Origin of the sequence: Planomicrobium sp. CPCC 101079 (genome assembly GCF_007859275.1) — a bacterium.
Lineage (GTDB): Bacteria > Bacillota > Bacilli > Bacillales_A > Planococcaceae > Planococcus.
In genome coordinates, this window is sequence record NZ_VOHC01000032.1 from 1 (window position 1) to 115,343 (window position 115,343).

The window sequence follows — 115,343 nt, forward strand, 5'->3', positions numbered from 1 at the left end:
CACTGCCATTGTACAACAAAAAGTTGAAGATTACATGTATTATTACAACTACATCCGACCGTTCCAAAAATTAAACTGCCACTCTCCGGTTGAATACCGGACAATGGCAGTCTAGGTGTTTTTTCTTATGTCTCAAATTAACGGGTCAGTCCATTCAAATCTCAAGCGGTTTTTGTTATTTCGGCCGATCGATGGAAAACACTTCGCCTAACTTCGCATAATTCGTGCCAGCCAAACGGCTTACCGGTTTCAATAGTTCATGATGGATCCGGCCGTTCTCGTAAATGGATTCGTCCACATGAAAACGAACCACTTTGCCGATGAGCAGGCGCGTGCCTCCAAGTTCCACCACTTGCTCCAAGCGGCATTCAAAACGGACTTTCGCTTCATTTACTCCCGGGACTGTTATGGCTTCGCTTTCTGTCAATGTGAAATCCGTCAAGTCCAGCTCGCTTTCATCGGGAGGCAAGGAAGCCGCCGTCCTGTTGACTTGCTCCACGTTGGATTCATCAACGACATGGACAACAAACTCTCCCGTTTCGATAGCGTTTTGCGCTGTATCTTTTGGAGTTCCTGCTCTACTTTGAACAGAAATGGAAATCATCGGCGGATCTGACGATACTACATTAAAATAGCTGAAAGGCGCCGCATTCAACAGCCCATTCGCCGATCTGCTTATAACAAAAGCAATTGGCCTTGGGACGATACTGCCAATCAGCAACTTGTAATTCTCGCGTTCTGTCTGTTCTTTTGGATCGAATGATAACACGGCCATTCCTCTCCTTTGCTCAATCTTCCTGTTTGTTTCGCAATTGCATAGACACCTTGACGATTAGTCCAAGCATGATGCCTATGCCGGAAATAAGAAGCTTCCAGATTGATGAAACTTTTCTGTTGCTACCGCTTTACTTTTACCCGCTCCCCGGTCCGGATCGATTCATAGCAGGCGTCAATTACGCGCATATTTTGAATCGTAGAAGCACCGGAATATGCAGGCTCCAAGCCTTCTAAAATCGCTTTCGAAAAGTGCTCCACTTCCATCCTGTAAATATCCCCGTAAATTTTTTCCTCTCTTCTAAACGTGCCTGTCTGCACAATGACATGCCCCAATCCACCATTATGGTCTGGACGGAACGCGAAAGGCACTTTGATGGAACCTTTTGTCCCCACCACTTCATATTCATTGCGGTCGACCATATCAAAGCTGCAGTCGAGGACCGCCTTTGCCCCGTTTTCCAATTTCAAAAAACTATAGGCTGACACGTCCACTTGAGCCTCAGGGTCTAGTTCCGCATATGCCTGTACTTCAACCGGTTCGGTCCGCAAGATGCTCCTGATGGCATGGATGGAATAACAGCCGACATCGTAAATGCTGCCGCCGCCTTCTTTCATCATCCGGATGTCACCTGCCCGCTCTGCAAAATAAAATGAATGGCTGGACTTAAACAACATGACTTCCCCAATTTCACCTGAAGCAATAATGCTTCGTACACGCTGGTGCTGTGGATGAAATTGGTACATGAAGGCTTCCATGAACTTCACATTATGGGCTTTGCAGACCTCCACCATTTCTTCAGCCTCTTCAGCTGTTAATGCAGCAGGCTTTTCGCATAGAACGTGTTTGCCTTTACGTGCTGCCTTGAAAACCCATTCTTTATGCAAATGGTTTGGCAGCGGAATGTAAACAGCGTCAATTTCTTCATCTTGCAGCAGTTCATCATATGATTCATACGCGCTTTCAATGTTCAATTCATTTGCCACTTCGTAAACTTTGCTGCTTCTGCTCGCTATTGCTCCTACTTCGGCATTGTTTGAGCGAATGATTGCAGGAACCAATTCCGTCCGCGCGATATTTGCTGTCCCCAAAATGCCCCATCTGATTTTTTCCACTGCCATTCCTCCTTAGTTATCAAGAGTATATGTATATAAATCAAAGCATATGCCCTTGGCTGGCCTTAGTCAATTTTCTCCATGAGAAAGCGGAAAATCGGCCTTTCAACCGATTTCCCGCTTTTTATGCCTGGTATTCCATTTCTTTCAATGGCGCCGCAGCAGGTTTGCCGAACAAATAGCCTTGGAACAGTTTGTATCCTTGTTGTTTTAACCAATCAAAGTCCGCTCGTTCCTCCACGCCTTCAGCTAACGGAATAGAGCCAACTTCTGAAGCCTTCTTCAAAAATTTCAGGGCTACCTCTTGTTTCAACACATCATTTGCGACTCCCTGGACATATTGCATATCCAGTTTCATGTAATGTGGGCGCAAGTCAGCCAGCAGTTCGATTGTGCTATGCCCTTCTCCCACATCGTCCAAAGCATATTGGAATCCTTTTTCTTTATAGAAAGACAAGATTTTTTTCAAATGATCCACGTCATCCACTTTTTCCGTTTCGACCACTTCAAAAACCAATTGCTTTGGATTCACACCCAATTGGTTTGCAAGATTTGTCGTAGAGCGCAAGCAAAATTCCGGTGAATAGATCGATGTCGGAATAAAATTAATGAACGCTTTTTTATCTTTCAAAAGAACAGCATGTTTGACCGCTGTCATCCGGCAGATCCGGTCAAGTGCATATAGCCTGCCTCTGCTCTTGGCAGCAGGGAAAATTTCGTTCGGGTAAATCGTCGAGCCGTCCTTGTTGTGGAATCTGGAAAGAAGTTCATATGCAAAAATTTCTTCTGTTTCGGTCACTATCGGCTGGTAATGGCAAATCAACCGTTCATTCGAAATCACATCGTCAATCCATTCCATATTAAAAACATTTTGCAACTCAGAAATCGGCTGCCATTTTTCTCTATTGATACGGAACGCCACTTTATCCTTTTCAAGAAAATGATTACAAAAATCCAGAAATTCCTTTGCGCCTTTTTCATCTGTCTGCAAGACAGGCTCTTTCATGCTATATATTATTTCTCTGCGCTCTAAATGATTGGTAATTTGTTCTATTTCTGAAAGATTTGTCTCTCCTTCAAACCGAATTTCGAATTTCAAACTGGCAACCGAACAGCTATTGCATTCCACACTATCTTCCTCCCTGATTTCTAATACCTTAATATTACTTTATGTAACTTAAGGGCTGCAAGTATAGAGAATTTTTCCTATTTCAAGATGGATAAGATTGCAGAAAAATGCCAGCCCGCTATTAGGCGGACTGGCATCAAGATTAATAATGCGCTTCGGCTTTTACATTTTTAAATACATTAATTAAATAGATTAGCGTGGCTATAATGACTAAAACAGCTCCTGTATGGCTAAAGGAAGGGCAATATTTTCGTTTCCGCTGGCAAAAAGGATCATCCCAAAAGTAATGCTATGGCCCCGATGTTGTAAAGCCAAAAATGGACTTTCCCCAGTTTGCTTCCTCCTGCTCGAGGAAAGTAATGATAGACCAATCCAAATAAAGCCATGGTCGCCCACCCCAGCAAATTAACATGCGCATGGACGGGAGCATATTGGAAGTTCTCGCTTATTCCCATATAAAGCCCTAAGCTGACCCCGATTAGCAAGTATACACTGGCTACTTTGATGAAGGCGATTCCCACGTTAACCGCTTCCCCTATCATACTTTGCTTCAATTGCATCCTATGGCTTGCCGGCGGTATTGCCCTAGATGCTGAACCTCTCCTCTCCATCCTCTTTCTAATTTCTCCCAATCTACTCACCTCATAATTCTTTATCTTGAACCGAATTCCCTTCCTTTTTGGAGTAATGAAGACAATTAAAAAAGGGTTATTTTTCAAGGATGCAGAATTATTTATTAAACTGAATAAAAGGAGAGGACGTTATGGGAAAAATTATTGTATCGATGTATATGACGTTGGACGGGGTAATCGAGGAACCGTCTTGGACAGCACCTTACTGGAACGATGAAATCGCTAATCTCCAGCACACATTGCTTTTTGCATGTGATTCTTTGCTTCTTGGTCGCACCACTTACGAAGAATTTGCTGAAGCTTGGCCGAAAATGAAAGACGAAGAAGGATTTGCAGAACGGATGAACAGCCTGCCAAAATTCGTCGCCTCTGAAACATTGGAAACGTCCGAATGGAACGCCACATTTCTTAAAGGAAACCTTGCAGAAGAAGTGCAAAAGCTAAAACAAAACGATCATAATATGTTGATATATGGAAGTGCCAGATTGGTTCAACTGCTTTTAGAGCACGATTTGATCGATGAACTCCATTTGATGGTCTTCCCGCTGGTGCTTGGTGAAGGCAAGCGGCTATTCAAGGTAGGACAGTCGCAAAAGAAATTTTCCTTAGGCACAAGCAGAGCAACAAGCACCGGCGTTATCTTATCGAGCTATGTCACAGCCACTACTTAAGCAAATAAAAAAGGCTGCCGATTTCTCGACAGCCTCTTTCTAACTCAAGTTCTTGCAAATTTATGTTTTGCGTATACATACGTCACAGCGAGCGCAATGACCAGCACACCGCCTTTGATAATATCAAAGGCATAATAAGGCAAGTTCAAAATCGTCAAGCCATTCAGCAAAATACCGATAACCGCCGCGCCAAAAAATGTACCAAGCGCATTCGGCTTACCTGCCCCAAGCACCGAATAACCGACGAATACAGCCGCTACAGCTTCCATCATCAACGGGGCGCCGGCGTCAATTTGTCCCGAACCGACACGGGCGGTAAACAGAATTCCTGCCATAGAAGCAAAAACACCCGATATTACGTAAGCTGCGAATTTCACTTTTTTGACGTTGACCCCGGAAAGCGTCGCCGCTTCCGCGTTGCCTCCGGTCATTTGCAAGATACGTCCCCAACGTGTATGATTCAGGACAACATAAGTTGCCAATACCATCACAAGCATAATCCAAACAGGCACCGGCAACCCGAGCATTTTCCCTTGCCCAATCCATAAGAACGCTTCGGACAGCTGCCCAGGCGCTGTTCCGCCTGATGTTAACGGCATATTATTGTAAATTGAATAGCCTTCTGTATAAGTCCGGTGAAGACCCGCCACAATATACATCATCCCTAGCGTGGCCAAAAGATCGGGAATCCCGATGACGACGATCAAAAAGCTGTTCAAGGCCCCAATGGCCACACCGACAAGCAATGGCAGCACCAAAACGAGCCACAGCGGCAGCTCGTACCAAACCATAAGAGATGCGGTCACAACTGTCGCCAGCGACATCGTTGAGCCGACCGACAAGTCAAAACCGTCAACTACTAATGTGAATGTCACCCCAAGCGCCAAAAGCGTCACAATAGAAATTGACCGCAATATATCTGTGAAGTTTCCATAAGTTAAAAACGCTTCGCTGATTGAGCTAAAATACAAAATAATGAAAGCCAATAACGCAATCGCTCCATACTTAAACAGAAACTGTATCGCGTTTTCTTTCGCCGAGCTCTTCTTTTCCACCGCTTGCATATAACAAAATCCTTTCCTGGGTCGCTTCTTCTCGCGAAAACTCTTTCACGATCTGCCCGTTATACATAACTAAAATCCTGTCTGATATTCCAATTGCCTCATGAATTTCACTGGAAAAATAGATACAGCCTTTGCCGCTTGCAGCAAGCTGGCGCACCAGTTTGAAAATGTCGACTTTTGCGCCGATATCGACGCCTTTCGTCGGTTCGTCGAACAAGTACAAAGCCGAATCAAGAGAAATCCATTTGCCGATGGCCACTTTCTGCTGGTTTCCTCCGCTTAAATGGACAAGCGGCGTTTCCGTGCTGTCCGTTTTGATGCGCAGACGATTGATGATATCCGAAGCAAAGCCTTTTTCGGCCGCTTTGTTCATGAACAACCCACGGGAGAATTTTCGCAAGTTCGGAAACGATGCATTTGTTTGAAGCGACTCGTGGACGAACAGCCCTTCTTTTCTTCGCTCCTCTGGAACAAGTGCCATTCCGGCTTTGATGGCGTCTTCGGGGTGTTTCAGCTTCAGGCTTTTTCCTGCCAGCTGGACGCTGCCTTTTGTCAAATGCATCCCCCCGAACAAGGCTTTGGCCAGTTCGGTCTTTCCGGCTCCAACAAGTCCGACCACCCCTACAATTTCCCCTTCTGCAACTTCAAACGTGATATCCTTCAGTTTTTCGCTATCGGACAGCCCATTTACCTGCAGCAGCGGGGCACCGATCGGATGCGTCCTGTTGATCAGTTCGTTGCTGAGTGAAGCGCCTAGCATCGATCCTACAATCTGGTCCTGGTCCGCGCGGGCCGTTTCAAAAGTTTCCACTACTGTCCCTTCCCGCATAACGGTTATCCGGTCGCTGATTTCGAAAACTTCCGGCAACCTGTGGGAAATGAAAACACAGCTGACTCCTTCAGACTTCAACTTACCGATGACCGAAAAAAGCTTTTCCGCTTCGTGGATCGATAATGGAGCGGTCGGTTCATCGAAGATGATGATTTTAGCCGAGTGGACCAGCGCCCGGGCAATCAACACCAGCTGCTTTTCAGCCAATGTCAGCCGAGCCGCTTTTTGCTGAACCGCTATATTTTCTGCCTGCAATTCTTTCAATGCCGCTTTGGCTTTTGCGTATAGCTTTGATTTGGAGACGAACACATTTTTTCCGGAAACAAACGTATCGAGCAAAATATTTTCCGCAACTGATAGTTCTGCCACAATGGCGGTGTCCACTTCTTGGTAGACACAATAAATCCCTTGTTCTTTTGCTGCTTTTGGTGATGACAAACGGATGCTTTTTCCTTCTAACAGCAACTCTCCGCCATCTTGCTCGTAGACGCCCGATAAGATTTTCATAAGCGTACTTTTTCCGGCTCCGTTAACACCGAGCAAGGCATGGACTTCCCCTTTTTGCAAATGGAAATTTGTTTTTTCAAGTGCCTTTACTTTTCCGAATGTCTTTTGGATGCCGCTCATCGATAATAAGTAGTTTTTCATGGACTTGCTCCTTTCTGAGAAAAGAGCTGTCCCATAACGGACAGCTCTTTTCGCAAGAAATTATTGGCCTTCTAATTCCCGAAGAGCATCCGTGTACCCTTGGTCGCTTGATCCCCAGCCTTCGACATACTCGCTAAGTTCAGCTGTTGTTATCGTTTCTTCAGGAAGGCTTTCTTGATCAACAAAAACCGGCTCCAATACAATGCTTTCTTCCGGATTTTCTCCGTTGATTTTCTGATACAAATAACGTACTTGGATGCGGCCGATATCAATCGGATCGACAGCTGCCGAAGCAAGCCATGGGCTGTTTTCTTTTTGCATCATCTGCAAATCTTCGTCGCTCATGTCGATGCCGTATACCTTAATATCCGTACGTCCCGCCTGTTCAATGGCGCGGACAGCGCCTTTCGCGAACTCATCCCACGAAGCCCATACTGCAGTAATATCGCCTTCGTTTGGATATTGTTTCAAGATAGCTTCCATCTGTGATTGCGTATCAAGAGCGGTGTTTTGGGTAGCTGCACCAAAAGTCGCAACTTCTTTAATGCCTGGATTGTTTGACATAAATTCTTCATAAGCCACTTGGCGTCTCTCCATTGGTGCAAAGCCTGCGACCCAAATTTTCACGATATTTGCTTCGCCATTGGCATCTTCAGCCAACTTTTCCAAAGTCATCTCAGCCATAGCCTGGTCGCCTTGCTGCAGGTTGACAACGCCTTCTACCTCTACTCCAGTATCAAACGCAACAACCGGAATGCCTTTTTCAATCGCATTTTCAACACCTTGGTTCAATGCTTCTTTTGTTCCGTGGTCAATCAAGATGCCGTCTACGCCTTGGTTGACTGCTGCATCAAGGTTTGACGCCATTTTTGCCAAATCGCCGTCTGAAGTGAAGACAGTAACTTCTCCGCCAAACTTTTCGACTTGCTCTTTCACGCCATCAATATATTGAGCTGAAAATGTTCCGAGGTTAATCTGCATGATCAAGGCGATTTTCTTTCCTGAAAGCGGATGGTCTGAAGCCGCTGCTTTGTTTTCAGAGGCAGCTTGTTCGCTGGCATTTCCTTGTGGCTGGCAGCCTGCCAGTAATATACCGATTAATAGGAGTGCTGATAATAACCAAAGCGAATGTTTTTTCATTTCGTTTCCCCTTTTCCTGTGTACGCCCCTAGCAAGCTAGGGATATTTTTATCGTATTCCGGGTGAATGATCCCTTTTTCCGTGATGATGGCTGTGATTAAGTGGCCAGGTGTGACATCAAATGCCGGGTTGAAAACTTTTGTGCCTATTGGCGCGATCGGTTCTCCGCCAATGTGGGTAATTTCATCCGGATGGCGTTCTTCAATGGTAATGTTTTTGCCGTTTTCAATCGATAAATCGAATGTGGAGACAGGAGCCGCCACATAAAATGGAATTTGATAGGCCGCAGCCAATAATGCCAGATTGAGGGTCCCGATTTTGTTGGCGGTATCGCCATTTGCCGCAATACGGTCAGCACCGACGATGATCGCTTCAATGCCTTTGGCCCCAATCGTATGGGCCGCCATGCTGTCGGTAATGAGTGTCACATCCACGCCGGATTGCTGAAGTTCCCATACCGTCAGGCGGGAACCTTGGAATACCGGACGGGTTTCGCAGGCAAACACTTCGAACGTTTTGCCGCGTTCGCTTCCAAGATGGAATGGCGCCAGCGCCGTACCGTATTTCGCAGTGGCAATCGATCCGGCATTGCAAATCGTCATGACTTTAGTTTGCCCTTCGAGCAATGACAATGCATATTCCCCGATGCTTCGGCATGATTCTTCGTCTTCTTGATGAATCTTCACTGCCTCATCTATCAAAATCGCTTTCGCATCGCCAACTGTTTTCGCCTGTTGGACAGCTCCGAGCAAACGCTCCAGCGCCCAAACAAGGTTCACTGCCGTCGGCCGAGACTCCGCCAGATAAGCGGCATCTTTTCTTACATAGTGATGAAAAGCTTCCAAGCTCTCAGTTTCATGCCGCTGTGCTGCAATCGCCAATCCATAAGCGGCAGTAATGCCGATGGCCGGCGCTCCGCGGACTTTCAACTTTAAAATTGCATCATAGACATCTTCAATTGTTTCCAGTGTGATGTATTCAATGATATGGGGCAGTTTTTGCTGATCCAAAATTACAAGCTGCTGATTCGTCCATTTGATGGATAATGGAATGCTCATCGGCTTTCCTCCTCAACCAACGCAATCACTGCAGCAATTGTCGGCAACTCTTTGCGTTTTACTATTAACGCTTCACCAGTCCGCAGCACTTGCTTTTTCAATTGGATGCGGCGCTCTGAATCCTCAATGCCGTCCAAGTCTTTAACATGAGCCAGCCCAATCGTGCGGCGGATCAATTCACAGCCAGCAAAGCCGATCGCGTCTTGGAAGATTTTCTCCAAAATAAATTCTCTATAGCCTGCTGTATCTTTAAATGCTTCAATCCCCTGCTTTTCCCAAAGTTCTGAAAAAGTAGAAGAAAACACTTCCCACGTGTTCCCGATGTGGCGAATAACCACTTCCCGCTCCTCGCCTTCCCGTGTAACTGCTTGGGCAATCAGGTTCGCCAGGAACAATCCGACGTCAAAGCCGATCGGGCCGTAAAAAGCGAATTCCGGATCGATAACTTTCGTTTCCGCCTCGCTCGCGAAAATGCTTCCGGTGTGAAGGTCTCCATGCAATAGCGCTTCCGCTTCCGTCAAAAAGCTTTTCTTTAGTTTGGCCGCTTCAAGCTTCAGCGGCCCGTTGTTCCATATGGCTTCGACAGCTTCTTGAAGTTCCGGCTCGAAATCGTTTGTGTCGTGATCAAAATACGGATCTGTGAAAATCAAATCTTCTGTAATTTTGCAAAGCTCCGGATTCGAAAATTCTGCGTCCAGGCGTTTCTTCTCAAATGGATGCAACGCAAAATCGGATGTGTGGAATAATGTTTTCGCTAAATACTCGCCAATGTCTGCTGATAATTTCGGATAAGCTTCCCCGCTGATCAGCCCTTCACGCGCGATGGTTAAGTGAGACAAATCTTCCATCACCGTAAAGGCGAGCTCTTCGTTGGTTGCGTAGACTGCCGGCACCAGGTCCGGGACAAATTCACCGTGTTTTCTTAGCGCATTTGCTTCAATAGTTGCCCGCTTTAATGTAAGCGGCCAGCTTTCACCTACTACCTTGGCATACGGCAATGCCTGCTTGATAATCAAGCCTTTGCCGCTTTTGCTGTCCGTAATCTTGAACACGTAATTCAAGTTGCCATCCCCGATTTCCTGGCTTTCCAGCTCGGCGCCTTCCGGGAAGAAATCCAAGCTTCTTGCCAGCGCAATGGCGCTCTCATCGGTTAATGCTTTATATTGGTTTGCTGCTGTTGTTGTCATGGTCATCTACCTTTCTTCGGCATATAAAAAGCCTCTTTCGGTTGAGAAAGAGGCGCAGAATAAGAGATTCTTCACCTCTTATCTTTCAAAGATTTTCATCTTTGATGGAATTAGCACCGTGCCTTACAGGATTATCATCCCGGCGCAAAAGCGCCCCGTTTCACAACGGTATTACAGTCGGTTGCTGGGCGTCATCGGGCCATTATCCCTCTGCCAGCTCTTGATAAGAGTAGTAATTTCATGATGTAATTTTGTTTGTTGACTCGATAATGAATACTATCACGGTTCAGAATAGAGTGTCAATCACATTGTTCTAAATTTTTGTGAAAGAACATAATTGACAGAATTACTCGGGCGTGAAATAATCAAAATTAATTTGAGTAATAAATTTTAACCCAATAAAATATTTTCTTATTTAGAGCAGGTGGAGGGACGAGCCCTATGATACCCGGCAACCGGTCCATTCACGGACACGGTGCTAATTCTTGCAGCCTATAGGCTGAGAAATAAGAAGTTGTTAAGCCCTTAACCTCTTCTTGTTTGAAGAGGTTTTTATTTTGTCTAGGAGCGTGAAATCATTTGAGCAGATTAACAGCTACGTATCAGCTGTTCGGACAGGCCGGATCTTTTGGAAAGAAAGCGGAAGGCATTGCACTTGGGCTGACGGTCGGATCATGGACTGATCTCCCTTTATTGGAACAGGAACAATTAAAACACCATAAAGGAACTGTTGTCTCAGTAACCGAATTTGAAGAAGTCCGCCATCCGTTAAAGCCGGAACAAATCCGGGCGGAAGTAAAAATTTCTTATCCGAGCGTCAATTTTTCTCCCGACTTGCCGGCCATCCTGACAACCGTTTTCGGCAAATTGTCACTCGACGGCGAAATAAAACTGCTGGACCTTGAATTTGACGACGAACTGCTTTCCCACTTTCCAGGTCCACGGTTTGGAATTGATGGAATCCGCAGTAAACTCGGAGTTACCGGACGTCCACTCGTCATGAGCATTTTCAAAGGCGTAATCGGCCGCGACATCGATTATTTAGCAGATCAGCTTCGCCAACAAGCGCTTGGCGGTGTTGATCTTGTGAAAGATGATGAAATCCTTTTTGAAAATCCGTTGACGCCATTTGAAAAACGGATTACAACCGGCAAAGAAGTACTGCGCCAAGTTTATGAAGAAACAGGGCACCGTACATTGTACGCCGCCAATTTGACTGGCCGGACTTCCGAATTGAAAGAAAAAGCACGGAAAGCGCGCGAGCTGGGCGCTGACGCCCTCCTGTTTAACGTCCACGCATATGGCTTAGATGTTCTGCAGGAACTGGCTGAAGATGACAGCATCGGGCTGCCGCTCATGGCCCATCCGGCATTCAGTGGCGCATTCACTTCTTCTCCCTTATACGGAGTTGCAACAGCGCTGGCTCTTGGCAAGTTGACTCGGTATGTTGGCGCTGATTTTTCCTTGTTCCCCTCACCATACGGAAGTGTAGCGCTTGAAAAATCTGCCGCACTTGCGCTTGGCGAAGAACTGACAAAACCAAGCGCCGTAAAACGGACGTTCCCTGTCCCTTCGGCGGGTATCCATCCTGGTCTTGTCCCGCTTTTGATGAACGATTACGGAGTTGAAAGCATTATAAATGCTGGCGGCGGGGTTCATGGCCATCCTGCCGGCGCTGCTGGAGGCGGCCTTGCCTTCAGGCAAGCCGTAGACGCCGTCTTGAGGGGAACCGAACTGGCGGAAGCAGCGGAACAGCATCCCGAATTAAAAACAGCACTTGAGTTATGGGGGTAACCAACATGAACAAACCGATCATATTTTGCGATTTTGACGGTACGATTACCGATCAAGACAATATCATGGCCATTATGAAGAAATTTGCGCCGCCTGAATGGCTTCCAATCAAAGACGGTGTACTCGAACAAACTCTCTCCATACGTGAAGGCGTTGCCAAGATGTTTTCGCTTCTTCCGGTTTCGGCGAAAGACGAAATTATCACCTATGTGCTCCAGCAAGCCCAGATTCGGGAAGGGTTCGGCGACTTTGTCGCTTATGCAAAAAAACACGATATACCGCTTTATATTGTCAGCGGCGGCATCGACTTTTTCGTCCATCCCTTGCTTGAGCCATTCGGGCCCTTCGCCGGTGTCTATTGCAATGAGGCGGATTTCTCAGGCGAGACCATTCGCATTCATTACCCGCATAGCTGCGACAATGACTGTACAAGCCAAGGCTGTGGGTGCTGCAAACCTTCTATAATCCGCACTTTACTCGACAGCGATGCAACAAGCATTGTCATCGGGGATTCCATCACTGATTTAGAGGCAGCCAAGCAAGCCGACCTCGTGATTGCCCGGGATTTCCTTATCGAAAAATGCAAGGAACTGGGCATTCCATACGAACCATTCACCAACTTCCATGAAGTCATGGATATTATCGATTCGAGGTTAGGTGTGAAACTATGACAGTGCTTCAAGAAAGATGGAACGAACTCGCAGATATTAAAGATGAATTGGCTGTCAGGGATTGGTTCATGGGCACGAGCGGAAACCTGGCGATAAAAGTGGACGATGCACCTGTTGAGTTCTTGGTCACGGCAAGCGGCAAAGACAAAAAGAAGCGCACGGCAGAAGATTTTCTTCTTGTCGATGCAACCGGAAAACCGGTGGAAAAAACCCATTTAAAGCCTTCAGCTGAAACATTGCTGCACTGCGCAATCTATTCGAAAACTACTGCCGGATGCAGTCTCCATGTCCATACAGTAGCAAATAACGTTATCTCCGAATTGTACGGTGATGACGGTAAAATAGATTTTCAAGGCCAAGAACTCATCAAAGCGTTTGGCATGTGGGAAGAAGATGCTTTGCTGTCCATTCCTATCATTCCGAACTACGCTGATATCCCACGCCTCGCTGAAGAATTCGGCCAGTACCTCGGCACTGATAAAGGAGCTGTATTGATCCGGAACCACGGCATTACCGTTTGGGGAAAAGATGGTTTTGAAGCTAAAAAGCTGCTTGAAGCCTGTGAGTTTTTATTTCAATACCAATTAACGCTTAACCAAATTTATTCAAAATAAGAGAGGAAGATTTTAATGGCTATTATCAAAATTCAAGGAACAAACGAAACAATCGAAGCGCAAAACGAAGTGGCAGCATTCTTGGAAAAACAGGAAGTCGTTTATGAGCATTGGGATATCAACAAATTGCCCGAGCACCTGCGCGAAAAATTCGATCTAAGCGATGAAGAAAAAGATGAGATTTTAAAAGCTTTCAAAACAGAAATTGACGATATTTCAGAACGCCGCGGCTATCAGGCAGCTGATATTATTTCGTTATCTGATTCCAACCCGAAATTGGACGAGCTGCTGAAAAACTTCCAGCGCAAACACATCCACACAGACGATGAAGTCCGCTATATTGTCAGCGGCCATGGCGTCTTCATCATCCAAGGAAAAGACGAACGCTTCTTTGAAGTTCACTTGTCTCCTGGTGATTTAATCTCGGTTCCAGAGAATATCACGCATTACTTTACATTGGCAGAAGACCGCAAAGTAGTCGCTGTCCGCATTTTCGTTACTACTGAAGGATGGGTTCCGGTCTATCAGGAAGAAAGCGAAGGCGTCCAAAATTAATTTTACTCATATCAAAAGCTCCCGATTTGCTTCGGGAGCTTTTTTGTGTGCAACCTTATAATTATTGTGGAAATACAAGGAATTTAATAAACAAAAATTTCTATTTTTTAACACTTTTAAGCTATAATATCTTAAAGTATATCTATTCCCAGAAGAAATGAGTGAGTACAGTGAAGAAGATTCTTTTGACCATATTAGCCATCGGAATTGTATTGGCGTTGCCGGTATTAATCTGGTTCCTTAAAGAAGAAAAAAGCGTGGAAGTAGCGATTATCGATAAAACAGTCCCCAACGAAACCTACAGGGAGCATCAAGGGCTTTCGTGGCTTTTGAATCACAACCGCTACGTCAATTCGGAAGGGAACTCATATGAAGCCAGCAAAGATTACTTTGGGTTTGCCCCGGATGAAGCTGCAAAAACCTATGAAACCCTTCCGGTCCCCGATTCATTGGAAGGCAAGGATTTAATTTATCTGGCCGATACATACGGAGTTTATGAAGAAGACTTGCCTTGGCAAACAGAAGAAAAAGAACCAGGTTCTTCTTCCCTTCTTCACGGCGGATTGGAAATGAAAGAGTGGCAAGCCATTAAAAATCAAGTGAATGAGAATGGCGCTGACTTGGTGGTCGAATTCAATACATTCGCTTCCCCTACATCTGAAAATGTCAGAAGAGACATTACCGAATTCTTAGCCCTTGACTGGAGCGGCTGGAGTGGCCGGCATTTTGTTGATTTGGCTGCAGCCGAAGTTCCGCAATGGATCATCTCCAGTTATGAAAAAGAAGAAGGCAACGATTGGAACTTTACAGGCGGCGGCTTTGTACTTGTTAATGACTTTGAAGGAACAGTAGTCGTCCTTTCTGAAGAACAAGGCGAAGTAGGGCCTGGCGGATTGCACGTTTCCTTCACAGAGAATGGGCAAGAACACTTCTCGCTCGAGAAAAGCCCTTCTTTCGATTATTGGTTCGACATAAACGAAGCTGCTCCAGAAGCAGAAGTACTTGCCGATTACCAGTGGAACTTGAAGGAATCAGGAGCAGCCAAACTGAAAGAAGCCGGCATTCCTGAAGCTTTTCCAGCGGTCCTCTACCAGCAGAAAAACCGGTCGAATGTATATTATTTTGCCGGGGACTTTGTAGATGTCGGCGATACGCCAAGTTTTTACCGGTATGCCGCCTTCGCGAATATCCGTTCTTTCCTATCGTTCGAAGCGCTTGGCGGAGAAAGCAATTTCTATTGGAAAACGTATACACCAATGATGAAAACCATCTTGGCGAACACTTATGCTAAAGAACCGGCACCAAAAACAGCGCAAGTGCCAATGGCTGAAACAAATGGCGTCTCCTATCCCTCTAGAATAAACGGGCAGGAATTTGAAGTTTATAAAGATGGGAAATGGGAAACGCTCACGATTAAAGGCGTTAATATGGGAATGGCGAAGCCAGGAACTTTCCCAGGTGAAGCGGCAATTACACGTGAAGAATATGACCGCTGGTTTCAAGCGATTGGCGAGATGAACGCCAATGCAGTACGTGTCTATACCCTCCATCCGCCGGCTTTTTACGAAGCTTTTGCGCGTTATAATGCGACAGCAGAAGAGCCGCTCTATCTGTACCACGGCGTCTGGATTGATGAAGAGCCGTTAGTCGAAACCTTGGATGCATTTGCGCCTGAAATCACAGAGAAATTCCAGGCAGAAATCCAAAAATTGGTTGATGTTGTACACGGCAACGCTAAAGTTGAACAACAACCTGGCCATGCTTATGGAACGTATAATGCCGATATTTCCCCTTATGTGATTGGTTGGATGATTGGTATTGAATGGTTCCCATTGACAGTTGCGCAAATGGATGAGGATTATCCCGATTTAGGCGATTTCAATGGAAAGCATGTTTATACCGAGAACGCTACCCCGATGGAGCATTGGCTTGCCGAGCAACTAGATATGCTTGCCGAATATGAATTAACGGAGTATCAGAGCATGCGCCCACTTAGCTTCACGAACTGGGTGACAACCGATAATATTGAGCAACCGGCAGAACCGAACGAACAAGAAGATATGGCAACAGTTGATCCAAACCATATAAAGACAAAAGGTGAGCTAGAAAAAGTCGGCATGTTTGCTTCTTACCATGTTTATCCTTACTACCCTGATTTCTTGAATCTTGAGGAACGGTACACGGAATTCGTTGACCACCGCGGAGAGAAAAACAACTACGCAGGCTATTTGAAAGATTTGAACGACTCCCATGACATGCCGATCCTAATCGCGGAATTCGGCGTTCCCGCTTCCCGCGGAATGACACACGAAAATCCTTTCGGCTGGAACCAAGGATTTATATCCGAGAAGCAGCAAGGTGAAATTGCCAGCCGACTTTATGAGGACATCCTTCAAGAAGGAGTGCTGGGCGGATTGGTGTTTACGTGGCAAGATGAATGGTTTAAACGTACCTGGAATACGATGGATTATGACGATCCGGATCAACGGCCATTTTGGTCGAACGCCCAAACAAATGAACAGCAATTCGGCCTTTTAAGCTTCGATCGCCATAAAGTGAAAGTAGACGGTGAAGACGATTGGGAAGGCGGCCAGCTGCTTTATGAAAAAGAAGCAGGTGCCATGAGAAACTTGACCATGGATTCAGACGAACGCTATGTCTACCTTAAGGCCGAATTCGATCCAACAAAGAAAAGCTGGTGGGAAGAAGAAGATTTCAACTTATACATTAACGTCCGTAGAGATAAAGGCATTTCCGTCGATGCGCTGTCCGGCACTGACTTCACTGCAGATTTCCACTTGAAAATTGAAGAAAAAGAGCAAGGGCATTTGCTGGTAGCCGGCGACTATGACAGTTTTTACTATGATTATTACGAGCGTTTGAAGATGATTCCAAAAGCCAAGGAGGACATCAATACTAATTTCCATCCGATCCGCTTGGCGCTAAACAAAGAAATCGTGCGTCCGGATACGAAAGAAGTGTTGCCTTTCGATTCGTATGAAACCGGCAAACTGCAGTTCGGCATTGCCAATCCTGAAGACGAAGCTTATGACTCTCTGAATGACTATTATTATTCAGATGAAACCGGCATTTTGGAAATCCGCATACCGTGGATGCTGCTGAATGCAAAAGATCCAAGCCAGCGGGAATTCATGGGAGATATGCGGAAAGACGGACTGGAATCGTCGATCACTGTTGAAGGCATAGGCGTCGCAGCAACTCTGACAAAGAAAAATGGCGATGCCTCTGAAAAATTCGACGCCGAACAACCGGCAAGTTATTCATGGGAAAAATGGACGTTGCCCGAAATAGAAGAACGGTTAAAGCAGTCTTACTACATTCTGCAAAAAACGTTCGGTGAAATTGAATAAACTAAAAAGGGAGCCTATGACAGGCTCCCTTTTTTAGTCTTCTGAGAAAACGCCTTTGCGTTCCATGTTGCCCCATACAGACTTTTTCTTGAATGCGTAAAACAGGCCTTTTACCCGCCAAAAGTTCATCAAAATGCGGTACCAGAAAGTTTCCGTTAAAGCATAAAGATATAGAACGACAATGCTTCCCACTGTAGGGTATTTATGATACGTCCATTCTTCCAGCAAGACCGCCAGTGAAGACAGCAACGAACCATAAAGGACCATCACTAAAAACATCACCAAAGCAATATCCGGATTGATGAATGAAAAAGCCAATCCTCCGATAATAATGAAATAACCAAGTACTTCAAAAACCGCACTCAGCAATTCAACGAACAGATAGTATGGGAACGAAAAAAGGCCAATGCCCCGATATTTCGGGTTAAACAGCATCTTTCTATGCGTCCACAGCGTTTCCGCCAATCCCCTCTGCCAACGGATCCGCTGCGCACGAAGTGAAGCGATGGTGCTCGGCGCTTCGGTCCAGCAAACCGGATCCTGGATATATTCAATCCGCTGTTTCGATTTTTCATCCTTGATGGATCGGTGCAGCCTGACAATAAGTTCCATGTCTTCCCCTACTGTATCGGTCTTATAACCACCGACCTTAATAACCCGGCTTTTTTCAAAAACACCGAATGCACCAGAAATAATCAGCAAGATATTGACTCGGCTAAAGCCGAGACGGCCTATTAAAAAGGCCCGGAAATATTCGATAATCTGCATTATTTCTAACGGTTTCCGCGGCAACGCCACTCTTTCGATGACCCCTTTGTTGATTTTACAGCCGTTCGCAATTCTTACGGTTCCCCCTGTGGCAGTGACGCGCCCAGCGGAATCGATGATCGGCTTCATCGTTTTTAAAAGTGCGTCTTCTTCCAATATCGAATCGCCATCAATCGCAGAAAAGTAAGGATAGCGTGAGAAATTGATTCCGGCATTCAAGGCATCGGCCTTGCCGCCGTTCTTTTTTTCAATCAGAAATAATTCCGGATGAAGAGCAGAACGGTAAGCCCGAGTGATTTCTCCTGTTTTAAAATAAGTCCGGATCGCCAATTCAATCGGTTCCATTTGAAACTGCGAAATCACTTTTTCGCTTGTTCTATCGGTTGATCCATCGTTGACCACAATCACTTCATACTGCGGATAGTTTAACGACAACAGTGATCTGACTGTACTGACGACTCCCGCTTCTTCATTATAGGCAGGAACCAAGATAGAGATGGGATAGGTGTCTTTGTTGATCGATAATTCTTCAATCTGCTCATTCCGGCTCAGCTTTTTCTCTTTTCTTATTCGGGGGCTTGCAATTAAAAAAAGCATCACATAAATAGCTCCAGCTGCGATCATATAAAAAATGATTGCCCAGGAAATAAATTCAATCACTGTAGTAAAGAAAGCACCATTCACGCAGTTATTCCCCCTCTTCTCGTCAACATATGTTTAGCGATGTCCCGGGAATAAGCATCCTCATCCCATAGTGCAACTTGTCTCAACAAAGCTTCACCATCCGGGAAGTTTTTAATGTTTTCTGCTGCGGCAAAACGAACCCACCAGACAGCATCAGAAAGCAGTTCCAATAAGGTCTGCGTATATTGGGGCAGATAGCATGCTCCGGCAAGTTTCGCCGCATACATCCGCTCTTCCCAGTACTCTGAAGCGAAAAAAGGATCTAGGATTAATGGATCGGAAACTTTTCCGTAATTGCACAAGCTGTTCATAGCTTTCAAACGCACTTCTTTTCGTTCATCGTATATTTTTTTCTCCACAAAAGAGAAAAACGGTTCATTTTTTTGTTCTCCATTAAACGTAATAAAAGCAAACACTACGTTTTCAGCTATATCGTCCTTGTTCTCAATTTTCTCTAGTATCTTCCACATCAATATCTCATTCAATCGAAACAATAATTCTTTGATAAATCCAGTCGACAGCCCTTCTTTTTCAACGATCACTGGAAGGATTCTTTCTTCCTGAAGGGAAGCGCAAACCCGTAAGCATTGCCGAAACTCTTCATCCTGTCTTTTCAACTTTAAAAAATGATGGTAGGCATCTTCCCGCAGCGAAAGCAGGTAAAAGTCTTCGATGAAATACAGAGCATTGATCCGCTCTGCCCAGCCTCCTTTTTTTAACGTCCGCCGATAATGGGCCGCTAAATATTTCTCCGCCAGCTGGTTCAGCTTACGCTCTTCCAAATCCCCATAATTTCCGCTGTAAAATTCATCAAGCATTCTTTCCATAACCATGACTTGCATGCTTTTGCTTTTCGGCAGACTTGGTTCGGACGGGCGTTCGCCTTTAATATATTCGATGTATTGCGGTTTTAATGAATTTAGGGATTCGTTGACCTTATTTTCGTAGCCTATCGCTCTTGCCTTCCAAAAGATCAAACAAAATAAGATAAGCAGTTGCGCAGCAAGTAAACCTGCAACTATCCAAATAAACAAATCGAGCATGGGCCGGCTTCCCCTTCCCCTTCAAGAATTTAGGTACTATACTTTCTTTTCCTTTGTACAAAAACGGCTAAACACGTTAAAAATTTAGTGTATCATTTTCTAAAGAAATAAAGTATTTTTTTGTAAAATATCCTTTTAAAAAAGCAATGTTGCCTCGGTGCGGCAAACATTGCTTTTAGTTTAGTTTTAAATTTTATGGAGCCATCGTCTTCCAGCTGTCGACATGATGAATAGCGATGCCGCCAAATGCCGGATGGTTTGCGTAGTGGCTGTTAATGACAGAAAGCTGCTCATTCATGAAGGCTTCACCTTCTTCATAGAAAGAAATTGAATTGCCTTCATCCGTTTGTCCTGTTTCAACGCCGACAACAACTTTTTTCCCATGTTTCTGCCCAAAAGCCAGCTCATTTTTAACAAGTTCGATAATAAGCGGTGCTGTGTCCCGGTAAGACATGATAGAGACACTATCCGTTTTGGCAATTACCCACTCGGCAAGAATGCCTTTCCCATACGTGTTTTTATAGGAAATTTCGTCAAACCAAAAAGGCATGTCTGCTTCTAAAGGGAGGTTCAAGCTTGTGGCATTATTTTTCGCTTTCGTCAATAACGCTTGATATGCTTTGACCGTTGCTGCCTGGTTCGTGTTCCAGCCGCTGTATAAGTAGGGTTCCACATCCAAATGGATGCCGGCGAATTTCTGCGGAGCAGTTGAGCCGTTTTGATAAGTCTTGATCCAAGCCATTAACTGGTCTTGATAGACAACACCATTTGGAGCGACCCACCCAGGAGCGCCATCAAGCGCAAAAATGCGCATTCCTTTTGCTCCAGCTTTTTCGATGAAACTGCGGTACACTGACGGTGGAATTTCAGCATCGATTTGAACATACACTTTATTGACTTGTTTGCTTTCCAAAAATGCAAGAGTCCCTGCCTCATCGCTATAAATCATCCATGGATTCCATAGCCAAGTAGCCCGGACATTCTGATCCGCCGCTTCTGCATTTCCAGTGCTGTGGCTAAATAAGAACAATAGCATCACACCTGCCATCACTATTTTTTTCATCATCTCTATTTCCTCCTATAGAAAGCCGTGGCTCACAATAGGAGACCCAGGCAACCTGACAACCATGCGTTTAAGAAACGGTTAGGCTCATAGCTTTGCGTCCTTCCCTTTCGGAGAAGTTTGCCTTTTTCTAGTTTTTTTTCATTATAGATGAACAATGATCTTATCGTCTATATTATTTTCCAGTTATTTCATAAAACTAATTACCTAATTCGTGTTATATATTGTAATTGCTAGTTCAATTTCATGTCCGAGAGACCTTCAATAATTGCATTTCCAGCTTTTCAATCCACTATTTAGATGAAAATTCTATACCTGCCTTTAACCGTTCAATTCCCTCGGCATTTAGTCTCCTCTGCAGTATTTCGTTCCCCAATTATCAAAAGTCACTTTAATCTGATGACCTTTTAGTGAACCTTTCTATGACTTTTTTTCTGTAGGATAAAGTTATCAAATAAAGGAAGGTACAAAAATGAAAAACGGTTATGTTCGGATTTTGGTGATCGCTCTTATTAACCTGGCTGTTGCAGGAGTATACTTTTGGGTATTAGGCCAATTGGATATGGCAGAAAAAGTTTATGCCGACCCCACTTTGTTCTTATTGGCGGGAGGCGGATTCAGTGCAGTAATGATTGGTGTCGCTTTGCTGAGTGCCAAATGATACTTTGCCTTGCTTTTTATCATAGAACTCATCAATTTTCCCGTTGCATTTCTTAACAGTAAATCGACCATTTTCTTTTCCATCCCTTTTGATCATCCATTTCTTTTTTATAATAAACAAGCAGAAAGAAAGCCAACACTTCACGCTGGCTTTCACTAAATCAATATCCATTTTATCATTTATCTATTTTCGTTTACCTTGGCTTAATTCCTTTATTTTTTGTATAAAAAGTTCTTGTGAGAAAAAGTCATATGATTATCAAAAACAACACAGCAAGGCCAGAAAGCAATCGAATAGTGATCACCTTCTGGCCTTATTTTTTACTATTTACTTGATTTGTCCATTGCCCCGGATAACATATTTTGTTGAAGTCAGCGCAGGCAAGCCCATCGGCCCGCGCGCATGAAGCTTTTGGGTGCTGATGCCGATTTCGGCACCGAATCCAAATTCAAATCCGTCCGTAAAACGGGTAGAGGCGTTGTGATAGACCGCCGCCGCATCAACCTCTATAAAAAACTTCTCTACATTTTCATCTGTAGTTGAAACAATCGCTTCTGAATGCTTAGTCCCGTATTGATTGATGTGAGAAATGGCTTCATCAATCGTTTCAACTACCTTAATGGCGATTTCAAGCCCAAGATACTCAGTGCCCCAATCCTCTTCTCCAGCAGGAATAATTTGATCGCTTTGCTGCTGTACGGCAGCATCGCCATGAATTTGGACACCTTTTTCCTGCAGCGCAGCCAGCAGTTCCGGCAAATGCCCGGCTGCCCAGTTTTTTTGTACAATAATGCTTTCGCAAGAATTACAGACTGATGGCCGCTGTGTTTTTGCGTTGACAGCAATGGAAATGGCCATTTCAGGATCTGCCGTCTCATCGATATAAACGTGGCAATTCCCCGCACCGGTTTCCAATACCGGAACCGTCGCATTTTTCACGACTGTCTGGATAAGCTTTGCCCCTCCACGCGGTATTAAAACGTCCAGGTATTCATTTAATTTGAACATTTCTGCTGCGGTTTCGCGGCTTGTGTCTTCCAGCAACTGCACTGAATCAATCGGCAGATCGCTTTTTTCAAGCGCCCCATGAATCACTTGGACAAGCGCCTTGTTTGAATGGATGGCGGTTGAACTGCCGCGCAGCAAGACTGCGTTTCCTGTTTTCAAACACAAACTTGAGGCATCAACTGTCACGTTTGGCCGGGCCTCGTAAATCATGCCGATAACGCCAAGCGGAACGCGCACCGTGGAAATTGCAAGGCCGTTCGGCCGATTCCACTGCTCCAGCACTTCACCGATCGGATCTGGCAATTCCGTCACTTGAACGAGGGCATCTGCCATATCCTTCAACCGTGCTCCGCTGAGCATCAAGCGGTCTAATAACGAGTCGCTCATTCCCGCGTCTTTTCCTGCGGCCAAGTCCTTTTGGTTTTCAGCTAAAATGAAATCTTGCTGAGCCAACAGTTCGGCCGCGATAGCATGCAATGCCGCATTTTTTTGGTCTGTTGTCATTTTCGCCAATTCCGAAGCGGCCGCTTTCGCTTGCTTGGCTTTTTTGATCAGCTCATTGGACTGTGCGACTTCTATTGTTCCACTCATTCTGTGCGCCCCTCTCACTTTTCTTTTGCTGAATCAGTTTATTATTCAAGCCCTGCTGCTGTCTTATAATTTCCAACTGCCGTTTTAGGGGGATTCCCGATATACGTGCCATCCCCTTTTCCCGTCAGTATATCAATCAGCTTTTCATCTCCGTTGCCGGTTCCAATAAAAACCGGAACACTTGAAGCCAAGGCTGTCCGAGCCGCTTCTATTTTCGACTTCATGCCACCCGTGCCGACTGCCGAACCTTCCGATGAAGTGGCATTTATCAGTTCAACTGGAATATCAGGAAGGAAATCATATCGTTGGGCATTCGGGGTTGTCCGTGGATTTTGTTTGTAAATGCCATTAATATCGGTGAGGATGATTAAAAAATCTGCTTGCACAAGACCGCTGACAAGCGCCGAGAGCATGTCATTGTCCCCAAACGTCAATCCTTCAATCGAAACCGAATCGTTTTCATTGATAATTGGCAGCACATCCCGCTTCACCAATTCACACAGGGTTGCTTTAGCGTTTTTCGACTGATCCTGGTAAAGAACATTCTGTTTCGTTAACAGCAACTGTGCCGCTACAATGCCATGCTTTTTGAATTCTTCTGTATATCCTTGCAGCAAAAGCCCTTGTCCTACCGCTGCAGCCGCCTGCTTGCCTTCGATTGTTGCAGGCCGTGAAAGATAGCCGAGGTCTGTAAGGCCAGCCGCCACTGCTCCGGAAGAAATCAAAACCACTTCATGCCCAAACTGTTTCAAGCGGGCAAGTGCACCCACATGTTCCCTTAATTTCATCATGCAAAGCCCGCCCTTGTCGTTGATCAAAGAGCTGCTTCCTATTTTTACGACAATTCTCTTCTTTTCCACGTACCGGTCACCACCCAATTTTTATAGGCAAACATATCTTTCCGTAATGCTTCTTTCTACAAAAATCCTGCACATGGCTAATGCTAATATCGTATTATTATGCATTAATAAGAATTTTTAGTCAACAAATATTATTTTGTTTTTTCTAAAAAATAGGATTCCCTTACATTTATAAAAATTCGCTTGCGAATTTATCGTATAATTATTCATATTTAGGTTTATTTCGCGCCATAGCATCCCCTCATATTCTTATTATACATACCTATTAATAGCCATTAGTTAACTTATTAAACGGCAATTGCTGAATTATTCAAAAAAATGAAGGAAGTTTATTTATTTATAATGCAGCTCCTTAGTATACTTGAAGGTATAGAGGGGGATTATAGATGCCTAAATTCGAAAAAGGAACTGTTCAAGGCTATAAAGGGATGCAAGTCCCTTTTGAATTCATCAAAACAGAGGAGGGCACAAACAGCTTGGCTATCCTGCTTCCTGGGGCCGGCTATACGACAAGCTCACCGCTTTTCCATTATTCGACCGAAGCCTTTCTGAACCGATCGGTTGACGTATTGGAAGTGAATTATCAATACAACAACGAAGCATACGATGAATTTTCAATGGAAGAACTGAGCGAAGCCATTAAGCACGATGTAAAAACGGTGCTTGATCAAGAAATAGAAGGAAGCTCCTATGAGCATTTCTATCTTATCGGCAAGTCGCTTGGCACCATTGCTATGAGCACAGAACTGCAAAGGCCCGCATTCAGAGACGCAAAAGCAGTTTGGCTGACTCCGCTTTTCCAGCGGGACGACGTGTTTCAAGCGATGCTTCATAGCCCCAATGAGGGGTTATGCTTTATCGGAGATGCAGACCGCTGCTATATCAAAGACCGCTATGAGCAAATCGAGAACAAACCGAATATAAGCGCCAAGCTTTTTTCGAATGTAGACCATAGCTTGGATTCACGTGATGGTGTCATGGAGTCGATTGGCGCATTGGAATGTGTAATAAATGAAATTCGGAAATTTTAATTTGAAAAAGGAGTGGAAATAATAGTGGGTGCAATCCAAACGATTGGACAAATCGGGGTGCCGGTAAAAGATTTTGAGCGCGCCATCCGTTTTTATCAAGGCGTTCTGCAATTGCCGCTGCTGTTCAGCACAGGAACTTTGGCTTTTTTTGACTGCAACGGAATCCGTCTGCTGTTAAGCCTTCCTGAAAAAGAAGAATTTGCGCATGCGAGTTCCATTCTTTATTTTCAAGTAGCAAACATTCAGGAGGCTTATGCAGAATTTACCGATAAAAACGTTTCTTTTATCGATGAACCTCATCTTATTGCAAAAATGGGTGAGACGGAGACTTGGATGGCTTTCTTTAAAGACACCGAAGACAATACGCATGCACTGATGAGTGAAGTGCAAATAGGGTGAATTTTAATCCGAAAGCAACTATTGAATACGAACTTCTTTCAAATAACTTATTGCTTGGTTCACAAGAAAATTTCTTGCCAGTCAATATAAAAAGCATCCTGTAAAGCAGGATGCTTTGAGCTTGTAGACAAAAGACTAATTAACTTTTTAGCGGAATAAAGATACATATTCCACCGGAAAGCGACCGGCACCTCCGCTTCAGCCGGTCGCTTTCCGCGGGCTCGCACCGAACTAACTCGGTCCTGGCGTCCCGAGTGGATTTCGGCACTTCGCTTTTCCGCTGGAGTCGCCGGCTTGCGCTCCGGTTCCTAAGCCAGTAGGCCTTACAGGCGTCCTGCGCCGGATTTTCTCCAATCTGGAACTTGAATGGAAGCCTCGCGCTGTCCAGGAAAGAAGCCAAACCGGCCTGGACACGGAGACTCCTCTGGGAGCAGTGACAGAGTGGAACGATGGAGCGACATGAGCTGAAGACCCTGAGCGGAGCGAGCGAAGCGGCTGAAGCCGTGCCCACGGAAAGCGGAGTGGCCAGGCCGGTTGGTTTTATGGATTCCCATTCATCAATTATCGGCTTTGTCTACAGCCTGAAGCATCCTGTAAAGCAGGATGCTTTTTTGTGTGGACTGTTTACTTATATAACTTCGGCTTTTGGATCCACTTCTTTCAAACTTCTGTATTTAATAATCTGGGCTGCATACCATAATAGAACTACCAGCGTAATGCAGGCTCCTATGATAGCGGAGATCTGATAATCCAGGTTCAGCCCTTCCGGAGCATAGAAGATATACATAGCAACTACCCCTGTCATGAAGCTGGCCGGAACTCCGCAAATCCAATGGAAGCGAAAGTTTTTCAACAAGTAGACGGTTGCTGTCCACAGCATGACCGTTGCGACAACTTGGTTGGTCCAACCTACATAACGCCACAAGAATGTATAGTCGATTGTAGCCATATAAAACGTCGGAATTGCTAAAGGAATTGTTACCAAGAGGATTTTCCCTTTCTCTTCCATATTAGTGAATTTGGAAAGAATATCTGTTAAAATCATGCGGGACGAGCGCAGGGCAGTATCTCCTGTCGTAATCGGCAAGATGATAACGCCGAAAATCGCCAACAATCCACCCATCGTACCAAGCAAGGAAATAGAGATTTCATTGACAACACCTGAAGGCCCTCCAGCCGCTAACGCCGCCCCAAGCCCTTCTGTTCCATTAAAGAACGCCATTCCTGCCGCTGCCCAGATAAGCGCAATCACTCCTTCGATGATCATTGCTCCATAGAAAATCTTGCGCCCATCTGTTTCTTTTTTCATCGTGCAGGCGATAATCGGACTTTGCGTACAATGGAAACCAGAAATCGCGCCACAAGAAATAGTCACCATCAATAGCGGCCAAATCGGCAGGTCTCCTGGATGTAAATTCTCAAACGTCAAATTCGGCATTGGCTTACCTGAAAATATTAGTGCTACCGCTACAGCAATGGCCATAAATAACAAAATCCCACCCAGAAGCGGGTAAATGCGGCCAATAATCCGGTTGATCGGCAATATCGTCGCTAAAATAAAATAGAAGAAAATAAGTCCTAATGCCATCATAAAACTAACAGGTGTAATTTGCGCAATCAACTGAGCCGGTCCTGCTGTAAAAGCAGCAGCTACTAAAAGCATGAGTATCAATGAAAGCCCGTTTATAAAAACTTTTGCATATTTGCCTAAATAGCGTCCAACAAGTGCCGGAAATTGTTCACCGCCGTGGCGCATTGACATCATCCCCGAAAAATAATCGTGCACCCCTCCAGCGAATATAGAGCCAATGACAATCCAGATAAATGCAACAGGCCCGTATAACGCTCCTGCCACCGCTCCGTAAATGGGGCCGAGCCCGGCAATATTCAGCAATTGGATCAGGTTCCCTTTCCACCAGCTCATCGGTACAAAATCCAAGTTGTCTCTTTTCGTGTATGCTGGCGTCGGTGTATTATCATCCACTACAAATACCCGTTCAACAAATTTTGAATAAAAGATATAACCAAAAATAAGCAATAAAATCGCTGCAAAAAAAGTGATCATTTGCCTGACCTCCTGATGTAAGTTTCTAGTGTATAGCTATGATAACATTATTAATCGTTTTTTCGACATAATATTTAGAAATAATAAAATATTTACTCGCTATGAAAAAGTTAACGATTTACTGTTCTTGTTTTTAGTGAAGATTTCACAAAAAAATCTGCCGAAAAGTTCCTATAGAAAAAGGCCGGCTCTTTAATAGAGCTGGCCTTAACTTATTCCAATTTCCTATTTTAATGTCCGCTTCAAAAATTCCCGTGTCCGTTCATGCGCCGGATTGTTGAAAATCTGCTCTGGCGGCCCTTCTTCGACAATAACCCCTTTGTCCATAAAGACGACGCGGTCGGAAACTTCTTTCGCAAACTCCATTTCATGCGTCACGATAAGCATTGTCAGTCCGCTTTTCGCCAAATCTTTCATGACTCTCAGAACTTCCCCCACCATTTCCGGGTCGAGTGCAGATGTCGGTTCGTCAAATAGCATAACATCCGGCTCCATTGACAAAGCACGGGCAATGGCCACCCGCTGCTTCTGGCCGCCTGACAACTGCCTGGCTTTCGCATTGACATATTGATCCATGCCAACCACATTCAAATACTTTATCGCAACTTTTTCAGCTTCTTCCCTCCGGCGTTTCAGCACTTTCACTTGTCCCACTGTGCAATTGTTGATGACGTTGTGGTTATTAAACAAATTAAACTGCTGAAAAACCATTCCCAGCTTTGTGCGGTATGCGTGGATATCGTGGCGGTCATCTAAAATATTTTCGCCGTTGTAAATGATTTGGCCGCCACTCGGCTTTTCGAGCAAATTGATGCAGCGGAGAAGCGTCGATTTTCCGGAACCAGAAGAACCGATCACGCAGACCACTTCGCCTTTATGCACTGCGAAGTCGATATCTTTCAACACTTCATGCGTGCCAAAGGATTTGCTTAAATGCTGTATCTCAATTACTTTCTCCATAAAGTCTCCTCTTCCATTCTTCTTGAATTTCGATTCTCAGATTTTGATTTTATGTTCGGTGTCTTCCGGTTTTGCCACTTGCATCGGCAGCCCGCCGATCATGCTGTAGTTTTCCGGACCATCCATTCTTTTCTCAAGTCTGCGCAGCAGCAACGTAATGGCGAAAGTCATGATGAAGTACAATACACAAGCGACAAAGAACGATTCAAAATAGCGGAAGTTGTTTCCGGATACCGTTCTTGTTTGGAAGAACAATTCTGTAACACCAATCACGCTCAGTACAGCAGTGTCTTTAATATTGATGACAAACTGGTTGCCTGTAGCAGGCAAAATATTGCGGATTACTTGCGGCAGCACAACATGCATCATCGTCTGGAAGTGGTTCATGCCAATTGCTTGGGCTGATTCGAATTGCCCTTTGTCCACGGAAACAATACCACCTCGGACGATTTCAGACATATAGGCCCCCGTATTGATGGAAACAATGAAAACAGCTGCAAGGAATACATCCATGTCGATGCCGAAAGCCAGAGCTGAACCATAGAAAATGACCATCGCTTGTACCATCATCGGTGTACCGCGGAAAAATTCGATATAAGCGGAAAGAACAAAATTAATGATTTTTAACAAGAGTTTTTTGAAGCCTCGTTCTGGCATCGGAATCGTATGGACGATTCCGATCACCAACCCGATGACAGCACCGATTATGGTACCAATTATCGATATTAAAAGCGTCATGCCCGCTCCACGCAGAAACATCGGCCAGTTGTTTGTCAGTATATTAACAATCCATTCGTAACTCATGGTTTTCCTCCTAAATAAAACTTCACTCGGCAGGGCTTTTTTATCCTTGAAAATCGTTAAAGCGAAAAATACAAAACCGACTGCACCTAGATGCAGTCGGCACCACTACTGCCTTATTGTGCAGCTGGTTGATTTTGAATAGCAGTATCCATGATTTCTTGGCGCTCTTGTTCAGGAATCGCCTTTAGGCTTTCATTGATCTGTTCGGTCAAGTCGCTGCCTTTTTCAAGGCCAACTGCAATCGCTGTGTCTTCTTCCGAAGTTTCAAAGCCATCTGTGAATTCAACCATAGCGAAGTTTTCATTGGCTGCTGAAGCACTAACCGCTTCCGGACGCTCAGATACATAACCATCAATCATTCCGGATTCAAGCGCCACTCTCATTGCAGGGAAACTTTCCATAGCTGTTTCTTTAGATACCCCTTCAATTTGGTCAATAACTGAATAGTGGAAAGTGTTGAGCTGAGCTGTGATTTTTGCACCGCTAAAGTCTGCAAGCGTCGTAGCGCCTTCATATTTACCGCCTTTTTTAACAACCATGACTAGCTCAGAAGTATAATAATGATCGGAGAAATCGATTGTTTCTTTTCGTTCTGCCGTCGGAGACATTCCTGCAATAATCGCATCGATTTTACCAGAAGTCAGCGCTGGCACAAGACCATCCCATTCTGTTTTAACAATAACCAATTCCTTGCCCAAATCTTCTGCAATACGTTTCGCGATTTCCACATCGTAGCCGCCGGCATACTCGGCATTGCCATCGATTTTAACCGCGCCATTGGAATCATCTCCTTGTGTCCAGTTAAACGGCGCGTATGCAGCTTCGAGGCCTACTTTGAATGTATTGTCTTCTTCTCCACCTGAAGAACCAGTTTTAGAACCGCCTGAACCGCATCCAGCCAACACCAACATAGCCGCTAAAAATACGATTGAGAATAATGATAGTTTTTTCTTCATTTTCTTTTCCCCCTTTGATTTCCTTGTATATCTAAACAAAAAAGGCAACTTGCATAAAAAACGGCCTGAGATGAACTCAAGCCGAACTATGTATAGTTGCCTTAATCCTCTTCTGGTCCCATTTGAGATAGCACACCTTGAAAACCTGGGAGGCCTTCAAGATAGTCCTGCAGCTCTTAACTGCAGACCCAGCAAATAATATGGAGAAATATTAAAAACTTCGGCGATAGATCCTTCTCCTAAGCATCATAGCTTCTCAAACTCCACTTAGGACTGTTAAATACCGCGCCTCTACCTCACTCGAAAACAGTGAGGTTAAATATTATTCAATTCTGTCTTTTAGTTTACATGAAGCAATTTAGCGCTGTCAACAACGTAAATATCCATTTGCTACAAATGGGCAAATAACGAAAAGAAGCCAGCTCTATCACTGAGCTGGCTTCTGGTGATTCATTTTCGCTTAGAATTTTATATCGATTTTTTTCGCATCTTCCAGTTTTTTCTCTTCCTTATCAAAAACATCGCTTGTTGTAACGGTTAAAGCATTGATTTCGGAGTTTTCAATGATAAACCCGACATTGCCGCTTTTGGTTTCTCCCGGCGCAATTTCCCCGCTCAACTCTTCCAAGTAAATATCATCTTCCCATGTTTTCGTTTCTTCTGCGCTTGTTTCAACCAATGCTACAGGAGCAAAGTGAAGCGGTGCATCCGATGTGTTTTCAATTCCCACAAAGAATTTCACCATATCAAATTCAGCATCATGTGTATACGAATGGTAAAAATCGATCAAGCTGTAGTCCGGTTGAAAATGAAATACTTTTGCTTCTCTTATTGTCAGGTTGATTTTGCCGACGCTCGAAGTTTGGGCTGCCATATTGGCATTTGTCAATTTGATTTCGCCTTTACTGTCACGCATCGTCTGCCCAACTTCCTGAAGCAGGCGATCATCCACCACTTGAGGATTTTGTACATACTCATCGTAATAAGAAGGAGCTTCCGTAGTTTCAGAAACGTCAGCAGTGCCGGCAGCTGTTTCCTGTTCGGCTTGGTTTTCGGCTGCAGAAGCTGCCGGTTCGGCCTGTCCGGAACAACCGGCTAACAACAAGGCTGCCGCTAAATAGAAATAAATCGCTTTTTTCATCATTGGACCTCCGTCATTCAAAAAGCTCCCAGTGGGATAAGCCAGCAAAGGGAGCTTTTTTGAATGTTAATTAGTTATCGTTGATTTCCACTTTCGCTTTCAGCAACTCGAAAATGATTTTCGCGTGGTCTGTATTATCAAGCTGTCCTGCAAACTTGCTGCTAGAAGGACCGTAAGCATAAACCGGTACATCTTCTCCCGTATGTCCGCCAGTTGTCCAGCCCGTGTGCGACCGTTCATTGAAAATGGCTTCAATGGCATTGTCAATATCGGTCAAATCCCCTTCTTCCGCAGCTTTTTTCACAGCATCAATTTCTTGTGCAGTCAGTTCCAAATCAATATATTCAGAGAGCGTCTCTTCAACATCAGCACCGTCTACAATCTGCTGGGCCATGAAATCAGGAGTACGTTTTGCCGCTTTGATCGGCTCGCCGAACCAGTTGTAAATGCCGTCGGATCCGATTGAGAAGCCTCCAGTAGAGTGGTCGGCTGTTGCAACGACAAGTGTATTCTTATCTTTCTTTGCAAATTCAATGGCAGCTTCATAGGCTTTTTCAAAGTCTTCCATTTCACTCATCGCGCCAACGATATCGTTGTCATGTCCAGCCCAGTCAACTTGGCTGCCTTCCACCATCAAGAAAAAACCATCTTTGTCTTGCTTCAGGCGATTGATTGCCGATGTCGTCATTTCCTCCAATGAAGGCGTATCACTGTCACGGTCGATCATTTTCGGCATTCCGCCAGGAGCAAACAACCCAAGAACTTGTTTATCCGTATTCTCCAACAATTCCTCACGGGAAGTTACATAGCTGTATCCATCTTCTTCAAAATCTTTCGTAAGGTCACGGTCTTGGCGGACAAATAAATCCGTTCCTCCGCCCAGAAGAACATCCACCTTGTGTTTTCCATCAATAGTTTCGTCAAAATAATCATCCGCAATTGCATTCATGTTTTTACGGGCAATGTCATGTGCACCGAATGAAGCTGGGGTTGCATGGGTAATTTCAGAAGTGGCAACAAGCCCTGTTGCTTTTCCTTTTTCTTTGGCAGCCTCAAGCACTGTCTTCACTTCAGTTTCGTCGTTATCTACCGCAATTGCATTGTTGTATGTTTTGATCCCCGCTGACATTGCTGTTGCGGCTGATGCTGAATCCGTCACATTTTGTTCAGGATCTTCCGGATAAGTCGTTTGCTGGCCTACCAAGTATTTATCGAACTCTGTACCTTCCACAAATTTGGTAGTTGAATCATTTTTCAAGTAACGGTATGCAGAGGTATAGGAAACCCCCATACCGTCGCCAATCAAGAAAATGACATTTTTCACTTTACCGTTATCGTCGTTCTTTCCTTTAGCGTCAACATTCGGCACTGCAGCTGAAAACCCTGCAATTGCTACAGCTGATGCAATTGCAAAGGGGAATATCTTCTTCTTTAAAATATTGTTAATCATTTTCTTCCTCCTCTTAGTTGCTTTCATTGATTAGTATAGGTCCGAATTGTTGAGTAAAAATTAAGGGATGTTTTCATTTTAGTAAAATAACAAAAATTTATTGAAATATACTTTACAAAACAAAATAAAAAATCTTCGATGCCTCGAAGATTCCTTAACTCATTATTCTTGGATGATTTTCTATTGTATGAAACGGTCTTCATGGTAATGTGCAGTCAAGGAACGGCGTTTATGTTTTGCCATTAAAGTCATGGTCATCCCCGCTACAAGGGCAGCAGCGATAAGGTTTAGCCAAAGCACCCAATTGCCGAAAGCCTCAGCAAAGTTTGCCTGCCACTCTAAATTCAAACCTGCTTCGTACAAGTAATCAGAAATAAATGCAATGCCCACCAAAAGAATAGCCGCCGCCATGAACCGTACATCCCGAGCTTTTTCATTTGCCGTTGAAAGATTCGCCACCTGGCCGCGGACATCCATCCCCAATGCCGGTTCGATTTTGCCATGTAAAAGTGGAACCAAAATTAAAACAGGAAGCAAGCCAAACAGCAGGCCTGAGACAAGAATGGCACTAATAAAAGAAGCAATTTCCGCAAGGATCAAGAGTCCTGCTAAACCCGGTACTGTCTGCAACTCTCCCGCTCCTAACATCACTTGCTGAACGTCGGCAGCACTGCCGATTCCATGATGAATAATTGCTCCAGCTAAAGCCGCAACTGCAATTTGCTTTCTGTTTTTCGGATCTTTCACCAAACTCCCTGCCACAAACAAGCCAAGCGAAAGAGCAATAAATTGTTCGAGTTCCCCAAACCCGCCAAATTGCCCAGCTAGAATTCCGCCGAATAGCAAGGCGCCTGTCGCAGCCCCTACCGCTGTATAAAGAGGGTTGAACAACATGCACAAAGCTATCGGAACAAACGCAAAATATTTTGCCGATAGAACAAGAGGGCCTAAACTCAGCGCCGGCAGCAACTCTTCAGCCAAACTAGAAAGCCCGTATAAAGACATGGATAAAGTAAACACCATCAACTTTTGCGACTGAGTCAACTCATTGCGTTTCTGGATTCTTTCCATTTTCCATACCTCCTATAGTTGATTACCTCCAAAATAGAACGAAACTTTTAAGGGCGTATAGGATTTATGTAAAAATGCTGTAAATAGCAAAAACCCACAGAGAGTTTTCCTCTGCAGGTTTCAAGCTTTTCCAATGGCATAAAGCAGATTTTTGAACAGTTCAACTCGGTTTCTTCCGTTTTCCTTTGCCGCATAGAGCGCTTGGTCTGCCTCTCCCATAACAGCTTGTATAGAATGGCTGAAATCTCCCGCTTCAATTTGCACTTCGGATACTCCAAAACTTAATGTCAGGTCAATCCGCTTTCCATCTATGAGCAAATAGCTTTCTGAAATTTGTTTCCGGAAAGCTTCTGCCACTTTTTGCGCCGCTTCCATAGAAGTATTAGGCAAACAGATCACAAATTCCTCGCCCCCGTACCGTCCAAGGATATCCATTTCTCTTACGCTTTCCTTTGCCGATTGGGCGATATACGTTAACACAGTATCTCCTGTCGCGTGTCCATACGTATCATTGACGCGTTTGAAATGATCAATATCAAACATGATAACAGAGGCAAGGCCACCCTTGAGAGACAAGCGTTCGAACACTTCTTCCGCTTTTTCCAGAAAGTAAGTCCGGTTGAACACTTGAGTGAGTCCATCGATGCTGGCCAGTTGCTTCAGCGCCCTCTCCATTTCAACTCTTTCTGTTACATTAACAAAGCTAACAATTTTACCGACAAGAATATCTTTTTTGTTTCGGACTGGCGAAAATCGGATTTGAAAATGCAGCAATTCTCCATCTACATATAATTCATAATCGCATTTCTGTTCTCGCGAAATAATCTTATGAAGCAACCGGTTGTCGGAAAGCACTTCCTCAACCGGTTTTCCGATTGCCTGCTTCCGCAGTACAGGCAGAACCTTTAAAATTGACCGGTTGTAATCCACAACGACGTTATTCCGATTTAACACGATGGCTCCTTCTTCCATACTTTCAAAAACGGTATCCCGGGCAATCGGCGCCACATTGAACATTTGAAAAGGCAAAAGAGCAATTCCATGCAAAATAAAAGAAACACTCATAAAAACTGGCCCTAAATCAATTCCATAAGGGCTTACGCCAGCTACATAAAAAAAACTTGCGACGACAGGAACAAGCAATCCTGCTATCATCAGTAAAACCTGCATCCGGAACTTAAAAGAATGGTTTCTTAACTGCTTGAGCAAGATTCCCAAACTTACAGCGACACATCCATAAAGAAAAAGAGAGTGCACATAGAACCAGGGGCCAGCCTCAAGATCGGCGATTGCAAAAGGGCTGTCCACTCTTAAACCCACCGATGAGTAATAGAGATGATGAAAATCATTTGTGGTTTGGACTAAAACTGTCATTGCTGCGATAGCCAATAGACCGTTCCTGAACCCTCGCCCCATCTTTTGTCCTACATAGTCAAAGCACATCAACAAAATAAACAGCGGCAAAAAAGGAAGCGCAATATACTCGATTTTAAGCCAAAATTTGATGCCATCCAACGTCGCGCTGGCCAGTTCAAAAGCATAGGCGAGGGTGAATATAGAAGACATGGCTGTCGCTAGAACGAAATATTTTCCTCCCGGCGTATTTTTCAATCTTAAAAATGCATAGATCGATAAAAAAAGGCTAATTCCTCCACCCAGTGCCACTATTAAAATATACTTTAACAATTCATGCGCTATTGCCATTTCCCCACCACTAATCCCTATAATATTCACCTATTATATAGCCGTTTGTATCTTTTTGACTAGAAGTTTTTTGAAAACACTATAAATAATTAATAATAAAAGACAAATGATTATCTTTCCACTTTTTTTCTGCTTGATCTTTAATTGGATTTTAGTACTATAACCTCTTATCTCCAAAATTAAAAGGCCTTTTCTGCAAGAGAAAAGGCCTTTTAAAATTTAGTTTTATACGGATTCGGCCTTCACTGCTTTTTTAGCAAGAAAATGATAAGCCACCAAAGCGATCAAACTCATTGAAAAAATGGTCAGCCCCATTGGCACTGCAGTTTCCTCTCCGGCAATTCCGACAAGCGGCGCCGTTAAAGCCCCGAGAACAAAAGGGACAAGACCCAGCAAGGCAGAAGCACTGCCCGCTGCATAACTTTGCGTCTCCATGGCTAATGCGAAAGAAGATGGTGCCACAACGCCGACTGAGGTAACGAAAAAGAAAATCGGCACTGCAACTGCCCATAATGGCCCGCCGGTTCCGACGACTGCCAACAAAACTGCGCCAGACGCAGTCGCTACATATAAAGCCAGTTCCAAAAAGCGTTTTTCAGAATAAATATAGGAGAAGCGCCCGACAGCATAACTGCCAAAAATCAGCCCGATGCCATTCATTCCAAAAAGCAAACTAAACACCTGGGGAGAAACACCGTAAATGTTCTGGTAGATGAATGGCGTTCCCGCCACATAAGCGAAGACTCCACCGATTAAAAATCCTTGAGCGAGTGCATACCCAGTGAATTGCCGATTTTTAATAATGGACGCGAAGTTGCCAAATGTCGATTTCAGGTTTCCTGGCGTACGTTTTTCAAGTGGAAGGCTTTCCTTCATCCGAAAAGCGGTGATGATCAACAGGACAAAGCCGACAAACGCCAAAGCAAGAAAAATACCTTTCCAATCGACAAAAAGCAAAACGCCGCTTCCAACAGAAGGTGCCAATAACGGCACCACATTGCTAATAACCATAAGCAACGCCAAAACGCGGGTCAGTTCCGCACCGCTAGTCAAATCACGCACTATTGCCCGGGAAATAACCAATCCTGCTGCAGCAGCAAACCCCTGCGCAAAGCGCATCGCAATCAAAACACCGATATTGGGAGCGAACATACAAGCAAGGGATGCTGCAACATAAATAATCAATGAAACAATCAATGGCCGTCGGCGGCCGTGCATATCGCTTAATGCACCAGCCACTAGCTGGCCGACTCCTAAGCCCATTAAACAGGCTGTCAAACTCAATTGTACGGAAGAAGCCGTTGTGGCATAAACTTCGGCAAGAATCGGAAATGCCGGCAAGTACATATCAATTGTAAAAGGGATAAGCGAAGTAAGCGCACCAAGCAAAAGCACAAATCGCGCTCTTTTAAATCCTGTCATATTTTCCATCTGTCAAAACCTTTCTTTAATGTATATTAAATTTTAGCTACAGATTTTACTGCATTATTTCGAACAACTGTTTTCTAGGTTAACACATTTTTTTTATAGTTTGGCTTATTCTGCCTCATCATCTATGGATTCACTATTACGGCATCCTTAATACACAAAAAAGACCTTTACAAATCATAAGGTCTTTTCCGCTTGAATCAGCCTTTTTATTTGGTTACGGCATTGCACGTGAAAGCGCTGCTTCCCCCGTTCGCCTTTCCTGCCGGTTCAAAAATTCCCGTATTTTGCTCTCATAGGCGTTCGGATCTTCTTCGCCAGGGGTATGCGAACAATTTTCAAAAACAAAATATTCAGCGCCTGGCAAAAGGCTAGCGTAGTAGGCTGTTGTTTCCGGAGTGGCTTCGTCATACCGGCCGCATGTGAATAAGGCTGGCAACCCAATTCCCTCCAACTTCGCCGTTACGTCAAAGTCCTGCAAGGTGCCGGTCACGGTAAATTCGGAAGCACCCCACATGTAGTTATAGATTTGCTGATTCATCTTTTCAAATTCTTCTATCATATCAGCTGGCCATGGATCTAACCGGCAGACGTGCCGCTTGTAAAAGGTGTACATGGCGTCTTGATACTCTTTTGCCTCTGTCGTTTCTTCTCTTTCATGATGTTCGATGATATCCTGCATTTTTTGTGGAAATTGCTTTAAATATGTCCGTTGATCCTGTTCCCACATGCGCGAACGAAGCGCCGGCCCAGAAAAGATAATGCTTTGGACACCAGCCGGCTTTGTAAGAAGATAACTCGAAGCAAGCATCGTCCCCCAGGAATGCCCTAAAATATGTACTTCATCCAAACCTAGCGCCTCCCGCACTTGCCCAAGTTCTTCAACATACCGCTCGACTGTCCATAGTGAAAGGTCGTTTGGCCGTTCAGAATTGCCGCATCCCAGCTGATCATATTGAATAACCGAACGCTCATTGCCCAAATTCCGAAGCGGGTCTTTGTCGCTGCTTTTGCCTCCCGGTCCGCCGTGCAAAACCAACAGTGGGATGCCTGAACCATCACCAGTGATTCGATACCAGACCTTTCCTCCCGTCACCTGGATAAACCCTTCCGTTACGTGCTCCATTTCTGTGCCTCCTTTTGACTAAAACCTCCTGTTTTCACCACTTTATTTTAATACAACCATCCATCCGAACGGATCTTCTAATTTCCCTCGTTGAATGCCTGTAATTGTGTCATATAGCTTTTGCGATACTTCCCCGATTTCGCTGTTGTTAATCACCATTTTCCGCCCCTGCCAATTAAGCTCGCCGACAGGTGAAATAATTGCAGCGGTACCCGTGCCAAACACTTCTTCAATTGCGCCATCCAAAAATGCCTTGTAGACTTCCTCGATGGATATTCTCCGTTCAACAACCGGCATATCCCAGCTTTTCAGCATTTCGATAATTGACATCCGGGTAATACCTTTTAAAATACTGCCCGTTAATGCAGGAGTGACAATTTCTCCATTGATTTTGAAGAAGATATTCATACTGCCGACTTCTTCGATATACTTTTTTTCTGCTCCATCAAGCCATAGGACATCCGCATTTCCTTCTTTTTTGGCATTGGCTTGTGCTTGGTAGCCTGAAGAATAATTTCCCGCTGTTTTCGCCATTCCCGTTCCGCCTTTCGCAGCTCGCGTGAATTGCTCTTCGACATGGATTGTGACAGGGCGTATGCCTCCCGGAAAATAAGAGCCGACAGGAGATAAGATAATCATGAATGTGTATGTGCGAGAAGGGCCGACAGCTAAATTAGGCTCTGTCGAAATGATAAACGGGCGGATATACAAAGAAGTTCCTTCCGTGGAAGGTACCCAGTCTTTTTCAATATCCAACAATTTCATCAAGTATTCGAGCATTTGTTCTTCATCAACTGGCGGGATGCTTAACCGGTCGCTTGACAGGTTCAATCGCTCAAAGTTCTTCTCGGGCCGGAACAGCAAAATACGGCCATCTTCGGCCCGGTAAGCTTTTAACCCCTCAAAAACCGTTTGCCCATAATGAAAAATCATCGCGGCGGGATCCAAAGAAATAGGCGCGTAAGGAACGATTCGCGGATCATACCAGCCTTCTTCCGAATTGTAATCCATCATGAACATATGGTCGGTGAAAATCGTGCCAAATGGCACTTGGTCTTGCGAAGGCTTTTCCTTCTTTTTCATAGTAGTAGTGATGGAAATTTGGTCTATCGTCATCTTTACTGCTCCCCCCGCTTTTCAGCGAATAATTTCCACAAAGTGGCTTAAAACCCGAGCGGTCAAGCCCCAGATTACTTTATCTTCATAGATATAAAAATATTCATCCAAAGTTCTTGTCCGCCAATTGTAATTTTCTCCTCCGACAATCAAGTCGTAAGGAAAATTTTCTTCCGGCTGCACATCAAAGTTGATCCGGTAAACTTTCGGTTTTGTTTCCAGGAAAAATGCCAAAGGCACCGTGAAGAGGCTATCCACTTCTGGAGGATTGGGTGTGAATTCAACAGCCGGATCGATGAATCCCGCATACGTGTAGACCATCATACCGAACGGCGAGACAATGTAGTCCAGAGGAAAAACATCAAAAATATCTTCCTTTTTAATGCCGAGCTCTTCTGTTGTTTCCCTGAGAGCTGTGTCTTTTTCGCTTTTATCTTGTTCGTCGATCCTCCCCCCCGGGAAACAAATTTCTCCCGGCTGCCTCCTCAATATATGAGAACGGATTTCAAAAAGGACATGAATATCTCCATCTTTCTCGATAAGCGGCAAAAGAATGGCATATTTTGAAAAATCTTCACTGCCGAGTATAGAGGGTGTCCGCGTTTTTACTTTACTTAATATAGCTTTTGGTTTCATAGCATCACCATCCAGTTCCGCTTTATAGTTTCTTCTATAAATCACACAAGAAGCTTAGACAAAAACCCTGAATTCGGATGTTCGCTTGATTGTCCGAATTTCAGGGTGCGCATCACATTTTCTTAAGCAGGAATAGAGTTCCTGAGCGGCAAAGTTTATCTTTGTTTGATTGCTTCATATAGCCGCAAAGGCGGGACATTCCTAAAAAAGTATTGGTCGTTCGCTTTTGAAAAATAATCTTCCAGATGCACTTTTAGATGTTCATCTTTTTGGAAAAAGGTTTGGTAAAGCAAAAATTTCCCGCCCTTTTTTATCATATGGCTCGTTCTTTTCACAATATCTTCGCGGGTGTCTTCATCCAATAATGAAAACGGGATGCCTGAAATGACATAATCCACTTTTTCCAACCCGTAGCCCCTGACAATGTCGATAATGTTTTCAGCGCTATCATGATGAACTTTTAAGCGAGGATCTTTGACGTTCTCCTTTAAATAACCAACGAAATTCTCATTCAGCTCAATGGCAATGATCATGGAATCCGGAGTGATGCGCTTCAGCAAATAGTTGGTAAATACACCTGTTGCAGGTCCGTATTCAACAATTACCACTTTTTTGTTTAAATCCATCTTACGGCACACTTCCCGTACCCCTTTTTGCGATGTGGGTGTAATGGATGCAATATTGGGATCTTTGATGAAATTTTTTACATACTCGATTGTACTCATTTTTTTCGCCCCTTCCCCGAATAACAACTTTTTAACAGACCATCGATACAATAAATCTTTTTTCAGGATTTTTGTATGATATACCCTATACGAAACTCGGTTAATCAGCAGAGCACCTTCTTCATAATGCAAAATCCGATTATATTATTGATTTATTACGGAGCCTTTAAATACACCAAAACGCCGTTATCTCAGTAAAAGTAATTGATTGGAGCAGCGTGTCCACAAATAAATCGCCATTCCCGAAAAGAATCCGGTATGCCTCCTTTTACTTTTATTTAGAATAACGAAAGATCGGGTTTCTGTCTCTAGCAAGACGATTATTCCATAAACTTTTTCTTGAAAAGATAAAGAAAGTTCCTAAAATGAAAATCTGCCTAATCAGCAATTTTTTGCGCATGAAAAAAAAGCCTCCAAAATTGAAGGCCTTTAATTTTATTTATGTGTTTAAGCTTCTGAATTTACAGCAGCCGTTCTGCCCGCTTTTTTCAATGCGACCATATCGGAATAAGCTTGCTTGCTTTTTGATTCGTCGAATTCGCCAACGCTTTTCGCGACAACCAATGTAGCAATTCCGTTACCGATCAAGTTGACAATCGCACGGCCTTCACTCATGAAGCGGTCCACCCCTAGAAGCAATGCCAAACCTTCAAGCGGGATGACCTGCAAAGCAGATAATGTAGAAGCTAGAACGATAAAGCCGCTTCCTGTAACACCAGCAGCGCCTTTAGATGTCAGCATTAATACCAAAATGATGGTGATTTGCTGGCCGATAGACAAATCTACACCGAATACTTGTGCCAAGAAAACAACAGCCATCGACAAGTAAATGGAGGTACCGTCCAAGTTGAACGAGTAACCTGTCGGGATAACTAGGCCTACAACCGATTTAGAAGCCCCGTAGCGCTCCATTTTATCCATCATGCGCGGCAATACAGATTCCGAAGAACTTGTACCCAACACGATAAGAATTTCTTCTTTGATGAATTTCAAGTAGTTCCATAAACTGATGCCGTTCATTTTACAAATAAGGTTCAAAACGATGAAGATGAAAAGGAACATTGTTGTGTATACGGAAAACATCAATTTTGCCAATGGCACCAATGAAGACAATCCGAAAAAGCCGATTGTATAAGCCATAGCTGCAAATGCCCCGATTGGAGCGGCTTTCATGACATACCCAATAATTTTAAAGAAAACCAATGACAAGCGGTCAAGGAATTCCGTAATCGGTTTGCCTTTTTCGCCAAGAGCTGCAAGGCCGGTACCAAACAAGATAGAAAAGAACAAAACTTGCAGGATGTCGCCTTTTGCAAAAGCATCCACCATGTTCGATGGCACAATATGTGTGAAAAATTCAATCCAGTTGATTCCTTGGGCGCCTTGTTCTGTATATTGGGAAACGTCCCCTTTTTCAAGTTTACTGAAATCCAACCCCGCACCCGGCTTTAAAACGTTTACTACGACCAAACCGATGACAAGCGCCAATGTTGTGACGACTTCAAAGTAAATAAACGCTTTTCCGCCGACTTTGCCGACTTTTTTCATGTCACCCATTTTTGCGATTCCGAGAACAATGGTTAAGAAGATAATAGGTGCAATGACCATTTTAACGGCGTTGATGAATGTATCCCCGATTGGCTTCATTTCCTTGCCGATATTCGGCCATATTAAACCGACTAAGACACCAATGACAATAGCAGTCAAAACCTGAACGGTTAAATTTTTATATAGTTTCTTTTTCATGTCTTTTGCTCCTCCTTTATTGAATAGTGCTTCATTTTCTAATTGTTCTAAATGATAACGCTTTCATGTATTCAAGAGAAGTTTATGGTCATAATGGCTGTTTTGGTCTTTTTGGTCTTTTTTATTCAACATAAAAAGCAATCAATGAAGAAAAGAGAATTCTCCGCTGATTGCTTCGTGATCTACTTCTTATTATAGATATAGCGGTTTACCGGTCTTCCGACTCCGCCATACTGGACGTCTAATGTAATGATCCCGCTTTTCTCCAGGTAATCCAAGTAGCGGCGGGCTGTGACCCTGGCGATTCCGATGGAGTTCGCTACTTCTTCCGCCGACTTAGGAACGTCTTGCGCCTGGATATTGGCAGTAATTTCGTTCAAGGTAAATTCGTTCAACCCTTTCGGCAACTGTGACTCTTCACTTTTCATATTTTGTCCCGAATAAAGCAAAGCATCCAGCTGTTCCTGTGAAAAAGTTTCCGTTTTGTCAAAACTTATCCGTTGTTTTCGGTATTTTTCAAGGGCGCGCTGAATGCGGTGAAGCTTGAACGGCTTCATGATATAATCCATCGCTCCGTTTTGCAGCATCAGCTTGATGGTTTCGGTGTCTTTTGCCGCCGACACCACAATCACATCGACTTCCAGTTTTTGCTTCCGCAGCTCCTGCAAAGTTTTAATGCCATCTTTTTTTGGCATAAACACATCCAAAATCACCAAATCCGGCTGAAGCGCCTTAATCAGCGCCAAGCCTTCTTCTCCATTTCCGGCAACTTCCACAACATGGAATCCTACTACACTTTCGATAAACCCTTTGTTCACTTCCTGGACCATTGGGTCGTCTTCAATCAATAATACGTTGAATTCTTCTTTATACGCCATACCATTCATCCTCCGCTTCCATCGGGAAAGTGATCAAGAAAGAACTTCCTTCAGCTGGTGCAGAAGAAACTTGGATCTGGCCTCTCCCCTTTTCGACGATCTGCTTGACCAAGTAAAGACCAAATCCTGTACCCGTTGCTTTGTTTGCCGTAAAACCCTTTTCATAAAGCTTGGGCATGTATTCCTCTTTTATGCCAGAGCCATTGTCTTCGACTAAGACGGCGCATATGCCTTCCGTTTGCTCAATGCTGACATCGATCCGTTTATCATTGGTTTCCGCATGTTCAAATGATCCAAAAGCATTTTCAATCAAATTGCCAAGCAGCACCACAAAATCATGCTGGTCCAACTCATATGGAAAGGCGGAAAAATAGCTGTTCGGATCGAGCACCACTTCAACGCCGAGTTCTTTTCCTCGTCTTATTTTACTTAAAATGAGCCCAGCAATAGCATCATTTTGAATTTTTTCGTTCAAAAAGCTTGTGACATTTTCTTGTTCTTCAGTAGTGTTATAGGCAAGCTGAAGCGCCTTTTCGGGTTTCCCAAGCTGGATCAAGCCGGCAATGGTATGCAACTTGTTCATGTGTTCGTGGCTTTGAACCCGCAATGCCTCAACGAAGTTTTTGACGCCAGTCAATTCTTCAGCAAGTTTCGCCACTTCCGTTCTGTCTTGAAAAATGGCGACAGCGCCAATGAGTTCTTCACCTTTCCGAATCGGAATCCGCGTGCTGACAATCACCTTGCCGCTTACTTTGATTTCTTCATTATAAACAGCTTGGTTCTTCTCGACAATTTCTGGAAGTCTTGTGTCCTTTAATACGGAGCGGATCGGCTTTCCGACAAAATGGCCGTTAACGTTAAACACTTTTTTGGCTTTTTCATTGAAAATTGTAATGATTTCTTTGTTGTCGATGGCTATGACGCCTTCGTTCATCGAATGGAAAGTAGCGGTCCGTTCCTCATGCATTCGTTTGATCTCAAACGGTTCAAGATGGAACATCTGCTTTTTGATATGGTTGGCAAGCAGCAAAGAACCGAGAAATCCAAACACTAACGTTAGGACAACGATTAACGAAATCGCTTTCCCTAGCCCAGTCATGATGTCGAAGAGATTTGGTATTTTATTGCCGACAACCACAACGCCAATTTGGTTGAGCTCTGTATCTTTGATTGGCACGAACGCCCGAATCACCGTACCCAGTTCCCCTTTTGCCTTGGAAAAATAAATATGTTCGGCAAAAGCCGCTTCTTCATCTTCCCCGCCTGAAGGCGTTCCAATCCTTTCTCGGATCGGGTGGGAGTAGCGGATTTTGTCCATGTTCATGACGACGATATAGTCAGCTTCATTGATAATGCGGAGTTCTTCAACAATCGGGTTGATCGCTTCCCACCCCTTCGGCTGCTGAATAGCACTTTGGACATCGGATAATTCCGCAACAGTCCGGGCTGTGTTCATGGCCCGAATCTGCAAGTCTTTTTCTTCTGTTTGCTGGATATTGGCAATAATGACAATGCCACCGACCAATAAAGAAAAGATGACGACGGCATATGACAAAATCATGATCTTCCAGCGGATTGGAAGCTGTCTCATCTTTCATGCTCCTTTCCCTTTACGAACGTGTTAGTTCTGATTATGCTTACAGTAACGATTTTAGAGGAGGTTCAGCATGAAAAAGACATCCGTATATTTGGTCCTTGTATGCATCGTTCTCGCCCTTGCCGCTTATTTAGGCTATTCCAATCTATTTCCGCAAGCAGAGCCTCCCTATGATGATGACCAAGAAGGGTTAAGCGGACAAATTGTGTTCAAGTTTAGCCACGTAGTGGCTGAAAATACGCCAAAAGGGCAAGCTGCGGCTAAATTTGCCGAGCTTGTCGCCGAAAAATCAAACGGCAAAATTCAAATTGTTGTCTTCCCTAACGGAAGCTTATACTCTGACATCGAAGAAATCAATGCTTTAAAGGATGGACAAGTTCAAATTATCGCACCTTCCACTTCCAAGCTTGGCGAATTATCGCCGAAATGGGGCATACTTGACTTGCCTTTCGCTTTTGGGAGCCATGAAGCGATGCAGCGCGGAATACACGGAGATATTGGCCAGAAATTGCTGGAGTCCCTCCAGGAAAATGAGCTGGTCGGGCTTGCGCACTGGTCCAATGGCTTTAAGCAAATCACTACCAATACCGGTCCTGTGTTAAATCCCGCTGATTTGACAGGGCAAAAGCTTCGGATCATGCCAAATGAAATCATCCGCGAGCAGTTCCGATTATTAGGGGTGGAGTCTCATGAAGAATCGTTCAACTCCACTTATAATTTGATCGAAGCCGGGAAAGTTGACGGCGAAGAAAATACGATCTCCAATATATACTCTAAAAAATTTTATAATGTCCAACAGCATTTGACTATCAGCAACCACGGCTATTTAGGCTATGCTGTCATGATGGACCAAAATGTCTGGAATCAGCAATCAGACGATACCAAGCGGATTCTTTTAGAAGCCATGGAAGAGACGACAGCTTGGAATGATAAGAATGCCATCAAGATCAATGAGGAACAGCTCGCGCTCATCAAACAGCAATCGGATATTCAAATCCATGAACTGACTGCAGCCCAAAAACAGCAATGGGCGGAAAAACTGGCTCCACTGTACGAACAATTCAGCGGAGAGATCGGAACAGATTTGCTGGAAGAGCTAGAAACTCTACAGGAAAGCTATAAAACAACCCCTTAAACAAAAACGAGCTTGGCGGCTTCTTATAGGAAGTTCCGCCAAGCTTGTTTTGTTGGTTTACCTGTTATGCTTTTTTCACAAATTCGGACTTTAGTTTCATCGGGCCAAATCCATCAATCTTGCAATCGATGTCATGGTCTCCTTCGACTAGCAGGATATTTTTTACTTTTGTCCCGATTTTTAAGACGGACGAACTGCCTTTTACTTTTAAATCTTTAATGACGGTGACAGCATCTCCGTTGTTTAATGGATTGCCGTTGGCATCTTTGGCCACGATCGTTTCTGCAGTTGCTTCCATTTCTCCTGCCGGCATCCACTCATGGCTGCATTCCGGACAGACAAACTGGCTTCCATCTTCATACGTATACGCTGAGTTGCATTTCGGGCAGTTTGGCAAATCAATCATCGTTTATTTCCTCATCTCATTTTGATAGCTCTGCTATAGCAGGACTTTTCGCAGGTTCCCACTTTTTAAAGCAAGCAACTCTCTAGGGTTTAAACAAACTGCTTGCTAATTGTGGCATCCAATTTTGGGATATGGTCTTTCACCGCTTGAATGGCCTCTTCTATATTTTGGACCTTTAAAATCTTTTTCTGCGTTTCCGGATACTGGAGACCCGTGTGTTGATAGCGGGAATCATAATAATACTCCAACAGCAGATTGACCGCATCAGAATATTCCTCAGTTTCCAAGTTCGCTTCTATTTGAACCGCCACTTCTTGCGGCATCCGCGATTTGATCCGGAGAAAGGCTTCCATAAATTCCTGTTGGTGCTGCTCAGGCTGGTAGTCTTCCAGAATTTCTTTGATTCGTTCTTCCATAGGCATATCGATGATCAGCTGCAGGCTGCGTGATTTCCATTCGCTGAGCCAAGGAGGAATCCCTGCTTTGCCGATCCGGTTGCCTTCTGCTTCAAAAAGTACGTAAGGCGAATTTTGCAGCTCCCGCATTTTATGGACAAGCAATGAATCAAACACTTTTTGGTTGTGGGGCTCTGCGCCGATATGGCCGAATATCGATCCTTTGTGGTTGGCCATAGCCTCCAGGTCCATAACCGGATAACCTTCTTTTTGCAGCACCTTCAAGATTCTCGTTTTGCCGGTTCCGGTCAATCCGTTCAACACAAAGGCTTCCACTGAAACTTCCGGCTGTTCCAATTGGTTGACTACCCATTTGCGGTATTCACGGATTCCCCCTTCCAGCCTGTTCACATGGATATCCATCAAAGACAGGAGTGTTGCGGTCGTTCTGCTGCGCATTCCCCCACGCCAGCAAAATACCGTTTTGTTGCCGCTGACCTTATTAAATTCCCGGACAAATTCCGGAAGCTTGGCAGAAATAATTTCAAGCCCGCGTTCTTTGGCAGCATCCACGTTCACTTGTTTATACAATGTCCCGATTTCTGCCCGTTCCGCGTCATCGAAAAATGGAATATTGACGCTTCCCGGAATCGTGAAATTTTTGTATTCGGACGGCGACCGGACATCGATCAATACCATTTCTTCTTTTTCAATCGTTGGAATTAAATCTTCTATTCGAATATTGCTATACATAATTTTTCCTCCAAAGCGTACACATTTTTCCTTTATCCCAAGTATACACCCACTAAAGGGACCAATGGTTTTAAATGCTTGCCTTTCAATGCCCAAGCTTTTGGCATCCAAGGAATTCCCGCTTATTTTGCTGATAATTCTACTCCTATTTAGGAAAATATAATCGTGTGATCCAAAGAACACAGGATTATAATCGAAGAAAATTCAATAGGAGGAGCTCCATATGGGGACATCGATTGCAAAGAAGAAAGTTAAGCCTTTATGGAAGAAGATTCTTTTTTCGTTCGTTGCTTTAATCGTTCTCCTAGTAATTTCAGGAATTGCATTTGAAGCGGTAGCCAGCCACCAAGGAGCCAAAAAGTATCCGCCTGAAGGGAAAATGGTTGATGTCGGCGATTTCAAATTGCACCTTCAACAGCAAGGAAATGGAAAGCCTGTTATCTTGTTAGAAACCGGCAGTGGATTAGCAAGCAAAAGCTGGAAGGATTTGCCGAAGAGGTTAGCTGAATATGGCACTGTCGTCACTTATGACCGTGCGGGCTATGCCTGGAGTGAAGAGGCGACCACCGAACGGACAGGCAGCAATATTGTCCGTGAACTGTACACCGCTTTAAAGAAGGAAAAAATTGAAGGCCCTTATATCTTGGTGGGCCATTCGCTTGGAGGGATGTACTCCCGCCTGTTTGCCCAAACCTATCCAGAAGAAGTCGGAGGCATCGTGCTGCTTGATGCAAGACCAGAAAACTTCTCTAAAGAAACCACTCCTTTTTTCGAAGAGGCTGGCCTTGATCCCGCTTCAGTAAATATGCCATCTGCCAATACATTAACTTTATTAAAGCGGCTTGGGGTTATCCGCTTGATGGAGAATTCCGTTTTACCCAACCTTCCTGAAAACGAGCAGGACAGAGCGATGAACATCGAAATGCAGCCTAAGTTTTTCCAGGCTCAAGAACAGGAATTGAAAAACCTCACTGACCTAGAGGACAGCATCCGGGACCAAACTTTGGGAGGCCTTCCTTTAACCATTATCACCCACGGAATTCCAACAGATGCCACCGCTGTGGGAATATCAGCGGAAAACAGCAGAGAAATGGAAAAAACGTGGCAGGAGCAGCAAAAGCAACTCCTTGCACTTTCTACTGACAGCAAGCTGATCGTCGCTAAGAACAGCGGGCACTTCGTGATGGAGGATGAGCCGGAGCTGGTTTTCGGCGCTATCAAAGAACGGATCGAACAGGCAAAACCCTGATGCTAAGTTCAAGACCAGAAAGAGAGCAAAGTTAACCTTTGCTCTCTTTCTGGTCTTAGATAAGCCGCAAGTCCCCCCATCTTATGACAGCTCATCACTACAACATCAAAATCTTTTTGTTTGTTTTATTTATTTCTTTGATAAGAATCTCGGCTCTTGTAACCGGCGCCTAAGATTTTCCGCATTTCCTCACGCCGTTTTGTTTTCGTGGCTTCTTGTTTTGCGCTATAGACATATCTCGCCCAGTCTTTTTTGTAGCCTGGCGTAAGCGATTGATAAATCGCTAATAATTTAGGTGTTTGCCGCAAATCATTTTCCACTTCTGAAATCAGTTCAATATAATCATCCACACATTGGCTCGCCGCTGTCGAAAGTTTATGGCGGTTTTTTGAGTCTTCCTTTAAGCCCACTACCGTGAAAATATCATCCAATCCGACCATCCGGGCAAACTTGATATCGCTTGTTCCAATATAGCCATCTTCACCGGCACCTAATCCAGCCAATAACTCATCCCGATGAATGAAAGCCGGATAGACCTTATTGCCTTTCTTCGGATACGCCAAGAACAGATAACCACCTTTGGATAGGGCATTGTTTTCAATGACCTTATTTACCACCTCTTTTAAAGAATCCATATCAAGAACAAAAGAAAAGATCACATCATAAGGCACAGTGGCAATTGCTGTATCAAAATCCGAAAGCTGGGACAAATAGTCCGCTCCTTCCGGTAAATTAAGCACCGCCACTTTTTCGTATTTGTGTAAGTTGAGTTTTTCCACTATTGTTTTTTCCATTGTTATCCCCTTTGTTTTTCTTTAGTGTACCTTGCCCAAACGATCTTTGACTCTAAGTCCATGATAAACTTCTGATAGCTAAAGCGGATGAAAATTTGCCAAAGCACTGGCTGTCTCTTATGATAAGCTAACACCGCAAATTATAAATCCTAACTTAAAGGGTGAACAACGAATGAAACGTTTAATCGGCATCTTCATCATCGCCCAAGCCGTGTTTGTCGGCATCCTCTGTTATCAGCTTCAGTTATTGGGAGATTCCATCTTGCAAGCAGCCTCTTTTGGATTTTTGGAAGTGGAAGAAGCAGGCGGGTTCGGCAACTTGCCCACTATTTCCCTCGTTTTATTGGCAGCAATGGCTTTGATCGGACTGTATTTAATGTTCTCCAAAAATGAAACTCCAAAGCAATAAACCCCACCCAATATAAAAAAGGCGATTGAAAATGGACTTTTCAATCGCCTTCTTTATTTCTAAATTGTCTTCTCTGTCTTGTAAGCGAGTTCCCAAAATTCTATTTCATGGAGTGCCAGTTATTCTCCCTCACCTTTTACACGATACAAATAAAAGTCATCTAAAGTGCCCCAAGCACCTGAACCCGCTTTTATACTCGCACCTATCGTCAGAGTTCCATCTGTTACCAGAATGTCTTTAATTTCAGGGTTGCTCCAATTGACCCAGCCATGTACAGAAGTAATCATCTTGTATTGCTGTGTACCATTGTCTGCGTATAAGTACATATCCGGATCTGCGGCGTCGCCGCCTTGCAAGAACATAGAAAGATTATAGTATCCAGGTTCTAATCCTGTAATCTTCTGCTCTGCTTTAAAATCGACCACATTTCCTGAGAAATGCAGCGAATAATTTCCTGATTTCGCATCGGACGCTTTTTCCAAATAGTCGGTATAAGAAGATCCAGTTCCATAAGAGATTTTCCACATGCTTCTGTCACTGTTTTCAAAACTTGGATTCACCACGTAATTTTTCGGTTTGATTTCGAGATGCGCTTTAACTGTCAGCCCACCTTCAACAGCTCCATTAATCACATAAGTTCCAGCACCTGCAGTGATGGCCTGGTTTAGTGCTTCTTGGTCCCACATAACGTTAACCGCTCTCTTGCTGCCATCGTTGTAAACAGCGGTTACGGTGTCAGGCAGCACTACTGCTTCGCCTGAAATTGCGCTAACCGACAGGTCTTTAATTTCATCTATTCTTAGGGGTGCAACTGCTCCTGTATTTACGTATTTAAATACATCAAGTGACGGCAATGGGCGCCCGTAAAAATCGAACAAAGCCTGATTGTCTACTGCACTTCCCCCGTACCACTCGCCTGCATCTTCAGGATCGTATTCCGCCGCATAACTGGAAGCCCATCCAGAACCGTATTTTTCCCAAAGCGCTTTCTTTTTCTCCAATTTTTTATCCGGCGCTACCGGAATCCACGCCGGTTCCCAATAAAAGACGCCAAGTCCCGCTTCACCTACATTTGCAACCGCCTCTATTACGTCTCTCACCGCCGTCGCTTGTCCTTGGACCGTGATTGGGTAGTTCAAGGTTTGGCCGGAGCTTTTTGGAGCTGTATTCCCATGCCCATCTCCATCTTCAGCTGTATAGGCATAAGAAGTTTCCGCCACCATCACTTTTTTGCCGTAATTATTGGCAACGTTTTTTAAGACTGTGGTCAGATTCTTCAAAGTGCCATGCCAGAATGGATAATAAGAACTGGCAAATACATCATAATCCACGTCGTTTGTTTTGAGTGTTTCAGCAATTGAAGCATATCTTCCTGCTGTTTCTGGGTTGGTGAAATGCAAAGCTACCAAAATATCTTTATCTGTCTCTCTGACTGCTTTGCTTCCTGCGCTAAACAGCGCACTCATTTTCTTCCATTCCTTTTCTCCGGCCACTGAGCCGTTCGTTTCATTGCCGATCTGCACCATTCCAATGTCGACTCCGGCAGCTTCCATTGTTTTCAGGCTTGCTTTTGTGTAGCTGTAAAGCGCCGCTTTTTTGTCTTCAAAATTTAAATTTGCCCAAGCTTTTGGCGCTTGTTGCTTAGCGGGATCTGCCCAGAAATCGGAATAATGGAAGTCAACAAGCAGCTTCATGCCATTGGCTGTCGCTCTTTTTCCGATTTCGACGGCTTTTTCCAGATCATTATTGCCTCCGCCGTAGCCGCGGCCTTTTGAGTCGTAAGGGTCGTTCCAAATACGGACCCGGACATAATTGACGCCCGATTCTTTCAGCGTTTTAAAAATATCCTGTTTTTTCCCTGCCTCATTATAAAATTTCACTCCGCTGTCTTCCAAAGCGATGATGCTGGAAACGTCTACGCCTTTAATGAAATCTTCATCCATCCCAGCCACTCTTTCAACAAAAATATCAGCTGCAACCGGTGCAGGAATATCAACTTCTCCACCACTTGTTGAAGTTAAGCTAAAGCTATCCAAATAACCCCAAGCATTTGAGTTTCCTGTTACAACTGCCCCTACTTTAACATCGGACAGTTCTTCCGCCAGTTCAAATTTCAAGGTCAAAACTCCCCATGCATTGTAGCCGGTTGTCGCTGTTGCTTCCACGGTTTCATTCCCGGCGAATAGTTTTACGGTCCCCGCTTCAGCGCCCGCTCCCCCCATCGTTTTTACAGAAAGTTCATAGCTTCCCGCTGGAAGTGCAGAAAGAGTTTGGCTTACTGTAAGGCCACCGCCTGAGCCATCTTTGAGCCAATATTTGAATGCGCGCTCTCCTTCGTCAGCCGTCATCCACGTGTCTTCGGCATAGGAAAAATGCTGCGCCTCTAAACTGTCCCAATTGGCGGCCTCGACATTCCATGTTTGCCAAAGATCCGATTCAAATCCGCCATTGGTTAAATATTGCTTCTGGGAGTCAGCAGCGAATGCTGCTGTATTCTGTAGCCCCAAAGAACTCAATGCCATTACAACCGCCAATACACCAACTAACCATACTTTCATGTTTTGTTTTCGCTCCATCTTCTTTCACTTCCTTCATTTTTATGGCCAAGCATAGCGTGCAACACCTAAAAGTAAGCGCTCCCAATATATTTCAAATAAAACGCCCACTCTATTTGTTGATTTATATAGAGTGGGCATTTTTTGTTAAATCAATCGTTTTTCGCTTTCGCGACGATTCTTACTTCGTATTTTTCTAGTGTTAAATCTCCAGTTAGTTCTTCTTCGGTGACCAAATCTTTAACAGTCGCACCAAATGAGACAGTCTGCTGTTGTTCCGTAAAGTTCATCACGAAAACATATTCATTTTCTTGGTCTTCCCTAACCTGAATGGATACACCTTCACTATGTTTTACAGAATGAGCCGGCTCAATGGCCAATTCTTCAATCAATTTCCCATAAAAATCTTGATGGAAGTCGGCTTCTAGACGCGCTCCGATATAATAGGATTTTCCTTCGCCATATTGTTTGCTTGTCAGGGCTGGTGTATCAGCATAAAAGTCGGTTTGGTATTGGCCTTCCACCACTGCTGAATGGACGTCCAGCACCGTTGCGTAATCTTTCAACTCGTATGTTTTATTTCCATAAAGGACGGCATTTCTGTCTTTCGGATACAGCGTATCGGTTTCCTGCGGGTTGATGCCAAAAAGTTCCTGCAAATCTTTATGCCAGCCGCCCAGATAAGTTAAATCATATTCGTTAACAATTCCGCTGATATAAGTCATCACTAACGTGCCGCCATTTGCAACAAACTCCTTTAACCGGCCAATCGTTTCTTCGCTGACTAAATAAAGCATCGGCACCACTAACAATTTGTACGACGAGAAATCTTGTTCTTTAGTAATCACATCGACTGGAATATCTTTATCCCAGAAAGCGCGGTAATGCTCTTGCAAAGTTTGCGGATAGCGCTTTGATTGCATGCCGTATCCTTGTGCATCGTTCAGTGCCCAGTTGTTTTCCCAATCGTAGAGGATGGCCACATCGGATGTACGGTTGGTTCCGACGACAGCGGATAATTTTTCTAAAGTCTCGCCTACTTTGGCGACTTCTTTGAACACGCGATTTTCAGAACTGTTGTCATGGTCGACCACTGCGCCGTGAAACTTCTCAGAAGAGCCGCGTGATTTCCGCCACTGGAAATACAGCACACTGTCCGAGCCATGGGCCAGCATCTGCATAGAAGACAGCAAATGCATGCCCGGGCGTTTTGCTTTGTTGACGTCATGCCAGTTCACGCCGCTTGGAGTCGATTCCATCAATAGGAATGGCTGCTGCTTTAAGCTGCGGTACAAGTCATTGATAAAGCCTACTTTGCTGGCTAAATCTGCCGTCGTCTCCCAATCATTGTGCCAAGCCGGGTACGCATCCCAGCTGATGACATCCAGGTGCTTCGCAAATTTGCTGTAATCCAAGCTTTGGAAAGGAATCAAGTCGTGGGTATCCGCCATGAAATTCGTCGTAATCGGAATTTCCGGTGTTAATTCTCTCAATGGAACAATTTCATTTTCATAGAAAGAAATAGTTTGATCTGTTACAAATCTGCGCCAATCCAAGTTCAGCCCATGCACCATATTTTCCCCTATCGGAGAAGGCGATTCGATTTGCGACCAGTCATTGAATGTGTGGCTCCAAAAAGGCCCCCACCACGCATCGTTCAACGCTTTTAAGTCGTCGTTGTATTTATTCTTCAACCATTTCTTAAAAGCACTTTGGCATTTATCGCAATGGCATTCTCCACCGTATTCATTTGAAATATGCCACATCAATAACGCCGGATGATCACCGTATCTTTCAGCCAACAACCGGTTGATTTGTTCTGTTTTTTCACGGTACGCTTCTGATGTGAAACAATGATTATGCCTCATGCCATGCAATTGCTTTACACGGGAAGCATCGACACGCAGCACTTCCGGGTATTTTTGCGACAACCAGGCAGGGCGGGCACCGCTTGGTGTGGCCAGAATAATACGGCCGCCGATGCCATGGATATTAGCGAAAATCTCATCAAGCCACTCAAACTGGTAAACTCCCTCTTCCGGTTCAAGGGCACTCCATGCAAAAATCCCTACCGAGAAAGTATTGGTATGAGAAAGCCTCATCAATTTGATGTCATCAGCCAAAATATCCGGCTGGTCCAGCCATTGATCGGGATTATAATCTCCTCCATGAAGCATGAAGTTTGCTTTGGTTAAATAGGTTTTTTCATGTTTTGGCATAATTGTCTCCTTTAGATCTATTTATTGCTGTACGTTGGAGCTGGATAGTCGCTTTCGCTTTTCTTATCAACCTTTCGTTCCGCCTGCTGTTAGCCCGGAAACAAAATGTTTTTGCAGCATGATGAAAATCACCGCTATCGGGATACTGATAAGGATGGCTCCTGCGGCAAAAGTCGTAAAGCTCGCCCCCATTACATCGTTTACTAAATTGTATAAACCAATCGGCAATGTGTAATATTCAGGTGACCTTAAAATGGTCGATGCCAAAATAAAGTCGCCAAGCGGCCCTGTAAAACCGGTCATAGCGATTACCGCAATCATCGGTCTTGATAAAGGCATGATGATTTGCAGGAAAATCCGTGTATTGCTCGCGCCGTCTATCTTTGCGCTTTCGTCCAAATCCATTGGAATGGAATCCATATAACCTTTCATCAAATATGTATTCAACGGAATTAAGCCGCCGATATACAGCAAAATCAACAGCCAATGGCTATTCATCATTCCCAGGATCTGAGCCAAAACAAAAAGAGCAATTAACGCAGAAAACTGTGGAATCATTTGCAGCAATAAAAATAATGTCAGTGCGTTCTTCCGGCCTTTAAAACGGAAGCGTGAAAAGGCATAAGCTGTAAAGGAAACACTTATGACCGTACCAATCATAGTAAAAACACTGATTTTTAGTGAGTTTAAATACCACTGGACATATTGCAGGCTTTCTTGTCCGGCAAACAATTCGCGGTAATGATCCAATGTCGGATTTTTAGGAATGATGGTCGTGCTGATCAAACTATTTCCGGGATTAAAGCTTGCCCCGACTGTCCATAGCAAAGGATAGATAATGAGAATCGCCATAAAAATTAAAATGGAATGAGAAATCAGGAGACGAAAGAACTTCGATTTATTCATTTTCAAGCCCCCTCTTTAAAAGCGCTGGTTCGTCTGAATTGCCATAATGCAATCGCAATAACGAAGACCGATAGCAAAATGGTTAATGCTGCCGCCAATGAATATTGGCTGGACTGCAGAGTCAATTTGTAAATCCAGGACACGAGGATATCGGTCCCTCCAGCAGTTGATCCAGGAACTGCAGGACCACCACCATTGAAAAGATAGATAATATTAAAATTATTAAAGTTAAAAGTGAATTGAGTAATGATAACTGGAGCCGTAGCAATCAGAATCATCGGCATTGTGATATTTCTGAACTTCGCAAATATCGACGCCCCATCAATTGTCGCCGCTTCATAAAGATCGTCAGGAATCGACTGCAGAACCCCTGTTGTAACCAGGAAAATAAATGGAAATCCTAACCAGCCCTGCATGAGGATCAGCGCTAACTTCGACCAGTTTTGGTCTGTCAGCCAAGGAATTGGATCTATTCCTAACATTGCTAGAATGTCATTATTAATAGCGCCAAAGCTGTCGTTAAATAAACCTGCAAAGATTAAGATCGTTACAAATCCCGGCACAGCCCATGGCAATACGAGAACCGTACGATAAAATTTCTTGAAACGCATGTCTTTCTGGTTCACAAGAACAGCCATGAAAATCCCCAGACTAACTTGAAGTGTAGAAGCCACAAGTGTCCAAATAATGGTCCAGCCTAATACACTAAAAAAAGTTGACCGCCAAATATCAACAGTAAAAATTTTTGCAAACGTATCAAGTCCGACCCAATCCGCTAAATTGGCGGGTGGAGAATGATACAAATCATAGTTTGTGAAAGCCAAGGCAAAACTAAAGAGGATCGGGAAGATAACAGCAAAAATTAAAATGAACAAAGAGGGTCCGCTGATCAGGTACGGGTATCCTTGCGAAATTAAATTTTGGTAATCCGCCTTAAGGGAACTAAGCTGCCTCTTTTCATCACGCAATTTCCCGTTTTTATATGCATCTTTTAAATTCAGGTAATAAAAGCCCAGGCCGAAAGCTGTCACAATAACCGCAATAAGGCCCTCAGCTAAAAGGAAAATCGAATTGTCTCTCGGCACTTCCGTTCCGAGTGTGAAAAGCCCCCAAAATCCCATGTTTAAGAGATCTCCAAATACTGCAAAAAAGGAAATTCCAATTCCAAGGAACAAAAGGCCTTTGATCCACTGTTTGTTATAGAATTGGCCAAGTCCAGGTATAACGGATAATAGTAAGGCTATTTTACGATGTTGCATCATTTCCACCTCTTTATATGTACGGACGGATAAAAGTTGCTGTTACAGCCCAGATAAACATCCTTAGAATAAAGGTGCCAAACCTAATGAAAGGTTGACACCGTATTTTTCACTATTATTTATCCCGCAGTAAGACTCCATTTTAAAAATCAGAGTTCCACTAACGCTCGAGAGGGGCTTTAGCCCCCTTGAGTAAAATTTCTTTTTATTTGCTGCCGTGTGTTGCTTCGATTTGCCCTTTAATTGTTTCTACAGCTTGATTTAATGCATCTTTTGGTTCTGCCTTGCCAGTTGCAATCGTCTGCAATGCTGCATCAGCAGGAGTCCAGACTTCGTTCATCGCCGGGATGTTTGGTGTTAGTTCAGCGAATACAGATTGTTCAGCTACCGCTTGTGCGACTTCACTTTCTGCTACAACAGGATCATTAGCCAAAGCTTCCACTGCTGGAACTTCTTTCGTCACTTCAAATCTTGCTCTGGAGTTTTCTTCATTTGCCAAGAAAACCAATAGTTCTTCAGCAAGTTCTGCATTTTTCGAGTATGAGCTCACATTGTAGCTTTTCACTCCGATGAAAGAACTCATATTTTCGCCGTTTTCCAATTCAGGCAATTTGGCTACGCCAAAGTTAACTCCTGCTTTTGTAAAAGGTTCAATGTTCCATGGACCAGAAATGATTGCCGCAGCTTTGCCTTCTGTAAACAAGGATTCCAATACATTGATTCCTTGCTCCCCGATAATTCCTGCTGGGAATAAGCCTTCGCTGTAGAACTTCTGAATCTGATTTGCCCCTTCGATTGCCCCTTCATTGTTCAAGCCAATGTCAGCCGAATCGTAGTTTCCATCAGCGTCTTTATTGAAGATATAGCCGCCATAACCGCTCATAACGCTTTGCGCATAATAGATTTGGTCAAATAACGCCAAGAAACCATATTGCTCACCTTTTGTTACTTCTTTGGAATACTCGTACCACTCATCAAGTGTAGCCGGCAGTTCTTCCTCAGAAACCAGGTCTTTGTTGTAATAAAGTATTGTGGACTCTACTGCTTTTGGCAGGCCGTAAATTTTGCCATCAACCATTTGCGATTGCATAGCTGCATCCGTGTAAATCGATTGGATATCTTCACCAACCGCAACTTCTTTAACTAAGCCTTCAACTACTGCTGTACCGATTTGGTCTCCAGCCATCGTTAAAAGATCTGGCCCTGTTCCAGCCGGTCCATCCAAACGAAGATCTTCGATTTGCTGGGCATAAGGCTTTTCAACCACTTTAACCGTTACATCCTTTTCTTCCTCAAATTTAGCGATAGCATCTTTAATGCCCTCAGATTTTTCGATATCTTCCCAAACGATCAATTCACGCGTTTCGCTTTCAGGTGAAGCTGAACCACCCGCTTCTCCACTGCTTTCTTGAGGACCACATGCAACTAAAGACAAACTCAAAGCAAGTCCACTCATAAGACCTAGATATTTTTTGTAACTTTTCACTGATTTTCAACCCTTTCAAATTGCATATTTTTTTGTAAGCGTTTTCCTTAAAATAAATATAACACCCACCAGAAAAATAGCAAGCAAATATTTTATTTATTTAAGTAAAAACATTTACGAAAAAACACTTAAATTGTTCGTTTTATTTTTTACTAATCAAGTCGCGCTTTTTCTGACAATCAATTCTGAGCCCAAGAAAACCGTTTTTACGACCTTTCGATTATCTATTAGCTGTTCAAGCAATAACTCAATTGCATTTTTGCAAATTTCTTTTGTATCAATATGATAGGTAGTTAACGGAGGAGATACATATTTCGCCACACTAGTATTGTTGATACTGATTATAGATACACGATTCGGGATCAAAATGCCGTGTTCATTCAGTGCTTGCAGGCATCCCACCGCAATTGGATCTGCAGCGATAAAGAAAGCTGTAGGCAGTCTGTCTCCAAGCGTCTTGATTGCTTCCGTCATCAAGTTATAGCCATTTTCCACAGAAAAACCTCTATGAATGAAAATAAACTCATCCTTCAGCAAGCCCTTTTCGTCCGTGTATGCCCGAAATGCTTTTTCCCGAATATCCATTTCATCCTCATCAGTATTCGGATTATGGTATGTTCCCCCAATAAAGCCGATGCTTTCATGGCCTTTCTCTACTAAATAATTTACGGTTTTTCGTGTGATCTGTTCCAAGTCGGGCCGAACTGAATCGTAATGGTCTGCATCAGGGGTCGAATCGATAAACACGCCATTTGGAGTAATGCTTCTCAAATAAGCCAATTCTTTATCCGAAAACGTCCCTACTCCGATAAAACCTTCGATGTTATCTGGTATTTCCTGAATACCTCCGGTGATTTTATAAGTAGTCAGCTCAATATTGAATTTGCGGGCCAATTTCTCGATCTCCAGCCTCATCGATTTAAAATAAATATCTTCAAGCTCTTCTTTATCCGTCAACCAATACAAGAAAGCGATATTCTTCACCAATAACCGGACTGTTTTTTTGCGGTATCCTATTTCTTCCGCCATTTTATAGATTTTTTCTCTCGTTTCGTCTGGAACGGAAAGATTTTGATCGTTGTTCAATACACGCGATACCGTAGAAATTGAATATCCTGCCTTTTCTGCAATGTCTTTTATTGTTGCCACGTTTTTCGCCTCCATGATTTTATTATTGCGCCTTGATTTTCAAGTAAAACTTTTTACTAAATTTTACTCTTTTTTTCTTAAAAATCAAGTTTATCTTTTCTGTTGCTTCTCCAATAGAAAAATAGTAAGCTTGATTTAACTTAATTAAATTAATTAATTAAGTTTATAGAAGAGGAATTTATCACTGTTATCATTAGCCATTATTTTAGGAGGCATTATGGACATTACAGCAAATCTAATAAAAGAATTTCAAAAGATTTTTAACTCAGCCGACACGCCAAGGGTATTTTTCGCACCTGGCAGAATGAATTTAATTGGTGAACATACGGATTACAATGGAGGCCACGTGTTTCCTGCCGCCCTTTCTTTTGGAACATATGCGCTTGGCCGTAAACGCGACGATCGGCTTTTGCGCTTTTACTCATTAAACTTCCCGGAGACCGGAATCATTGAATGTGATTTAAACAACCTATCTTTTGACAAATCGGCAAGCTGGGCCAACTATCCAAAGGGAATGTTTCTTTATATGAAAGAAGCAGGCAAAAACATTCTTCAAGGGGCCGACATTTTGTTTTACGGCAATATTCCGAATGGCGCCGGCCTCTCTTCTTCAGCTTCAATCGAATTGGCCACTGGCGTATTGGCGAACGGGCTTTTTGACTTGGAAATGGAGCGCATCCCCATGGTTCAACTCGGCCAAAAAGTTGAAAACGAATATATCGGTGTCAACAGCGGCATTATGGACCAATTCGCTATTGGCATGGGGAAAGAAAACCATGCGATTTTGTTGGATTGCCAAACCTTAGACTATCGCTACGCTCCGATTGTTTTGGAAAATCATGGCGTAGTTATTATCAATACTAATAAACAACGTACGTTAGCCGGTTCTAAGTACAATGAACGCCGCTCTCAATGCGAAGAGGCAGTGAAAGAACTCCAACAAAAATTGCCGATCAGCAGTTTAGGTGAATTGTCGGCCCAGCAATTTGAGGAGAACAAGCAGTTGATCACCGATCCGATCAACCGGAAACGCGCCAAACATGCCGTTTACGAAAATCTGAGGACTTTGGAAGCGTTGGAAAAATTGGAGCAAGACGACCTTGCCGGATTTGGCCAACTGATGAACGAGTCTCATCTGTCTCTGCGGGATGATTATGAAGTAACCGGTATTGAACTGGATACAATTGTACAGGCAGCCTGGGACCAAGAAGGTGTTATAGGCGCCCGCATGACAGGTGCCGGATTTGGCGGATGCGCCATTGCGATTGTCGAGAAAGATAAGATTGAAGAATTTAAAACAACTATCAACAAAAAATACCATGACACTGTAGGCTACGAAGCCACTTTCTATACGGCTGCTATAGGCGATGGAGCAAGAGAACTTTAAGAGGAGTGATTATATGAGCATTTTAGTATTAGGTGGAGCTGGCTATATTGGATCCCATGCGGTTTACCAATTGATCGATCAAGGGGAAAACGTCGTAATCGTGGATAATTTGGAAACCGGCCATAACGGTTCGGTGCACCCGAAAGCTGTTTTCTATAATGGAGATATGCGGGATCTCACGTTTCTCAACTCTGTTTTCGAAAAAGAATCGATTGAAGCGGTCATTCATTTTGCGGCAAACTCCCTTGTTGGAGAATCGATGGAAAATCCTCTCAAATATTTTGACAACAACGTCTATGGAACCCAGGTTCTCCTTCAAGCCATGGTCCAACACGATGTGAAAAAAATTGTCTTTTCTTCCACTGCCGCAACATACGGGGAGCCGGAATCCGTGCCAATTACTGAAACGATGCCGACAGTGCCAACCAGTACATATGGCGAAACAAAACTGACGATGGAAAAAATGATGAAATGGACAGAACAAGCCCATGGCATTCGTTTTGTTTCATTGCGCTACTTTAATGTAGCTGGCGCTCGGCAAGGAGCTGTAATTGGAGAAGACCACCGCCCTGAATCGCATTTGGTTCCGCTTATTCTTCAGACAGCGCTCGGCCAAAGACCTTATATCACCGTGTTTGGAGATGATTATGACACACCAGACGGCACATGCATCCGTGATTATGTCCATGTGGAAGACCTTATAGACGCCCATCTTCTGGCTTTAAATTACTTGAGAGAAGATGGCCAAAGCGATGTTTTCAACTTAGGAAGCAGCCAAGGCTTCTCGGTGAACGAGATGATCGATACAGCCCGGACTGTAACCGGCAAGGAAATCCCTGCCCAAATTGGCCCTCGAAGAGCCGGAGACCCAAGCATTTTGATTGCGAGTTCCGATAAAGCTCGGCAAGTGCTTGGCTGGAATCCAACACGCACGTCTGTAACGAAAATTTTTGAGGATGCATGGGCTTGGCATTCTGCGCACCCTGCCGGCTATGAGAAGGAAGTGTGAGAATTGGTACACCAAATTTTAGAAGGCCTTATTCAGCAAACCTTGAAAGCAGAACTGATCGAAGCTGCAGATGTCACTTATGTACGGAATCAAGTGATGAATTTATTGGCCTTGGAATCATTCCCGGAAGAAACCATTGAAGCAGCCGGGGACAGCATCCCAAACTTGCTGGAAAAATTGGTCGCTCATGCCATAGAAAGCGGCATCATCGAGAATATTTTGGATGACAAGGAAATTTTATCTGCCAATATCATGAATTGTTTTGTTGCGAGACCTTCTGTTGTCAATGCAGCTTTTCAGCAAAAATACAAAGAATCGCCAATCGCCGCAACCGATTATTTTTATAACTTGAGCCAGAACAGCAATTATATCCAAATGAACAGAATCGCCAAAAACATTTCCTATAAAGCTGACAGCCCGTACGGCGAACTGGACATTACAATCAATCTGTCAAAACCTGAAAAAGATCCTGAGCAGATCAGACGTGAACGAACGATAAAGCAGACCGTCAATTACCCGAAGTGCTTGTTATGCAAGGAAAATGAAGGCTATGCAGGACGGACCGGCTATCCGGCAAGAGCTAATCACCGGATCATCAACATTCCGCTTCTCGGAGAAAACTGGTATTTGCAGTATTCTCCTTACGTATATTACAACGAGCACAGCATTTTGCTGTCGGAAGAGCACCGCGATATGAAAATTGATAAGAATGTCTTCGAGCGGCTGCTTGCGTTTACCGATAAATTCCCCCATTATTTTATCGGCTCGAATGCCGATTTGCCGATTGTCGGCGGTTCTATCCTAAGCCATGACCATTATCAGGCGGGACGCTACGAATTTGCTATGACCCGGGCGGAAGACGCTTTTTCGTTTGAATTGCCTGCATACCCGGAAGTTAAAGCCGCTGTCGTAAAATGGCCGCTGTCGGTAATCCGGCTGCAAGGCACCGACATCGAGAGCCTTGTTGCAGCTGCCGATCTTGTTTTTCAGACGTGGCAAACCTATTCAGACGAACAGGCGCAGGTAGTGGCTTTTACAGGCAAGACGCCGCATAACACCGTCACTCCTATCGCCCGGAACAAGAATGGCCAATTTGAAATCGACTTGGTGCTACGAAACAATCGGACAAGCAATGAACACCCGCTTGGCATTTTCCACCCTCATGCAGATGTCCATCACATCAAGAAGGAAAACATCGGTTTGATCGAAGTGATGGGATTGGCCGTGCTGCCGCCGCGCCTGAAGGGCGAGCTGGAAGAAATACAAGATTTTTTACTGGATGGTCCAAGCCAGCCTGCGGCATACCATATGGAATGGGCAATGCAATTGAAAGCGCAATATGGAATCCTTGCAAATGCAGAAGAAGCCGAAGCAATTCTTCAAAAAGAGCTGGGCAAGAAATTTATCCGGGTGCTTGAAGATGCCGGCGTCTTAAAAGACCGGCAGGCATTTGATCGATTTATTCAAAAACTAAACAATTAGGCAGGTGCAAACATGAACATAAAAACAGTGCCAGCTACAGACAAGTGGACAGAATATACCTTGACGAATGAAGCAGGAATGGCTGTCAGTATCCTCGACTTCGGCGGAATTATCACCAAACTTCTGGTGCCCGACCGCGAAGGGAATCTGGAGAACGTCGTTTTGGCTTATAAGAACGTGCAGGACTATCAGCAAAACCCCAATTATTTTGGCGCTTTGATCGGCCGGGTGGCTGGCAGAATCGAAGGAGCCTCTTTTAATTTGTCCGGCAAAAACTATACGCTGGAAGCAAATGAAGGAATTAATCATTTGCACAGCGGTTCTGCAGGGTTTCATCAAGTACTTTGGAAGACCGAGCCTTTCCAGACAAATCATGCGGTTGGCTTGATGCTCAGCCATTCGAGCCCAGACGGTGAAGGCGGTTATCCCGGCAACCTCACTGTTACAGTCACCTATACACTGACAAACGACAATCGCCTCTTGATGGATTATGAAGCAAGCAGTGACAAAACAACGCCTCTGACCTTGACCAATCATTCTTACTTCAACTTGAGCGGCAACTTGAAAAATACTGTGGATGCACATGCGGCAACTATTGACTGCAGCCAAGTCGTCGAATTGGATGATCAGCTTATTCCTACGGGAAACCTGATGGCTGTTGAAGAAACTCCCTTCGACTTCCGTGCCGGCCGCATGCTCGGTGACGGGCTCAACGACGAGTTCACCCAAAACCAACTGGCCGGAAGCGGGTATGATCATTACTTTATTTTTGACAATAAGCAAGAGCAGAAAGTGGTTGTTCAAGAATCCGCGAGCGGCCGCCAAATGGCAATAGAAACTGACCAGCCTGGAATGGTCATGTACACAGGGAACGGATTGGACGATACATTGCTTTTGTCCGAAGGCAAATCCCGCAAATACCTCGGTGTTTGTTTTGAAACTCAAGGCTCCCCTGCTTCCCTGCACCATAAGAATATGCCGAACATCATTTTGCAGGCGGATGAAACTTACAAAACACAAACGGTCTTTGCTTTTAGTTTAATGAAATAAAAAATAGGCTGAACCTTCGCATTGAAGGTTCAGCCTATTTGCATCACTGGATCAAACAATTCGACGAGCAGCAGTGATACTGCACCAAGTACTGTTGCTTCATCCCCTAGCCGGCTGACTGTTACGTGCGTTTCCTTTGCTTCAGGGGTTAAAACTTTTTGCCTGATGGCCGCAAGAGCTGCGGGCATCAGGAACTTCTCGCTTTTCATGACCCCTCCCCCAAGCACAATTTCACTAGGGTTGATTATATGGATCAAGTTGGTTAATCCGACTCCCATGATATGTCCGGTTTCCTGTAAAAGGTCAATGCAGTCTTGGCTGCCGCTTTCGGCCAAGTCATAGACAGCTTTGCCCGTCAAACTTGCATTTTGTCCTTCTAATCGGCTGTTTGCCCGTTTGGCGATGGCTGCTCCGCTTATGAATGTCTGCAGACATCCCCGATTCCCGCATTCGCATATTTCTCCGTTAATGTCGACTGCCATATGGCCGAATTCCCCGGCAATGCCTTGAGCGCCGTGGTAAAGCTTGCCGTTTATGACAATTCCAGCTCCCACACCGCGTCCGATATTGACAGCCACCATGCTGTCAGCATCACCATGGCCGCCAAACCAGGATTCACCCAACGCCATAGCGCGGGCATCGTTTTCAACTTTTACCGTTAAATTGAATTCTTCTTCCAAAGCTTCTTTTATGGGAATGTTCCGCAAGTTCAAAATCGGTGCGACAAGAGACGTCCCTGTTTTGACGTCTACCACCCCGTGCATAGCGACACCAATTCCAATAATCTTCTCTTGATCGGCTTCACCAGCTTGCAAAAGTGCAAGAATCGCCTCTTTCAAATCTGACAGGAACTGCTCATTTGTCAGCGGATTCTCCAACAGTTTTGACGTCCGCTGTAGTATGGCTCCTGTTAAGTCAGTCAAGACACATTCCACGCTTTCAGGTCCGGCATCCACGCCAACCACATAAAAAGCATCGGTGTTGATATGCAGCATCGTCGGTTTTCTTCCTCCGCTGGAGTGGCCCAAAATGCTCTCCCTCACGAGTCCTTGGTCTATCAGCTCTTTTACAATGCTGCTGACCGTTGGAGGAGTCAGGCTGGTTTCTTTTGCAATTTGAGCTCGGGATATCGGTTCCGCTGTCCGTATTTTGTTTAAAATAATTGATTTATTAACAGATTTCATCAATTGAAAAGTACCACGCTGCATAAAAATCCCCCACATTTACTTGCTTATGCGTTAATTATAACATAGTTAGTTAATTTAATTAATATGGGAAAACGGAGGGTAATTTCTAGATGTTCCACTTTTTACTAGGTACACTGTAAAAGTAAGCGCTTAATCAAAGGAGGAATATTATATGGTAAAAGAAATTCAATTCACTTTCCACAATGGCGTCAAAATTCCGAATATCGGATTCGGCACGTGGCAAATTCCAAACGAAGAAGCCTATGCGGCGGTGACAACAGCACTTGAAAACGGCTATACGCATATCGATACCGCGTTGGCTTACCAGAACGAGGAAAATGTCGGGAAAGCGGTCCATGATTTTCAATTAGCGCGTGAAGATGTATTTATCACAAGCAAACTCCCCGCCCAGATCAAAGGCTATGACGAAACCTTGCAAGCATTCGATGAAACCATTTCCAACCTCGGTGTAGATTACCTGGACCTTTATTTGATCCATGCGCCTTGGCCATGGACAGAAATCGGAAAAGATTGCACAGAAGGAAACATCCAGTCTTGGAAAGCGATGGAGCAGCTTTATAACGACGGGAAAATCCGGGCAATCGGTGTCTCCAACTTTTCGGAATCCGATATTCAAGCTCTTCTTGATGAGTGCGAGATTGTGCCAATGGCCAATCAAATTCCTTTTTACATCGGCCGCGACCAGGAAAGCCTTCTAGCCTTTTGCAATCAACATAATATCGTCGTCGAAGCGTATTCGCCATTAGCGACCGGACAAATTTTGAACAGTCCCCCCATTCTCGAAATGGCGAAAAAGTACGATGTAACGCCCGCTCAATTGTGCATTCGCTACTGTTTGGAGCGTGGCACCCTGCCACTTCCGAAATCGACAAATGAATCGCGAATCGCAGAAAACAGCCAGTTAGATTTTTCCATTTCTGAAGAAGATGTAAGAACGTTGGGTACAATTGAAGACGTTCGCGAAGATTGATTTAACAAAACATTAAGCCGTCCCATGCCTGGCCCTTGAGAAGCAAACATTCTCACAAGGGCCAGGCATTTTTTGTCGGCTTCACTATAAACGAAAACGTTTTAATACTCTGCCAGAAAGGGTAAACAAAAAGGAATTTCAGAATTCAGGAAAAATCGTTCCATTCCCAAGACAAGGCTCGATAATTCAAGGGCCGCGTGATACGATAAAGCCATAAGCTCATTCGGGATCCGCTTTTAGTTGATTTGCGTTAACTACATTGTATCCTGCATGGGCCATTTCCAGTTTTCTGCCCTTCACTCTTTAGAATCATTTGTTTTATTTGAAAGTTGATGAAAGCGATTCGCACAGACAAAAGAGGTGAGAAAATGAGCTTTTTTAACCGCTTATTCGGCGGCGCTGAAAAACAGGAGCCACAAGTAGAAAAACGGACGCTGCTCAATTTGCGCGTCGGCGATTTTGTGGCATACGATTTAATCGATTACGAGGTAACCGGCAAGATCCATTACAACGACAGTGGGTATACCTGGGATGCCTATCAACTGGCATCAGCAAGCAAAACCATTTGGCTCAGCGTCGAAATGGATGATGAACTTGAAGTGGGCATCTATGAGAAGTCGCGCGTCCCAGGAATCGAACTGGGGACAAAGAAAATCATGTATGATGAGCGCCCTTATTTTCTGGAAGAGCAGGGACGTGCATACGTCCAAGGAGAAGGCCGAAGCCAAAACGTCAACGGAACAGAAATGGATTACTATGAGTACGTAGACGAGTCGGGAGAATACTTTTTATCTGTAGAAGTATGGGGCGGCGAAGTGGAAGTCAGCCACGGCTATGAAATTGAAGAATTCGAAGTCACCATTTTAGCAGGAAGCTAACCAATTGGAGGAGAGAATATGTTTCAATTTTTTAAACGTGTACAGACCTATGTGGAATCCGAGCTAAACGCAGCGCTCGATAAAGCAGAAGATCCGGTTAAAATGCTCGACCAATTTATGCGGGACATGGCGGCGGATATCCGGGATGCCGAAACAGCAGTAGCCAAACAGCTGGCAAATGAAAAAATGCTGAAAAAGCGATATGACGATGCCACCAGCATGATTGAAAAGCGGCAGCAGCAAGCCGTCCAGGCGATTGAAGCCAATAACGAAGACCTTGCCCGGCGCGCCCTCGAAGACAAGCAAACATATGTTAAGCAAGCAGAAGATCTGAAAGGCATCTATGAACAAGCAGCTTCCGATTCAGCAGTGCTGCGAGAAAAATTAGCGGAAATGAAACGCGAATACGAACAAATGGAAATCAAAAAAGATTCGTTGAAAGCCCGAGCGGAATCTGCTAAAACCCGAACGATGATCAACCGCACTATGTCTTCTGTCGGAAGCGATGAATCGCGCAGCGGTTTTGAGCGGATGGAAGAAAAAGTGATGCAGTATGAAGCGGAAGCAGAGACATCGGAAGATTTGCGGGCAGGTTCGCGCAGCCTTGACGATGAATTCGCCTCTCTAAACAAAAACAGTGCAGTAGATGATGAATTGGCGGCGCTGAAACAGCAACTCAAAAAAGAATAAACGAACGGACAGCGGCCCGCTTCCATGCGGCGGGCTGTTTTTGTTCATATGGGGTGTTTACTTTATGATAAAAAGAGGATGGCTATGCGGACTGATTTCCGCAGTGCTTTTTTTGGCTGCTTGCGGAATGTCGCAGGCAGAAGATTATATTGAGCAAAACTATACGTTCGTGGATGCAGTTGCGGGCAGCACTTCAAACGACCGCGCCATGATGTACCGCTCTGAACAAAGCTTGGCTGATACCGCTTCAGAGCTTAGCCAAGTTCAGGAACCAGATCAAATCGGCGAAGTCGTGGAAGGCCGGCAAGTTCTTGTTTACGATGATGAATTCATCATTTTGACAGAAGATCCCGACAATCCAGATACTACCCTTGTTGAGGTTGCCGGAGAAGAGTTTGTCCGAAACACTTACCACCCGGGCTTTTTCACCGGTATGTTTGTCGGTTCGTTTTTGAGCAACCGGTTTGGTCCGACTTGGGTTCAAACGCAAGGCAATCGATGCAGCCGAGGTGGCTGTTATACCGGCGGCGGCTCGTACAGATCATTCCCGTCCACCAGCACGTATGGACGCGGATCCACATTCCGGGGCGGCGGTCCAGGCGTAGGAAAATAACCAATAGCAAAGGAGCTGGAGCAGTGAATTCATTCTTATTAACCTTTTTATATTACCTTGCAGCTATTGCGGTTGTCGTTGCAGGATTGATCATTTTTGAATTGCTGACGAGAAAATACAAAGACTGGGAAGAAATCCACAGCAACAACGTGGCGGTCGCCTTGTCGATTGCTGGAAAAATTGTCGGCACCTGCATCATCCTCACCTTTTCCATTCTGCATAACGATACGATTTGGGAAACCGTCATTTGGGGATTATTCGGTTTGGCGCTTCAATTTCTCGCTTACTTCCTTTTCGAAGTGCTTACTCCCCGTTTTTCAGTGGAGCAGCAACTGAAGGAACGAAATACAGCGGTAGGAATCATTTCATGCGCCGTTTCAATCGGATTGGCGTTCGTTATTGGCGCTTCCATTACATAAGGCGGTGTTAGCATGATTGAACAGGAAGCCGTTCGGCAAAGCCGGGCGATTTATTACGCATCCGGCATTGTGTCGATTTGCGGCATAATTTTCGAAGTATTGTTCGGCGCTTTGGGTTCGTATATTTTAGGAGATGGTGTGAAGCAGTATACGCTCACTATCTCCCTTTTTTTGACCGGGATGGGCATCGGTGCTTACGTCAGCGAAAAAATGACCAAAAACCTGATTTCTTCTTTTATCTGGATCGAATACAGCATCGGGCTGGTCGGCGGTTTTTCCGCTGTCCTGCTTTTTGGCGTGACGGCTTATTTGCCGCCTGGCACCGGCTCTTTGTTCTTATACAGCGTAATCTTGCTGGTCGGCGCTTTGACCGGTGTCGAGCTGCCGATTCTAATCCGCAAAGCCAATGAAATCGGAGTTTCCCTACAAAAAAGCGCTGCGAAAGTATTGTTTTCCGATTATGCTGGCGGACTCGTCGGCGGAATGCTTTTCCTATTTCTGCTGCGCCCCTACTTCGGTCTTGTAAAAACCGCATTTCTCGTGGCACTCATTAACGTAGCAGTAGCGTTATGGATTGTGTTCCGCTTCAAGCACGAGCTGAAGCGTTACCGCCTGCACGCGGGCTTCGGCATTTTCTTCTTAGCCCTGCTGCTATTCGGTGCATTTTTTGGCGAAGAAGCGGCATTGCAATTTGAAGAACGGCTGTACAAAGACCCGATTGTCTTTTCCGAACAGTCCTCCTATCAGCAGATCATTTTAACAAAAGCTCAAGGCGACACACGGTTGTACTTGGACGGCCAGCTTCAATTCAGTTCGTCCGATGAACACCGCTACCACGAAATTCTTGTGCATCCGCCTATGGCTGCTGCAGCCCGTCATGAACGGATCCTTATCCTGGGCGGAGGAGATGGATTGGCCGCCCGGGAAGTGCTGAAACACCCGGATGCAGGGAAGATAACGTTAGTGGACTTGGATCCCAAAATGACCGAAGTTGCCAGAAGCCACCCTATGCTAGTTGAATTGAACGAAGGCTCGTTGGACAACGAAAAAGTGGAAGTTGTAAACGATGATGCATTCCGCTTTTTAGAGGAAGCAGAAGGCTTTTACGACGTTATCATCATCGACTTGCCGGATCCGAATAACGAATCATTGAATAAGCTATACACTCAAGAATTCTATTCACTGGTGCGCAACCGGTTGCAGCCGGACGGAGCTATGATGGTCCAAGCGACCAGTCCAGTATTTGCGCCACAGGTTTACTGGACCATTGATACAACTATAAGAGCAGCCGGGCTGAAAACTGAAAACCTGCATGCCGATATCCCGAGTTTCGGCGGCTGGGGCTATGTCCTTGCATCACGCAACGACATCAGCGCTGAAAATCTCGAAATAATTGACGATACGCAGTACCTCACTACCGACCTGTTGACGGCACTCACGGCTTTTGGCAAAGATGAAGATGCTGTGATCGAAGATGATAATGGAGTTGAAATTATCCTCGAGCCGAATACGCTGATCCATCCAAATTTGATCGAGTACTATGAAAAGTCATGGCGTTACTATTGAAAAATTTTTTTATCCAAAAAGCTTGGAAGGACAACCTTCCAAGCCCTTTTTATTTGCAATGAAATAATTTTAAAAAATAAAATGTTTGAAATATACACACAATAGGGAATTAAAGAAAATACGATAAAAAAGAAAGAGGAGTGATCAAATGGTCAAAATTGCAGTTGAACAACCATTTACAGACATTCAACAAGCGTTACAGAAAAAAGGATATCAGGCTACGATGATCGATCAAAGATCAGAAGCAGCCACGTATGACGTTGTTGTTGTTCGCAATGTGGAAAGCTATGAAGGCTTTCAAACAGAAGGCTCCCTCGTGGAAACAAGCGGACGGACAGTTGTTGAAGTTATTGAAGAAGTGGAAGAACGCCTTCAACGCGTCGGTAAAGCCACAGCTCCTGCAACATCAATATATGGGAATTCCGGTTCGGGATCGAATTTCAGTCCTGTTCCCGATTCTGGCGGCAGTGGTTTTGTAGCCGGTCTTTTAACCGGTGCAGTAGTTGGTGCGGCAACAGCACTCTTCCTCGCTCCGAAAAGCGGAAAAGAAATGCAAAACGTCGTCAAAGAAAAAATTGCGAGCAGTTCCTCTGGCGATAGCAGCAATGGCGGCGGAAAACTCGGTCAAGTGAAAGAAAAAGCGGCTGGCATTGCAGGCCAAGTGAAAGAAAAAGTATCCGGCGGTTCTTCTGGTGAAAGCGGAGGCGGCGGCGGAAAGCTAGGCCAACTCAAAGAAAAAGCTACAGACCTTGTAGGCCAAGCGAAAGAGCAAGCGAACAAAGTGTCTGGAAAATCGAAAGATGGGAACCAAGACAACTCAACTGATACAACGTCAACTTCCACTACCCAGACGCCTAGCACGGTAGTAACAACTGATACACTTAACACTTCAAGCACTTCCGGTACGACTGGTACTTCAGGTACTTCTGGCACTTCTGGCACTTCAGGTACTTCTGGTACGACTGGCACCTCTGGTGTTTCTGGTGCTTCAGGCGGTTCCGGCACTTCAGATACTTTAAATACTTCTGGCACTTCGGGTACTAGAGGCGGTTCTAACAAGAACAATAAATAAGCGATAAAATAGAACCCCAAATCAATTACTTTTTAAAGTAATTGATTTGGGGTTTTGAGCGGTTTAAAAACTTTTGCTAAACCGTTAAAATTTCTCGGATGTCTTCTTCAGTCAATGCTGCTAATGGTTCCACACCTGATTGAATCACTTCATCAATCAGGTTTTTCTTGCGTTCTTGAAGCTGCGTGATCTTTTCCTCAATAGTGCCTTTTGCAACCAGGCGTATGACTTGAACTTCATTTTTCTGCCCCATGCGATGCGCACGGTCAGCAGCCTGTTGCTCAATAGCCGGATTCCACCACAAGTCATAAAGAATCACCGTATCAGCACCGGTCAAGTTTAGCCCGGTCCCCCCCGCTTTCAATGAAATTAAAAACAAATTCCCTTCCCCTTCATTGAACCGGCTGCACATTTCCACCCGTTCTATAGGAGGTGTCTGGCCGTCCAAATAAAAATAAGGAACTCCTCTTTTTGCTAACTTTCCGCCGATAATCCCGAGCATTTGTGTAAATTGGGAAAATACCAATACCCGCCTTCCCGAAACTCGGCATTCTTCCAGAATGTCCATCAACTGGTCTAATTTGGCCGACCCGCCTGAATATCCTTCAACAAAAAGAGCTGGATGGCAGCATAACTGCCGAAGCCGCGTCAATCCCGCCAAAATGCGGATTCGGTTTTTTTGAAAACTGTCTTTGTTCAAATGCTTCAGGGCATCCTGCTTCAGTTCCGCCAAATAAGCCGCATACAACTTCTTTTGCTCCATCTGCAATTCAGAACGAAGAATGGTTTCGACTTTGCTTGGCAACTCTTTTAGAACATCTTGTTTCACGCGCCGCAAAATGAACGGCCGCACCCTTTTTGTGATGCGCTCTCTTCTCATCTCGCTGAAAGCCCGGCGATTTGGCAGCAATTCCGGAAACACGACGTAAAAAATCGACCAAAGTTCATCTAATGAATTTTCAATCGGCGTTCCTGTCAATGCAAAACGATATTCCGCCTGAATCGCTTTGGCTGCTTTCGCTGTTTGAGTCGCAGGATTTTTAAAAGCCTGCGCTTCATCAAAAAATACCGTATGAAAGCTTTTATTGCGGTACATAACACTATCCATACGTAACGCTGGATAAGAGGTAATAATCACATCCAGCCCTGCGCTTTGAGCAAATAGCGCCGCTCTTTTCGCTTTCTGTCCATCAATAACAGCAGCGTTGACTTCAGGAGCGAATTTTTTTAATTCATTCAGCCAGTTATAGACAAGCGATGATGGCGCGACAATCAACACAGGAGATTTCCGCACCCGGATGTCAGGAAGCACCGAGACGATGAACGCAATACTTTGAAGTGTCTTGCCAAGTCCCATATCATCCGCCAGAATTCCACCGAATTTGTATTTTGCCAGCATCTTAAACCAATTGAGCCCTGCTTTCTGGTAATCACGCAAAGTTTCCGCTAAATGTGCCGGGACATCTTGCTCTATTTGTTCCGGCTGGCTTAAGCTTTTTAGCAGTCCGGCGAACGCCTTTCCTGGTTCCATCAGCTGCCCTTCTTCCAAGGATTCAGCAAATTGCATCCCGTGGATGAGCGGCACACGAATATCATGTTCACCGAAATTTTCTTCCGTGATACCAAAATTATAGATAAAATCGCTCAGCGCCAAAAATTCCGGTGTCTCCAATGACATTAACGTACCGTTAGGGATTCGGTAATATTTCCGTTTTTCCTGAAGCGCAGCGAGTATTTTCTTGATCTCCGCTTCAGGAATTTCCTGAAGATCAAATTTAAATTCCAGCCAATCTGTTCTTTCACTGATTTCCACTTTGATTTTCGGTCCGGCATACGCTTTTGTCACTCTTAACTTCACTGCAGTTGTGGCGTAAACTTGAACAAGTTTCTCAAGAACAGGAACAGCATGATAAAGAAATTGATATTCCGCTTCTTCATCGTGCATATAATAGCCGCCGTCCGTTTGGGCAAAACCGCTCTCCTCCATTATTCTCAAGATCTGCTGCTCTTTGTCCCGCTGTCGGCGGATCCCTGGGTACTGCCTGAACCCTTCCTCTGCCTCTTCACAAGGATTGATGACAAGATGTCCGTAATGGAACTCCACTCCGGCAAGCAAGCGGTGTTTAAGCCGGTCCAAATACACCCTTGCTTGAAGAGGCGCCATCTCAAGCCGCTCTTCCACAGGATCTGTTAATTGGACGATCCCTAGCCGTTCTAATCCCGGTGTGACCGTCTCCATGAAATGATTCAATTTGTCAGCAGAAATGGCTAGCCGATTTTCTGTTCCGGCCATCATCTCCTTCAATCTCGCCAGCCGGTTCGTGTCTTCTTCGGACAACCGAATCACCGAACCGTCGGAAAATGCCATGTCGTAAGCAGGCAAAACCATTATTCCATCCAGCCCTTCAACATCCAGCCGGTAGCCACCCGTTCCCGCTTCATCGAAGCGAAAAGTTAGCGGCAGCGCTTTTGCCAGATGAAGGCCGCGAAAAATTCTTCTTCCCTGTACCACTTTGACTAATGGGACTTGCTGCAGCAACGGCAAAAGCCGCTCCCAGTCGGAGGGGGAAACCACTAGCAAGTCCGGCTCGAATTCTCCTTTGTTTTTCAATAACTGGCTTTTGATCAAAAACTGGAGTACATTATCGGTTCTCCCGTCTAAACTGCAGGTTTTCGGCGTGTAAACAAAGTCTTTCGATATTGTATAAGCTTCTCCCTGTCCGATGCGTGTCAGAAATTCTTTTACGTTTGCAATGTCCTCTAATTTTTCAATTCCGGCTTTCAGTTTTATGCCTAGAACGGCTTGGTTTTCCTCGAACGGCAGCGGGCAGCAGCTGAATTCCACTTGAACAAGCTGCCGCTTATCGAAATAAAGCCGGTTGCCCCGCGAAAATTGCTGCTCCCCAAACAAATCCATCATTTTAGCCGCAATCGGGTTTTCCCGCTGCTGCCATTCATCAATTGCCAGAAGCACCCCTGCAATGTGGTGGCAATAAGTCGCCACAAAACCGACCGGTGGGCAGCTGCAGGAGGCAAGAATTTCTCCAGTTGGAGTTTGCTTCACACTGACATGAAACTCCGTTCGGCCCTTCACTGTTCCTTTAACCAGCAATTCATCTGCCGCGTCCATAAGAATCGCCACTTTTCCTGCCAGTTGAAGGTTTAGGCCTTTCTTATAAGCGGCTGTCCCGCATAATTTTTTTATTTTTCCTTCATTTAATGAAAAATTCATCGAAAAACCCTTCCTGTTTTGCTTGCCTCTTAGGGAAACGCTTTGTTTTATCATTCATTATCTTAATAAAATTATAAAAATGAAAAATAATGTATTATTTAGGTCAATATCACCTATTATTATAATATAGTAAATTTTATTTCCATTTTTTTGTATTATTATACCTATTTCAACTTATATACGTAGACTATATAATGAAATCTAGACTTTTGATTGTGAGTCTTTCTCACTATTGTATGCTACCAAGTTTGAATGTTTTTAAGTAATATATTAGGTATCTACTTTTTAACATAATAAAACAAACACCGTTTTATATTAATAAAGGAGTTTGCTGTATGAAGCGTTTATTTTACAACCGGAAGATGAGTTTGTCGACATTGCTGACTTTTCTTGTATCAACTTCCGTTATTCTCACCCTACTGATTCTTACCTATTCATCTTATCATTCAAGCAAAGAATCGTTAGTGAATACTTACTTGTCGCTCAACTATTCAAAAGCAGAAAAGATGAGCCACTCCGTTGAATCGTTATTTGATTCAATGAGGACAAGTCTGGAAAACACGGCTGCTTTCCTCGAAAAGAACGAACAGTTAAGCGACGAAGAAATATTTGAGCAATTAGAACTTGTTAAGAACAGCAGCGGTTATTTCAATTCTCTTTCATGGATGGATGAAGAAGGTGTTGTGCGAGCCATAAGCCCAATTAGCACTGGATTAACTGGCCAAACAATATATTCAGGTATAACAAGAGAAGTTTTAGACGCTCAAAAACCTGGAATTACTGCTCCTTATGTCGGTCCCTCAAATCGCTTGATCGTTTTAATGAATCAGCCGATTTATTATAAAGACGGAAAATACAGAGGCATGATTGGCGGAACAATATATCTTCAGGAGCAAAATGTTTTAAACCAAATATTAGGGAACGATGCCATAGAAAAGAACGGCTCTTATTATTATGTCATTGGCCCTGAAGGCACCCGCTTGTTTCATCCTGAGTATCAGTTGATCGGAGAAAGTGCCACTTCAAATCCTATCGTCAAAAAACTGACAAATGGAAAAAGCGGGATGGAACTGGTCACTAATACGATGGGAATTCCTATGCTTTCAGCTTATCGCTATATGCCAGACATTGGATGGGGAATTATTCAGCAAACACCTTATACGTTTGTTGAGAACTTGCTTGAAAAGCAGCTTCAAGAGTTAATGATGCACGTATGGCTCCCGTTCCTATTGCTGCTCCTTTTTTCAATTTACATTGCCCGCAAATTAGCGGCTCCCTTTATCCATTTAGCCAACTTGGTCAATCAGCTGGCTCAAGGAAAAACAGTATCACTTCCCCTTAGGAATGCTTTAGTCGAACCACATTGGAATCGGGAAGCCGATTTGTTAACCAAAACTGTAGCTGTCGCTTTTGAAACACTTGAGAAGAACAATCGTCAGCTCACACAAACTGCAACTACAGATTCATTGACGGGGTTGCAGAACCGAAGAAAAATGGATGAGGTTTTAACAGAATGGGAAATGGAAAAACGGTCATTCTCTTTAGTAATTTTAGATATTGATCATTTCAAATCGATCAATGACACTTATGGACATCAAGCCGGGGATGAAGCATTAAAAATGCTTGCCGATACCGTTCAAACTTCCGTTCGTAAAAATGACCATTGTTTTCGATATGGAGGAGAAGAATTTGTTCTCCTACTGTCTGATACCGACCTTTCAGGAGCTTTGAAAGTAGCGGAAAAAATTCGTGGACAAATAGAAAAAGCTCCATTAATCCCTGGCAGGACCGTTACAGTATCGCTCGGCATCGCAGAGTTTCCACTGCATGCACACTCACTGCCAGAACTTTTTACAAGAGCGGATAAAGCCTTATATGCGTCGAAATCAGCGGGAAGAAACCGGATTACGGTTGCCTCTGCCTAATTTAAGCGCCAAAGAATTATTATTTGTCAAAGATAAACTTTAAGCTATCCGTGTGGAGGAACAAAATGAAAATTATAGATAACAATGAGGCAGCGTTCATCAAAAATTCGTTAACAGAAAGCCTTGAGATGGACAATTCTTTTTACAGGGAAATGTTTGATGTAATGATTCAAAATGCTTCTGTCAGCATGTATATACTGGAAAATGAGGGTTTCTCATATATCAACGATCATTTCTGCAATCTGATCGGCTATACAAGAAATGAATTGCTCAATAAAAAAATGACCATAAGCAGCTTGTTTCACCCGGATGACTTTCCTGCTGTACAAGAGCGAATCAGAAAGAAAATTGAAAACCTGGAAACTTCCTCACGGTACCGCGCAAGAGTGTACAAAAAAGATGGTGAACTGATCCATGTTGAAATTCATTCAACCAAAACAGTTCGGCTTGGAAAAACCGTTTTATTTGGCACGCTTATCGATGTAACAGGAGAAGTCGCTGCAGCTTTGAAACTTAAGGAAAGCGAAGAGCGGTTCAAATCTCTTTTCTACAATAACCCGGATGCCATATTTAAGATTGATTTGCAAGGAAACTTCATAGATGCAAATCCCGGATGTGTGGAACTGACCGGTTATTCCACTGACGAATTACTAGGTATGCCTTTCGCTCCCCTCATAGCAGAGGAGGATTTAGAAGAGGCTTTTGCTTATTTTGAAAGAGCTGCATACGGAGAAGCAAATATCCACGACATTACGCTTATCCGGAAAAATGGCAGCAGAAGAAATATAGAAATCACAAAGTTTCCGATGAAACTTGAGGGAGAAACAATAGGTGTTTATGGGATTGCAAAAGATATTACAGAAAAAGTCGAACATCAGAAACTGATGGAAGAACTTGTGTTCTTTGATTCTTTGACAAAGCTGCCGAACCGGAAACTATTTGAGGACCGCCTAATGCAAGTCTTAAAACAGACGGAAACCAATGAAAATTCCGCGGCTGTTCTTTTTCTGGATCTGGATCGCTTTAAATTCATCAACGACTCTCTCGGCCATCATTTAGGCGACGAGTTTCTAAAGACCGTTTCTAAGCGTCTAGTGGAAAGCGTCAGCAAAACCGATACCGTCAGCCGGTTCGCGGGAGACGAATTTGCAATTTTGCTGCCTAATTCAGGACAGCAAGAAGCAATTTCCCTGGCTATGTCGCTCAATAAAACCATGTCCGAGCCATTCGATATTATGGGCCATTCCTTAACGGTATCCGCGAGCATCGGAATCGCTTTTAGCGCAGGAACCGGCGAAACAGTCGACAGCTTGATCAAGAAAGCCGATACGGCGATGTACTATACGAAAAAATATGGAAAAAACAATTACACAGTCTATTCGGAAGAACTGGATCAAAAAACAGCTTATAAGCTTATCCTCGAGAGAGACTTGAAGTCGGCCATCATTAATCAAGAACTCACTTTGCATTATCAGCCCATTGTAGATTTAAAGACAGAAGAAGTGAGGGCCATGGAAGCCTTGATCCGCTGGAACCATCCAGAACTTGGCATGGTCCCTCCCGATAATTTCATTCCAATTTCCGAGGAAAGCGGGCAAATCGTGGCAATCGGTAAATGGGTATTGTATAAAGCTTGCGCGCAAAACAAAGCATGGCAAGATTTCGGGTTTCCTCCGATCAAAATTTGCGTCAATATTTCCACCATCCAATTGCAGCATCCGAATTTCGTCCAGACTGTCCAGCGGGTGCTTGAAGACACAGGACTGGAAGCGAAATGGCTTGAGCTTGAAGTGACAGAAAGCATCTTGATGGAAGAAACCAAAACATTAAAAGATAGTTTGATCCAGCTCAAAGCATTAGGCATTTCCTTATCGATCGATGATTTTGGCACTGGTTATACATCGCTTAGCTACTTGCGGCAGTTCTCATTTGACCGGGTCAAGATTGACCGCAGTTTTGTCAGCGATATTGCGGGCGACCTGAATGGCAAAGCGATCACATCTACTATCATCTCCTTGGCACACAAACTGGGCATGCAAGTGATTGCAGAAGGAATTGAAGAGGAAGTCCAATTGTCCTTCCTGAAAGAAGAGAACTGCGATGAAGGCCAAGGCTATTACTTTAGCCGTCCCTTGCCTGCAGAGTTGCACAATTTGTTTAAGGATCCCAAAAACAAGAAAATCGAAAAATAGAAACAAGGCGTTTGTGGAGTAATGAACCTGCTTCACAAACGCCTTGTCCTTTTTAATTTCACTTCTTCTAGCCAATAACAGATGTATTTTCGCTGTTATAACGGTCACTTTAGTATTTTTTCGAATGTTTCTTTATTCTTTTCCATCAGCGTGAAGTACGTTTCTCCTTGGTCTATTTCCTCCTGCGTCAAAACGCTCAAATTGTGAAGCTGAACCGCTTCAGCATCCACTTCTGACTGAATTACCTCAGTCAATCTTGAAGAAACATTTTGTTCAAATGCAATATAGCGGATATCCAGCTCCTTGGCCTGTTCAACGATGGCTACCAACTCCTTCTGAGAAGGTTCATCCTGGCTGTTCAAACCAGCAACCGGAACTTGTTCCAAGCCGTATGCGTCCGCCAAATAGCCAAATGCTGAATGCGAAACAAAGAAAGATTTTTTCGGGGCATTTTCAGCGACTTCTTGGAATGATTGATCAAGCGCCTTTAGTTCCTCAACAAGTTTTTGGTAATTCTCTTCATACTCTGAGGCATGCGCTTCATCTTGCGCTATCAATTCATTTTTAATAGATTCAGCCAAGTTTTGGCTTAATGTTGGGGAAATCCAGACATGTGGATCAATCTCCCCGTGTTCATCGGTATGTTCTTCCTCTGTTCCTTCGTTTTCATCGGCATGTTCTTCTTCTGTTCCTTCGTGTTCATGATCATGTTCTTCCTCTGTTCCTTCGTGTTCATGGTCATGTTCTTCTGTTTCCTCATGTGTATGGCCTTCTGTAAGCTCGCTTGCAGGGATGGCGTCAGCAGTCGCAACAAATTTTACCGGCTCGTTCTTCAATGTTTCTTTGGCCTTGTCGATAAAGCCTTCCAGCCCCAAACCGATATACAGAACGGTGTCAGCTTCAGCCAAAGCGATCATGTCTTTCTGTGTGGGTTCGAATGTATGTTCATTTGAACCTGCCGGATAAATCGATTGCACTTCTACCCGGTCTCCCCCAATCCGTTCTGTAAAATATGTAAGAGGGTAAACCGTCGTATATATTTCAAGTTTTGATTGTTCTGTGCTGTCTGCAGCATTTTCTTCCGTTTCTCCGCATGCGCTCAACAAAAGCAGCAGCAGAATTGGCAATAAAAGTTTTTTCATAAGTCACCTCTTGGTTAATGGTTGATGTATTAGGGTCCAGGGCATGAATAATTGAAGAAGTGTAATTGTTACGATTTAAAAACATGTAAAAAATTTTACTTGTTTTTTGTAAAGAGCAACTTGTCGAAGCTAAACATTTTGTTTCGTAAGTTCCATCTGTTCTTTATTTCGTTTGTTCCTACCTGTCGATAGCCTCAGCAAAGAACAGCTTCTTTTTAAATAGTAGCGATTACGTTTTATATCATATAACGTCTGGCTGCAAACTACAAGGTTTTACAAAAAAATATTTTAAAGGACTAATTGTTTTTCTATTAAAAAAGCAATTCCCCTTTTATCTTCAGGAAAATTGCAATTTTTTAATGATGGTGGCCAGATGTTCCTTCGCTTTTTTTCGGGCCTTGTTTTAACGCTTCCAAATCGCTACTTGAAAGTTCGCCTACGACAAATTGCTTTTGCGGACTGATAAGAGCGCCTTTATTTCCGGCGTGGACTTCGATGTAATAGAGACCTTCTTTTACAAAGTCAGCCATTACCTGATAGACTCCGCCCCCAACATCCTCAGCTTCTTGCATCGGATATCTTACCGATCCGTCTTGCTTCCAAATTTCAAAGTGAACAAAATCTGCTTCTTCCAGCTCTTTTCCTTGTTGCGTCAAGACCGCTTGAACCGTTATTTTATCGTTTGCTGAAATGGTTTCCGGCAAATTGATCTCTGCTTCAATAGGCGCTTCTTGTGTATAAAGATCCGCGGCGTCGCTTCGGACAGAACAAGCGCTCAAAAAGAGCAGGCTCGGCAATAGAATGGCAAGTACCGTGAATTTTTCCAAAGAAACCTCTCCCTTCTGACCTTATGCATTCAACCACTTTTTAACAACTGGCAACCGCTGGATTAACACCCAGTCCATCAGCCAGACAAATAGAATAGAGAGGCCAACGAGAGGAAACAGGATTCCTAATCCAATCATTAACAATAGGAACGGCTTTTTCTGGACAAGGGCAGGAGCTGCAGGAGCCCCCATCCCTTTTTGCGGCTTTCGCTTCCACCACAAATAAATGCCGCTGACTGCCACGAAAATAACACTCAAGCAAACAAACAAGCTAATAAGCTGGTTCGGCAAGCCGAATTGAGTACCTTTGTGCAAAGTGATGCCCCAAGCAACCACTTTCCCGATAATCCCGTAATTGCCGTAGCGGTAATCGGCCAAAACAGCACCTGTGTATTGATCGATATGCATTGTTGCTTCATCTTGGGCTTTCGGAGAAAAAATGGATAAGGTGTATACCCCTTCCGGCTCTTGCGGAATGAAAACTGTATAACCCGGATAAATGTTGTATTGTTCCGCCGTTTCAATCACTTTATCGAGCGACAGCGGAACCAGCCCTTGGATTTTCGATAAAGGCACATCCAAGGTTTCTGCTGCCCACGGGACTTCCGCGATATCTTTTGTTTGGGCAGCTGAAACAGGCGTGTCTCCGACCCAAACAGAAGGCGGATAACCTGCGCCGGAATTGGTGATTATAGTTTGAAAGTTGTTTCCCCAAAATCCAGACCAAGGCAAGCCCGTCAGGACTAAAAACAATAAGCCCGCCATTACCCAAAACGCGGGAACTGCGTGCAAATCCCTTCTTAAGATCTTTTTGCCTCTATTCAAACGCGGGAAAAGAACACCAGCCAAGCCTTTTTTCTTTTTAGGCATCCATAAATAAATTCCTGTAATCATTAAAACAATTGTCCAGCAAGCCACCAGCTCTACAATACGGTCGCCTATTGTCCCAGCCATTAATTCCCCATGGATTTTTTCAATTTTTTCCATGATCCGGTCGTCGTTGTTTAATGTGCCCATCGATTCACCGGTGTATGGATTGATAAAAACAGTAAATGATCCATCGTTTTCCATTATGGTGACCTCGCTGGAACGCGCTTCATCTTCTCCAGGGCGATATTGAGTAATAAGTGCCTCCGGATACAGCCGCTTCACTTCCTCTACTTGTTCAGAAGCGGAAAGTTGTTCTCCTTGGGGGGTTACTTCATAGTAATTCTGATAAATCGTTTCTTCAATTTCAGCTTTAAACAAATAAACGGATCCTGTCACAGCCAGTAAAATCAAAATCGGAGCAAAAATGATGCCCGCATAAAAATGCCATCTCCAAATGGTCTTGTACATATTGTTAGCTTTTGACGTTCCTTTTGCTGCAGGCTTGCCCTCTTTGCCTTTGTTCATTTTAAAATCTCCTTTTAATGCCATCCGACCACGCTTTACTACCCCAATTAGTATACGTTTTTTAGTTCTTTTTGTAAGTGACTATTATATGAACAGTGGCTGCTAGCTTTTCTGGGCATCTGCCTACAGCTCCACAAAAAAATCCGCAGAAGCTGTTGAAGCCTCTGCGGACGTCCGAATTTGTGTTAAAGCTGGATATCTTCCAAGCGGTTGATTGCGACTCCTGTATCGTTTCCAGCTAATGCATCATGCTTGTTAAGCTCCCCAAAATCCAGATGCGTCAATTTTTCTATTTGGGTTATTGGCACTTGATATGTCTGATAATCGCCGTAAGCGAATTCCACATTATCGATCAAGTTCCGTTGTGTTTGCAAATACGCTGTTGCGGTAAGTGTATTCTCATCTTTTTTCATAACGGCAAGTTTCCAGAATTCAGCCGGAATTTTAAATTCCTCCCGGTACAGCGGGTCGTCTTCCCGAAACACGGGACCAGTGAACACAGTCACTTTCAGGCTATGCGCTTCTGCATTCTTTAGAATATAATCTTCAAGGCCAAGCCAGGTTTTCTGATTGAAATTTTTATGTTGTGGTGCACAGTTTGTAAAATGGAACGTGTGCTCATTTGCCCGGATTGCATCCACTCCCCAATTCGGGTCCTGGCGGCGGGTCAAATGGCCACGGTCAAGATCATTCTTTTCGTACAATTCGGGCCCGCTTTGGAAGGCTTCATCAAGCCGCGGATCGAAATACCATTTGTCATTTCCGCGTTTCACATCGACCAGCTCATTGCCGTCAATATTGACTGCGGTATAGAACGCCAGTCTTCTCTTCTTGCTCATGACAATGGAAAAATGCGTATAATCCAAAACCGATTTGCCATCTTTCAGCTGTGCTCTATCGGATGCGATTTCAGCCGCCAACTCCGGCAGTGGAACGTTAAAATCCGTGCCCAGAAACGCAGGGTCATATCCCGACACGCTGCTATACCATTCTTCGCCAAGCTGCCCCACTTCCACTGGAGCTGCTGAGCCAGGCGCATTCACCCCTTGCAAAAGCGGATTCAACAAAGCGTTGGGAGCTGTATTATTCTGCTCATGCAAAAAAGCGAGAATGGAACTGATCCGTACTCCTTCGTTGGCCATCCAATCTGCGCCGTTATCCGGATCGCTAACTGCTGCATGGTGAAGCGCCACCACCACCCACTGGTCGTTGAATACAGGAGAACCAGAGGATCCGGCTTCTGTATCGCTGACGTAATGAATAAAATCAGGTGCTAAAAAGCGCACTTCGTTTTCCCTGACGGTCACCGCCTTTGGCCCGCCTTTCGGGTGCTGGATAATGGAAACAAATTCGCCTTCAAGCACTTTTCCTTTTTGGGATAAAAGCGGCAAATAGCCGAAGTCGGAAAGTTTTTTGCCGTCTGCCGCTGTTGCTTGAATGGCGACGAGTGTAAAATCGAGCGTTTCATCAGTAATGAACAGTTTGTCGGGCTCAAAATTGAAACTGCTGATTTCACGCGGCGTGAAGCTTGTATCATTTTCATAATTAAATTCAGCGGCTGCATACAAAGCTGCTTCACTCGTATCCAGTACATGATTATTCGTCAAAAGAAGTGTCGGGGATACTAAAAAACCCGTACCGTAGCCTTGGATCTGGCCATTGCGGTTTCGGATTGTAATCCGGCACACCGCCCGGCTCGCTTTAGTTCCCGCTTCCAAATAAGCGATGGGCAATAAGTCGTTTTTGTTGATGATACGCTCTATGGATAATGTGTCCTGTGCATTTATGACGCTTGAACGCACGAGCATTTTGTCCATTTCCTCCGGGCCAGTTGCCGAATGTTCTTTGCTTTCTTTTTCCAATTGCCGATACCTGTTAAGGGCTTGCTGCTCGATACTTTCCATTTTAGATGCTGCCATATGCTGCCTGCACTCCTTTACCTATAGTGGATGGGAGATCTTGGCTGCCTTTTTGAATGCCTAAGCAGCCTCCTTCTAGTCCGCATACCCTTCTATTAAGACCGATAAAACTTCTTTCACCAAATCACTATTCATCGAAAATTCTTTCTTTTCTGCGCGCAATTTTTTCTATTAACTTGTACTATAGCATAAACAATGCTTTTCCTTGTGGCACAGGGAAATAGTTCCCAGACAATATGGCACATTGAATTTTTTTAAAAAAAGCGCTTGATACACAGTTCAAGGAGGTTTTCAGATGTCCGCATTTTTTCTAGTCCTTATCTATTTGGCTTTTATCAGTCTGGGTTTGCCTGACTCAATACTAGGAGTTACTTGGCCCGTCATGCAATCGGATTTTGGAGCGCCGATTGAAACCGCCGGCCTGCTTTTTATGATGATAGCGGGAGGAACAATCGTCTCGAGTTTGGCAAGTGGAATTATACTGAAGCGTTTTGGAACGGGGAAAGTCACTTTTGTGAGTTCCTTTATGACAGCCGCAGCATTACTGGGGTTCTATTTTTCCCCATCACTCTTCTGGCTATTCCTTTGTGCGATTCCTCTTGGCCTTGGAGCGGGAGCGATTGATGCAGGGTTGAACCATTATGTCGCCGCGCATTACAAAGCGCATCATATGAGTTGGCTGCATTGCTTTTGGGGAGTAGGGGCTACCCTTGGGCCGGTTGTAATGGCTTCTTTTATTTCAGGGAATAATTCGTGGCGAAACGGCTACTTGGCGATTGCCGGCATTCAGTTTGTTCTCGTTGTTATTCTTTTCCTTGCGCTGCCTTTGTGGGATAAAGTGGCCGCTTCACCTTTGGCAGCCGAGAAAGAAGAGAAAGGCATAGAATTCGAGAGTATAAAACCGTTTCAAATCAAAGGGGTCAAACTGACGTTAGTTGCTTTTTTGTTTTATTGCGGAGCGGAGTCTGGCATTGGGCTTTGGGGAAGCAGTTTTCTTATTAATGTGAAAGACCTGTCCGTCGAAACAGCTGCCAAATGGATATCGCTCTATTTTGGCGGCATCACAATCGGAAGGTTTGTGACGGGCTTCCTGTCATTAAAGGCCAGCAACCGCGTGCTTATCCGTACAGGGCAATCAACTGCTCTTGCGGGTGCGCTCCTACTGCTGTTTCCGCTTCCAGCCAGTTTCTCGCTTATCGGATTTGTCTTGATTGGTTTGGGTTTAGCCCCAATTTTCCCGAGCATGCTGCACGAAACCCCGGCGCATTTCGGAAAAGCGCACTCGCAGTCAATCATGGGCTATCAAATGGCAGCCGCCTATACGGGCAGTTCCCTTTTGCCGCCCCTTCTCGGCTTTCTCGCCTCGCAATCCACAATCGCCATCTTCCCTTTTGTGGTCGCTTTTTTCATTTTGGCGATGTTGTTGAGTTCGGAAATGTTAAATACCTTTCTGAGAAAGAAACATGTACTAAATCCGAAAAAGAAAAAGTCGGCTGCATTCTAATCCTGGATGCGTAATTTTCTAAGCCTGTTCTCTTCCAAAGCATCCTTTTTACTGAACCAACCGGCAATCCATGCCCCAATCGATAAGTTAAAGATCATATTGAAAATCGGTGCAACTGTACCGAGTTCTCCGATGAACCTGAAAGCCAAAATCGCGGCAAGGGCTGTATTGCACAAACCTACCTGGAACAATGCGGCCCGCGCGTCTCCTTCTTCCAGCCGCAGCTTTTTTGCAATGAAATAAGCCGCACCCATGGGAAAGACAACTTGAATGAACGTTGTTCCGGCAACAAGCGGAATCAATTCCACTTCTGATGAAATTGCTTCTTTTCCGCTGCCTATAATGGTGTGGACAATCAGCAGCAGAGCTAAAGACGAACCCAATTTCGTCACGGCTTTAGAATAGTCTTTCAATCCCGCCACTCCTTGTTGCACCAGCAAGCCGAGCCCCATAGGCATGACGACGATTAAAAGAAAAGACTGGAGCAAATCAAAAAAGGACATAGACACTTGTTCACCGCCCACACCGAGCATTGCAAGCGGTGTGACGATTGGGCTGATTGCAATATCGAGCAAAGACGCAGCTACGACCAATGAGGCGTTGCCCCCCGCCAAAAAAGTGTAGACCGTGGCAGCTGTCGCACTTGGCACGGTTCCCGCCAAAATCATTCCAGCGGCGATTTCAGGCTGTGATGAAAAGAAACCATATGCCAACACAATCGAAACGGTCACTGTCAGCGTCCACTTCAAGCCCATCAACAGCATCAATTCTTTTGATTTCTTGCGTATCCCTTTGAACGCTTCCAAGTTCATTGACAACCCGGCAAAAAAGATGACAACGCCTAAAAGAATACTAGGCACCCATGAAGATACTTGCCAGTAAACGGGTGAAAAATAAGTGCTTACCGCCACAAGTAAAATAAGTAAAGGCAATTTTTCAGAGATCCATTTGATCAAAACCATATAAGATTCAATCCTTCCTGTCGGTACGCACCGGTCTATCGACTTTCAGCACCTATCGTTTAGCCATCATTATACGGCAAATTAGTTTAATAATTCAGTTATTTTTTATTTCTTTTAATTTTTCTGTTTTGTCTGGAACTGCAACAGATTTAACTATGAATAAGAATGGTGAAGGAATGTTATTGAAATAAGCTGTCTGTTTGAGAGAGGCGGAAAGAACTTGCCACGAAAAATTTTTTGCTTAGTAACTATTTTATTTATGGGCTTCTTTGTTTCTGCATGCGGTAAAAGTACAGGAGTTAACGGAGAATACCCATACGGGCATTATGAAGATGATAAAATGATAGGAATAGTATGGGAAGTTAATGAAAACAAAAACAACATTGTGGTTGATATTTCTGAATGGGAAAAGCGGGATAGACAGCCTGATTTGACAGACGAAGGCTATTCTTATACTGCTAATTTTTCAAAAGAAACCCGAATAATACACGAAGATGGAACTGAAGCCTTCATCGCTGATATAAAAAAGGGGCAAAAAGTGTTAGTCAGCCCGCCAAGAGGAACTTTTTTTGAAGGCCATTCAGATAAAATCATTTTATTGGAGATGTCCTACGAGGAAAAATATTCACAATTTCTATCGCACATCGATGGTTATAATATTGTAGTAATGTACGAACATGGAGAAAATCTGCCTATGGAGATGCAAGATTCCATGTACAGCAATGTATTAAACATACTGGAAGGCACAGAGCACAGCGCCGTAGCGGGATGGATAGAGTACAATGAAGATTACGTTGCAGATTACAAAAAAGAATTAGGGATTGAACAGTTTCCAGCAATTCTTGTATATAACCAGAAAGAACTTTTATTCAAAGCTTATAAAGTGGATGATTTATATGATTTCTTTATAAATTTGAGTGAATAATACTGTATGGGTTCTTTTATTTCGAGAAATACTGCCGGAAAATTTAGCAGAAAAAGCAAAGGGCTCTGTATCAGGCATTGCGATTTAGCATGCAGTTCCATTTCAGAGTTGAAGTTTTGCGATGGGCAGCGAAACCAGTGATAAAAAAAACACCTCCGCCGTAGACGTTCCAAATTTCCGGAATCCGCTACGAAATGAGGTGTTTTTTAAGTTTGTATTCCAAAAAGAACCCTTTATTTTTTTACGTGGTTCTTTTATTCGGCAATGCAATCCCAGCAATTTTCTATTTGGCTTTGTCGTAAGAAGGTTCCGATAAGGTCTGGCTCCAATCCACAATTTCCTGCCCTTCTAGAAAACGTTCAGTATCCATCGCTGCCATGCAGCCGGACCCTGCAGCGGTGACGGCTTGGCGGTATTTCTTGTCCTGCACATCGCCGCAAGCAAAGATGCCCGGGATGTTCGTTTCTGTTGTGCCCGGCGTCACCTGAATATAGCCGGTTTCGTCCGTATCAATCTGGCCATTCAGGAATGCGGTGTTTGGAGTATGGCCGATGGCAACGAAAATACCATCTGCTTCAATTACTTCCAGTTCCCCCGTTTCCCCATTCCGTACTTTGAGCCCGCTCACCTTTTGTCCATCATTGAGCACTTCAACCGGCGTATTGTTCAATTGCCAAGAAATTTTCTCGTTTTGGCGGGCGCGGTCCTGCATGATTTTCGATGCGCGCAGCTCACTCCGGCGATGCACTACGACGACTTCTGAAGCAAATCGGGTTAAGAAGCTTGCTTCTTCCATGGCTGAGTCGCCGCCGCCTACCACAATGATTTTTTTCCCGCGGTAGAAAAAGCCGTCACATGTTGCACATGTACTGACGCCTGTTCCGATACTTTCGAGCTCTCCTGGAATCTGAAGCAGTTTTGCTGATGCACCGGTAGACAAGATCAAGGCTTCTGTTTGAATTTCGCCTAAACCGCCGACTTGCAGTTTGAATGGCCGTTGCGACGTGTCGACAGCTGTCGCCCAGCCGCTTTTGAAAACTGCCCCGAAGCGTTCTGCCTGTTTGCGCATGTTGTCCATCAATTCCGGTCCCATAATGCCATCTACAAAACCGGGGAAATTTTCGATTTCAGTGGTCAGCGTCAATTGTCCCCCTGGCTGGTCTCCTTCGATGACCAAAGGGTTCATATTCGCTCTGGCCAAATAGATTGCCGCCGTGAGGCCAGCCGGGCCTGTCCCAAGAATCACTACTTTATGCATAATCGGCACCTCCAACTTAGAATGAATGTTCAACTCATTACAGTTCATTTATTCTTCCAACTTGCAAGATTCCACTGGCTTTTGCACTCTAGATTCTTTATAAATACCCGAGTTTCCCTTTGCTCAACCCAATTTCTATTTCAGCAGCTTTATCAGTTCCCGGTCTCCGCGAATTGTTTGATGCGGGAGCCGATTGCATCGCGGACATTTTGAAAAACCGTCCATTTCTCTTCTTCCGTTCCTTCCGCTTTTGCCGGATCTGGGAATCCCCAGTGCTCTCGTCTGACATGCGGCGGTGTCATTGGGCATTTATCCGCCGCATCCCCGCATAACGTTACAACAAAATCAGCATTGTTTAAGATGTCGTTGTCAATGATATCCGATGTTTGATTTGAAATATCGATTTCAACTTCGTTCATCGCTTTTACCGCATTGGGGTTTAAGCCATGTGCTTCAATTCCCGCACTCAGCACTTGCCACTCATCTCCAAGAATTTCTTTCCCCCATCCTTCAGCCATTTGGCTCCGGCATGAGTTTCCAGTGCAAAGAAAATACAAAGTTTTTTTCGCCATTATATATAACTCCTTTTCAATTTAAAGTAATTTTTTCTTCAACCGCAGCTGACCCTAAGCCCTTGTTTTTCTAGTTCTGCAATCCGTTCCTCTTGGCTTGGGACGAGTTCAAGAATCTTCATCACAAGCCCGTGCATGTCGCTTCCCTTGTTCAATGAATAAAAGATCCACTGTCCTTTGCGGTTCTCTTTCACGAGCCCGACGTCCCGAAGTTTACGGAGGTGTTGGCTGATGGCCGACTGGCTAATACCAAAAATCGCCACAAACTCGCAAACGCAGCACTCGTTTTTTTCCAAAAGCTTCATCATCGCCAAGCGAGTCTTGTCTCCTAATAATTTTAAGACCATGCTTGCCTTTTCAATTTCCACTTCCATAGTCTCACCCCACTAGCGCTGGATTGTTCCGCCATCTCCACAACAGCATATCAGCATATGCTTATATATACAATTAGTTAATCAGATTAGTGCCCGCTCATAAAAGACGAACCAAGAGATTTAACTCAGCCCAAAGTAAAACAGGGCATTCGCCAATGCGTCGAAACGCTTAACGGATGCCCTTATCTATTTTTGCAATGAATAGGAAACACAATTCCAATGTTTTGCCCCCGGTTTTCTTTCGCCTCTCCATCCTTTTTTCTGTAATTCCTTCGCTATCATCATATTAAAAAATCCATGGCCAATCAGTGCTACGGTTTTGGATTCACCGGAATAATCGATTAGTCGCTGTGCCGCCTTTTTTGCCCGTAATTTTGCTTCACTTAAAGATTCGCATTTAGTGGAATACCCGCCAAACCACAATAGCCTCAATAAGACCGCCCAAAAACCCGGACTCAGTCTAATATTAAATGCCCTAATCGCACCGATAGGCAACTCGGTTTCCCGAAACAGGGGATCGGCAATCACCGCCTTTTGGGGATTTAATAATTTTGCCGATTCTACGGATCTTTTTAAATCACTTGTGATGATAATGTCTGCTGCTGTTACCTTTTGAAAGGTCTCTGCAGGGCAAAAAGGTTCTTCAGAAATCCCATGCAAATCGTAATTCCTGATCCACTGTTCAAATTCCTTAAGATTCACTTTACCGTTATGAATAAATTGTGATTTTCCGTGCCTAATCAACGATATTTCCATAACCTTCTCCTTAGCTCCACTGATTTGTATTTACCAATAATGCCGTTTAACCCAAGGTCCAGACGTCTTGCCTTAAGTATACCCTTCCATAAAACTGGCACAATTCTATATTTGTTTAAATTTTTAAACAATTTCGGGTTCCGTAATGATAAACTAGAAAAAACCCATACAAATAGAGCGGGAGGAAAAAACGATGACTCAAAAAACAATGGCTCCGTACGGCAGCTGGAAATCTGTGATATCGGCAGATTTAATAACAAAAGATACTGCCGGCATTGAACATGTACTGCTGAATGGCCAAGATCTTTACTGGATAGAAGCACTGCCTTCGCAAGCAGGGCGCAACACCGTAGTCAAACACTCTTCAGATGGCAGCCCGATCGAACTCACTCCAGCACCTTTCAACGTGCGGACCCGTGTACATGAGTATGGCGGAGCTCCTTTTTTAGTTCATGGCTCCAGTTTGTATTTTTCCAATTTCGAAGACAACTTGCTTTATGTGCAAACTGAAAATCAGGCGATTAAACCAATTACTGCAGATTCCAACTACCGATACGCCGATGCAGCAAGTGATTCTTTACGCAGCCGTTTGTATTGGGTGCGTGAAGACCATAGCGAATCGGCAATTTTTGCCGAAACGGCTATCGTTGCAATGGACTTGGATGGCAGCAACGAGAAAGTCATCATTTCAGGCAACGATTTCTACTCCAATCCACGTATCAGTCCCGATTCCAAGCAATTGGCTTATGTGACTTGGAACCATCCGAATATGCCCTGGGATGAAACCGAGCTTTGGGTTGCAGATTTGAACGGCGATGGCTCCGTTTCCAACGCCAAGCGGGTTGCCGGTGGACCGAAGGAATCCATTATTCAGCCGGTCTGGTCGCCGGGCGGCGTGCTCTATTTTCTATCCGACCAGTCAGGCTGGTGGAACATTATGCGCCAAAAGGGCAACGATGTTGAAGCGGTCTGCCCGATGGAAGCAGAGTTCGGTTCGCCAAGTTGGATATTCGGCAGGTCTGATTATGCCTTTATCGACGAAACGAATATAGCCGCCGCTTACACCCAAAACGGGTCGCGGCGGCTTGCAAAAATTGATGCGCAAACCGGGGACATTGCGCCTTTTGAAGTTCGTTTCAACTCTTTTTCTTTTATCCAGTCAAACGGTACGGAGCTCGCTTTTATCGCGGCTTCGCCAACGGAGTTCCCGCGTGTGATCCGAATGGATCCAGAAGGAATCCGTATCAAAGAAATCAAGGCTTCGTCCGGTTTGGCCCTTGATGCTGAGTACTTATCCATCCCTGAATCGATTGAATACCCGACAGAAGGCGGGAAAACCGCGCATGCCATTTACTACCGGCCGAAAAATCCGGACTACGTGGCTCCAGCCGATGAAAAACCGCCTTTATTGGTGCATGTCCACGGAGGCCCGACCAGTTCCTCCCCTTCGACACTCAATCTTGCTCTCCAATATTGGACCAGCCGCGGCTTTGCGGTGGTGGATGTAAATTACGGCGGATCCACCGGTTATGGCCGCGAGTACCGCGAACGGCTAAAAGGCAATTGGGGTATTGTGGATGTGCAGGATTGTGCCAATGCAGTGAGGTACCTTGTTGAACGCGGGGAAGTTGACAGCAGCCGGGTCGCGATCGCCGGCGGCAGCGCCGGCGGATATACGACACTCGCCTCTCTTGTCTTTACCGATGTCTACACTGCGGGAGCAAGCCATTTCGGATTGAGCGAGCTGGAGATTTTCGCCCAGGAAACGCATAAATTCGAATCGAGGTATATGGACGGACTGCTTGGCCCATATCCGGAAGCAAAAGATGTCTATTATGAACGCTCGCCTATTCACTTTAGCGGCCAATTGTCCTGCCCGGTCATTTTCTTTCAAGGGACCGATGACAAGATCGTCCCGCCAAACCAAGCGGAATTGATGGTGGAAGCGCTAAAAGCGAAGGGCTTGCCGGTAGCTTATATATCATTTGAAGGCGAAGGCCATGGTTTCCGGATGGCCCAAAACATCAAACGTTCCCTTGATGCAGAATTTTTCTTTTACAGCAAAGTCTTCGGGTTCACGCCTGCCGATGAGATTGAGCCTGTACCGATTGACAACCTTGAATAACAGTAAAAGAAAGCTATGACAGTGTTGTCATAGCTTTCTTTTTTTCTATCAAATACTACTGAGTTTTCACTGCCAAGATATTCGATTTTAGGTATCGGTAGACACCGTCTTCATCGCATGTGAATTCCGTTACGTCATCTGTAATCGCCTTTATGTGGTCTGGCGCATTTTTCATGGCTACCGCATAACTGACATATTGGAACATTTTCACGTCGTTATCGCTGTCGCCAATTGCCAAGGTCTTACAACCCGTTAATCCGAAATGATCGAGCATCTGTTCAATGCCGCTGGCTTTACTGACATTTGCGACCATCACTTCTGCATTGTGCGGTGAAGAAGGCGTCATCGTGAAAGCCATCTCTTTTTGGAGCTGCTTAAGCTCTATTTTCCAGTTGTTGATGTGTTCCCTTGATCTTGCAAAGAAATAAAATTTCGAAAAATGAGTGCCTGTGATCGTTTCTTTCCACGCAATTTCTTCATTGATGGCTTTTTTGCGGGAAATCCATTCATTGATTTCAACGCCTTCAGGCTGGGGATCCCTGACTTCAGCTTCCACATACTCCCTGTCTTGCTGCAGCACCATTCGAGGTTCGTTGTATGGAAACAGCTCGTAATAGACTTTGTTCTTCCGCGCCCGTTCAATGATGGTATCCACCAGCTCACGCGACAGCGAATGCTCGAACACCGCTTCTTCTTCAACATATCCAGACATGCCGTTGGCAGTGATGATTCCATCTACCGCGAAGCCTTCCGGAAGCATTTCCTTCAATTCTACCGACGATCTTCCGGTTGCGATAAAAACAAAAATGCCTTCGCTCCGGAGCTCATCAATGATCGTTTTCGTATTCATGCTTACTTTGTTGTGATGGTTTAAAAGAGTGCCGTCCATATCCAAAAAAATAGCTTTCGGTTTTATTGCCAATGCGCTTCCTCCTAGTTTTGCAGTTGATATATATTTAGCTAGTATACGCTTAGCCATTTCCAAACTCAACGATGCTCCATCAAACCAAAATGCCAGAATAAGAATATGGTGAATTAAATGCCTATATTGAATATAATGAAGAATGAAGAAGTATCCGTAACCACGTATACTAACGAATAAAGATCTGTTTGAGCATGCCAGTCACGCAACCTATGGCCTGCTGGCGGATGGAGGCTGAAATGAAACAGATATTGACTATAAAAAAAGTGCTGAACAACAACGTAGTTATCGCTCAGCATGATATATATAAAGAAGTTGTCTTGATCGGCAATGGCCTTGGCTTCAACCGGACAAAAGGCGAACCTATCTCATTTGATAAAGCGGATAAAACGTTCCTGCTGAAGGACGAAAAAGAAAAAGAACAGTATGTCAACTTGATCCCCCATATTGAAGAAAATTTAATCGGCTTTACCCATGAATTGCTCTTGTTTATCGAAAAAGAAATGGGCAAGGAACTCAACGAGCATATCCATGTCGCATTGACCGACCATCTCGCCTTCGCAATCAATCGGGCAAAAAAAGATATGCATTTTTCCAATCCATTTCTATACGAAATTGAAGCGCTGTATCCAAAAGAATATGGTGTGGCAAAAGCAGTAGTGAAACGTGTGGAAGAACAAATGAATATTGTCTTTCCAGAAGGTGAAATCGGTTTTATCGCACTTCATATCCACAGCGCCGTAACAGACAAATCGTTGCGCGACATCAACCGGTACAACCTTCTTATTTCACAGCTTGTTGAACTTATCGAGGCCAATCTCAGCCTTCAGTTGAAAAGAGACGATGTGGATTATCACCGGCTCATTCAGCATCTCCACCGGGCAATCGACCGGGCACACCAAGGCCAGCCACTGGGTGAGGAGAATAAATTAGAAGAGGTATTGAAAAAAGAATACCCTGTATGCTATAATCTTGCCTGGAAACTAATTAAAGTCATGCAAAACCAATTGAATAAGCCGGTCGATGAAGCTGAAGTATTGTACTTAACGATTCATCTTCAACGCTTGCTTCATAAATCCTAAATCAACCATACGTGTTACTGATTCGATCAGGCATGAGTATGAAAAGATGTACAGGTTGCTTAAAGGGGGACGTCTCCCCTTTTTCAACCTATCTCTTTTCTGCTCATGCCTTTTTATTGTGATGAAATGGCTTTAATTGGGTTTGCAGCTTTTATTTTTCAATAAGGAGGAATTTTTCATGTCTACTAAATCTGCAAAGTCCAGCAACCTGTTCGGCACGATGCAAAAGGTCGGTAAAGCATTAATGCTTCCGGTCGCGCTCTTGCCTGCAGCAGGTATTTTGCTGGCTTTCGGAACGAGCTTTGCACAAGACTCGTTCTTAGAAGCGGTGCCATTCTTCGGCGCTGACTGGATTCAAAAATTATTGTTTGTCATGGCGGAAGCCGGCGGAGTCGTATTTGATAACCTGCCATTGCTATTCGCAGTTGGAGTTGCCATTGGCCTTGCCGGCGGCGATGGAGTGGCGGGTCTAGCAGCCATTATCGGTTACTTGATCATGAACGTCACAATGAAAGCATTCGGCGACATCACTGCCGAAATGACCACTGATCCTAAATACGCCGAGGTGCTTGGTATTCCAACACTTCAAACAGGCGTTTTTGGCGGTATCATCGTCGGTGTGTTAGCCGCTTTCATGTATAACAGGTTCTTCAACATTAAATTGCCTCAATTCCTTGGATTCTTTGCAGGCAAACGTTTCGTACCTATCGTTACCGCTTTTTCGGCGGTGTTCCTCGGTATTGTCATGTTCATGGTTTGGCCATTCGCCCAAAACGGATTGAATGCGCTGTCGCATTTCATGCTAGAAACGAACCGGACACTTGCCGCTTTTGTCTTCGGGACAATTGAACGTTCATTGATCCCATTCGGTTTGCATCATATTTTCTATTCACCGTTTTGGTTTGAATTCGGTTCATACACAAACGCGGCTGGCGAAATCATCCGCGGCGACCAGCGGATCTTCTTCGCCCAGCTGCAGGACGGCGTCGATTTCACAGCCGGTACATTCATGGCTGGTAAGTTCCCGTTCATGATGTTCGGCCTTCCAGCGGCTGCGCTTGCTATTTACCACTGCGCACGTCCTGAGAAAAAGAAAGTTGTCGGCGGAATCATGGCTTCAGCCGCTTTGACTTCTTTCCTGACAGGAATCACAGAACCACTTGAATTTTCTTTCTTGTTTGTTGCACCGGTTCTTTTCGGTATCCACGCTGTTTTTGCTGGATTATCGTTCATGATCATGCAAATTCTTAATGTTAAAATTGGTATGACTTTCTCAGGCGGACTTATCGACTTCTTGCTCTTTGGCGTTATGCCAGGAAGAACCGATTGGTGGTGGGTCCTTATCGTAGGGGCTTTCTTCTCAGTCATTTACTATTTCGGTTTCCGCTTTGCTATTAAAAAATTCAACTTGATGACACCTGGGCGTGAAGAAGATACAGAAGAAGATGAAGACGGCGAAGAAGTCGGCGATCTTCCATATGAAATTCTTGCTGCGATGGGCGGCCAGGAAAACATCACGCACCTTGATGCTTGTATCACCCGCTTGCGCGTCAGCGTAGAAGACAAAAACAATGTAGACAAAAACAGACTGAAAAAGCTTGGCGCTTCCGGTGTCATGGAAGTCGGCAACAACATCCAGGCAATCTTCGGGCCAGTTTCAGACAGCCTGCGCGGACAAATGCAAGATATTATCAATGGCAAAAGACCACGTCCACAAGCTGCAGCTCCAAAAGCGGCAAAACAGGAAGAGAACGTTGCGGTAAGCAAGGCTGCATTGGAATTCAGCAGCCCGCTTACGGGAGAAATTTTGCCGATTACTGAAACTCCTGACCAAGTATTTTCCGGCAAAATGATTGGCGATGGCTTTGCAATCCGCCCAACAGACGGAAAAGTCGTTTCACCAGTCAACGGAAAAGTTGTCACTGTGTTCCCGACAAAACATGCAATCGGAATCGCAGCAGACAATGGTACAGAAATCTTGATCCACATCGGAATCGATACAGTCCACTTGAAAGGCGAAGGCTTTACATCGCATATCGAACAAGGCGATCTTGTTGAACAAGGCCAGCTATTGATGGAAGTTGATTTGGATTATATTGAAAAAAATGCAGCCTCTATCGTAACACCAGTTGTCTTTACGAACCTGGAAGAAGGCCAAACTATTGAACTCAAAAAATCTGGCAATGTAACTGCCAACGACCAAAACATTATCTCAATTACTCCTGCGAAAACAGGTACAGTGAGCTAATCTTCACCTCTTAAAGCCCGGATGCTTGCGAAATTGCTTCGCTAGCATCCGGGCTTTTCTTAACTTGAATTAAATATCATAGAGACTGGGAGGATGATAAAGTTGAAACTGCTTACGCTGAACTGCCATGCTTGGTTAGAGGACGATCAACTCGAAAAGATCACTCACTTGGCTCAAGCCATTAAAGAAAAAGATTATGATGTGATTGCATTGCAGGAAGTCAATCAATCCATCAAAGAGCAACGGATCACCGAAAATCTTACACAAGATAATTTCGCCGTCGTCTTATTGCGCCAGTTGGAAAAAATCGGTATGAAAAGCTATTCGCTTGTATGGGATTTCTCTCATTTCACCTATGGAAAATTTGAAGAAGGTTTGGCTATCTTAACAAAGCATCGCGTAATAGAAGAACACTCCTTCTTCGTCAGTAAAGACACCGATCCGGATGTATGGAAAACCCGTAAAATTGTCGGAGCAAAAATTGATTATAACGGCACCCCAATCTCTTTCTACTCTTGCCATACAGGATGGTGGCACGATGTGGAAGAACCTTTCAAACATCAAGCAGATGTTCTGCTCGAGCAAGTAAACAAGGAAGAGTTGTTCTTTCTTTTAGGTGATTTTAACAACAACGCTTTTTTGACAGGAGAAGGCTATGACTATTTGATGGCCCAAGGGCTTTATGACACCTACTCCCTTGCCAAGGACAAAGATGAAGGCATTACCGTCAAAGGAAAGATTACAGGCTGGAACAACAACAAAGAAGATTTGCGCATTGACCTAATCCTAATGAGCAAATCGCTTCCGGTCATTTCTTCAAAAGTCATTTTCAACAACGCCAACAAACCCATCGTCTCTGACCACTTCGGTGTTGAAGTTGAAATTGAAGCATAAGAAAAAGACCCTCTCTTACAAGAAGAGGGTCTTTCAGACTGTAGACAAAGTCTATGATTAAAGAATAGAGGTACATAAAACCAACCGGTCCGGCCACTTCGCTTTCCGTGGGCTTGGTTTCAGCCTCCTCGCCACTGGAAAAACGGTTGCTCCTGCATCGCTGCGCTAGCTTCGTCGCAAAGACTTGGCCTCACTGCCTTCGGCCAATGTCTTGTCTGCGGGGTCTTCCGCTCAAGTCGCTGCGCTGCTCCCACAGGAGTCTGCGTGGCCGGTCCGGTTGGGTGTCTTTCTTGAATCCAGGCGACTCCCTCCACCCCAAGTGTCTGGATGGAGGAAAAGATGGCGCAAGGCACCGGGTATTCACTTCTTGCATAGGCACCGGAGCGCAAGCCGGCGGAAAACCACCTGCTCCTGCATCGCTGCGCTGCTTCGTCGCAAAGGCATTGCCCGAACAGCCTTCGTGCAATGCCTTTCCTGCGGAAAAGCGAAGTGCCGAAATCCACTCGGGACGCCAGGACCGAGTCCGTTCGGCGCGAGCCCGCGGAAAGCGTCCGGCTGAAGCAGAGGTGCCGGTCGCTTTCCGGTAAAATGTGTATCTTTATTCCGTTAAAAAGTTAATTATTCTTTTGTCTACAAGTTTAAAGACCCTCTCTTACAAGAAGGGGGTCTTTTTCTTATGCCAGTGTCGCTTTATTGAAGCAGTTTCACGACTTTCCTGGAGATTTCATGTGTGTTGATGGCTGATTCCACTTGCTTGTTGTTTACGCACTTGATGAATTCTTCCAGCTCGTAATACATTGTATCGAATTCATGTGGCACTGAAAGGTCTTCTGTCTGTCCGTCTCTATACTTGATTACGATATTCTTTGGATCACTGATCCGGTCAATTTCAATGACACCATTCTCGCCTTGGATTTCACTCGGCAAATAGGAATCGGATATTTTCGAATACATGATGACCGCTTCCACCCCATCGTAATCAAAAATCATGCTGCCTTGGCCGTCCGCCCCCGTAGACAACAAATATGTATTTTTCAGGACCGCTTCCGGCTCGCCTGCCAAGTGGACGATAGGCGCGATGCAGTAAACCCCTAAGTCCATCTTTGCGCCGTTCCCAAGTTCAGGCTTGAAAGCATTCTCTACAATGCCTTCTTTGTATTTATCGTACCGGGAAGAATACTGGTTATAATGGAAAACAAAACGGCGTAGCTGCCCAATTTTATTCAAATTCTTTTTCAAATTAAGGAAAGACGGCGTCACCGTTGACTTCATCGCCTCCATATACGTCACTTCATGTTTCTTTGAAGCTGCGATCACCTGGTCCATTTCGTCGACGGTAACAACTGCCGGCTTTTCGCAGAGAACATGGATGCCATGCTCTATTGCGAGTAAGCTATGTTCCACGTGGAACGAATTTGGTGATGCAATGTATACAGCGTCGACGGTTCCGCTTTGGAACATTTCCGCCATATCGGTATATACGTTTTTGACTTGATACTTTTCCGCAAACTCTCTGCCTTTTTGCTCAGTTCTGGAAAAAACAGCCCCGATGCTAAAATCAGGATGCGCTTTTGCCGCTTTGATAAACCGATCGGTGATCCAATTTGTTCCGATAATTCCAAATCTCATAATGCTCCCTCTTTTCATTCCACTAATTTTAAATTCTCTACCTCTGTAACCTACCCCAACTTTACTTCCAACGCAAGGTTGCTTTCATTTACGTCCTGTAACTCTGCATAACAAAAAACACCTTGCCCAAAGGCAAGGTGTTCCCGATAATTTGCGGCGTTCCAAGCCACGCTCCACAACGTGTTCCTAAAAGGAATGCTTGTCCGTCTTACGCAAACGAGCTCATCGCGTCTCTAACAATAAATCATATTAAAAAAAGTGTCAATGTTTTCAACTCAAGCATAGATGAATGATGCGTTTCTGCCGGCAATAGTGAATGATTGGTTAAGAGGCATAAAGTTATGTATAATTTCATAGTAACTTTACATACAAGAATATAGGAATGATGGTTCACTATGCAGGCATGCCAAAAATCTTTCCTTTACAGTTATTAGCTGAACCAACAGCTTATTCTTGAATAACCGTTTACAAATAGATTGGGACAAAGCCAGATTAAAGCGCGTATCTTCTCTGACTTTCTTTAATTTTCCTTAGTCCAATACAACATTAGGACACGATTGGAGTTGTTTTGATTGAAAACCTTAAGCTATCCCACCCAACTTTCGCTTTTTGAAGCAATGTTGGATGGAAGCCGCGTAGCGACTTCTGTAACAGACCCTGAATTACAGGATAACCCTTTGATTTATACGAATCGGACGTTTGAGGCGTTGACGGGTTATTCCCGAGAAGAAGTTCTAGGGCGCAATTGCCGGTTTTTACAAGGGAAAGACACAGACCCAATGGTCATTAAAGAAATCAAGAGAGCCATTGAAATACGGAAAAGTGTGACGGTTACACTCAAGAATTATCGGAAAGATGGCAGCCCTTTTTGGAATCGCTTAAACATCGAACCAGTGACTGTCGAAGACCGCTTGTATTTTATCGGAACACAAACCGATGTATCGACGGAATATCTTCACCGTCAAGTATTGGCTGAAAAAGATGAAGAGATTAACCGGCTTTTACTGCCTATTTTATCAATCAGCGAAACTATGGGAGCTGTTACGCTGGTAGGGGAAATGACTAGAGAGCGTTTTGAAGTATTGACATCCAAGCTGAGCGAATACGTTCAGAAAAATCGTTCCCGGCATATTATTATTGATATTTCCGGAGTGTTTTGGGAACAAGGCTACTTCTCCAGCCGGTTACTGATGATTCAAGGTGTACTTCGACTGATGGGCACCAAGCTTTATGTTACAGGAATCTCGCCAAAAGCCGCGATTGAAATTGCGGAAATGCGTGAACCTACTAAAGCACTGTTAACGTTCGCTACCGTTCAAAGCGCAATTGAATTTTCTCAGCGTTAATTCGTGTGCTGATAATAAGCAAGATAAAAAAGCTGAATCTCGAACGGGACTGTTTTAAAAATCCCATTCGAGATTCAGCTTTTTGTCCTTACATTGAAAGAACTGAGATTTGGATTACTTTGCTAAAACGTCCTGGTATTCCGGATGCACTTGAAATTGCTTTTTAGCGAAAGGACAAAGCGGGACAATCATCAACTTCTCTTCCCTTGCAAATTCGATCACTCTTTTCACCAATGCTTCCCCCACTCCTTGTCCACGCAATTTTTGGGCTACATGGGTATGATCCACAATGATCCGGCTAAGGCCTGTCGGAACATAATGGACTTCTGCTTCTGTCTCAACCTCGTTATCTCCTATATAAAATTTGTTTTCTCCTGTTTTTATGTCCATCACTTGCTCCCCTCTCCTTTGCATATTGAACTTTTGTCGCAGAATGGCTGATTATGCGAGTGTCCGCATCCGCATAATATAGCGCGGTAAGTTTTCAGCTCGCCTTCTTCGTGGCTAATCCGCAGGTCTCCCCTAACCAACAATTGCTGCGAAGAAGTTGGCGTTATTACCGTTGGCGCATCCGGCAATTCGTTTGGCCGCTGGTCTTTCCTCAGATATTGCAGCGCGCCGCTTGGACAACGCGCAATCACTTCTGCAACCGCATCCGCTCCCCCTTGATCCGGAATAATCCATGGCCGCCGTTTTGTATCAAATACTTGAGGATGCCCTTTTACACATTCAGCCGCATGGATGCATAAGGCTGGCGTGAAAGAGACATTTATCTCCTCTCCCGTGTACACTTTCGGAACCCATTTCACAATCTCAGCTCCCTTCCTTCGATTAATATACACACCTGCCCTAACTTCTGGTGTACTCTCCTTCTAGCAGCTTTTTCTCTTCTAACGGCATTCGACGTTCGATACACTTCTCCTGCCCCTTATTTTCTTGGATATTAATAAAATCAACTTCCAGCAATTTAATAAAGCCGCTCTAGAGGCGGCTTTGAATTATACTTGCGTTTGTTCTTTTGTTCCACACAAGCAATTTTCTTTTTTTCAGGTTATCAAATAGTAATTCTAATATCGGCATCGCCCATTTAATAGAATAAAATTCCACCTAACCTGTTAATTTTTTCTTTATTTTATTTACATAGTTTTACATAAAGTTTTCCGTAAATTCATATTCATGAAATGTTCATGCTCTATTATAAATATCAGCAAGACAAATCGTACATATATTAGAGGAGGAACATATTAATGACTAGCAATTTCAAAAAGAAAGCAGTTGGCGTTTCAATAGCTGCCGCTGTAGCCCTTTCTTCTTTAGGTTTCGCAACAACCGGCCCAGCTATTGAAGCAAAGAACAAGAAAAACGAGCCGACTAATGTCATTATGATGGTGATGGACGGAACTAGTGCCGGCGCCACCAACCTGGCAAAATGGTATAAAGGCGGAGACCTTACATTGGATAGCATGCTTGTCGGAGGTATGCATACACATTCTGCAGAATCTGCAATTACCGATTCCGCCCCAGCTGCAACTGCTTTAGCGACTGGCAACAAATCGAATGATAAAGTCGTCGGACTTCTTCCTAAAGTTGTAACTTCTCCGGGTGTCGATCCGGTTGCTCCAGAAGATGTTTACAAACCGGTTGCCAACGTATTAGAAGGCGCGGAATTACAAGGAAAATCTACAGGCATCATTTCTACTTCAGAGATTCAGCACGCAACGCCTGCAGGCTTCTCTTCCCACGCTACTCACCGCACTAACTATCAGGATATTGCTGAGCAGCAAGTTTACCAAGGGATTGAAGTTGTACTTGGAGGAGGAAAAGAGTCCCTAGAGCCAGGAACAACTAAAAATGCACGTGTAGACGGTGAAAATCTAGTAGATGTAATCAATGAAAACGGCTATGACTTTGTTGAATCAAGAGACGAGCTTTTGAATTCAGACTCAGACAAGCTATGGGGATCATTTGCACCTTCAGCACTTGCCTACGATTTTGACCGCGAAGCAACAGCGAATGACCAGCCTTCTCTTGCTGACATGACGAAAAAAGGAATTGAAACCCTGTCAAAAGATGAAGACGGATTCTTCCTGTTTGTCGAAGGAAGCAAAGTGGACTGGGCAGCACATGCGAACGATACTATCGGGATCATAAGCGAAGTATTGGCTTTTGACGCTGCAGTAAAAGAAGCGGTTGAATTTGCGAAGAAAGATGGCAACACAATGGTTATCGCGGTCAGCGACCACGGAAACAGCGGAATCACGATGGGGAACCAAAATACAAACTCAAGCTATCCTGAAACTCCGGTTTCAGATTATATCGAGCCTTTGAAGAAAGCGTCGATGACAATTGAAGGCGCTTTGAAGACATTAAAATCTGACCGCTCTAACATTGAAGAAGCAGCAGCACTTTACGGTTTGGATAACTTGACTGAAGACGAAGTAAACAAATTAAAAGCATCGAAAAACGTGCAATCAGATATGGTTAAAATGCTCGCACAACGTGCGAACATTGGCTATACAACTGGCGGACACACTGGCGAAGACGTCTTCTTGTATGCTTATGGCCCTTCTAAGCCATTTGGTTTGGTAGACAATACCGACATTGCTAAAACAATGGCAGAATTCATGGACTTTGATCTTGAAAAAACTTCTGACAAATTGTTCGTCAACGCAAAAGATGCTTTTGAAAAGAAAGGCTACAAGACTCGCATAGATGTGACAGATAAAAACAACCCGGTATTCGTGGCAGAAAAGAACAAGACAACCATCGAGTTGCCTGTCAACAAAGACGTTGCCCATGTAACACAGAACAACAAGACTTTTACTAAGACGCTGGACGGCGTTACCGTTTATAACGGAGAAGATTTCTTCGTATCAAAAGAGGCATTCAACCTATCAAAATAATACGGCAAAAAAGTGCTTCCCCGGTGTTTTAAACCAGGGAAGCACTTTTCTTTTATTGATACAGTGAAATCAATTCTTTTGTATAGCTGTGCCGGTTTTCAAAAAACAGTTCTTCTCTGCTGAAGCGATCCATTATGCTTCCTTCCTTCATCACCAGAATCTTCTGGCTCATCGCATTCACCGCTGACAAATCATGCGAAATGAACAAATACGAAAGTTCAAGCTGTTCACGAAGGCCGTTCAGCAATTTCAAGATGGAAGCTTGAGACAAGATATCCAAGCTTGATGTCGGCTCATCCAATATAATTAACGCCGGCTCCAAGCTGATAGCGCGTGCTATCGTGATCCGTTGCTTTTGCCCACCGCTCAATTCATGAGGATAGCGATCGGCCAATGCTATTGGCAGCTCCACTGCCCCCATCAACTGCTTTGCGAAATCGGCCTCGTTCGCATACTGAAAATGCCTTAAATCTGCTTGAGCGCCGTATTGGTAATACGGATCCAGCAAGGACTCCCGGATTTTCAATTTTGGGTTTAACGATATTGCGGGATTTTGCATGACCATCTGGATATTTCTCCGGTAAGGCCTTAGGTTCCGTTCGTTCTTATTTTGCAGCGCCATGCCGTTGAACAGGATTTCTCCCTCATCTATCGAAGCAAGCTGTAAAATGCAACGGGCCAGCGTACTTTTTCCGCAGCCGCTTTCCCCGACAAGCCCGACGCATTCCTTCTTTTCCAGCGAAAAGGCGATATTTTTCAGTACAGCGTCTCCATTCTCATAAGTTTTGCTGACATTATTCAGTTCTAGTAAGCTCATTTTGCAACCTCCGGAGAAGATAGTGGGGATCTAAGGGTTGGGGCAGCTTCGATCAGCAGCTTGGTATATGGATGCTTTGGCTGATTCAATATTTGCTCCTTCCTCCCCTGCTCAACGATTGCCCCTTCTTTCATCACCACAATATGGTCTGCATAGTTCTTCACATGCCGCAAATCATGGGTAATGAATAAAATCGAGCAGCCGGTTTGCTTTTGCAAGTTCGACAAGAGTTCCAGGATTTTGAATGATGAAATGCTGTCCAATGCTGTCGTTGGCTCATCCGCAATCAGAATATCTGGATTTAAAAGAAGGGCCAAAGCGATTGAAACACGCTGAAGCTGGCCTCCGCTCAGCTGGAAAGGATAGCGGCGATATATTTCCGGTTTTAGCCCGACAGATACTAAAGCTTCCTGGGCTTGTTGTCTCCTGTCCTTTTTTGAAAGTGCAAGATGCGTCTTTTGAAACTCGTCAAAATGGCGGCCGATCGTTAAAAAAGGAGTAAATGAACCCTGGTAATCTTGGAAAACATAAGAAAGGTTTTTCCCGCGCATCTTCCGCATTTCTTTGGCAGGCATGGCAAGCAAGTTTTCTCCTTTATACATCACTTCTCCTTCAGCCTTCAAATTTGGTCCCAACAACTGGCCGATGGCTGATGCGGTGATGCTTTTTCCGCTTCCGCTTTGGCCGACAATGGCCAGCCATTCGCCCTTGCCAATTTCTAAAGAGATTTTTTTGACAAGTTCCATCTCCTTGGCTGCGACAGATAGATTATGGATCGATAGAAGACTCATGAACTCAATTCCTTTTTCACGTCAAATTTATCTCTTAGGTAATCGCCCAAGAGATTTGTCAGCAGCACGACAAAAACAATGGCCAATCCTGGAAAGACCATCAAGGATGGCACCGACTGAAAATAAGGCCGGGCATCGTTCAGCATAGCCCCCCATTCAGGGGCAGGCGGCTGCGAACCAAGGCCGATATAGGACAACGAAGAAATCAACAAGATGATTTTCCCAAGGTCTAAACTTGCCAATACAAGCACATGCCCGATGATATGGGGAAATAGATGCTTTGACATGATTCGCCACGAGCTTAGGCCGTTGATTTTCGCCATTGTTATATAATCCTTATGGCGTTCGGAGCTGACGATGCTGCGCACAAGGCGGGCATAATTGACCCACTTGACCATCACGATGGCAATCAAGAGGTTGTCAATGCCGGGTCCGAGCAAGCCGCTTAAAACAATGGCTACAATGGTGTCAGGGAACGACTGGAAAGCATCTGCTATACGCATGAAAAAGCGATCCAAAAATCCTCCTTTAAAGCCTGCCAAAATACCGCATGGAACCCCGATGGCCACGGCAGCTAGCAGCGCCAGCAAACCATAGCCGACAGTCAGCTGCGAACCAAGGAGAATCCGGGTCAATACGTCGCGCCCCAAGTGATCTGTGCCGAGCGGATGTTCCAGGCTCATCGGCAGCAGCCTTTCGTTCAGATTGACGAAGGATGGATCGTATTTCAAAACTAGAAATGCGTACGCTGCAACTGCAGCTGTCGTACCTAGTAAAATGAGCAGCCCTATAGTTTTATAAGTTGGTTTATTGAATTTTGATACACTTAACTCCATCCTTCATCCCTCTTTTCTTTCAAACGCAATTCGGGATTTAAATAGCGCAGCGACAAATCCGCCAAGCTGTTTACTATGAAAACAAACAGCGCCATAACAAGGATGTATCCTTGAATCACGGGGTAATCCCTTCCCCTTATTGCGTCAACGACCATTTTGCCGATGCCCGGATACGCAAAAATCACTTCAATTACAACCACTCCACCAATCAAACTGCCCAGGCTGACACCAAAAACAGTGATAACCGGCGGCAGGCTCGCACGAAAGGCATGAGTGAAAAATATACGAATTTCCGAGATGCCCCTTGCGCGCGCGGCCCGGATATATTCATGGCCCAAAGAATCGATCAAGCTAGACCGCAACAGGCGCACGTAAACACTTGTAATCGCCAGCCCCAACGTAATAGAAGGAAGGATGGCAGAAATTATGCCGTCCCTCCCCATCGTTGGAAGTATTCCAGAGCGCACCGCAAATAAATCGATCAAGATCAGCCCCAGCCAAAAGCTCGGCACTGCGGCTCCAACAAGCGAGATGCCGCGGCTGAGCTGGTCAATCCATGTGCCCCTATGCAGCGCCGCAAGCGAACCAAGGGGCACTGCAACCAAAACCATGACAATCAGCGCACCTGCAGTCAGTTCCAGCGTTGCCGGAAGGCCACTGAAAATCATCTCCATTACCGGTTGGTTGGTAATATATGAATTTCCGAAATCCATTTTGGCAAAATCCAAAAACCAGTTGCCATACTGCACCAAAAGCGGATCATTGAAGCCCATATCTTCACGGAGTTCCTCGACCTGCTCGTTAGTCACAGAAAGGTCATCCACTTGAAGAATGGACAGGACCGGATCCCCTGGGGCAAGACGGGCGAAAAGAAAGCTGACAAAAGTAATGATCAATAAAAAAACCAGTACTTCGAATAATCTTCTGCTTAATATACGGATCACTTAGTTCACGTCCAATTTGTTCGTCAACATATAATATTCACTCCGTGAGGTCACCCAATTTTTCACTTTGTCCGAATTATAGGCAACCAGCGTATTCGGATGCAGGATAAACGAGTTGTACACTTGTTCGTCGACGTAGGCAGCGATTTCTTCCGCTATATCCGAACGCTCCTGCTGGCCTACTGTACTGTTGAGCTGATCGATCATTTCTGTTAGCTGATCGTCATCAGCACCGCTGAAATTCAATGCCCCTTTTGGATGGTAGGTCGCATTCAAATAGTAACCTGCATCCCCTCGAGGTGCCGTCAAATTGCTGTAGGTTGTCAAATCCCAATCGCGGTTTGCCGCCATGTACTCTTCCGGTATTTCAATTTGCTGAATGGTCACTTGGATGCCCAGTTGCTTTGCATCCGACTGGAAAATCTGCGCAATCAATGGCAAATCTGCGCGGGCGCTGTACGTCAGCATTGTCAGCTCGAGCGGTTTGCCGTCTTTTTGCATGACGCCATTCGTTTCTGTATAACCCGCTTCTTTTAAGAAGTTTCGGGCAGCATCCATGCCGCTCTGTTTTTCAGGGTAATCCGGAGCGAAAGAAAAAGATGACGGAAACGGCCCGGCCGCAACTTCCGCATGCCCTTTCAAAATCGTGTCCGAAATCATTTGGCGATCGATTAACGCATCGAGCGCCTTGCGGACATTGATGTCCTGAAGCGGCTTCCGCTGGAGGTTCATCGTCATCTGGTGGACACGGAATGTCGACGTCGATTCCACTTCCACACCTTCCATCGCCTTCAAGCTGTCTAAACTTTCCACTTCCGGCCGGAAAACAATGTCAGCATCCCCCGATTGAAGCGCGAGCGATCTGGCATTGGCATCTTCGTTAAATGAAAACGTGGCCGTTTCCAAAAGAGCTGCACCGTCCCAGTAGCCATCATAACGTTCTAGCTTTACCGCTGTCCCGGGAGTAAACGAAGAAACCGCGAATGGTCCGGTTCCAACCGGTTTATTGACAAAATCCGTTTCTGACACGTCGATAATGGACGTATTAGGGTGGACCAATTCGGAAGGGAATTCGGGAAATGGAACTTCTGTTTTGATCGTCAGTGTGTGGCCTTCGGCTTCTATAGACTCGATGCGCAGCGCGTTTTTAATCGCAACGCTGTCTTTCATCGCCCGTTCCAAAGAAGCCTTGACTGCAGCACCGTCCATCGGATTGCCATTTTGGAACGTTACGTCATTTCTCAATTGGATGGTCCACGTTTGTCCGTCTTCACTCGTCCAGCTTTCTGCGAGCCACGGTTCAATCTTCAAGCTCTCGTCGTTCAAATGGACCAACGTTTCGGTAATCCCGGCCCTCAAAGAAACATAGCTCGTATCCACATTCGGATCCAGGGAGCTTGTTGCAAAATTGAAGAGCAGATTAATTTCGTTCTTGCCGCCCGTTTGTTCTGCCGTCTCAGAAGAACAAGCTGCCAGCAGCAGGACTGCTAAGATGAATACAGTAAAAGTTTGCGATAATTTCCCCATTAAAAATCCTCCTTAATTCCTGCCCCCTGCTTTTACAAAAGACATCACTTTTTTCATTTCACTAATAGAATACTCAAATAGTAAGTGTTACGATTTAAAAAAGGGTAAAAAATTTTTGACAGCTATGGTTATTTTGTTTCTTATGTATGTCCATGCTTTTCGCCATGCTTATGCGAAGAAATTTCCTCTGCATGGATTGAAGATTCTATTCCAATCAACAAATAGTAAACATTACGATTAACATCATATAATGCCAGAAGCTAAACTGCAAGGTTTTTTTATAGCCGGGTTTATAGGAAGGCGTCAGTTACTTCCATTGGCTCAAGAATAAAGGAAAAGATCTCATCGTAAAAAAATCATCCTAATTCGCAGGTCTATACACCTCACGAATCAGGATGATTCTAACTATAGTAACGAGTAAGCCTAACTATAGTCTGAAGAATCTCTTTTAGAAGAATTTTCTTTTTTGATGAAATACCTGGCGTAGAGCAGCACGTTCAGCACACATAAGAAAAAAAGAATGATAAATAAATAAGAAATGACAACGTCCCCGCCTGGATATATACCATCCGCCAAATACCCCGCAGTAAGCGCATTAGTAATTGATACTGCCGTCGCCACAACAACGAACAAGCCAATGGTAAAACCGTTGATCAATCCATAACGATTGAAAGGGCGAATTGTTAAAGCCATCAATATTAGGGAAATAGAGATAAAGAAAACAAAAATAAACCGTATGAAAAAATAGATTTCTAGACCCTCCAAAGAAAATCCCCCTTTTTTATTTGCTGTTCCTAAAATCGTACTTTTCTTTTGGAATGGTTAGTACGTGCCCATTGATTTTACCTTATCGTCATCAATCCACTCATTTATTGCTGATTCCTCTCTGCAATCCCAATACCTGCAGGCAATCTCTGCACATCAAAAAATACCCAATGCATTCCATATCCTGAAAGAGCAACAATACTTATCAACCTGCTAATGCCGATTAATAAACCTTTCTTCACATCGCCCTCTTTAATTACAACGCGAATAAATAAAATTAGTTCGGTTTCTTTTATTAATAGTTGTACAAACTAAAAAATAGCACCTGAATTCGCCTTTCAAGGTCATCAAACCTTGCGAATTAAGGTGCTATTTCTTCGTTTCAAGCTTTATTGCTTATTGTTAAATTGCTATAGTTCCGGATACTGATTGAAAGTTTTGAACCATTCAGCCGACTGGATTCCTTCAGATTAAGCAGTCTTCTTTTCATATCATCTTCAGCTTGATCATTTCGCTCGGTGAACGGTTAAATTCACCTTGTTTGTTTCGCACATAAAGGTGGAGAGATGGACCGGCTCGTCATTGGCATCAAACGCAATCTTTAAAATCCTAAATAGGTTTGCGCCGATATCGCATTCCAATAACTTAGCGTACTCCGGTGTGGCACCGATCACATCAATGATTTTATCGTTGCTGACGATTTCCGTCTGGTATTCTGTTGAAAGAATTTTGTATGTCGACTCATCCATGGCAATCTTTTTCTCCAAATTAGGAAAACGAAGCAAGGAGAAATGAGCGATATCGTAGAAAAGAGGCTTGTCATCCACGTACATAAGCCGTTCCAGTTCCAAAACAGGGCTTTCTTCATCAATCAACAGGTGGCCTGCCACTTCTTCAGAAGCCGGAATCACTTCGCTTCTTAAAATCCGGGAGTTAGGAATCATGCCCAATTGATGGCTAAATTCAGAGAAGCCGCTTACAGAAAGCAATTCGTTGTGGAATTTTTTTGTGGTCACAAAGGTTCCACGGCGTGGAACACGTGTTAATGTCCCTTCTTTCACCAGTTCCTCTATCGCTTTTCGGATCGTGATGCGGCTTACATTATAGATTTCGCAAAGTTCAGCTTCTGTTGGAATCTGTTCATCGGGTTTATATTTTCCATGCTGAACATCATTCTTCAACATTTGCCGAATCTGCATGTATAACGGCTGGGGAGTTGAAGGATTTAAATTCATACGTATTCATCCTTATCCATCGATAGATTATGTATCCCCTATTATACATAGATTCTAAAAGCCCGTCACCACGCGCCAAAAAAGCGGATGGTTTTGGCTGCCGTTTTGGCTCCCGATTCCATGCATTGATTAACGGGCAGCCCTTTTACCATCCCGTAAAGGAAGCCCGATATGAAAGAGTCTCCCGCTCCCATCGTATCCACTATCTCTGTTTCCACTATCCCTTGGTGGTGGAACTGTCTCCCGTCATAGGCAAGTGAACCGTTTTCTCCTAAAGTCGCTACTGCAATTTTAACTCCCTGCTTTTGCACGTCTTTTAAAAATTGCCGGATATACTCGTCATCTTTTATGTAGGAGAAAAAAGCGTAATCAATAAACGGTGCTAAGGTTTCTACAAGAGAGTGGCTTAGTTTATCGGAGAAATCAAACGAAGTCAGCATTCCCATTTCTTTGAATACGGGAAACTTGTCTTCAGCATGCCCCCAAATTCCTGCATGCACCAGCCTATGTGTTCCGATGAAACCGATTTCTTCTTTGGTTAATGAAAATTCAGCCATGACACCTTCATCATAGTCCCCGAAACAGCGGTCATTTCCGATCAATTCTACTTGTGTAACCGCAGTTTTCCCCTCTTTCTTTGACAAGTGGGTAACATCAACGCCTTTTTCTTGAATTTTGTCTTTCAGTGCTTCCCCATACTGATCAGAACCCACCCATCCAATATAAGCAGCATCTGCGCCTAACCCTCTTAAATACACGGCCACGTTTACCGGATTCCCTCCTGGATAGGCTTTCCCATGCGGCTGATAAACATCCATGCAATTATCGCCAACCGTAACGATTTTCATCAGTTCCCCCCACTTTCTTCAACAATGAATGGATGAGCACTACAAAGTAGTGCTCATCCATTTGTTAATATGCCATTTGCCGGTAATATCTTCTCAGCGTTAATGGATGATTTCTTTCGCGCTCAAGGTATACACTGATTCGGCTAAGAAGAGCCCAGTTGATGCTGACAGAAAAGTGCTTTCTGAATTCTTCGCTGATTCCTTCCATCTCGAAATCTTTCGTATCAATAACAGTAAGCTGTTTTGTAATCTTTTCAGCAAATCTCTCAACACGATCCATTAACGGTCTCGTCTCATCTTCGCCTTTCAGCAAAATAACACTCGTGTCTTCAACCACCAATTCAAGGGTTCCGTGGAAGAATTCGGCTGCGTGAATCGACTTGGCATGGATCCACTGCATTTCTTCCAGGATGCACATCGCGTAGGAGTAAGTGTTGCCCCACAAGTTACCAGAACCGACCATCATATGGTAATCCGTATCTTTGTGTTCAATCGCAAACTCTTCCGCTTTCGCATCAAATGCCTTCACTGAACTTAAGATAGCTTGCGGCAATAACGCAACTTCCTCCGTGAATTGTTCATACTGTGGAAATTCATTATTGTTATACATGAAGCGGAACACCACCATGTATAACAGCATGAAGAATGTGTCAAAAGAATGCGTTTCTGATCCAGTCGTGATGCAGTGGTCGACAATTTGAGTAAGCGGCGTATTCGGCTCTGCCACCAGTGCAATCGTAGTCGCTCCTCTTTCCTTGCAGAATTTAGCCGCTGCGACTGTTTCTTCCGTTGTTCCGGATACGGATGTGAAAATGCAGACAGAGTCTTCGCTGAAGCGTCTATTGTTCATTACCATGAATTCTGCTGCTATTTGCGCTTGAACTTCAATTGTAGAATTTGATTTTAAAATGTATTCGTAAGGGTACATCATCGCAATCGTTCCACCTGCACCAATAAGGAAAATGTTGCTGTATCCTTTTTTGCAAATCCCGTCTACGATTTTTTCGATTTGTCCTCTATAAGCTAACCCTTCTCTTTCAACCAGTTTCAGGAATAGTTCTTCATCGTATTTTAGCACTGTCATCTTCCTCTCAACTTCTATTTGTTATGTCTTGTATTATAATTGAATATAACAATTAATTCAAATAGTTTCCATTCTTTAATCAGCAGGCCTGATTTTCTCTGCTTCAATTTGCCAAACCGCCGCATCTTCGCTCTTTCTGCCGCCATATTTCTTTTCCCAGTAGTAATATACGGGAAGTCCGGTTGCAATAACGATCAATGCAGCAATCATGCCTTCGATTGGAGCCCATGTGAACGTGCCCCAGGCCAGCCAAGCAGCGCCAAGAATGGCCAGCACTGTAGTTACTCTCCACATTGGCATGCGGTAGACCGGCTTGTAGTCGCCTCTTTTGCGGCATTTGTAAACAGCAGCAAAGTCCATAATGTTGATAAGCAATTGAATAAGCGTGAAATATCCCAGCAAGGCAGTCAGGTTGCTGAACATAACCAAAATGCATGCGTACGTCACTTGGACAATAATCGAAAAGCTTGGAGTTTCATATTTAGGATGAACTTTCGCAAAGCGCTGGAAGAATAATCCGTCTTTCGCCATCGCATATTCCAGGCGCGGCTGGAACATGATGCATGAACTCAAAGATCCCAAGATTACAATAATGGCAGTAACCGCCACAAAGGACGAAGCAATATCAGAGAATCCCGGGATAAACTTTACAGCATCCGATAATGCTGCATTGGAAGCCAGAAGGCTCTCGAAAGGCATTAAGCCGATAACGCAAACCGCCAGCAAGGTATATAAACCCATCACGATTAAAATGGAGGAAATAAGGGCACGCGGGAGGACTTTGCCCGGGTTTTTGAACTCCCCTGCCATAAAGCAAATGGCTGCCATTCCCGTATAAGCCCAAGTAGTGGCGGAAACACCGCCGATTAGACTTGTATTCACGGATCCACCTGCGGGAGGTGTATATGAGAAATTCCCAGGATTCATGTACATTAACCCTAAACCGATAACAATCAAGAACGGAACGATTTTAACCGCTGTAATAATAACCTGGAACTTGCCGCCTTCTTTGACACTCCGGTAATGGATGGAAGTAATAATCAAAATGATGGCTATGCCAAGCAATTTTCCAGGCAGGCCATCGAAGAATGGCAGAAACGTCGCTATATACGAAACAAGCGCCAACGCCATAATTGCGATGGATGGAGGATCCAAAGCCCAAAACGTTGCCCACCCATATAAAAAGCCTAAAGGCCGCCAACCGGCTTTGTTCAAGTAAACGTAACCGCTTCCATTTTGCGGATAGGCAGTAGATAATTCTGCCAATACCATGACTTGCGGAATGGCGATAAGCCCCCCTATTATCCAAGCGAGAATCGAAATCGAAGGGCTGCCTGCAGCCCGCGCAACATCGCCTGATGACACAAAAATACCCGATCCTACTGTTGTACCGACTGCAATTGCTAAAGCTGCCCAAAACCCAAGCTTTCTTGTAAGTGCGCCATTGTTCATAAGAGTTCCTCCAAATCAAATGGTTAGATTTTAAATTCTTTTAGTTTCTTTAAGGAGTTCCTAATTGCCGCTTGAGGGTCTTGATAATAAGCTGAACCCATTACTTCCAAGGTACAGGTCCCTTCATATCCATGGTGGTGAAGGCTTTTTAAGTACCCCCTCCAATCCTGGATACCATCGTCCAAAGATAAATGGGCATCGGTTTGGCCATCCCCATCGATCAAGTGAAAGTGGTTCAACTCAGGCAGCATGGAAAAATAGTCGTCTGGCGTCTCGCCAGCTAACTGCATCGCGACTGAATCAATCATTCCTTTCAACGAAGGCGATTGGATTTGTTCTATCATCTTTTTTAATCCTTTGAAGTCGGTGACCAAATTGGATTCAAATTGGGTTAACGGTTCTAACGCGAGCGTCATCCCTTCCTTTTCAGCAACTTTTGATAGTTGGTAAATGGAGTCACTTGCATACTTCCATGATTCTTCTTGGGATACAGAAAAATCTCCGATTCCAGAAGTGATCAACATTTTATCAGCCTCCAACTCCAGCGCAGCATATAGGTTATCAACAAAATAAGCGATGCTTGTGTTTCGCCAGCCGGTATCGGACGCCGCTATGTTATAGGGGTAAACACACTGTTCCGGGGTGTAGCAGGAAACGTTCAGGTTTCTGGCTTTTATCTCCCTTTTCATCATTCTCATATTTCTTAATGCATTCCTGTAAATAAATAAATGGGGCTCTCCTGCCCATATTTCAATTTCTTCAATTTCTAAACGCTCCATGCTTTCCAGAAAGTACAAAAAAGGAAAATGCTTGAATGTAATATTCATTCCTGTTATTCGCAATTGTTCACCTCCTTTTTGAAAACGCTTTATTTGTTATGCCTTGTATTATAATTTAGCATTACATTAAAAACAATCGAAATTTTACAAAATTTAAATAAAAAAATAAGGACATGATTCTTTGAAAGAATCATGTCCTCAACATTAAATTTGTTTTTTGTCACTTTAAACTTCTTCAAGCCTTTATTCGGTGGATTTCAAATAGAATTTTGTCAGGAAAGTCGTGCCTTCTGGTCCCGTGAGGATT

The 115,343-nt window shown here is 44.3% G+C and carries 101 protein-coding genes, 1 pseudogene and 4 riboswitches (1 of these 106 running past the window's edge); of the genes and pseudogenes, 35 read left to right on the forward strand and 67 right to left on the reverse strand.

The features are described from left to right. The first annotated feature begins 7 nt into the window (after positions 1–7). Positions 8–115: an IS3 family transposase gene (locus FQV28_RS17315; RefSeq protein ID WP_370455119.1), complete on the forward strand. Its 108-nt coding sequence runs from the start codon at positions 8–10 to the stop codon at positions 113–115. A gap of 60 nt (positions 116–175) precedes the next feature. Here the strand turns inward: FQV28_RS17315 and FQV28_RS17320 are convergent, their stop codons facing one another. The 4 genes from FQV28_RS17320 to FQV28_RS17335 all read right to left on the reverse strand — a co-directional run bounded on the left by FQV28_RS17320 (position 176) and on the right by FQV28_RS17335 (position 3,579). After that, positions 176–769 (reverse strand): flavin reductase family protein, encoded by a 594-nt coding sequence (locus FQV28_RS17320; protein WP_146497774.1) that lies wholly within the window; start codon positions 767–769, stop codon positions 176–178. Positions 770–897: 128 nt separating this feature from the next. Further along, a complete protein-coding gene (locus tag FQV28_RS17325) occupies positions 898–1,896 on the reverse strand; it encodes a Gfo/Idh/MocA family protein (protein WP_146497775.1) in 999 nt (332 codons plus the stop codon). A gap of 118 nt (positions 1,897–2,014) precedes the next feature. Continuing rightward, on the reverse strand, positions 2,015–3,019 hold the full coding sequence (locus FQV28_RS17330; protein WP_146497776.1) for an EAL domain-containing protein: 1,005 nt from the start codon (positions 3,017–3,019) through the stop codon (positions 2,015–2,017). 272 nt (positions 3,020–3,291) lie between these two features. Beyond that, the gene (locus tag FQV28_RS17335; protein WP_255472998.1) at positions 3,292–3,579 is read right to left on the reverse strand and encodes a cbb3-type cytochrome c oxidase subunit I; all 288 of its coding nucleotides are present in this window, start codon (positions 3,577–3,579) and stop codon (positions 3,292–3,294) included. A 203-nt stretch (positions 3,580–3,782) separates the two neighbouring features. On the opposite strand from FQV28_RS17335, the gene FQV28_RS17340 reads away from it, so the two are divergent. Then, the gene (locus FQV28_RS17340; protein WP_146497777.1) at positions 3,783–4,322 is read left to right on the forward strand and encodes a dihydrofolate reductase family protein; all 540 of its coding nucleotides are present in this window, start codon (positions 3,783–3,785) and stop codon (positions 4,320–4,322) included. Between the two features lie 44 nt (positions 4,323–4,366). On the opposite strand, the gene FQV28_RS17345 is transcribed toward FQV28_RS17340, so the two are convergent. From FQV28_RS17345 to mtnK, 5 genes are read right to left on the reverse strand one after another with little or no spacing between them, the layout of a single operon-like run. After that, positions 4,367–5,386, reverse strand: a complete 1,020-nt coding sequence (locus tag FQV28_RS17345; RefSeq protein ID WP_146497778.1) for an ABC transporter permease — start codon at positions 5,384–5,386, stop codon at positions 4,367–4,369. Further along, entirely contained in the window at positions 5,328–6,866 is a 1,539-nt protein-coding gene (locus FQV28_RS17350) for a sugar ABC transporter ATP-binding protein (RefSeq protein WP_146497779.1), read from the reverse strand. The genes FQV28_RS17345 and FQV28_RS17350 overlap by 59 nt, the downstream gene beginning before the upstream one ends. 60 nt (positions 6,867–6,926) lie before the next feature. After that, positions 6,927–8,006, reverse strand: coding sequence for a sugar ABC transporter substrate-binding protein (locus FQV28_RS17355; protein WP_146497780.1), 1,080 nt, complete (start codon positions 8,004–8,006; stop codon positions 6,927–6,929). Next, entirely contained in the window at positions 8,003–9,064 is a 1,062-nt protein-coding gene (gene mtnA, locus FQV28_RS17360) for an S-methyl-5-thioribose-1-phosphate isomerase (RefSeq protein ID WP_146497781.1), read from the reverse strand. The genes FQV28_RS17355 and mtnA overlap by 4 nt, the downstream gene beginning before the upstream one ends. Next, the gene (gene mtnK / locus FQV28_RS17365) at positions 9,061–10,251 is read right to left on the reverse strand and encodes an S-methyl-5-thioribose kinase (protein WP_146497782.1); all 1,191 of its coding nucleotides are present in this window, start codon (positions 10,249–10,251) and stop codon (positions 9,061–9,063) included. The genes mtnA and mtnK overlap by 4 nt, the downstream gene beginning before the upstream one ends. 75 nt (positions 10,252–10,326) lie before the next feature. Next, positions 10,327–10,481, reverse strand: a riboswitch (SAM riboswitch). A gap of 178 nt (positions 10,482–10,659) precedes the next feature. Further along, positions 10,660–10,764: riboswitch (SAM riboswitch) on the forward strand. A 66-nt stretch (positions 10,765–10,830) separates the two neighbouring features. Between mtnK and mtnW the strand changes: the two genes are divergently transcribed. The 5 genes from mtnW to FQV28_RS17390 all read left to right on the forward strand — a co-directional run bounded on the left by mtnW (position 10,831) and on the right by FQV28_RS17390 (position 17,256). Further along, on the forward strand, positions 10,831–12,045 hold the full coding sequence (mtnW, locus tag FQV28_RS17370; RefSeq protein WP_146497783.1) for a 2,3-diketo-5-methylthiopentyl-1-phosphate enolase: 1,215 nt from the start codon (positions 10,831–10,833) through the stop codon (positions 12,043–12,045). A 5-nt stretch (positions 12,046–12,050) separates the two neighbouring features. Continuing rightward, complete coding sequence (locus tag FQV28_RS17375; protein WP_146497784.1) at positions 12,051–12,716, forward strand: 2-hydroxy-3-keto-5-methylthiopentenyl-1-phosphate phosphatase; 666 nt, start codon at positions 12,051–12,053, stop codon at positions 12,714–12,716. Further along, complete coding sequence (locus tag FQV28_RS17380; RefSeq protein ID WP_146497785.1) at positions 12,713–13,330, forward strand: methylthioribulose 1-phosphate dehydratase; 618 nt, start codon at positions 12,713–12,715, stop codon at positions 13,328–13,330. The genes FQV28_RS17375 and FQV28_RS17380 overlap by 4 nt, the downstream gene beginning before the upstream one ends. 15 nt (positions 13,331–13,345) lie before the next feature. Beyond that, positions 13,346–13,885 (forward strand): 1,2-dihydroxy-3-keto-5-methylthiopentene dioxygenase, encoded by a 540-nt coding sequence (locus FQV28_RS17385; protein WP_146497786.1) that lies wholly within the window; start codon positions 13,346–13,348, stop codon positions 13,883–13,885. 170 nt (positions 13,886–14,055) lie between these two features. Then, complete coding sequence (locus FQV28_RS17390; RefSeq protein ID WP_146497787.1) at positions 14,056–17,256, forward strand: hypothetical protein; 3,201 nt, start codon at positions 14,056–14,058, stop codon at positions 17,254–17,256. 33 nt (positions 17,257–17,289) lie between these two features. On the opposite strand, the gene FQV28_RS17395 is transcribed toward FQV28_RS17390, so the two are convergent. The 3 genes from FQV28_RS17395 to FQV28_RS17405 all read right to left on the reverse strand — a co-directional run bounded on the left by FQV28_RS17395 (position 17,290) and on the right by FQV28_RS17405 (position 20,817). After that, a complete protein-coding gene (locus FQV28_RS17395; RefSeq protein WP_146497938.1) occupies positions 17,290–18,648 on the reverse strand; it encodes a glycosyltransferase family 2 protein in 1,359 nt (452 codons plus the stop codon). Positions 18,649–18,704: 56 nt separating this feature from the next. Further along, positions 18,705–19,751, reverse strand: coding sequence for a HEAT repeat domain-containing protein (locus FQV28_RS17400; protein ID WP_146497788.1), 1,047 nt, complete (start codon positions 19,749–19,751; stop codon positions 18,705–18,707). A gap of 193 nt (positions 19,752–19,944) precedes the next feature. Beyond that, positions 19,945–20,817: an amidase gene (locus FQV28_RS17405; RefSeq protein WP_255472999.1), complete on the reverse strand. Its 873-nt coding sequence runs from the start codon at positions 20,815–20,817 to the stop codon at positions 19,945–19,947. 43 nt (positions 20,818–20,860) lie between these two features. After that, a riboswitch (cyclic di-GMP riboswitch) is annotated at positions 20,861–20,949 on the reverse strand. Positions 20,950–21,286: 337 nt separating this feature from the next. Between FQV28_RS17405 and FQV28_RS17410 the strand changes: the two genes are divergently transcribed. After that, complete coding sequence (locus FQV28_RS17410; protein WP_146497789.1) at positions 21,287–21,475, forward strand: hypothetical protein; 189 nt, start codon at positions 21,287–21,289, stop codon at positions 21,473–21,475. Between the two features lie 327 nt (positions 21,476–21,802). Here FQV28_RS17410 and FQV28_RS17415 read toward each other — a convergent pair whose 3' ends face one another. Together FQV28_RS17415 and proB are read right to left on the reverse strand one after the other, a co-directional pair. Continuing rightward, on the reverse strand, positions 21,803–23,074 hold the full coding sequence (locus FQV28_RS17415) for a glutamate-5-semialdehyde dehydrogenase (RefSeq protein WP_146497790.1): 1,272 nt from the start codon (positions 23,072–23,074) through the stop codon (positions 21,803–21,805). 83 nt (positions 23,075–23,157) lie between these two features. Next, positions 23,158–23,934: pseudogene (gene proB / locus FQV28_RS17420) on the reverse strand (glutamate 5-kinase); the annotation flags it as partial. A 386-nt stretch (positions 23,935–24,320) separates the two neighbouring features. Between proB and FQV28_RS17425 the strand changes: the two are divergent. Further along, positions 24,321–24,965 carry an alpha/beta family hydrolase gene (locus FQV28_RS17425; RefSeq protein ID WP_146497792.1) on the forward strand — a complete coding sequence of 215 codons (645 nt, stop codon included), beginning with the start codon at positions 24,321–24,323 and terminating at the stop codon, positions 24,963–24,965. A gap of 18 nt (positions 24,966–24,983) precedes the next feature. Then, positions 24,984–25,364, forward strand: coding sequence for a VOC family protein (locus tag FQV28_RS17430; protein WP_146497940.1), 381 nt, complete (start codon positions 24,984–24,986; stop codon positions 25,362–25,364). A gap of 628 nt (positions 25,365–25,992) precedes the next feature. Here FQV28_RS17430 and FQV28_RS17435 read toward each other — a convergent pair. From FQV28_RS17435 to FQV28_RS17510, 16 genes are all read right to left on the reverse strand, one after another. Then, positions 25,993–27,429: a carbon starvation CstA family protein gene (locus FQV28_RS17435; RefSeq protein WP_146497793.1), complete on the reverse strand. Its 1,437-nt coding sequence runs from the start codon at positions 27,427–27,429 to the stop codon at positions 25,993–25,995. Between the two features lie 225 nt (positions 27,430–27,654). Beyond that, positions 27,655–28,389 carry an amino acid ABC transporter ATP-binding protein gene (locus FQV28_RS17440; RefSeq protein ID WP_146497794.1) on the reverse strand — a complete coding sequence of 245 codons (735 nt, stop codon included), beginning with the start codon at positions 28,387–28,389 and terminating at the stop codon, positions 27,655–27,657. 36 nt (positions 28,390–28,425) lie between these two features. Then, entirely contained in the window at positions 28,426–29,193 is a 768-nt protein-coding gene (locus FQV28_RS17445) for an amino acid ABC transporter permease (RefSeq protein WP_146497795.1), read from the reverse strand. Positions 29,194–29,306: 113 nt separating this feature from the next. After that, on the reverse strand, positions 29,307–30,149 hold the full coding sequence (locus FQV28_RS17450) for a transporter substrate-binding domain-containing protein (RefSeq protein WP_146497796.1): 843 nt from the start codon (positions 30,147–30,149) through the stop codon (positions 29,307–29,309). A gap of 120 nt (positions 30,150–30,269) precedes the next feature. Beyond that, positions 30,270–30,451, reverse strand: a riboswitch (Lysine riboswitch). A gap of 158 nt (positions 30,452–30,609) precedes the next feature. After that, positions 30,610–31,290 (reverse strand): DUF4352 domain-containing protein, encoded by a 681-nt coding sequence (locus FQV28_RS17455; RefSeq protein WP_146497797.1) that lies wholly within the window; start codon positions 31,288–31,290, stop codon positions 30,610–30,612. A gap of 70 nt (positions 31,291–31,360) precedes the next feature. Beyond that, on the reverse strand, positions 31,361–32,740 hold the full coding sequence (locus tag FQV28_RS17460; protein ID WP_146497798.1) for an alkaline phosphatase: 1,380 nt from the start codon (positions 32,738–32,740) through the stop codon (positions 31,361–31,363). Positions 32,741–32,920: 180 nt separating this feature from the next. Next, positions 32,921–33,811, reverse strand: a complete 891-nt coding sequence (locus FQV28_RS17465) for a DUF8171 family membrane protein (RefSeq protein ID WP_146497799.1) — start codon at positions 33,809–33,811, stop codon at positions 32,921–32,923. Between the two features lie 120 nt (positions 33,812–33,931). After that, positions 33,932–35,515: a histidine kinase N-terminal 7TM domain-containing diguanylate cyclase gene (locus FQV28_RS17470; RefSeq protein ID WP_255473001.1), complete on the reverse strand. Its 1,584-nt coding sequence runs from the start codon at positions 35,513–35,515 to the stop codon at positions 33,932–33,934. A gap of 225 nt (positions 35,516–35,740) precedes the next feature. After that, positions 35,741–36,946 carry a multidrug effflux MFS transporter gene (locus FQV28_RS17475; RefSeq protein ID WP_146497800.1) on the reverse strand — a complete coding sequence of 402 codons (1,206 nt, stop codon included), beginning with the start codon at positions 36,944–36,946 and terminating at the stop codon, positions 35,741–35,743. 214 nt (positions 36,947–37,160) lie between these two features. Then, a complete protein-coding gene (locus FQV28_RS17480; protein WP_146497801.1) occupies positions 37,161–38,069 on the reverse strand; it encodes a proline iminopeptidase-family hydrolase in 909 nt (302 codons plus the stop codon). A 42-nt stretch (positions 38,070–38,111) separates the two neighbouring features. Next, positions 38,112–39,185, reverse strand: coding sequence for a branched-chain amino acid aminotransferase (locus FQV28_RS17485; protein WP_146497802.1), 1,074 nt, complete (start codon positions 39,183–39,185; stop codon positions 38,112–38,114). 21 nt (positions 39,186–39,206) lie between these two features. Then, positions 39,207–39,821, reverse strand: a complete 615-nt coding sequence (locus FQV28_RS17490; protein ID WP_146497803.1) for an NUDIX hydrolase — start codon at positions 39,819–39,821, stop codon at positions 39,207–39,209. Between the two features lie 155 nt (positions 39,822–39,976). After that, positions 39,977–40,546: a class I SAM-dependent methyltransferase gene (locus tag FQV28_RS17495; RefSeq protein ID WP_146497804.1), complete on the reverse strand. Its 570-nt coding sequence runs from the start codon at positions 40,544–40,546 to the stop codon at positions 39,977–39,979. Between the two features lie 447 nt (positions 40,547–40,993). Beyond that, on the reverse strand, positions 40,994–42,292 hold the full coding sequence (dctP, locus tag FQV28_RS17500) for a C4-dicarboxylate transporter DctP (protein WP_146497805.1): 1,299 nt from the start codon (positions 42,290–42,292) through the stop codon (positions 40,994–40,996). Positions 42,293–42,474: 182 nt separating this feature from the next. Further along, complete coding sequence (locus tag FQV28_RS17505) at positions 42,475–43,170, reverse strand: response regulator (protein WP_146497806.1); 696 nt, start codon at positions 43,168–43,170, stop codon at positions 42,475–42,477. After that, positions 43,160–44,761 (reverse strand): ATP-binding protein, encoded by a 1,602-nt coding sequence (locus FQV28_RS17510; RefSeq protein WP_146497807.1) that lies wholly within the window; start codon positions 44,759–44,761, stop codon positions 43,160–43,162. The genes FQV28_RS17505 and FQV28_RS17510 overlap by 11 nt, the downstream gene beginning before the upstream one ends. A gap of 76 nt (positions 44,762–44,837) precedes the next feature. Here FQV28_RS17510 and FQV28_RS17515 point away from each other — a divergent pair, with 76 nt between their 5' ends. Next, positions 44,838–45,902 (forward strand): DctP family TRAP transporter solute-binding subunit, encoded by a 1,065-nt coding sequence (locus tag FQV28_RS17515; protein WP_146497808.1) that lies wholly within the window; start codon positions 44,838–44,840, stop codon positions 45,900–45,902. A 64-nt stretch (positions 45,903–45,966) separates the two neighbouring features. Here the strand turns inward: FQV28_RS17515 and FQV28_RS17520 are convergent, their stop codons facing one another. Together FQV28_RS17520 and mnmH are read right to left on the reverse strand one after the other, a co-directional pair. Further along, positions 45,967–46,308 carry a zinc ribbon domain-containing protein YjdM gene (locus FQV28_RS17520; protein ID WP_146497809.1) on the reverse strand — a complete coding sequence of 114 codons (342 nt, stop codon included), beginning with the start codon at positions 46,306–46,308 and terminating at the stop codon, positions 45,967–45,969. 89 nt (positions 46,309–46,397) lie between these two features. Further along, positions 46,398–47,456, reverse strand: coding sequence for a tRNA 2-selenouridine(34) synthase MnmH (gene mnmH / locus FQV28_RS17525; protein WP_146497810.1), 1,059 nt, complete (start codon positions 47,454–47,456; stop codon positions 46,398–46,400). Between the two features lie 223 nt (positions 47,457–47,679). Here mnmH and FQV28_RS17530 point away from each other — a divergent pair, with 223 nt between their 5' ends. Beyond that, a complete protein-coding gene (locus tag FQV28_RS17530) occupies positions 47,680–48,705 on the forward strand; it encodes an alpha/beta fold hydrolase (protein WP_146497811.1) in 1,026 nt (341 codons plus the stop codon). 125 nt (positions 48,706–48,830) lie between these two features. On the opposite strand, the gene FQV28_RS17535 is transcribed toward FQV28_RS17530, so the two are convergent. After that, complete coding sequence (locus FQV28_RS17535; protein ID WP_146497812.1) at positions 48,831–49,499, reverse strand: YdeI/OmpD-associated family protein; 669 nt, start codon at positions 49,497–49,499, stop codon at positions 48,831–48,833. A 172-nt stretch (positions 49,500–49,671) separates the two neighbouring features. On the opposite strand from FQV28_RS17535, the gene FQV28_RS17540 reads away from it, so the two are divergent. After that, entirely contained in the window at positions 49,672–49,908 is a 237-nt protein-coding gene (locus FQV28_RS17540) for a hypothetical protein (RefSeq protein ID WP_146497813.1), read from the forward strand. A 119-nt stretch (positions 49,909–50,027) separates the two neighbouring features. Here the strand turns inward: FQV28_RS17540 and FQV28_RS17545 are convergent, their stop codons facing one another. From FQV28_RS17545 to FQV28_RS17570, 6 genes are all read right to left on the reverse strand, one after another. Continuing rightward, positions 50,028–52,484, reverse strand: a complete 2,457-nt coding sequence (locus FQV28_RS17545) for a glycosyl hydrolase 53 family protein (RefSeq protein WP_255473002.1) — start codon at positions 52,482–52,484, stop codon at positions 50,028–50,030. 131 nt (positions 52,485–52,615) lie between these two features. Next, the gene (locus tag FQV28_RS17550) at positions 52,616–54,685 is read right to left on the reverse strand and encodes a beta-galactosidase GanA (RefSeq protein WP_146497814.1); all 2,070 of its coding nucleotides are present in this window, start codon (positions 54,683–54,685) and stop codon (positions 52,616–52,618) included. 63 nt (positions 54,686–54,748) lie between these two features. Continuing rightward, positions 54,749–55,588: a galactooligosaccharide ABC transporter permease GanQ gene (gene ganQ, locus FQV28_RS17555; RefSeq protein ID WP_146497815.1), complete on the reverse strand. Its 840-nt coding sequence runs from the start codon at positions 55,586–55,588 to the stop codon at positions 54,749–54,751. A gap of 2 nt (positions 55,589–55,590) precedes the next feature. Further along, a complete protein-coding gene (gene ganP, locus FQV28_RS17560) occupies positions 55,591–56,847 on the reverse strand; it encodes a galactooligosaccharide ABC transporter permease GanP (RefSeq protein ID WP_146497816.1) in 1,257 nt (418 codons plus the stop codon). A gap of 205 nt (positions 56,848–57,052) precedes the next feature. Beyond that, positions 57,053–58,333 carry an arabinogalactan oligomer ABC transporter substrate-binding protein GanS gene (gene ganS / locus FQV28_RS17565; protein WP_146497817.1) on the reverse strand — a complete coding sequence of 427 codons (1,281 nt, stop codon included), beginning with the start codon at positions 58,331–58,333 and terminating at the stop codon, positions 57,053–57,055. 156 nt (positions 58,334–58,489) lie between these two features. Further along, on the reverse strand, positions 58,490–59,482 hold the full coding sequence (locus FQV28_RS17570) for a galactan degradation operon transcriptional regulator GanR (RefSeq protein ID WP_146497818.1): 993 nt from the start codon (positions 59,480–59,482) through the stop codon (positions 58,490–58,492). Positions 59,483–59,699: 217 nt separating this feature from the next. On the opposite strand from FQV28_RS17570, the gene FQV28_RS17575 reads away from it, so the two are divergent. Genes FQV28_RS17575 through FQV28_RS17590 form a run of 4 tightly spaced genes read left to right on the forward strand, consistent with a single transcriptional unit; the run spans position 59,700 to position 64,410 of the window. Further along, positions 59,700–60,869: a galactokinase gene (locus tag FQV28_RS17575; RefSeq protein ID WP_146497819.1), complete on the forward strand. Its 1,170-nt coding sequence runs from the start codon at positions 59,700–59,702 to the stop codon at positions 60,867–60,869. 13 nt (positions 60,870–60,882) lie between these two features. Further along, on the forward strand, positions 60,883–61,878 hold the full coding sequence (galE, locus tag FQV28_RS17580) for a UDP-glucose 4-epimerase GalE (RefSeq protein WP_146497820.1): 996 nt from the start codon (positions 60,883–60,885) through the stop codon (positions 61,876–61,878). Between the two features lie 3 nt (positions 61,879–61,881). After that, positions 61,882–63,360 carry a UDP-glucose--hexose-1-phosphate uridylyltransferase gene (gene galT / locus FQV28_RS17585; RefSeq protein ID WP_146497821.1) on the forward strand — a complete coding sequence of 493 codons (1,479 nt, stop codon included), beginning with the start codon at positions 61,882–61,884 and terminating at the stop codon, positions 63,358–63,360. A gap of 12 nt (positions 63,361–63,372) precedes the next feature. Then, a complete protein-coding gene (locus FQV28_RS17590) occupies positions 63,373–64,410 on the forward strand; it encodes an aldose epimerase family protein (RefSeq protein WP_146497822.1) in 1,038 nt (345 codons plus the stop codon). A 29-nt stretch (positions 64,411–64,439) separates the two neighbouring features. Here FQV28_RS17590 and FQV28_RS17595 read toward each other — a convergent pair whose 3' ends face one another. Next, a complete protein-coding gene (locus FQV28_RS17595; protein WP_146497823.1) occupies positions 64,440–65,618 on the reverse strand; it encodes an ROK family transcriptional regulator in 1,179 nt (392 codons plus the stop codon). A 151-nt stretch (positions 65,619–65,769) separates the two neighbouring features. Here FQV28_RS17595 and FQV28_RS17600 point away from each other — a divergent pair, with 151 nt between their 5' ends. The 7 genes from FQV28_RS17600 to FQV28_RS17630 all read left to right on the forward strand — a co-directional run bounded on the left by FQV28_RS17600 (position 65,770) and on the right by FQV28_RS17630 (position 71,826). Continuing rightward, a complete protein-coding gene (locus FQV28_RS17600; RefSeq protein ID WP_146497824.1) occupies positions 65,770–66,588 on the forward strand; it encodes an aldo/keto reductase in 819 nt (272 codons plus the stop codon). A gap of 368 nt (positions 66,589–66,956) precedes the next feature. Beyond that, positions 66,957–67,466, forward strand: coding sequence for a DUF4178 domain-containing protein (locus tag FQV28_RS17605; protein ID WP_146497825.1), 510 nt, complete (start codon positions 66,957–66,959; stop codon positions 67,464–67,466). Between the two features lie 18 nt (positions 67,467–67,484). Continuing rightward, on the forward strand, positions 67,485–68,156 hold the full coding sequence (locus tag FQV28_RS17610) for a PspA/IM30 family protein (protein ID WP_146497826.1): 672 nt from the start codon (positions 67,485–67,487) through the stop codon (positions 68,154–68,156). A gap of 64 nt (positions 68,157–68,220) precedes the next feature. Continuing rightward, a complete protein-coding gene (locus FQV28_RS17615; RefSeq protein WP_146497827.1) occupies positions 68,221–68,769 on the forward strand; it encodes a DUF4247 domain-containing protein in 549 nt (182 codons plus the stop codon). A gap of 23 nt (positions 68,770–68,792) precedes the next feature. After that, positions 68,793–69,188, forward strand: a complete 396-nt coding sequence (locus tag FQV28_RS17620) for a DUF350 domain-containing protein (RefSeq protein ID WP_146497828.1) — start codon at positions 68,793–68,795, stop codon at positions 69,186–69,188. Between the two features lie 12 nt (positions 69,189–69,200). After that, positions 69,201–70,754 (forward strand): polyamine aminopropyltransferase, encoded by a 1,554-nt coding sequence (locus FQV28_RS17625; protein ID WP_146497829.1) that lies wholly within the window; start codon positions 69,201–69,203, stop codon positions 70,752–70,754. Between the two features lie 148 nt (positions 70,755–70,902). After that, a complete protein-coding gene (locus FQV28_RS17630) occupies positions 70,903–71,826 on the forward strand; it encodes a YkuS family protein (protein WP_146497830.1) in 924 nt (307 codons plus the stop codon). 76 nt (positions 71,827–71,902) lie between these two features. On the opposite strand, the gene FQV28_RS17635 is transcribed toward FQV28_RS17630, so the two are convergent. Continuing rightward, positions 71,903–75,058 carry a DEAD/DEAH box helicase gene (locus FQV28_RS17635; protein WP_146497831.1) on the reverse strand — a complete coding sequence of 1,052 codons (3,156 nt, stop codon included), beginning with the start codon at positions 75,056–75,058 and terminating at the stop codon, positions 71,903–71,905. A gap of 335 nt (positions 75,059–75,393) precedes the next feature. Between FQV28_RS17635 and FQV28_RS17640 the strand changes: the two genes are divergently transcribed. Next, the gene (locus tag FQV28_RS17640) at positions 75,394–76,983 is read left to right on the forward strand and encodes a sensor domain-containing diguanylate cyclase (protein WP_146497832.1); all 1,590 of its coding nucleotides are present in this window, start codon (positions 75,394–75,396) and stop codon (positions 76,981–76,983) included. Between the two features lie 65 nt (positions 76,984–77,048). After that, complete coding sequence (locus FQV28_RS17645) at positions 77,049–79,175, forward strand: sensor domain-containing protein (RefSeq protein ID WP_146497833.1); 2,127 nt, start codon at positions 77,049–77,051, stop codon at positions 79,173–79,175. 104 nt (positions 79,176–79,279) lie between these two features. Here the strand turns inward: FQV28_RS17645 and FQV28_RS17650 are convergent, their stop codons facing one another. From FQV28_RS17650 to FQV28_RS17665, 4 genes are all read right to left on the reverse strand, one after another. Continuing rightward, entirely contained in the window at positions 79,280–80,317 is a 1,038-nt protein-coding gene (locus tag FQV28_RS17650; RefSeq protein ID WP_146497834.1) for a metal ABC transporter solute-binding protein, Zn/Mn family, read from the reverse strand. A gap of 356 nt (positions 80,318–80,673) precedes the next feature. Continuing rightward, complete coding sequence (locus FQV28_RS17655; protein ID WP_146497835.1) at positions 80,674–81,144, reverse strand: FixH family protein; 471 nt, start codon at positions 81,142–81,144, stop codon at positions 80,674–80,676. Between the two features lie 21 nt (positions 81,145–81,165). Further along, entirely contained in the window at positions 81,166–82,539 is a 1,374-nt protein-coding gene (locus tag FQV28_RS17660; protein WP_146497836.1) for a PepSY-associated TM helix domain-containing protein, read from the reverse strand. 185 nt (positions 82,540–82,724) lie between these two features. Continuing rightward, the gene (locus tag FQV28_RS17665; RefSeq protein ID WP_146497837.1) at positions 82,725–84,458 is read right to left on the reverse strand and encodes a DNA/RNA non-specific endonuclease; all 1,734 of its coding nucleotides are present in this window, start codon (positions 84,456–84,458) and stop codon (positions 82,725–82,727) included. A 295-nt stretch (positions 84,459–84,753) separates the two neighbouring features. On the opposite strand from FQV28_RS17665, the gene FQV28_RS17670 reads away from it, so the two are divergent. Next, entirely contained in the window at positions 84,754–85,962 is a 1,209-nt protein-coding gene (locus tag FQV28_RS17670) for an MFS transporter (protein WP_146497838.1), read from the forward strand. On the opposite strand, the gene FQV28_RS17675 is transcribed toward FQV28_RS17670, so the two are convergent. Then, complete coding sequence (locus FQV28_RS17675) at positions 85,959–86,924, reverse strand: bile acid:sodium symporter family protein (protein WP_146497839.1); 966 nt, start codon at positions 86,922–86,924, stop codon at positions 85,959–85,961. The genes FQV28_RS17670 and FQV28_RS17675 overlap by 4 nt on opposite strands. A 220-nt stretch (positions 86,925–87,144) precedes the next feature. Between FQV28_RS17675 and FQV28_RS17680 the strand changes: the two genes are divergently transcribed. Further along, positions 87,145–87,849 (forward strand): hypothetical protein, encoded by a 705-nt coding sequence (locus tag FQV28_RS17680; protein ID WP_146497840.1) that lies wholly within the window; start codon positions 87,145–87,147, stop codon positions 87,847–87,849. A 283-nt stretch (positions 87,850–88,132) separates the two neighbouring features. Here FQV28_RS17680 and trxB read toward each other — a convergent pair whose 3' ends face one another. The 4 genes from trxB to FQV28_RS17700 all read right to left on the reverse strand — a co-directional run bounded on the left by trxB (position 88,133) and on the right by FQV28_RS17700 (position 90,809). Further along, positions 88,133–89,107: a thioredoxin-disulfide reductase gene (trxB, locus tag FQV28_RS17685; protein WP_146497841.1), complete on the reverse strand. Its 975-nt coding sequence runs from the start codon at positions 89,105–89,107 to the stop codon at positions 88,133–88,135. Positions 89,108–89,259: 152 nt separating this feature from the next. Beyond that, on the reverse strand, positions 89,260–89,679 hold the full coding sequence (gene arsC / locus FQV28_RS17690) for an arsenate reductase (thioredoxin) (protein ID WP_146497842.1): 420 nt from the start codon (positions 89,677–89,679) through the stop codon (positions 89,260–89,262). Positions 89,680–89,717: 38 nt separating this feature from the next. Then, positions 89,718–90,053, reverse strand: coding sequence for an ArsR/SmtB family transcription factor (locus tag FQV28_RS17695; protein WP_146497843.1), 336 nt, complete (start codon positions 90,051–90,053; stop codon positions 89,718–89,720). Positions 90,054–90,239: 186 nt separating this feature from the next. Beyond that, positions 90,240–90,809, reverse strand: coding sequence for a histidine phosphatase family protein (locus FQV28_RS17700; protein ID WP_146497844.1), 570 nt, complete (start codon positions 90,807–90,809; stop codon positions 90,240–90,242). A 193-nt stretch (positions 90,810–91,002) separates the two neighbouring features. Between FQV28_RS17700 and FQV28_RS17705 the strand changes: the two genes are divergently transcribed. Next, a complete protein-coding gene (locus FQV28_RS17705; RefSeq protein ID WP_146497845.1) occupies positions 91,003–92,934 on the forward strand; it encodes a S9 family peptidase in 1,932 nt (643 codons plus the stop codon). Between the two features lie 55 nt (positions 92,935–92,989). Here the strand turns inward: FQV28_RS17705 and FQV28_RS17710 are convergent, their stop codons facing one another. Next, a complete protein-coding gene (locus tag FQV28_RS17710) occupies positions 92,990–93,856 on the reverse strand; it encodes an HAD family hydrolase (RefSeq protein ID WP_146497846.1) in 867 nt (288 codons plus the stop codon). 239 nt (positions 93,857–94,095) lie between these two features. Between FQV28_RS17710 and glcT the strand changes: the two genes are divergently transcribed. The 4 genes from glcT to FQV28_RS17730 all read left to right on the forward strand — a co-directional run bounded on the left by glcT (position 94,096) and on the right by FQV28_RS17730 (position 98,667). Continuing rightward, complete coding sequence (gene glcT / locus FQV28_RS17715; protein ID WP_146497847.1) at positions 94,096–94,938, forward strand: glucose PTS transporter transcription antiterminator GlcT; 843 nt, start codon at positions 94,096–94,098, stop codon at positions 94,936–94,938. Positions 94,939–95,116: 178 nt separating this feature from the next. Next, a complete protein-coding gene (gene ptsG, locus FQV28_RS17720) occupies positions 95,117–97,186 on the forward strand; it encodes a glucose-specific PTS transporter subunit IIBC (RefSeq protein WP_146497848.1) in 2,070 nt (689 codons plus the stop codon). A 102-nt stretch (positions 97,187–97,288) separates the two neighbouring features. Next, positions 97,289–98,080: an endonuclease/exonuclease/phosphatase family protein gene (locus tag FQV28_RS17725; protein WP_146497849.1), complete on the forward strand. Its 792-nt coding sequence runs from the start codon at positions 97,289–97,291 to the stop codon at positions 98,078–98,080. Between the two features lie 290 nt (positions 98,081–98,370). After that, a complete protein-coding gene (locus tag FQV28_RS17730) occupies positions 98,371–98,667 on the forward strand; it encodes a hypothetical protein (RefSeq protein WP_146497850.1) in 297 nt (98 codons plus the stop codon). 103 nt (positions 98,668–98,770) lie between these two features. Here FQV28_RS17730 and FQV28_RS17735 read toward each other — a convergent pair whose 3' ends face one another. Further along, positions 98,771–99,709 (reverse strand): Gfo/Idh/MocA family protein, encoded by a 939-nt coding sequence (locus FQV28_RS17735; protein ID WP_146497851.1) that lies wholly within the window; start codon positions 99,707–99,709, stop codon positions 98,771–98,773. 572 nt (positions 99,710–100,281) lie between these two features. On the opposite strand from FQV28_RS17735, the gene ytvA reads away from it, so the two are divergent. After that, the gene (gene ytvA, locus FQV28_RS17740) at positions 100,282–101,055 is read left to right on the forward strand and encodes a YtvA family blue-light photoreceptor (protein ID WP_146497852.1); all 774 of its coding nucleotides are present in this window, start codon (positions 100,282–100,284) and stop codon (positions 101,053–101,055) included. A 114-nt stretch (positions 101,056–101,169) separates the two neighbouring features. Here ytvA and FQV28_RS17745 read toward each other — a convergent pair whose 3' ends face one another. After that, positions 101,170–101,445 (reverse strand): GNAT family N-acetyltransferase, encoded by a 276-nt coding sequence (locus tag FQV28_RS17745; protein ID WP_146497853.1) that lies wholly within the window; start codon positions 101,443–101,445, stop codon positions 101,170–101,172. Further along, positions 101,445–101,864 (reverse strand): (4Fe-4S)-binding protein, encoded by a 420-nt coding sequence (locus FQV28_RS17750; RefSeq protein ID WP_222433283.1) that lies wholly within the window; start codon positions 101,862–101,864, stop codon positions 101,445–101,447. Before FQV28_RS17750 ends, FQV28_RS17745 begins: the two co-directional genes overlap by 1 nt. A gap of 438 nt (positions 101,865–102,302) precedes the next feature. Between FQV28_RS17750 and FQV28_RS17755 the strand changes: the two genes are divergently transcribed. After that, positions 102,303–103,958 carry an alkaline phosphatase gene (locus FQV28_RS17755; RefSeq protein ID WP_146497854.1) on the forward strand — a complete coding sequence of 552 codons (1,656 nt, stop codon included), beginning with the start codon at positions 102,303–102,305 and terminating at the stop codon, positions 103,956–103,958. 52 nt (positions 103,959–104,010) lie between these two features. On the opposite strand, the gene FQV28_RS17760 is transcribed toward FQV28_RS17755, so the two are convergent. From FQV28_RS17760 to FQV28_RS17815, 13 genes are all read right to left on the reverse strand, one after another. Continuing rightward, on the reverse strand, positions 104,011–104,775 hold the full coding sequence (locus FQV28_RS17760; protein WP_146497855.1) for an ABC transporter ATP-binding protein: 765 nt from the start codon (positions 104,773–104,775) through the stop codon (positions 104,011–104,013). After that, positions 104,772–105,566, reverse strand: coding sequence for an ABC transporter ATP-binding protein (locus FQV28_RS17765; protein WP_146497856.1), 795 nt, complete (start codon positions 105,564–105,566; stop codon positions 104,772–104,774). The genes FQV28_RS17760 and FQV28_RS17765 overlap by 4 nt, the downstream gene beginning before the upstream one ends. Continuing rightward, complete coding sequence (nikC, locus tag FQV28_RS17770) at positions 105,563–106,402, reverse strand: nickel transporter permease (RefSeq protein WP_146497857.1); 840 nt, start codon at positions 106,400–106,402, stop codon at positions 105,563–105,565. The genes FQV28_RS17765 and nikC overlap by 4 nt, the downstream gene beginning before the upstream one ends. Continuing rightward, positions 106,393–107,346: a nickel ABC transporter permease gene (gene nikB / locus FQV28_RS17775; RefSeq protein ID WP_146497858.1), complete on the reverse strand. Its 954-nt coding sequence runs from the start codon at positions 107,344–107,346 to the stop codon at positions 106,393–106,395. Before nikB ends, nikC begins: the two co-directional genes overlap by 10 nt. Next, positions 107,347–108,873, reverse strand: a complete 1,527-nt coding sequence (nikA, locus tag FQV28_RS17780) for a nickel ABC transporter substrate-binding protein (protein ID WP_146497859.1) — start codon at positions 108,871–108,873, stop codon at positions 107,347–107,349. It lies immediately after the preceding gene. A 423-nt stretch (positions 108,874–109,296) separates the two neighbouring features. Then, the gene (locus FQV28_RS17785; RefSeq protein ID WP_146497860.1) at positions 109,297–109,638 is read right to left on the reverse strand and encodes a hypothetical protein; all 342 of its coding nucleotides are present in this window, start codon (positions 109,636–109,638) and stop codon (positions 109,297–109,299) included. 104 nt (positions 109,639–109,742) lie between these two features. Further along, complete coding sequence (locus tag FQV28_RS19335; RefSeq protein ID WP_186763931.1) at positions 109,743–109,880, reverse strand: hypothetical protein; 138 nt, start codon at positions 109,878–109,880, stop codon at positions 109,743–109,745. A gap of 264 nt (positions 109,881–110,144) precedes the next feature. Further along, on the reverse strand, positions 110,145–110,873 hold the full coding sequence (locus FQV28_RS17790) for a GntR family transcriptional regulator (RefSeq protein WP_146497861.1): 729 nt from the start codon (positions 110,871–110,873) through the stop codon (positions 110,145–110,147). 65 nt (positions 110,874–110,938) lie between these two features. After that, positions 110,939–111,721, reverse strand: a complete 783-nt coding sequence (gene frlD, locus FQV28_RS17795; RefSeq protein WP_146497862.1) for a fructoselysine 6-kinase — start codon at positions 111,719–111,721, stop codon at positions 110,939–110,941. A gap of 64 nt (positions 111,722–111,785) precedes the next feature. After that, positions 111,786–112,799 (reverse strand): SIS domain-containing protein, encoded by a 1,014-nt coding sequence (locus FQV28_RS17800; RefSeq protein WP_146497944.1) that lies wholly within the window; start codon positions 112,797–112,799, stop codon positions 111,786–111,788. An 81-nt stretch (positions 112,800–112,880) separates the two neighbouring features. Beyond that, entirely contained in the window at positions 112,881–114,257 is a 1,377-nt protein-coding gene (locus FQV28_RS17805) for an amino acid permease (protein WP_146497863.1), read from the reverse strand. Between the two features lie 23 nt (positions 114,258–114,280). Beyond that, a complete protein-coding gene (locus FQV28_RS17810) occupies positions 114,281–115,099 on the reverse strand; it encodes a TIM barrel protein (RefSeq protein ID WP_146497864.1) in 819 nt (272 codons plus the stop codon). Between the two features lie 180 nt (positions 115,100–115,279). Then, positions 115,280–115,343 carry the final stretch of an ATP-binding protein gene (locus FQV28_RS17815; protein ID WP_146497865.1) on the reverse strand. Its footprint extends 1,997 nt past the window's final position, so 64 of the gene's 2,061 nt are visible here — the last part of the coding sequence; its start codon lies off the right edge, out of view; the stop codon is at positions 115,280–115,282.

What these genes read in the sequence shown, in the direction of transcription:
- FQV28_RS17450 (WP_146497796.1), bottom strand. Translation starts at nt 30,149, where the DNA reads ATGAAGAAAAAACTATCATTATTCTCAATCGTATTTTTAGCGGCTATG.
- FQV28_RS17335 (WP_255472998.1), bottom strand. Translation starts at nt 3,579, where the DNA reads ATGCAATTGAAGCAAAGTATGATAGGGGAAGCGGTTAACGTGGGAATC.
- FQV28_RS17790 (WP_146497861.1), bottom strand. Translation starts at nt 110,873, where the DNA reads ATGAATTTAAATCCTTCAACTCCCCAGCCGTTATACATGCAGATTCGG.
- FQV28_RS17395 (WP_146497938.1), bottom strand. Translation starts at nt 18,648, where the DNA reads ATGATCGCAGCTGGAGCTATTTATGTGATGCTTTTTTTAATTGCAAGC.
- FQV28_RS17460 (WP_146497798.1), bottom strand. Translation starts at nt 32,740, where the DNA reads ATGATTAACAATATTTTAAAGAAGAAGATATTCCCCTTTGCAATTGCA.
- FQV28_RS17505 (WP_146497806.1), bottom strand. Translation starts at nt 43,170, where the DNA reads ATGGCGTATAAAGAAGAATTCAACGTATTATTGATTGAAGACGACCCA.
- FQV28_RS17805 (WP_146497863.1), bottom strand. Translation starts at nt 114,257, where the DNA reads ATGAACAATGGCGCACTTACAAGAAAGCTTGGGTTTTGGGCAGCTTTA.
- FQV28_RS17675 (WP_146497839.1), bottom strand. Translation starts at nt 86,924, where the DNA reads ATGGTTTTGATCAAATGGATCTCTGAAAAATTGCCTTTACTTATTTTA.
- FQV28_RS17340 (WP_146497777.1), top strand. Translation starts at nt 3,783, where the DNA reads ATGGGAAAAATTATTGTATCGATGTATATGACGTTGGACGGGGTAATC.
- FQV28_RS17540 (WP_146497813.1), top strand. Translation starts at nt 49,672, where the DNA reads ATGAAACGTTTAATCGGCATCTTCATCATCGCCCAAGCCGTGTTTGTC.
- FQV28_RS17475 (WP_146497800.1), bottom strand. Translation starts at nt 36,946, where the DNA reads ATGGAAAATATGACAGGATTTAAAAGAGCGCGATTTGTGCTTTTGCTT.
- FQV28_RS17635 (WP_146497831.1), bottom strand. Translation starts at nt 75,058, where the DNA reads ATGAATTTTTCATTAAATGAAGGAAAAATAAAAAAATTATGCGGGACA.
- FQV28_RS17665 (WP_146497837.1), bottom strand. Translation starts at nt 84,458, where the DNA reads ATGGCAGCATCTAAAATGGAAAGTATCGAGCAGCAAGCCCTTAACAGG.
- FQV28_RS17405 (WP_255472999.1), bottom strand. Translation starts at nt 20,817, where the DNA reads ATGATGAAAAAAATAGTGATGGCAGGTGTGATGCTATTGTTCTTATTT.
- FQV28_RS17760 (WP_146497855.1), bottom strand. Translation starts at nt 104,775, where the DNA reads ATGAGCTTACTAGAACTGAATAATGTCAGCAAAACTTATGAGAATGGA.
- FQV28_RS17705 (WP_146497845.1), top strand. Translation starts at nt 91,003, where the DNA reads ATGACTCAAAAAACAATGGCTCCGTACGGCAGCTGGAAATCTGTGATA.
- FQV28_RS17640 (WP_146497832.1), top strand. Translation starts at nt 75,394, where the DNA reads ATGAAGCGTTTATTTTACAACCGGAAGATGAGTTTGTCGACATTGCTG.
- FQV28_RS17415 (WP_146497790.1), bottom strand. Translation starts at nt 23,074, where the DNA reads ATGAGTGGAACAATAGAAGTCGCACAGTCCAATGAGCTGATCAAAAAA.
- FQV28_RS17545 (WP_255473002.1), bottom strand. Translation starts at nt 52,484, where the DNA reads ATGGAGCGAAAACAAAACATGAAAGTATGGTTAGTTGGTGTATTGGCG.
- FQV28_RS17695 (WP_146497843.1), bottom strand. Translation starts at nt 90,053, where the DNA reads ATGGAAGTGGAAATTGAAAAGGCAAGCATGGTCTTAAAATTATTAGGA.
- FQV28_RS17745 (WP_146497853.1), bottom strand. Translation starts at nt 101,445, where the DNA reads ATGGACATAAAAACAGGAGAAAACAAATTTTATATAGGAGATAACGAG.
- FQV28_RS17440 (WP_146497794.1), bottom strand. Translation starts at nt 28,389, where the DNA reads ATGGAGAAAGTAATTGAGATACAGCATTTAAGCAAATCCTTTGGCACG.
- FQV28_RS17410 (WP_146497789.1), top strand. Translation starts at nt 21,287, where the DNA reads ATGAAAAACGGTTATGTTCGGATTTTGGTGATCGCTCTTATTAACCTG.
- ganQ (WP_146497815.1), bottom strand. Translation starts at nt 55,588, where the DNA reads ATGAATAAATCGAAGTTCTTTCGTCTCCTGATTTCTCATTCCATTTTA.
- FQV28_RS17610 (WP_146497826.1), top strand. Translation starts at nt 67,485, where the DNA reads ATGTTTCAATTTTTTAAACGTGTACAGACCTATGTGGAATCCGAGCTA.
- FQV28_RS17490 (WP_146497803.1), bottom strand. Translation starts at nt 39,821, where the DNA reads ATGAAACCAAAAGCTATATTAAGTAAAGTAAAAACGCGGACACCCTCT.
- FQV28_RS17650 (WP_146497834.1), bottom strand. Translation starts at nt 80,317, where the DNA reads ATGAAAAAACTTTTATTGCCAATTCTGCTGCTGCTTTTGTTGAGCGCA.
- arsC (WP_146497842.1), bottom strand. Translation starts at nt 89,679, where the DNA reads ATGGCGAAAAAAACTTTGTATTTTCTTTGCACTGGAAACTCATGCCGG.
- FQV28_RS17325 (WP_146497775.1), bottom strand. Translation starts at nt 1,896, where the DNA reads ATGGCAGTGGAAAAAATCAGATGGGGCATTTTGGGGACAGCAAATATC.
- mnmH (WP_146497810.1), bottom strand. Translation starts at nt 47,456, where the DNA reads ATGTATAGCAATATTCGAATAGAAGATTTAATTCCAACGATTGAAAAA.
- FQV28_RS17400 (WP_146497788.1), bottom strand. Translation starts at nt 19,751, where the DNA reads ATGCTCGATTTGTTTATTTGGATAGTTGCAGGTTTACTTGCTGCGCAA.
- FQV28_RS17380 (WP_146497785.1), top strand. Translation starts at nt 12,713, where the DNA reads ATGACAGTGCTTCAAGAAAGATGGAACGAACTCGCAGATATTAAAGAT.
- FQV28_RS17425 (WP_146497792.1), top strand. Translation starts at nt 24,321, where the DNA reads ATGCCTAAATTCGAAAAAGGAACTGTTCAAGGCTATAAAGGGATGCAA.
- FQV28_RS17755 (WP_146497854.1), top strand. Translation starts at nt 102,303, where the DNA reads ATGACTAGCAATTTCAAAAAGAAAGCAGTTGGCGTTTCAATAGCTGCC.
- FQV28_RS17485 (WP_146497802.1), bottom strand. Translation starts at nt 39,185, where the DNA reads ATGACGATAGACCAAATTTCCATCACTACTACTATGAAAAAGAAGGAA.
- FQV28_RS17510 (WP_146497807.1), bottom strand. Translation starts at nt 44,761, where the DNA reads ATGAGACAGCTTCCAATCCGCTGGAAGATCATGATTTTGTCATATGCC.
- FQV28_RS17670 (WP_146497838.1), top strand. Translation starts at nt 84,754, where the DNA reads ATGTCCGCATTTTTTCTAGTCCTTATCTATTTGGCTTTTATCAGTCTG.
- FQV28_RS17345 (WP_146497778.1), bottom strand. Translation starts at nt 5,386, where the DNA reads ATGCAAGCGGTGGAAAAGAAGAGCTCGGCGAAAGAAAACGCGATACAG.
- FQV28_RS17480 (WP_146497801.1), bottom strand. Translation starts at nt 38,069, where the DNA reads ATGGAGCACGTAACGGAAGGGTTTATCCAGGTGACGGGAGGAAAGGTC.
- FQV28_RS17375 (WP_146497784.1), top strand. Translation starts at nt 12,051, where the DNA reads ATGAACAAACCGATCATATTTTGCGATTTTGACGGTACGATTACCGAT.
- FQV28_RS17645 (WP_146497833.1), top strand. Translation starts at nt 77,049, where the DNA reads ATGAAAATTATAGATAACAATGAGGCAGCGTTCATCAAAAATTCGTTA.
- FQV28_RS17495 (WP_146497804.1), bottom strand. Translation starts at nt 40,546, where the DNA reads ATGAGTACAATCGAGTATGTAAAAAATTTCATCAAAGATCCCAATATT.
- ptsG (WP_146497848.1), top strand. Translation starts at nt 95,117, where the DNA reads ATGTCTACTAAATCTGCAAAGTCCAGCAACCTGTTCGGCACGATGCAA.
- FQV28_RS17465 (WP_146497799.1), bottom strand. Translation starts at nt 33,811, where the DNA reads ATGGAAAGAATCCAGAAACGCAATGAGTTGACTCAGTCGCAAAAGTTG.
- mtnK (WP_146497782.1), bottom strand. Translation starts at nt 10,251, where the DNA reads ATGACAACAACAGCAGCAAACCAATATAAAGCATTAACCGATGAGAGC.
- galE (WP_146497820.1), top strand. Translation starts at nt 60,883, where the DNA reads ATGAGCATTTTAGTATTAGGTGGAGCTGGCTATATTGGATCCCATGCG.
- mtnA (WP_146497781.1), bottom strand. Translation starts at nt 9,064, where the DNA reads ATGAGCATTCCATTATCCATCAAATGGACGAATCAGCAGCTTGTAATT.
- FQV28_RS17595 (WP_146497823.1), bottom strand. Translation starts at nt 65,618, where the DNA reads ATGCAGCGTGGTACTTTTCAATTGATGAAATCTGTTAATAAATCAATT.
- FQV28_RS17575 (WP_146497819.1), top strand. Translation starts at nt 59,700, where the DNA reads ATGGACATTACAGCAAATCTAATAAAAGAATTTCAAAAGATTTTTAAC.
- FQV28_RS17660 (WP_146497836.1), bottom strand. Translation starts at nt 82,539, where the DNA reads ATGAACAAAGGCAAAGAGGGCAAGCCTGCAGCAAAAGGAACGTCAAAA.
- FQV28_RS17600 (WP_146497824.1), top strand. Translation starts at nt 65,770, where the DNA reads ATGGTAAAAGAAATTCAATTCACTTTCCACAATGGCGTCAAAATTCCG.
- FQV28_RS17735 (WP_146497851.1), bottom strand. Translation starts at nt 99,709, where the DNA reads ATGAGATTTGGAATTATCGGAACAAATTGGATCACCGATCGGTTTATC.
- dctP (WP_146497805.1), bottom strand. Translation starts at nt 42,292, where the DNA reads ATGAAAAAGAAACTATATAAAAATTTAACCGTTCAGGTTTTGACTGCT.
- FQV28_RS17350 (WP_146497779.1), bottom strand. Translation starts at nt 6,866, where the DNA reads ATGAAAAACTACTTATTATCGATGAGCGGCATCCAAAAGACATTCGGA.
- FQV28_RS17355 (WP_146497780.1), bottom strand. Translation starts at nt 8,006, where the DNA reads ATGAAAAAACATTCGCTTTGGTTATTATCAGCACTCCTATTAATCGGT.
- FQV28_RS17520 (WP_146497809.1), bottom strand. Translation starts at nt 46,308, where the DNA reads ATGATTGATTTGCCAAACTGCCCGAAATGCAACTCAGCGTATACGTAT.
- frlD (WP_146497862.1), bottom strand. Translation starts at nt 111,721, where the DNA reads ATGAAAATCGTTACGGTTGGCGATAATTGCATGGATGTTTATCAGCCG.
- trxB (WP_146497841.1), bottom strand. Translation starts at nt 89,107, where the DNA reads ATGCATAAAGTAGTGATTCTTGGGACAGGCCCGGCTGGCCTCACGGCG.
- FQV28_RS17535 (WP_146497812.1), bottom strand. Translation starts at nt 49,499, where the DNA reads ATGGAAAAAACAATAGTGGAAAAACTCAACTTACACAAATACGAAAAA.
- FQV28_RS17435 (WP_146497793.1), bottom strand. Translation starts at nt 27,429, where the DNA reads ATGATCACTTTTTTTGCAGCGATTTTATTGCTTATTTTTGGTTATATC.
- FQV28_RS17455 (WP_146497797.1), bottom strand. Translation starts at nt 31,290, where the DNA reads ATGAAAAAAGCGATTTATTTCTATTTAGCGGCAGCCTTGTTGTTAGCC.
- FQV28_RS17470 (WP_255473001.1), bottom strand. Translation starts at nt 35,515, where the DNA reads ATGGCAATAGCGCATGAATTGTTAAAGTATATTTTAATAGTGGCACTG.
- nikA (WP_146497859.1), bottom strand. Translation starts at nt 108,873, where the DNA reads ATGGGGAAATTATCGCAAACTTTTACTGTATTCATCTTAGCAGTCCTG.
- nikC (WP_146497857.1), bottom strand. Translation starts at nt 106,402, where the DNA reads ATGGAGTTAAGTGTATCAAAATTCAATAAACCAACTTATAAAACTATA.
- glcT (WP_146497847.1), top strand. Translation starts at nt 94,096, where the DNA reads ATGAAACAGATATTGACTATAAAAAAAGTGCTGAACAACAACGTAGTT.
- FQV28_RS17590 (WP_146497822.1), top strand. Translation starts at nt 63,373, where the DNA reads ATGAACATAAAAACAGTGCCAGCTACAGACAAGTGGACAGAATATACC.
- ganP (WP_146497816.1), bottom strand. Translation starts at nt 56,847, where the DNA reads ATGCAACATCGTAAAATAGCCTTACTATTATCCGTTATACCTGGACTT.
- FQV28_RS17625 (WP_146497829.1), top strand. Translation starts at nt 69,201, where the DNA reads ATGATTGAACAGGAAGCCGTTCGGCAAAGCCGGGCGATTTATTACGCA.
- FQV28_RS17515 (WP_146497808.1), top strand. Translation starts at nt 44,838, where the DNA reads ATGAAAAAGACATCCGTATATTTGGTCCTTGTATGCATCGTTCTCGCC.
- FQV28_RS17385 (WP_146497786.1), top strand. Translation starts at nt 13,346, where the DNA reads ATGGCTATTATCAAAATTCAAGGAACAAACGAAACAATCGAAGCGCAA.
- FQV28_RS17605 (WP_146497825.1), top strand. Translation starts at nt 66,957, where the DNA reads ATGAGCTTTTTTAACCGCTTATTCGGCGGCGCTGAAAAACAGGAGCCA.
- FQV28_RS17700 (WP_146497844.1), bottom strand. Translation starts at nt 90,809, where the DNA reads ATGGAAATATCGTTGATTAGGCACGGAAAATCACAATTTATTCATAAC.
- FQV28_RS17630 (WP_146497830.1), top strand. Translation starts at nt 70,903, where the DNA reads ATGGTCAAAATTGCAGTTGAACAACCATTTACAGACATTCAACAAGCG.
- FQV28_RS17765 (WP_146497856.1), bottom strand. Translation starts at nt 105,566, where the DNA reads ATGAGTCTTCTATCGATCCATAATCTATCTGTCGCAGCCAAGGAGATG.
- FQV28_RS17445 (WP_146497795.1), bottom strand. Translation starts at nt 29,193, where the DNA reads ATGAGTTACGAATGGATTGTTAATATACTGACAAACAACTGGCCGATG.
- FQV28_RS17530 (WP_146497811.1), top strand. Translation starts at nt 47,680, where the DNA reads ATGGGGACATCGATTGCAAAGAAGAAAGTTAAGCCTTTATGGAAGAAG.
- FQV28_RS17615 (WP_146497827.1), top strand. Translation starts at nt 68,221, where the DNA reads ATGATAAAAAGAGGATGGCTATGCGGACTGATTTCCGCAGTGCTTTTT.